General features: G+C 71.8%; 114 protein-coding genes (2 of these 114 running past the window's edge). 51 read left to right on the plus strand and 63 right to left on the minus strand.

Annotation, left to right across the window (positions count from 1 at the left end):
* The 3 genes from ACESM1_RS01615 to ACESM1_RS01625 all read left to right on the plus strand — a co-directional run.
* A protein-coding gene (locus tag ACESM1_RS01615) for a DMT family protein (RefSeq protein WP_372617092.1) crosses the window boundary here: on the plus strand, positions 1-18 show its end. The gene continues 327 nt to the left of window position 1, outside the view; 18 of the gene's 345 nt are visible here — the last part of the coding sequence; its start codon lies beyond the left edge, outside the window; the stop codon is at positions 16-18.
* A gap of 49 nt (positions 19-67) precedes the next feature.
* On the plus strand, positions 68-1,186 hold the full coding sequence (ald, locus tag ACESM1_RS01620) for an alanine dehydrogenase (protein ID WP_372617094.1): 1,119 nt from the start codon (positions 68-70) through the stop codon (positions 1,184-1,186).
* Between the two features lie 61 nt (positions 1,187-1,247).
* Positions 1,248-1,508, plus strand: a complete 261-nt coding sequence (locus ACESM1_RS01625) for a GlsB/YeaQ/YmgE family stress response membrane protein (protein ID WP_372617096.1) — start codon at positions 1,248-1,250, stop codon at positions 1,506-1,508.
* A gap of 27 nt (positions 1,509-1,535) precedes the next feature.
* Here the strand turns inward: ACESM1_RS01625 and ACESM1_RS01630 are convergent, their stop codons facing one another.
* The gene (locus ACESM1_RS01630; RefSeq protein ID WP_372617097.1) at positions 1,536-2,063 is read right to left on the minus strand and encodes a papain-like cysteine protease family protein; all 528 of its coding nucleotides are present in this window, start codon (positions 2,061-2,063) and stop codon (positions 1,536-1,538) included.
* A 186-nt stretch (positions 2,064-2,249) separates the two neighbouring features.
* Positions 2,250-3,194 carry a glutathione synthase gene (gene gshB, locus ACESM1_RS01635; RefSeq protein ID WP_372617098.1) on the minus strand — a complete coding sequence of 315 codons (945 nt, stop codon included), beginning with the start codon at positions 3,192-3,194 and terminating at the stop codon, positions 2,250-2,252.
* A gap of 110 nt (positions 3,195-3,304) precedes the next feature.
* On the opposite strand from gshB, the gene ACESM1_RS01640 reads away from it, so the two are divergent.
* The 14 genes from ACESM1_RS01640 (at position 3,305) to ACESM1_RS01705 (ending at position 16,481) form a co-directional block, all read left to right on the plus strand.
* Positions 3,305-4,138, plus strand: a complete 834-nt coding sequence (locus ACESM1_RS01640) for a shikimate dehydrogenase (protein WP_372617100.1) — start codon at positions 3,305-3,307, stop codon at positions 4,136-4,138.
* The gene (coaE, locus tag ACESM1_RS01645; RefSeq protein ID WP_372617102.1) at positions 4,135-4,722 is read left to right on the plus strand and encodes a dephospho-CoA kinase; all 588 of its coding nucleotides are present in this window, start codon (positions 4,135-4,137) and stop codon (positions 4,720-4,722) included. Before ACESM1_RS01640 ends, coaE begins: the two co-directional genes overlap by 4 nt.
* Positions 4,723-5,433, plus strand: a complete 711-nt coding sequence (gene dnaQ, locus ACESM1_RS01650; protein WP_372617104.1) for a DNA polymerase III subunit epsilon — start codon at positions 4,723-4,725, stop codon at positions 5,431-5,433.
* 43 nt (positions 5,434-5,476) lie between these two features.
* Positions 5,477-6,259, plus strand: a complete 783-nt coding sequence (locus tag ACESM1_RS01655) for a (Fe-S)-binding protein (RefSeq protein WP_372617106.1) — start codon at positions 5,477-5,479, stop codon at positions 6,257-6,259.
* Between the two features lie 4 nt (positions 6,260-6,263).
* Positions 6,264-7,694, plus strand: coding sequence for a LutB/LldF family L-lactate oxidation iron-sulfur protein (locus tag ACESM1_RS01660; protein ID WP_372617108.1), 1,431 nt, complete (start codon positions 6,264-6,266; stop codon positions 7,692-7,694).
* A 10-nt stretch (positions 7,695-7,704) separates the two neighbouring features.
* The gene (locus ACESM1_RS01665) at positions 7,705-8,421 is read left to right on the plus strand and encodes a lactate utilization protein C (RefSeq protein WP_372617110.1); all 717 of its coding nucleotides are present in this window, start codon (positions 7,705-7,707) and stop codon (positions 8,419-8,421) included.
* Positions 8,422-8,466: 45 nt separating this feature from the next.
* Complete coding sequence (locus ACESM1_RS01670; protein ID WP_372617112.1) at positions 8,467-8,988, plus strand: Smr/MutS family protein; 522 nt, start codon at positions 8,467-8,469, stop codon at positions 8,986-8,988.
* Positions 8,989-9,139: 151 nt separating this feature from the next.
* The gene (locus ACESM1_RS01675) at positions 9,140-9,535 is read left to right on the plus strand and encodes a helix-turn-helix domain-containing protein (protein ID WP_372617114.1); all 396 of its coding nucleotides are present in this window, start codon (positions 9,140-9,142) and stop codon (positions 9,533-9,535) included.
* A gap of 292 nt (positions 9,536-9,827) precedes the next feature.
* Positions 9,828-10,760 (plus strand): lysophospholipid acyltransferase family protein, encoded by a 933-nt coding sequence (locus ACESM1_RS01680; RefSeq protein ID WP_372617116.1) that lies wholly within the window; start codon positions 9,828-9,830, stop codon positions 10,758-10,760.
* A 153-nt stretch (positions 10,761-10,913) separates the two neighbouring features.
* The gene (gene miaB / locus ACESM1_RS01685; protein WP_372617118.1) at positions 10,914-12,323 is read left to right on the plus strand and encodes a tRNA (N6-isopentenyl adenosine(37)-C2)-methylthiotransferase MiaB; all 1,410 of its coding nucleotides are present in this window, start codon (positions 10,914-10,916) and stop codon (positions 12,321-12,323) included.
* A complete protein-coding gene (locus ACESM1_RS01690) occupies positions 12,320-13,453 on the plus strand; it encodes a PhoH family protein (RefSeq protein WP_372617120.1) in 1,134 nt (377 codons plus the stop codon). Before miaB ends, ACESM1_RS01690 begins: the two co-directional genes overlap by 4 nt.
* 85 nt (positions 13,454-13,538) lie before the next feature.
* The gene (gene ybeY, locus ACESM1_RS01695) at positions 13,539-13,967 is read left to right on the plus strand and encodes an rRNA maturation RNase YbeY (protein WP_372617122.1); all 429 of its coding nucleotides are present in this window, start codon (positions 13,539-13,541) and stop codon (positions 13,965-13,967) included.
* Positions 13,964-14,923, plus strand: a complete 960-nt coding sequence (locus ACESM1_RS01700; RefSeq protein ID WP_372617124.1) for a hemolysin family protein — start codon at positions 13,964-13,966, stop codon at positions 14,921-14,923. The genes ybeY and ACESM1_RS01700 overlap by 4 nt, the downstream gene beginning before the upstream one ends.
* 46 nt (positions 14,924-14,969) lie before the next feature.
* Entirely contained in the window at positions 14,970-16,481 is a 1,512-nt protein-coding gene (locus tag ACESM1_RS01705; RefSeq protein ID WP_372617126.1) for an L-lactate permease, read from the plus strand.
* A gap of 839 nt (positions 16,482-17,320) precedes the next feature.
* On the opposite strand, the gene glf is transcribed toward ACESM1_RS01705, so the two are convergent.
* The 3 genes from glf to nth form a co-directional block, all read right to left on the minus strand.
* Entirely contained in the window at positions 17,321-18,490 is a 1,170-nt protein-coding gene (gene glf / locus ACESM1_RS01710) for a UDP-galactopyranose mutase (protein WP_372617128.1), read from the minus strand.
* Positions 18,483-19,694 (minus strand): glycosyltransferase family 1 protein, encoded by a 1,212-nt coding sequence (locus tag ACESM1_RS01715; RefSeq protein ID WP_372617130.1) that lies wholly within the window; start codon positions 19,692-19,694, stop codon positions 18,483-18,485. The genes glf and ACESM1_RS01715 overlap by 8 nt, the downstream gene beginning before the upstream one ends.
* Positions 19,695-19,863: 169 nt before the next feature.
* Entirely contained in the window at positions 19,864-20,532 is a 669-nt protein-coding gene (gene nth, locus ACESM1_RS01720; protein WP_372617132.1) for an endonuclease III, read from the minus strand.
* A gap of 125 nt (positions 20,533-20,657) precedes the next feature.
* Between nth and ACESM1_RS01725 the strand changes: the two genes are divergently transcribed.
* Positions 20,658-21,170, plus strand: coding sequence for a DUF2244 domain-containing protein (locus ACESM1_RS01725; RefSeq protein ID WP_372617133.1), 513 nt, complete (start codon positions 20,658-20,660; stop codon positions 21,168-21,170).
* A gap of 30 nt (positions 21,171-21,200) precedes the next feature.
* Here the strand turns inward: ACESM1_RS01725 and ACESM1_RS01730 are convergent, their stop codons facing one another.
* The 3 genes from ACESM1_RS01730 to secB all read right to left on the minus strand — a co-directional run bounded on the left by ACESM1_RS01730 (position 21,201) and on the right by secB (position 24,062).
* The gene (locus ACESM1_RS01730) at positions 21,201-21,644 is read right to left on the minus strand and encodes a helix-turn-helix domain-containing protein (RefSeq protein WP_372617135.1); all 444 of its coding nucleotides are present in this window, start codon (positions 21,642-21,644) and stop codon (positions 21,201-21,203) included.
* Between the two features lie 210 nt (positions 21,645-21,854).
* The gene (lnt, locus tag ACESM1_RS01735; RefSeq protein WP_372617136.1) at positions 21,855-23,423 is read right to left on the minus strand and encodes an apolipoprotein N-acyltransferase; all 1,569 of its coding nucleotides are present in this window, start codon (positions 23,421-23,423) and stop codon (positions 21,855-21,857) included.
* Positions 23,424-23,555: 132 nt separating this feature from the next.
* Positions 23,556-24,062, minus strand: a complete 507-nt coding sequence (gene secB, locus ACESM1_RS01740; protein ID WP_372617138.1) for a protein-export chaperone SecB — start codon at positions 24,060-24,062, stop codon at positions 23,556-23,558.
* Positions 24,063-24,257: 195 nt separating this feature from the next.
* Between secB and ACESM1_RS01745 the strand changes: the two genes are divergently transcribed.
* A complete protein-coding gene (locus ACESM1_RS01745; RefSeq protein WP_372617139.1) occupies positions 24,258-24,989 on the plus strand; it encodes a DUF1194 domain-containing protein in 732 nt (243 codons plus the stop codon).
* Here the strand turns inward: ACESM1_RS01745 and ACESM1_RS01750 are convergent.
* Complete coding sequence (locus ACESM1_RS01750) at positions 24,986-25,408, minus strand: DUF3775 domain-containing protein (RefSeq protein ID WP_372617141.1); 423 nt, start codon at positions 25,406-25,408, stop codon at positions 24,986-24,988. The two genes, ACESM1_RS01745 and ACESM1_RS01750, sit on opposite strands and share 4 nt — an antisense overlap.
* A 141-nt stretch (positions 25,409-25,549) precedes the next feature.
* Between ACESM1_RS01750 and ACESM1_RS01755 the strand changes: the two genes are divergently transcribed.
* Positions 25,550-25,777, plus strand: a complete 228-nt coding sequence (locus ACESM1_RS01755) for a hypothetical protein (protein ID WP_372617143.1) — start codon at positions 25,550-25,552, stop codon at positions 25,775-25,777.
* A 1-nt stretch (position 25,778) separates the two neighbouring features.
* Here the strand turns inward: ACESM1_RS01755 and ACESM1_RS01760 are convergent, their stop codons facing one another.
* Positions 25,779-26,609, minus strand: coding sequence for an aldo/keto reductase (locus tag ACESM1_RS01760; RefSeq protein ID WP_372617145.1), 831 nt, complete (start codon positions 26,607-26,609; stop codon positions 25,779-25,781).
* A gap of 153 nt (positions 26,610-26,762) precedes the next feature.
* Between ACESM1_RS01760 and ACESM1_RS01765 the strand changes: the two genes are divergently transcribed.
* Positions 26,763-26,963: a hypothetical protein gene (locus tag ACESM1_RS01765; RefSeq protein ID WP_372617146.1), complete on the plus strand. Its 201-nt coding sequence runs from the start codon at positions 26,763-26,765 to the stop codon at positions 26,961-26,963.
* 21 nt (positions 26,964-26,984) lie between these two features.
* Positions 26,985-27,911, plus strand: a complete 927-nt coding sequence (locus ACESM1_RS01770; protein ID WP_372617147.1) for an SDR family oxidoreductase — start codon at positions 26,985-26,987, stop codon at positions 27,909-27,911.
* Here ACESM1_RS01770 and ACESM1_RS01775 read toward each other — a convergent pair.
* Positions 27,908-28,927: a WD40 repeat domain-containing protein gene (locus ACESM1_RS01775; protein WP_372617148.1), complete on the minus strand. Its 1,020-nt coding sequence runs from the start codon at positions 28,925-28,927 to the stop codon at positions 27,908-27,910. The genes ACESM1_RS01770 and ACESM1_RS01775 overlap by 4 nt on opposite strands.
* Positions 28,927-29,913 (minus strand): CobW family GTP-binding protein, encoded by a 987-nt coding sequence (locus tag ACESM1_RS01780; RefSeq protein WP_372617149.1) that lies wholly within the window; start codon positions 29,911-29,913, stop codon positions 28,927-28,929. The genes ACESM1_RS01775 and ACESM1_RS01780 overlap by 1 nt, the downstream gene beginning before the upstream one ends.
* 355 nt (positions 29,914-30,268) lie before the next feature.
* On the opposite strand from ACESM1_RS01780, the gene ACESM1_RS01785 reads away from it, so the two are divergent.
* Both ACESM1_RS01785 and ACESM1_RS01790 read left to right on the plus strand, forming a co-directional pair.
* Positions 30,269-30,709: a hypothetical protein gene (locus ACESM1_RS01785; protein WP_372617151.1), complete on the plus strand. Its 441-nt coding sequence runs from the start codon at positions 30,269-30,271 to the stop codon at positions 30,707-30,709.
* A 163-nt stretch (positions 30,710-30,872) separates the two neighbouring features.
* Positions 30,873-31,121 carry a hypothetical protein gene (locus tag ACESM1_RS01790; protein ID WP_372617152.1) on the plus strand — a complete coding sequence of 83 codons (249 nt, stop codon included), beginning with the start codon at positions 30,873-30,875 and terminating at the stop codon, positions 31,119-31,121.
* Between the two features lie 40 nt (positions 31,122-31,161).
* Here ACESM1_RS01790 and ACESM1_RS01795 read toward each other — a convergent pair whose 3' ends face one another.
* Entirely contained in the window at positions 31,162-32,490 is a 1,329-nt protein-coding gene (locus ACESM1_RS01795; RefSeq protein ID WP_372617153.1) for an aspartate aminotransferase family protein, read from the minus strand.
* A gap of 281 nt (positions 32,491-32,771) precedes the next feature.
* Between ACESM1_RS01795 and ACESM1_RS01800 the strand changes: the two genes are divergently transcribed.
* From ACESM1_RS01800 to ACESM1_RS01810, 3 genes are all read left to right on the plus strand, one after another.
* Positions 32,772-33,320 (plus strand): DVUA0089 family protein, encoded by a 549-nt coding sequence (locus tag ACESM1_RS01800; RefSeq protein ID WP_372617155.1) that lies wholly within the window; start codon positions 32,772-32,774, stop codon positions 33,318-33,320.
* Between the two features lie 115 nt (positions 33,321-33,435).
* Positions 33,436-34,086 (plus strand): tRNA (adenosine(37)-N6)-threonylcarbamoyltransferase complex dimerization subunit type 1 TsaB, encoded by a 651-nt coding sequence (gene tsaB, locus ACESM1_RS01805; protein ID WP_372617157.1) that lies wholly within the window; start codon positions 33,436-33,438, stop codon positions 34,084-34,086.
* On the plus strand, positions 34,083-34,511 hold the full coding sequence (locus ACESM1_RS01810) for a GNAT family N-acetyltransferase (RefSeq protein ID WP_372617159.1): 429 nt from the start codon (positions 34,083-34,085) through the stop codon (positions 34,509-34,511). The genes tsaB and ACESM1_RS01810 overlap by 4 nt, the downstream gene beginning before the upstream one ends.
* A gap of 64 nt (positions 34,512-34,575) precedes the next feature.
* Here ACESM1_RS01810 and ACESM1_RS01815 read toward each other — a convergent pair whose 3' ends face one another.
* The 5 genes from ACESM1_RS01815 to ACESM1_RS01835 form a co-directional block, all read right to left on the minus strand.
* Positions 34,576-35,256 (minus strand): PEP-CTERM sorting domain-containing protein, encoded by a 681-nt coding sequence (locus ACESM1_RS01815; RefSeq protein WP_372617161.1) that lies wholly within the window; start codon positions 35,254-35,256, stop codon positions 34,576-34,578.
* Positions 35,257-35,563: 307 nt separating this feature from the next.
* Positions 35,564-36,208: a PEP-CTERM sorting domain-containing protein gene (locus ACESM1_RS01820; RefSeq protein WP_372617163.1), complete on the minus strand. Its 645-nt coding sequence runs from the start codon at positions 36,206-36,208 to the stop codon at positions 35,564-35,566.
* A 140-nt stretch (positions 36,209-36,348) separates the two neighbouring features.
* A complete protein-coding gene (locus ACESM1_RS01825) occupies positions 36,349-37,005 on the minus strand; it encodes a Maf family protein (protein WP_372617165.1) in 657 nt (218 codons plus the stop codon).
* 9 nt (positions 37,006-37,014) lie between these two features.
* On the minus strand, positions 37,015-37,317 hold the full coding sequence (locus ACESM1_RS01830; RefSeq protein ID WP_372617166.1) for a hypothetical protein: 303 nt from the start codon (positions 37,315-37,317) through the stop codon (positions 37,015-37,017).
* 107 nt (positions 37,318-37,424) lie between these two features.
* Positions 37,425-38,318, minus strand: coding sequence for a pyruvate, water dikinase regulatory protein (locus ACESM1_RS01835; protein ID WP_372617168.1), 894 nt, complete (start codon positions 38,316-38,318; stop codon positions 37,425-37,427).
* Positions 38,319-38,637: 319 nt separating this feature from the next.
* Here ACESM1_RS01835 and hemE point away from each other — a divergent pair, with 319 nt between their 5' ends.
* A complete protein-coding gene (gene hemE, locus ACESM1_RS01840; protein ID WP_372617170.1) occupies positions 38,638-39,711 on the plus strand; it encodes a uroporphyrinogen decarboxylase in 1,074 nt (357 codons plus the stop codon).
* 24 nt (positions 39,712-39,735) lie between these two features.
* Here the strand turns inward: hemE and ACESM1_RS01845 are convergent, their stop codons facing one another.
* From ACESM1_RS01845 to ACESM1_RS01870, 6 genes are all read right to left on the minus strand, one after another.
* Positions 39,736-40,392 (minus strand): hypothetical protein, encoded by a 657-nt coding sequence (locus ACESM1_RS01845; RefSeq protein ID WP_372617171.1) that lies wholly within the window; start codon positions 40,390-40,392, stop codon positions 39,736-39,738.
* Between the two features lie 5 nt (positions 40,393-40,397).
* Complete coding sequence (locus ACESM1_RS01850; RefSeq protein ID WP_372617173.1) at positions 40,398-41,366, minus strand: Bug family tripartite tricarboxylate transporter substrate binding protein; 969 nt, start codon at positions 41,364-41,366, stop codon at positions 40,398-40,400.
* A 38-nt stretch (positions 41,367-41,404) separates the two neighbouring features.
* Complete coding sequence (locus tag ACESM1_RS01855) at positions 41,405-42,568, minus strand: NADH:flavin oxidoreductase/NADH oxidase (RefSeq protein WP_408874593.1); 1,164 nt, start codon at positions 42,566-42,568, stop codon at positions 41,405-41,407.
* Positions 42,569-42,644: 76 nt separating this feature from the next.
* Positions 42,645-42,980: a GYD domain-containing protein gene (locus tag ACESM1_RS01860; RefSeq protein WP_372617175.1), complete on the minus strand. Its 336-nt coding sequence runs from the start codon at positions 42,978-42,980 to the stop codon at positions 42,645-42,647.
* Positions 42,981-43,069: 89 nt separating this feature from the next.
* Entirely contained in the window at positions 43,070-44,188 is a 1,119-nt protein-coding gene (locus ACESM1_RS01865; protein WP_372617176.1) for a murein transglycosylase A, read from the minus strand.
* Between the two features lie 65 nt (positions 44,189-44,253).
* Complete coding sequence (locus ACESM1_RS01870; protein ID WP_372617178.1) at positions 44,254-44,937, minus strand: Tim44/TimA family putative adaptor protein; 684 nt, start codon at positions 44,935-44,937, stop codon at positions 44,254-44,256.
* A 180-nt stretch (positions 44,938-45,117) separates the two neighbouring features.
* Between ACESM1_RS01870 and ACESM1_RS01875 the strand changes: the two genes are divergently transcribed.
* The 4 genes from ACESM1_RS01875 to ACESM1_RS01890 are packed head-to-tail and all read left to right on the plus strand — an operon-like array spanning position 45,118 to position 47,694.
* Positions 45,118-45,678, plus strand: a complete 561-nt coding sequence (locus ACESM1_RS01875) for a histidine phosphatase family protein (protein WP_372617180.1) — start codon at positions 45,118-45,120, stop codon at positions 45,676-45,678.
* A complete protein-coding gene (locus ACESM1_RS01880) occupies positions 45,675-45,977 on the plus strand; it encodes a DUF167 domain-containing protein (RefSeq protein WP_372617181.1) in 303 nt (100 codons plus the stop codon). The genes ACESM1_RS01875 and ACESM1_RS01880 overlap by 4 nt, the downstream gene beginning before the upstream one ends.
* Positions 45,974-46,819 (plus strand): bifunctional methylenetetrahydrofolate dehydrogenase/methenyltetrahydrofolate cyclohydrolase FolD, encoded by an 846-nt coding sequence (gene folD / locus ACESM1_RS01885; protein ID WP_372617183.1) that lies wholly within the window; start codon positions 45,974-45,976, stop codon positions 46,817-46,819. The genes ACESM1_RS01880 and folD overlap by 4 nt, the downstream gene beginning before the upstream one ends.
* Positions 46,819-47,694: a DMT family transporter gene (locus ACESM1_RS01890; RefSeq protein WP_372617185.1), complete on the plus strand. Its 876-nt coding sequence runs from the start codon at positions 46,819-46,821 to the stop codon at positions 47,692-47,694. The genes folD and ACESM1_RS01890 overlap by 1 nt, the downstream gene beginning before the upstream one ends.
* Before the next feature lie 85 nt (positions 47,695-47,779).
* On the opposite strand, the gene ACESM1_RS01895 is transcribed toward ACESM1_RS01890, so the two are convergent.
* From ACESM1_RS01895 to ACESM1_RS01910, 4 genes are all read right to left on the minus strand, one after another.
* Entirely contained in the window at positions 47,780-50,455 is a 2,676-nt protein-coding gene (locus tag ACESM1_RS01895; RefSeq protein ID WP_372617187.1) for a DUF2339 domain-containing protein, read from the minus strand.
* A gap of 122 nt (positions 50,456-50,577) precedes the next feature.
* Positions 50,578-51,705, minus strand: a complete 1,128-nt coding sequence (locus ACESM1_RS01900) for an ABC transporter permease (RefSeq protein WP_372617189.1) — start codon at positions 51,703-51,705, stop codon at positions 50,578-50,580.
* 3 nt (positions 51,706-51,708) lie between these two features.
* Positions 51,709-54,435: a ribosome-associated ATPase/putative transporter RbbA gene (gene rbbA, locus ACESM1_RS01905; RefSeq protein ID WP_372617191.1), complete on the minus strand. Its 2,727-nt coding sequence runs from the start codon at positions 54,433-54,435 to the stop codon at positions 51,709-51,711.
* The gene (locus ACESM1_RS01910) at positions 54,432-55,436 is read right to left on the minus strand and encodes an HlyD family secretion protein (RefSeq protein WP_372617193.1); all 1,005 of its coding nucleotides are present in this window, start codon (positions 55,434-55,436) and stop codon (positions 54,432-54,434) included. The genes rbbA and ACESM1_RS01910 overlap by 4 nt, the downstream gene beginning before the upstream one ends.
* Positions 55,437-55,894: 458 nt before the next feature.
* On the opposite strand from ACESM1_RS01910, the gene ACESM1_RS01915 reads away from it, so the two are divergent.
* The 5 genes from ACESM1_RS01915 to ACESM1_RS01935 all read left to right on the plus strand — a co-directional run bounded on the left by ACESM1_RS01915 (position 55,895) and on the right by ACESM1_RS01935 (position 60,573).
* Positions 55,895-56,950: a mandelate racemase/muconate lactonizing enzyme family protein gene (locus ACESM1_RS01915; RefSeq protein WP_372617195.1), complete on the plus strand. Its 1,056-nt coding sequence runs from the start codon at positions 55,895-55,897 to the stop codon at positions 56,948-56,950.
* Positions 56,951-57,091: 141 nt separating this feature from the next.
* The gene (locus ACESM1_RS01920) at positions 57,092-58,102 is read left to right on the plus strand and encodes a TRAP transporter substrate-binding protein (RefSeq protein ID WP_372617197.1); all 1,011 of its coding nucleotides are present in this window, start codon (positions 57,092-57,094) and stop codon (positions 58,100-58,102) included.
* 13 nt (positions 58,103-58,115) lie between these two features.
* The gene (locus ACESM1_RS01925; protein WP_372617198.1) at positions 58,116-58,652 is read left to right on the plus strand and encodes a TRAP transporter small permease; all 537 of its coding nucleotides are present in this window, start codon (positions 58,116-58,118) and stop codon (positions 58,650-58,652) included.
* A 15-nt stretch (positions 58,653-58,667) separates the two neighbouring features.
* Positions 58,668-59,948, plus strand: coding sequence for a TRAP transporter large permease (locus ACESM1_RS01930; protein ID WP_372617199.1), 1,281 nt, complete (start codon positions 58,668-58,670; stop codon positions 59,946-59,948).
* Between the two features lie 10 nt (positions 59,949-59,958).
* Positions 59,959-60,573 (plus strand): GAF domain-containing protein, encoded by a 615-nt coding sequence (locus tag ACESM1_RS01935; protein WP_372617200.1) that lies wholly within the window; start codon positions 59,959-59,961, stop codon positions 60,571-60,573.
* Between the two features lie 10 nt (positions 60,574-60,583).
* Here ACESM1_RS01935 and ACESM1_RS01940 read toward each other — a convergent pair whose 3' ends face one another.
* The 3 genes from ACESM1_RS01940 to ACESM1_RS01950 are packed head-to-tail and all read right to left on the minus strand — an operon-like array spanning position 60,584 to position 63,913.
* Positions 60,584-61,954: an amidase gene (locus ACESM1_RS01940; protein WP_372617201.1), complete on the minus strand. Its 1,371-nt coding sequence runs from the start codon at positions 61,952-61,954 to the stop codon at positions 60,584-60,586.
* Positions 61,951-62,643, minus strand: coding sequence for a cyclase family protein (locus ACESM1_RS01945; protein ID WP_372617203.1), 693 nt, complete (start codon positions 62,641-62,643; stop codon positions 61,951-61,953). Before ACESM1_RS01945 ends, ACESM1_RS01940 begins: the two co-directional genes overlap by 4 nt.
* 37 nt (positions 62,644-62,680) lie before the next feature.
* Positions 62,681-63,913 carry an ROK family protein gene (locus ACESM1_RS01950; protein WP_372617204.1) on the minus strand — a complete coding sequence of 411 codons (1,233 nt, stop codon included), beginning with the start codon at positions 63,911-63,913 and terminating at the stop codon, positions 62,681-62,683.
* Positions 63,914-64,027: 114 nt separating this feature from the next.
* Between ACESM1_RS01950 and ACESM1_RS01955 the strand changes: the two genes are divergently transcribed.
* Positions 64,028-64,225 carry a hypothetical protein gene (locus ACESM1_RS01955; protein ID WP_372617206.1) on the plus strand — a complete coding sequence of 66 codons (198 nt, stop codon included), beginning with the start codon at positions 64,028-64,030 and terminating at the stop codon, positions 64,223-64,225.
* Between the two features lie 155 nt (positions 64,226-64,380).
* Here the strand turns inward: ACESM1_RS01955 and ACESM1_RS01960 are convergent, their stop codons facing one another.
* A complete protein-coding gene (locus ACESM1_RS01960) occupies positions 64,381-65,286 on the minus strand; it encodes an MBL fold metallo-hydrolase (protein WP_372617208.1) in 906 nt (301 codons plus the stop codon).
* A 133-nt stretch (positions 65,287-65,419) separates the two neighbouring features.
* Here ACESM1_RS01960 and ACESM1_RS01965 point away from each other — a divergent pair, with 133 nt between their 5' ends.
* The 8 genes from ACESM1_RS01965 (at position 65,420) to rbfA (ending at position 74,205) form a co-directional block, all read left to right on the plus strand.
* Positions 65,420-65,950: a rhodanese family protein gene (locus ACESM1_RS01965; protein WP_372617210.1), complete on the plus strand. Its 531-nt coding sequence runs from the start codon at positions 65,420-65,422 to the stop codon at positions 65,948-65,950.
* A gap of 4 nt (positions 65,951-65,954) precedes the next feature.
* A complete protein-coding gene (locus tag ACESM1_RS01970) occupies positions 65,955-66,743 on the plus strand; it encodes a sulfite exporter TauE/SafE family protein (protein WP_372617212.1) in 789 nt (262 codons plus the stop codon).
* Between the two features lie 89 nt (positions 66,744-66,832).
* Positions 66,833-67,318, plus strand: coding sequence for a hypothetical protein (locus ACESM1_RS01975; RefSeq protein ID WP_372617214.1), 486 nt, complete (start codon positions 66,833-66,835; stop codon positions 67,316-67,318).
* Positions 67,319-67,532: 214 nt separating this feature from the next.
* Positions 67,533-68,078, plus strand: coding sequence for a ribosome maturation factor RimP (rimP, locus tag ACESM1_RS01980; RefSeq protein WP_372617216.1), 546 nt, complete (start codon positions 67,533-67,535; stop codon positions 68,076-68,078).
* 4 nt (positions 68,079-68,082) lie between these two features.
* Positions 68,083-69,744, plus strand: a complete 1,662-nt coding sequence (nusA, locus tag ACESM1_RS01985) for a transcription termination factor NusA (protein WP_372617218.1) — start codon at positions 68,083-68,085, stop codon at positions 69,742-69,744.
* Positions 69,710-70,513 carry an RNA-binding protein gene (locus tag ACESM1_RS01990; RefSeq protein WP_372617220.1) on the plus strand — a complete coding sequence of 268 codons (804 nt, stop codon included), beginning with the start codon at positions 69,710-69,712 and terminating at the stop codon, positions 70,511-70,513. The genes nusA and ACESM1_RS01990 overlap by 35 nt, the downstream gene beginning before the upstream one ends.
* 29 nt (positions 70,514-70,542) lie before the next feature.
* Entirely contained in the window at positions 70,543-73,608 is a 3,066-nt protein-coding gene (gene infB / locus ACESM1_RS01995) for a translation initiation factor IF-2 (protein ID WP_372617221.1), read from the plus strand.
* A gap of 78 nt (positions 73,609-73,686) precedes the next feature.
* The gene (rbfA, locus tag ACESM1_RS02000; RefSeq protein WP_372617223.1) at positions 73,687-74,205 is read left to right on the plus strand and encodes a 30S ribosome-binding factor RbfA; all 519 of its coding nucleotides are present in this window, start codon (positions 73,687-73,689) and stop codon (positions 74,203-74,205) included.
* A 53-nt stretch (positions 74,206-74,258) separates the two neighbouring features.
* On the opposite strand, the gene ACESM1_RS02005 is transcribed toward rbfA, so the two are convergent.
* Positions 74,259-76,115: a response regulator gene (locus ACESM1_RS02005; RefSeq protein WP_372617225.1), complete on the minus strand. Its 1,857-nt coding sequence runs from the start codon at positions 76,113-76,115 to the stop codon at positions 74,259-74,261.
* A 213-nt stretch (positions 76,116-76,328) separates the two neighbouring features.
* Here ACESM1_RS02005 and truB point away from each other — a divergent pair, with 213 nt between their 5' ends.
* Both truB and rpsO read left to right on the plus strand, forming a co-directional pair.
* Entirely contained in the window at positions 76,329-77,363 is a 1,035-nt protein-coding gene (gene truB / locus ACESM1_RS02010) for a tRNA pseudouridine(55) synthase TruB (RefSeq protein WP_372617227.1), read from the plus strand.
* A 22-nt stretch (positions 77,364-77,385) separates the two neighbouring features.
* Positions 77,386-77,655: a 30S ribosomal protein S15 gene (rpsO, locus tag ACESM1_RS02015; RefSeq protein WP_372617229.1), complete on the plus strand. Its 270-nt coding sequence runs from the start codon at positions 77,386-77,388 to the stop codon at positions 77,653-77,655.
* 69 nt (positions 77,656-77,724) lie between these two features.
* Here the strand turns inward: rpsO and ACESM1_RS02020 are convergent, their stop codons facing one another.
* Together ACESM1_RS02020 and ACESM1_RS02025 are read right to left on the minus strand one after the other, a co-directional pair.
* Positions 77,725-77,919: a CsbD family protein gene (locus ACESM1_RS02020; RefSeq protein ID WP_372617231.1), complete on the minus strand. Its 195-nt coding sequence runs from the start codon at positions 77,917-77,919 to the stop codon at positions 77,725-77,727.
* A 76-nt stretch (positions 77,920-77,995) separates the two neighbouring features.
* Positions 77,996-79,339, minus strand: a complete 1,344-nt coding sequence (locus tag ACESM1_RS02025) for an aspartate aminotransferase family protein (RefSeq protein WP_372617233.1) — start codon at positions 79,337-79,339, stop codon at positions 77,996-77,998.
* 141 nt (positions 79,340-79,480) lie between these two features.
* On the opposite strand from ACESM1_RS02025, the gene ACESM1_RS02030 reads away from it, so the two are divergent.
* A complete protein-coding gene (locus tag ACESM1_RS02030) occupies positions 79,481-79,783 on the plus strand; it encodes a SemiSWEET family sugar transporter (RefSeq protein WP_372617235.1) in 303 nt (100 codons plus the stop codon).
* A 43-nt stretch (positions 79,784-79,826) separates the two neighbouring features.
* Here ACESM1_RS02030 and ACESM1_RS02035 read toward each other — a convergent pair whose 3' ends face one another.
* From ACESM1_RS02035 to ACESM1_RS02145, 23 genes are all read right to left on the minus strand, one after another.
* Entirely contained in the window at positions 79,827-80,333 is a 507-nt protein-coding gene (locus ACESM1_RS02035; RefSeq protein ID WP_372617237.1) for a hypothetical protein, read from the minus strand.
* Complete coding sequence (locus ACESM1_RS02040; RefSeq protein WP_372617239.1) at positions 80,330-81,574, minus strand: NupC/NupG family nucleoside CNT transporter; 1,245 nt, start codon at positions 81,572-81,574, stop codon at positions 80,330-80,332. Before ACESM1_RS02040 ends, ACESM1_RS02035 begins: the two co-directional genes overlap by 4 nt.
* Positions 81,571-82,599: a DNA recombination protein RmuC gene (locus ACESM1_RS02045; RefSeq protein ID WP_372617240.1), complete on the minus strand. Its 1,029-nt coding sequence runs from the start codon at positions 82,597-82,599 to the stop codon at positions 81,571-81,573. The genes ACESM1_RS02040 and ACESM1_RS02045 overlap by 4 nt, the downstream gene beginning before the upstream one ends.
* A gap of 38 nt (positions 82,600-82,637) precedes the next feature.
* Positions 82,638-83,249: a carbonic anhydrase gene (locus ACESM1_RS02050; protein ID WP_372617242.1), complete on the minus strand. Its 612-nt coding sequence runs from the start codon at positions 83,247-83,249 to the stop codon at positions 82,638-82,640.
* A 29-nt stretch (positions 83,250-83,278) separates the two neighbouring features.
* Positions 83,279-84,853 (minus strand): bifunctional phosphoribosylaminoimidazolecarboxamide formyltransferase/IMP cyclohydrolase, encoded by a 1,575-nt coding sequence (gene purH / locus ACESM1_RS02055; protein ID WP_372617244.1) that lies wholly within the window; start codon positions 84,851-84,853, stop codon positions 83,279-83,281.
* Between the two features lie 95 nt (positions 84,854-84,948).
* The gene (locus ACESM1_RS02060; RefSeq protein ID WP_372617246.1) at positions 84,949-85,773 is read right to left on the minus strand and encodes a methyltransferase domain-containing protein; all 825 of its coding nucleotides are present in this window, start codon (positions 85,771-85,773) and stop codon (positions 84,949-84,951) included.
* A gap of 121 nt (positions 85,774-85,894) precedes the next feature.
* Positions 85,895-87,007, minus strand: a complete 1,113-nt coding sequence (locus ACESM1_RS02065) for a glycosyltransferase family 4 protein (protein WP_372617248.1) — start codon at positions 87,005-87,007, stop codon at positions 85,895-85,897.
* Between the two features lie 116 nt (positions 87,008-87,123).
* Entirely contained in the window at positions 87,124-88,782 is a 1,659-nt protein-coding gene (locus tag ACESM1_RS02070; RefSeq protein WP_372617250.1) for a heparinase II/III family protein, read from the minus strand.
* A 3-nt stretch (positions 88,783-88,785) separates the two neighbouring features.
* Positions 88,786-89,457: a ribulose-phosphate 3-epimerase gene (gene rpe / locus ACESM1_RS02075; RefSeq protein WP_372617251.1), complete on the minus strand. Its 672-nt coding sequence runs from the start codon at positions 89,455-89,457 to the stop codon at positions 88,786-88,788.
* A gap of 66 nt (positions 89,458-89,523) precedes the next feature.
* Positions 89,524-89,994: an Lrp/AsnC family transcriptional regulator gene (locus ACESM1_RS02080; protein WP_372617253.1), complete on the minus strand. Its 471-nt coding sequence runs from the start codon at positions 89,992-89,994 to the stop codon at positions 89,524-89,526.
* 128 nt (positions 89,995-90,122) lie between these two features.
* Positions 90,123-90,833 (minus strand): tRNA (guanine(46)-N(7))-methyltransferase TrmB, encoded by a 711-nt coding sequence (gene trmB / locus ACESM1_RS02085; protein ID WP_372617254.1) that lies wholly within the window; start codon positions 90,831-90,833, stop codon positions 90,123-90,125.
* 162 nt (positions 90,834-90,995) lie between these two features.
* Positions 90,996-92,183: a methionine adenosyltransferase gene (gene metK / locus ACESM1_RS02090; protein WP_372617256.1), complete on the minus strand. Its 1,188-nt coding sequence runs from the start codon at positions 92,181-92,183 to the stop codon at positions 90,996-90,998.
* A 155-nt stretch (positions 92,184-92,338) separates the two neighbouring features.
* Entirely contained in the window at positions 92,339-93,109 is a 771-nt protein-coding gene (gene dapB, locus ACESM1_RS02095; protein ID WP_372617258.1) for a 4-hydroxy-tetrahydrodipicolinate reductase, read from the minus strand.
* A 123-nt stretch (positions 93,110-93,232) separates the two neighbouring features.
* Positions 93,233-94,084 (minus strand): SirB1 family protein, encoded by an 852-nt coding sequence (locus ACESM1_RS02100; protein ID WP_372617260.1) that lies wholly within the window; start codon positions 94,082-94,084, stop codon positions 93,233-93,235.
* Between the two features lie 145 nt (positions 94,085-94,229).
* Complete coding sequence (locus tag ACESM1_RS02105) at positions 94,230-94,616, minus strand: histidine triad nucleotide-binding protein (RefSeq protein ID WP_372617262.1); 387 nt, start codon at positions 94,614-94,616, stop codon at positions 94,230-94,232.
* A gap of 168 nt (positions 94,617-94,784) precedes the next feature.
* Positions 94,785-95,405, minus strand: coding sequence for an FMN-binding negative transcriptional regulator (locus tag ACESM1_RS02110; protein ID WP_372617263.1), 621 nt, complete (start codon positions 95,403-95,405; stop codon positions 94,785-94,787).
* 89 nt (positions 95,406-95,494) lie between these two features.
* Entirely contained in the window at positions 95,495-96,550 is a 1,056-nt protein-coding gene (locus ACESM1_RS02115) for a glycosyltransferase family 2 protein (protein ID WP_372617265.1), read from the minus strand.
* A 48-nt stretch (positions 96,551-96,598) separates the two neighbouring features.
* Positions 96,599-97,987, minus strand: coding sequence for an amidase (locus ACESM1_RS02120; RefSeq protein ID WP_372617267.1), 1,389 nt, complete (start codon positions 97,985-97,987; stop codon positions 96,599-96,601).
* On the minus strand, positions 97,984-98,178 hold the full coding sequence (locus tag ACESM1_RS02125) for a hypothetical protein (protein ID WP_372617268.1): 195 nt from the start codon (positions 98,176-98,178) through the stop codon (positions 97,984-97,986). The genes ACESM1_RS02120 and ACESM1_RS02125 overlap by 4 nt, the downstream gene beginning before the upstream one ends.
* 11 nt (positions 98,179-98,189) lie before the next feature.
* Entirely contained in the window at positions 98,190-98,972 is a 783-nt protein-coding gene (locus tag ACESM1_RS02130) for an N-acyl homoserine lactonase family protein (RefSeq protein WP_372617269.1), read from the minus strand.
* Positions 98,969-99,727 carry an SDR family NAD(P)-dependent oxidoreductase gene (locus tag ACESM1_RS02135; RefSeq protein ID WP_372617271.1) on the minus strand — a complete coding sequence of 253 codons (759 nt, stop codon included), beginning with the start codon at positions 99,725-99,727 and terminating at the stop codon, positions 98,969-98,971. Before ACESM1_RS02135 ends, ACESM1_RS02130 begins: the two co-directional genes overlap by 4 nt.
* Entirely contained in the window at positions 99,727-101,283 is a 1,557-nt protein-coding gene (locus ACESM1_RS02140; protein WP_372617273.1) for an ABC transporter substrate-binding protein, read from the minus strand. Before ACESM1_RS02140 ends, ACESM1_RS02135 begins: the two co-directional genes overlap by 1 nt.
* A gap of 157 nt (positions 101,284-101,440) precedes the next feature.
* Entirely contained in the window at positions 101,441-102,202 is a 762-nt protein-coding gene (locus ACESM1_RS02145; protein ID WP_372617275.1) for an ABC transporter ATP-binding protein, read from the minus strand.
* Positions 102,203-102,270: 68 nt separating this feature from the next.
* Here ACESM1_RS02145 and ACESM1_RS02150 point away from each other — a divergent pair, with 68 nt between their 5' ends.
* Entirely contained in the window at positions 102,271-103,044 is a 774-nt protein-coding gene (locus tag ACESM1_RS02150; RefSeq protein ID WP_372617276.1) for an ABC transporter permease, read from the plus strand.
* 17 nt (positions 103,045-103,061) lie between these two features.
* Positions 103,062-104,069: an ABC transporter substrate-binding protein gene (locus ACESM1_RS02155; RefSeq protein ID WP_372617277.1), complete on the plus strand. Its 1,008-nt coding sequence runs from the start codon at positions 103,062-103,064 to the stop codon at positions 104,067-104,069.
* A gap of 19 nt (positions 104,070-104,088) precedes the next feature.
* On the opposite strand, the gene ACESM1_RS02160 is transcribed toward ACESM1_RS02155, so the two are convergent.
* The 5 genes from ACESM1_RS02160 to ACESM1_RS02180 all read right to left on the minus strand — a co-directional run.
* On the minus strand, positions 104,089-105,552 hold the full coding sequence (locus ACESM1_RS02160; RefSeq protein ID WP_372617279.1) for an amidase: 1,464 nt from the start codon (positions 105,550-105,552) through the stop codon (positions 104,089-104,091).
* The gene (locus ACESM1_RS02165; protein WP_372617280.1) at positions 105,549-107,132 is read right to left on the minus strand and encodes an ABC transporter substrate-binding protein; all 1,584 of its coding nucleotides are present in this window, start codon (positions 107,130-107,132) and stop codon (positions 105,549-105,551) included. The genes ACESM1_RS02160 and ACESM1_RS02165 overlap by 4 nt, the downstream gene beginning before the upstream one ends.
* A gap of 76 nt (positions 107,133-107,208) precedes the next feature.
* Positions 107,209-108,102 carry an alpha/beta fold hydrolase gene (locus ACESM1_RS02170; RefSeq protein ID WP_372617282.1) on the minus strand — a complete coding sequence of 298 codons (894 nt, stop codon included), beginning with the start codon at positions 108,100-108,102 and terminating at the stop codon, positions 107,209-107,211.
* Positions 108,102-108,887 (minus strand): enoyl-CoA hydratase, encoded by a 786-nt coding sequence (locus tag ACESM1_RS02175; protein WP_372617284.1) that lies wholly within the window; start codon positions 108,885-108,887, stop codon positions 108,102-108,104. Before ACESM1_RS02175 ends, ACESM1_RS02170 begins: the two co-directional genes overlap by 1 nt.
* A 13-nt stretch (positions 108,888-108,900) precedes the next feature.
* On the minus strand, positions 108,901-109,709 hold the 3' portion of the coding sequence (locus tag ACESM1_RS02180) for a CaiB/BaiF CoA transferase family protein (protein WP_372617285.1). The gene runs 391 nt beyond the window's last position; 809 of the gene's 1,200 nt are visible here — the last part of the coding sequence; the start codon falls outside the window, past its right edge — the gene reads right to left on this strand; it ends in the stop codon at positions 108,901-108,903.

The raw sequence follows: 109,709 nt of genomic DNA on the forward strand, positions 1-109,709 counted from the left end.
TTCCTGCCGGTGGAATGACCCGGCGCGCCCCCGGCGCGTTGCGACAGGCAGCGGGAAGGACCGGACGATGCGCATCGGCGTGCCCAAGGAAGTGAAGGTCCACGAATACCGTGTCGGGCTCACCCCCGGCTCGGTGCGGGAGCTGGTGGCGCAGGGGCATGAGGTGCTGGTGGAAAGCTGCGCCGGTGCCGGCATCGGCTTCCCCGACGGCGCCTATGCCGCCGCCGGGGCCACGATCGCCACCGATGCGGCGGAGGTGTTCAAGAATGCCGATCTGGTGGTGAAGGTGAAGGAGCCGCAGCCCGACGAATGGAAGCGGCTGCGCCCCGGCCAGGTGCTGTTCACCTACCTGCACCTCGCGCCCGACCCGGCGCAAGCCAAGGGCCTGATGGACAGCGGCGCCAGCGCCATCGCCTATGAGACGGTCACCGAACCCGAGGGCGGCCTGCCGCTGCTCCGCCCGATGAGCGAGGTCGCCGGCCGCATGGCGCCACAGGTCGGCGCCCGCTGCCTGGAGAAGGAGGCCGGCGGCGCCGGCGTGCTGCTCGGCGGCGTGCCCGGCGTGCCGGGGGCGAAGGTGGCGATCCTCGGCGGCGGCGTGGTCGGCGCCAATGCCGCGCGCATCGCCCGCGGCATGCGCGCGCAGGTGACGGTGCTGGACCGCGCACCGCGCGTGCTGGCGATGCTCGATGCGGAATTCGATGGCGCCGTCGCCACCCGCTTCGCCAGCCATGACGCGATCGAGGAGGCGGTGGAGGATGCCGACCTGGTCATCGGCGCGGTGCTGGTGCCCGGTGCCGCGGCGCCGCGGCTGGTCAGCCGCGCGATGATCGCGCGGATGCGGCCCGGCAGCGTGGTGGTGGATGTCGCCATCGACCAGGGCGGCTGCTTCGAGACCTCCCGCCCCACCACCCATGCCGCGCCGACCTATGTGGAGGAAGGCGTGGTGCATTACTGCGTGACCAACATGCCGGGCGCGGTGGCGCGCACCAGCGCGGTGGCGCTGAACAACGCCACGCTGCCCTTCACGCTGCAGATCGCGGAGAAGGGCCTGGCGCGTGCCTGCGCCGAGAACCCGCATCTGGCCCGCGGGCTCAACGTCCATGCCGGGCGCATCACCCATGCGGCGGTGGCCGAGGCGCTGGGGCTGGAGCATCTGCCCGTGGAGCGTGCCTTCGCCCGCTGATAAGCGGGAACCCCAGCCTGCGCGGCGGCTTACCGCCTGCGCAAGGTTGGGAGCAGCCATCATGGGCTTTGTGTGGACCATCATCATCGGCTTCATCGCCGGCCTGATCGCGAAATTCCTGATGCCGGGACGCGACCCGGGCGGGTTCATCATCACCACGCTGCTCGGCATCCTGGGCGCCCTGGTCGCCACTTGGCTCGGCCAGGCGGTTGGCTGGTACCGCGCCGGCGAGGGCGCGGGGCTGATCGGCGCGGTGGTCGGCGCGGTGATCGTGCTGGCGATCTACCGGATGGTGGCGGGGCGCCGCGCGACCTCGACCTAGCCGGCCCTCGGGCAGGGCGGCGGCGTTTCAGCCGCCGCCCTTGGCCACCAGCTTCGGCGTATGCGCGGCGATGTTCTTCCGCAGCATGCTGTCCGGGATGTTCCACATGAACTGCTTGTTGAAGTCGGCGCGCTTCATGCGGGTGTTGGGGGCGTTCTCCGGGTCGTGGATGATCACCTCGTCCCGCCCGTCATCGGTGCCGATCAGCGCCGAGCAATGGCCATAGGTCGCACCGTTGTGCGTCTTGGTCCAGGAGATGAGCTGGGGTCCGTATTTGCGCAGCAGGTCCGCCAGCGCGTCCAGCGCCCACGCCTTGGTCGCGGGGTAGCCGACCTCGACCAGGTTCTCGTTCTTCTGCAGGGTCTTGGAGTCCTGGATCACCTTGTGGCCCTTCGGCGTCCAGAGCGAGGGGTCGCCCAGCCGCGGTCCCGCCTCGAAATAATAGCCGAGCATGCAGGCGCTGGCATACCAGCAGCCGGTTGGGTCATTCAGCGACTTGTCCTGGCCATACCCCAACTGGGTGATGAAGGGCACGTCGAGATAGATGCTGGCCATGACGTCTCCCCGTCGCGCAGGCGGGGGCTGCCGGCACGCGAAGCGCCGGGCCCGGCAAGCCCGGACGAAACGACATCGAAACTCGCCTGAAACGCGACAGGGCGCAATGCCCTTCGCAATGATGCCGGGCCCGTGGAATGCAGGCGCGCGGCACCCGCAGGCGCCGGCGTCCCGCCAGGTGCGCCGCTACCGCTTCGCCTCGATCGCGTCCCAGATCGCCTTTTCCAGCTGCACGCCGTCGAAGCGGGCGATCTCCTGCAGGCCGGTCGGCGAGGTGACGTTGATCTCCGTCAGGTAGCCGCCGATCACGTCGATGCCGACGAAGATCATGCCGCGCTTCTTCAGCTCCGGCCCGATCGCGGCGCAGATCTCCTTCTCGCGGTCGGTGAGCTTCGTGGCCTCCGGCCTGCCGCCGACATGCATGTTGCTGCGCGCCTCGCCGGCGGCGGGCACGCGGTTGATCGCGCCCATCGCCTCGCCATCCACCAGGATGATGCGCTTGTCGCCTTCGCGCACCGCCGGCACGTAGCGCTGCACCACCAGCGGCTCGCGCGAGCGTTCCGTGAACATCTCCAGCAGCGCGTTCAGGTTGGGGTCTTCGGGGCGCACATGGAACACCCCGGCGCCGCCATTGCCGAACAGCGGCTTGAGGATGATGTCGCCGTGCTTTTCCCGGAACCTGCGGATCTGCGTGACGGAGGCGCTGATCAGCGTCTCCGGCATCAGCTCGGGGAAGTGGGTGACGTAGAGCTTCTCCGGCGCGTTGCGCACGCTGGCGGGGTCGTTCACCACCAGCGTCTTCGGGTGGATGTGCTCCAGGATGTGGGTGGCCGTGATGTACGCCATGTCGAAGGGCGGGTCCTGGCGCATCAGCACCACGTCCACGGCCCCGAGATCCAGCTCCTCCGCCGCGCCGAGCGTGAAGTGGTCGCCCTTCACGCGCCGCACGGTCACGGGCTGCGCATGCGCCAGCACGCGGCCGGACAGCAGCGCCAGGTCGCGCACATGGTAGTGCCACAGCGCATGCCCGCGCGACTGCGCTTCCAGCATCAGGGCGAAGGTGCTGTCGGCGTCGATGTTGATCGAGGCGATCGGGTCCATCTGGACGGCGACGCGAAGCGGCTTGGCCATCGGCGACACTCCCGTGGGGTCTTGGCGCTTCCTCTGGCACCGGCCCGGGCGGGAGGGAAGAGGGCCGGGCGCCATTGACCGGCCGCGGCCGGCGGGTTCACTTCGCCGTCATGCGCACCCTCTCGGGCAAGGCCCGCCTGGCCGGCGTTCTCGGCTGGCCCGTCTCCCATTCCCGCTCGCCGCGGCTGCACGGCTTCTGGCTGGCCAGGCACGGCTTGGATGGCGCCTACCTGCCGCTGCCGGTGCGGCCCGAGCGGTTCGAGGCGGCGGTGCGCAGCCTGGTGGATCTCGGCTTCGCCGGCGCCAATGTCACCATCCCCCACAAGGAGGCCGCCTTCGCGCTCTGCGACGAGGTGACGGAGGTGGCGCGGCGCGCCGGCTCGGTGAACACGCTGGTCTTCCGGGACGGGCGGATCAGCGGCACAAGCACGGACGGCTTCGGCTTCCTGGAAAGCGTGCGGGAGCAGGCGCCGGGCTGGCAGGCCAGCAATGGGCCGGCGGTGATCCTCGGCGCCGGCGGGGCGGTGCGGTCCGTCGCCGCCGCGCTGCTCGACGCCGGCTGCCCGCGCCTGATCCTGGTGAACCGCACCCCGGCGCGGGCCGAGGCGATCGCGCGGGATCTCGGCGGGCCGGTGGAGGTCGCCACCGCGCCGCGGCTGGCGGATGCCGCGCTGCTGGTGAACGGCACCTCCCTCGGCATGGCCGGGGAGCCGCCGCTGGAGATCGACCTCTCGCCGCTGCCGCCGCACGCCGTGGTCGCCGACATGGTCTATGTGCCGCTGGAGACCCGCCTGCTGGCCGCCGCCCGGGCGCGCGGGCTGCGCGCCGTGGACGGCCTCGGGATGCTGCTGCACCAGGCACGGCCGGGCTTCGAGGCTTGGTTCGGCGTGGCGCCCAATGTGGATGCCGAACTACGCGCCTTTGTTCTCCAGGACCTGCAATGAAGGTGCTGGGCCTGACCGGCAGCATCGGCATGGGCAAGTCCACCGCCGCCAACACCTTCCGCCGCCTGCGCATCCCGGTCTTCGACGCCGATGCCGCCGTGCACCGGCTGCAGGGCAGGGGCGGCGCCGCCGTGCGCCCGATCGAGGCCGCGTTCCCCGGCACTACCCGCGGCGGCCGCGTGGACCGCGAGGCGCTGCGCAGCCGCGTCCTCGGCGACCCCGCGGCGCTGCGGCGGCTGGAGCGGATCGTGCACCCCCTGGTCCGCAAGGCCGAGCTGGATTTCCTCGCCGCCGCCCGTCGCCGGGGCGAACCCCTGGCGGTGCTCGACATCCCGCTGCTGCTGGAGACCGAAGGACGGAAGCATGTGGACGCGATCATCGTCGTCTCCGCGCCTGTTGCCGTGCAGCGCGCCCGCGTGCTGGCGCGGCGCGGCATGACGGAGGAGCGGCTGAAGGCCATCCTCGCCCGCCAGATGCCCGATGCGCTGAAGCGGAAGAAGGCGGACCACGTGGTCCATACCGGCTTGTCGCGCCACGCCGCGCAGCGCCATATCCGCCGGATCGTCAGGGAGCTGCGGGACTAGATGCGGCAAGTCGTGCTCGACACCGAGACCACCGGCCTCGACCCCGCCTCCGGCGACCGGGTGATCGAGGTGGCAGCGATCGAGCTGTTCAACTTCGTCCCCACCGGCGGCACCTTCCACAAGGTCATCGACCCCGAGCGCGACATCCCGGAGGAAGCCACCCGCGTGCACGGCTTCACCGCCGAGATGCTGCGCGGCAAGCCGCTCTTCGCCGACATCGCCGAGGAGTTGCTGGCCTTCCTCGGCGAGTCCGAGATCGTCGCCCACAACGCGCCCTTCGATTTCGGCTTCCTGGATGCGGAGTTCGTCCGCTGCGGCCGGCCGAAGCTGGACCGCGCCCGCATGGTGGACAGCCTCGACATCGCCAAGCGCCGCTATCCCGGCCTGCCCAACAGCCTGGACGCGCTGTGCCGGCGCCTGGCCGTCGATAACTCCATGCGCACCAGCCACAACGCGCTGCTGGACGTGAAGCTGCTGGCGGAGGTGTTCCTCCAGCTGATGGGCGGCAAGCAGCCGGGCCTGGACCTGGCCGCCTCCGTCCGACGCAGCGGCCCGGCGCTGACGGCCGAGGAAGCACCCATCGCCCGCACCCCGCGCCCGATCATCCCCTCCGAGGCCGAGCTTGCCGCCCATGCCGCGTTCGTGGCGAAGAAGCTGAAGGACGCGCTCTGGCTGCAGCCGCCCTTCGCGCCGCCGGCCGATCCGGCCTGATTCCGCCCTCGCCGAAACCGCGCAGAAGCCCTAACTGAGAGACATGCTTCAGCCCCGCCCCACCGGGACGCCCCGCGTCGCGCTGTTCGTCACCTGCCTGGTGGACCTCTACCGGCCGACCGTCGGCTTCGCGGCGATCAAGCTGCTGGAAGCCGCCGGCTGCCAGGTCGTGGTGCCCGAGGCCCAGACCTGCTGCGGCCAGCCCGGCTACAACAGCGGCGACCGCGCCACCGCGAAGGATCTGGCGCGCAGCGTCATCGATGCCTTCCTGCCCTATGACCATACCGTGGTCCCCTCCGGCTCCTGCGGCGGGATGATCGCGCATCACTACCCCGGCCTGTTCGACGACGACCCGCAGTACCGCGGCAAGGCCGAGGCGCTGGCGGCGAAGACGCATGAGCTCGTCTCCTTCCTCACCGACGTGCTCGGCGTGGAGGCGGTGAAGGCGCGGCATGACGGGGTGGTCACCTACCACGATTCCTGCGCCGGCCTGCGCGAGCTCGGCATCAAGGCGCAGCCGCGCAGTCTGCTCGGCAGCGTGGACGGGCTGGTGCTGAAGGAGCTGCCGGATGCCGAGATCTGCTGCGGCTTCGGCGGCACCTTCTGCGTGAAATACCCCGACATCTCGACGCGCATGGTGGACGACAAGGCGAAGGACGTGGTCGCGACGGGCGCGGAGACGCTGCTGGCCGGCGATCTCGGCTGCCTGCTCAACATGGCCGGCCGCCTGAAGCGGGAGGGTGCGGCGGTGAAGGTGCGCCATGTCGCCGAGGTGCTGGCCGACATGACGCATGACGCTGCGCCGATCGGCGAGAGCAAGGTGTAACCCGATGGTCCAGGTCACCTCCCCCGCGTTCAAGGCGAACGCCCACCAGGCGCTGCATGATCCCGGCCTGCAGAAGGCGCTCGGCAAGGCCAAGGGCGCCTTCCTGCAGCGCCGCGCGCTCGCCGTGCAGGCGCTGCCCGAGTTCGAGCGGCTGCGCGAGATCGGGCGCGACATCAAGAACCACACCCTCGCCCATCTCGACCACTACCTCGAACGCTACGCCGCGAAGGTCGAGCAGGCCGGCGGCAAGGTGCACTGGTGCAGCACCGCCGAGGATGCCCGCGCCGCCGTGCTGGAGATCTGCCGCAACGCGGGTGCCAGGACCGTCACCAAGGGCAAGTCGATGATCTCCGAGGAGATCGGCATCAACGACCACCTGGAAAGCCACGGCATCGCGCCCATCGAGACCGATCTCGGCGAATACATCATCCAGCTGCGGCACGAGCACCCGAGCCACATCATCGCGCCGGCCTTCCACCTGAACCGGGAGGATTGGGAGGCCGATTTCCGCCGCGCCCACACCGACCTCGACCCCAACCGCGTCTTCAACGAGCGCCGCGACATCCTCGCGGAAGCCCGCACGCGGCTGCGCCAGAAGTTCCTCGCGGCGGATGTCGGCATCACCGGCGCCAACTTCCTGATCGCCGAGACCGGCAGCTCCGTCATCGTCACCAACGAGGGCAATGGCGACCTGACGCAGACGCTGCCGCGCGTGCACATCGTGCTCGCCAGCATCGAGAAGATGGTGCCGACGCTCGAGGACTGCACATCCCTTCTCCGCCTGCTGGCGCGCAGCGCGACCGGCCAGGATTTCTCGGTCTATACCACCTTCTCCACCGGCATCCGCCGCCAGGACGACCTCGACGGGCCGGACGAATACCACGTGGTGCTGCTGGACAATGGCCGCTCCAACATGCTCGGCGGCGAGTTCCAGGAGATGCTGCGCTGCATCCGCTGCGCCGCCTGCATGAACCACTGCCCGGTCTATGGCGCGGTGGGCGGGCACGCCTATGGCTGGGTCTATCCCGGCCCGATGGGCAGCGTGCTGACGCCCTCGCTGGTCGGCGTGGAGAAGACCGGGCACCTGCCCAACGCCTCGACCTTCTGCGGCAAGTGCGAGAGCGTCTGCCCGGTGAAGATCCCGCTGCCCAAGCTGATGCGGCATTGGCGCGAGCGCGAGTTCGAGCGGCACCTGACGCCCGGCACGGTGCGCAGCAACCTCGCGCTCTGGGCCTGGTTCGCGAAGCGGCCGTCGGCGTATCGCGCGGCGACGCGCATGGGGATCGGCGCGCTGTCGCTGCTCTCCCGCGGGAAGGGAGCCTTCAAGTGGCTGCCGCTCGCCGGCGGCTGGACGCGAAGCCGCGACCTGCCGGCGCCCGAGCCCGGCGGCACCTTCATGGCGCGCTACGCCAAGGCCCAGCGGGCCCGGCGCTGAGGATGCGACGATGAGCAAGGATGTCATCCTCGGCGCCATCCGCCGCAGCCTGAAGCGCGGGTCGCTGCCTGCCGACCAGGCCGCGATGCTCGATGGCCGCATCGCGACCCATCCGCGCCACCTGATCCCCGCGCGTTCGCGCCTGCCGCGCGCCGAGCAGATCGCGCTGTTCATCCGCAACGTCGAGAAGGAATTCGGCACGGTCGAGCGCATCCCCGACCTCGCCGCCGTGCCCGCCGCCATCACGGACTACCTAGCCGCGCAGAACCTGCCGGCGAAGATCGTCATGGCGCCGCATCCCGAGCTGCAAGGCATCGACTGGTCCGCGCGCCCGCTGCTCGCGCTGGAAGCGCGCCGCGCGCAGGAAGGCGACCAGGTCTCGCTGCAGCACGCCTGGGCGGGCGTGGCGGAGACCGGCACGCTGTTCTTCCCTTCGGACCCGGCCCGCCCCGCCACGCTCAACCTGCTGCCGGACACCGAGATCGTGCTGCTGCGCGCCTCGGCCATCGTCGGCGCCTATGAGGAAGCCTGGGACCGGCTGCGCGCCGAGCGGCAGGACCCGATGACCGGTGGGTGGATGCCGCGCAACCTGATGCTGGTCACCGGCCCCAGCCGCTCCGCCGATATCGAGCAGACGCTGGAGCTCGGCGCGCATGGCCCGCGCCGGCTCCACGTGCTGTTGGTCGAGGACGAGCCGGCGCGCGCCGAAGCCGCGCCGGCCGGCTGAGCGGAGCCCCGACGCATTGCCATGGGCCATTCGCGCCGAAGGGGATTGAGTCGCGCCGACCTGGCGCTGTGGCACGCCTTCACCGCCGATATCGCGCCGCTGTTCGGCCACACCCCGCCCGAGCCGCCGCCTGCCTCCGACCCCGCGCCGGAGGCGGCCCCGCCGAAGCCGCTGGCGAAGCCGGCCGCGGCCGCGCCGCAGCGCGCCCTCGCGCCCGAGATCCGCGTCGGCGAGCAGCCCGGCGGCCTCGACCGCCGCCGCTGGCGCGCACTGCGCAAGGGCGACGCGCCGAGCGAGCGGACGCTGGACCTGCATGGCCGCCGGGTGAACGACGCCCATGTCGCGCTGCGCGCCTTCCTGCATGATGCTGCGCTGGATGGCGTTCGCATGGTGACGGTCGTCACCGGCAAGGGGCCGCAGCCCGATGGCGGCATCCTCAGGCGCGAGCTGCCGCATTGGCTCAACGCAGCCGATCTCCGCCCGCTGGTGCTGGGTGCCGCGCATCCGCACCCCACCAACACCGGCGCGGTGAACATCCTGCTGCGCAAGCGGCACCGGGCGAAATGACACTGCCCAGGCCCGGCCGCCAAGGGCGGCCCGCGCGCAGACCGCCCGCCGGGCCCAGCGGGCGAGTGCGCAGGCGCGCAAGGCAAGGCCGTCGTGCGCAAGCACGCCTCCGGCGTGACGCGGCCGCCCGCCGCTTGAGGGCACGCGCAACATGACGCCCTTCGGCGCCCGCCTCCGGCAACTGCGCCGCAGCCGGCGCGTGACGCTGAAGGCGCTCGCGGCGCACCTCCAGGTCTCCTCCGCCTATCTCTCGGCGCTCGAGCACGGCTATCGCGGCCGCCCCTCGCCGGGGCTGGTGCACCAGGTCAACGAGTTCTTCGGCCTGATCTGGGACGAGGCGGAGGAGCTGGCCGAGCTGGCCCGCATCTCCCACCCCAAGGTCAGCGTGGACACCGCTGGCCTGACGCCCGAGGCCACCGCGCTCGCCAACCGCCTCGCCGAGGCGATCCGCCGCCTCAGCCCGCAGACCGTCGCCGCCATGCACGCGCTGCTGGACCGCGAGGCACCAGGCGAGAAGCCGCGCCTGCGCCGCGCCGCCGGGCGGTAGCCCCGCCCCGGTCAGGCCCGGTTCAGGCCAGCTGCGCGACCAGAACCATCGCCCCGACCACGATCGCGGCAGTGACCAGAGTGGGTACCAGGAAGCCGCGGCGCAGCTCGCGCCAGGGATCATCCATATGCTCGATCATGTGCTCGGAAGGCCGGCGGCGGCGACAGGGTTGCCGCGCTCGCCCGGCCAGGATCGCCGCGGCTCCAGAAGCTTTCATCGGAACGTCGCCGGAGCTTCATTGCGCGGACGCCGAGCGCGAGGTTAATGCCCGTCTATGGAGGCCGCCGCCCGCTTGACCGTCCAGGATGCCCTGCGCCCGCGCCTCCGGCTGCGGCGCAAGCCGATCAGCTTCTCCGCCTCGGACCCCGACACGGTCTGGGGCGATGTGCTGGGCTTCCGCCCGATCGGCGGGCGCGTGCGCGCCATCCGGCGGATCGCGACCATCCTGCTCTGGACGCTGATCGCGGTGCCGATCCAGCTGCTGCTGGTGGCATTGCCGGGGCGCGCCAACATCACCTTCGCGCGCTTCTACTGGCGCACCCTCGCCTGGCTGATCGGGCTGCGCATCCAGGTGGTGGGGGAGGCGGCGCGCGGCGGGTCGGTGCTGTTCGTCTCCAACCATTCCTCCTGGCTCGACATCCTGGTGCTCGGCGGCACGCTGGAAGCCGCCTTCGTCGCCAAGCAGGAAGTGGCCGAGTGGCCGGTGGTTCGCACCATCGCGCGCCTCGGCCGCACCGTTTTCGTCAGCCGCAGCCGCACCCGGACCGCCGGCGAAGCCGGCGCCATCCGGGACCGGCTCTCGGCCGGCGACAGCATCATCCTGTTCCCCGAAGGCACCACCAGCGATGGCGGCCGCGTGCTGCCCTTCCGCAGCTCCTTCCTCTCGGTGGCGGACAAGGCGCGGGTGGTGCAGCCAGTCTCGGTGGTGTTCGACCGCCTCGGCGGCCTGCCGACCTGCCGGCGCGACCGCCCGCTCTTCGCCTGGTACGGGGACATGGATCTCGGCACCCATGTCTGGCGCCTGGCACGCCGGCCGAGCGCGCGGGCCACGGTGGTGCTGCACGCCCCGCTCGACCCCGCCGCCTATCCGGACCGCAAGTCGCTGAGCGCCGCCTGTGCGGAGGTGGTGGCCGAAGGCTGCGCCGCGCTGCGGCAGAACCGCCCGCCGGCGCCGCTTCATGCGCCCCTGGCTTCCCCGGGCGGAACAGCGCCGGTTGCCGCTTGACCCGACGCGGCCGGCCAACGCAGGCTGAACTCGTGCGGAACCCAGCCAGGCCGATGCGGCCCGCCTCCCGCGCTTGACCGGCGCCCGGGCCTTGCGCATCTCCCCGCCTTTCCCCTGCCGGACCGCCGGCGGGGCGGCGGAGTTCTTCCTGCGATGACCCCTGCGACGACTGGCACCACCACGCCCCGCAAGCGCCTCTTCGTGAAGACCTGGGGCTGCCAGATGAACGTCTATGACAGCGCCCGCATGGCGGATGTGCTGGCCCCCCTCGGCTATGCCCCGGCCGAGACGGCGGACGGCGCCGACATGGTGATCCTCAACACCTGCCACATCCGCGAGAAGGCCAGCGAGAAGCTGTTCTCCGAGCTCGGCCGGCTGCGCGAGGCGAAGCGCGCCAGGGAAGCCGAGGGCGGGCGGATGGTGCTGGCCGTCGCCGGCTGCGTCGCCCAGGCCGAAGGGGCCGAGATCACCGCGCGCGCGCCGCATGTCGACATCGTGCTCGGCCCGCAGAGCTACCACCGCCTGCCGGAGATGGTCGCCCGCATCACGCGCGCGACGGGCTCCGTCATCGAGACAGACTTCCCCGCCGAGCAGAAATTCGACCACCTGCCGGAGGTCTCGGCGCCGCAGGGCCCCATCGCCTTCCTGACCATCCAGGAGGGCTGCGACAAGTTCTGCTCCTTCTGCGTGGTCCCCTACACCCGCGGCGCCGAATACTCCCGCCCCGCCGCCGCCGTGCTGGCCGAGGCGAAGCGCCTGGTCGCGCAGGGGGCGCGGGAGATCGCGCTGCTCGGGCAGAACGTCAACGCGTATCACGGGGAGGGCCCGGACGGTGCCGCCTGGGGCCTCGGCCGGCTGCTGCGCGCGATGGCGGAGATCGAGGGCCTTGCCCGGCTGCGCTACACCACCAGCCACCCGCGCGACATGGATGACGACCTCATCGCCGCCCATGGCGAGATCCCCGCGCTGATGCCCTTCCTGCACCTGCCCGTGCAGTCCGGCTCCGACCGCGTGCTGAAGGCGATGAACCGCGGCCACACCGCCGCCGAGTTCCTGGCGGTCGTCGAGAAGCTGCGCGCGGCGCGGCCGGACCTCGCGCTCTCCTCCGACTTCATCGCCGGCCATCCCGGCGAGACGCAGGAAGACCACCAGGCCACGCTGCGGTTGATCGAGCGGGTCGGCTTCGCCCAGGCCTTCTCCTTCAAGTATTCCCCGCGCCCTGGAACGCCTGCCGCCGGCGCCCCACTTCAGGTGCCGGAGACCGAGAAGGACCGGCGACTGCACGAGATCCAGGCGCTGCTGCGCGACCAGCAGGACATGTTCAACCGTTCACGGCTGGGCATGCGGATGGACGTGCTGTTCACCGGATCTGGCCGCCATGCCGGCCAGCTCGCCGGGCGCTCCCCCTGGCTGCAGCCGGTCCATGCCGAGGGCGCCGCGGCGCTGGCCGGGCAGGTGCTGCCCTGCGAGGTCATCGCCATCCACCCCAATTCCCTCGCCGTCCGCATTCTTGCGGCGAGTTCCACCGGAGATCCCCCGAACCAGGAGAAAGCCGCCGCTTGAGCACCACCAGCGTTGCGATCCGCCCCGGTGAACCCCGCGCCACCCCGCGCGGAACCGCCACCGAATCCCCTCCCCCCTTGGCCGCCAGCCGCTCCGTCACGTTGAACTTCGACGACAACCAGCTGCTGCCGCTGCTCTACGGGGAGCATGACCGGAACCTCGCCCGCATCGAGATGCGGCTCGGGGTCAGGCTCGGCAGCCGGGGCAACCGGCTGACCATCACCGGGTCGCCGGAACGCACCGAGGTGGCGGAGGCGGCGCTCGCGGATCTGTGGCGACGGCTGCAGAAGGGCGAGAGCGTCGGCGGCGCCGAGGTCGAGGCGGCGATGCGCATGGCCGAAGGCGTGCAGGAGGCCGATCCGCGCCTGCCGCTGCAGGACATCCCGGCGATCCGCACCCGCAAGGGTGCCATCGCGCCCCGCAGCCCGGCCCAGGCCGCCTACATGGACATGCTGGCGCGCGCCGAGATGGTGTTCGGCATCGGCCCGGCCGGCACCGGCAAGACCTACCTCGCCGTCGCGCAGGGCGTGGCGCTGCTCCAGGCCGGCCGGGTGGACCGCATCGTGCTCTCCCGCCCGGCGGTCGAGGCCGGCGAGAAGCTCGGCTACCTGCCGGGCGACCTGAAGGAGAAGGTGGACCCCTATCTCCGCCCCCTCTACGACGCGCTGCACGACATGATGCCGGCGGAGCAGGTGAAGCGGCGGATGGAAGCCGGCGAGATCGAGGTCGCGCCGCTCGCCTTCATGCGCGGCCGGACGCTGGCGCATTGCTACGCCATCCTCGACGAGGCGCAGAACACCACCCCGGCGCAGATGAAGATGTTCCTCACCCGCATGGGCGAGGGCAGCCGCATGGTCGTCACCGGCGACCCGACCCAGGTGGACCTGCCGCCGGGCCAGGGCTCCGGCCTGCATGAGGCGCTGGCGATCCTCGATGGCGTGGATGGCATCGCGGTGGCAAGATTTGCGGAACGCGATGTGGTAAGGCATCCATTGGTGGCTCGGATCGTCGCGGCATATGGCCGCGCCGATCAGGCTTCCGCGCATGGGCGCGCCGACGCTGCCTCTCCCCGCTCGCGGGAGGGCACGCGGGGGCGCGCAGGTCTGGAGAGGGATGGAACCGGAAAGTAGACGGCCCGGCCGGAAGAAGGCCGGGATCCGATCGGGCGGCGGAGAGATCACCGTCGTCCTTGCGTCACCAGGATGGCGTTCCGCCGTGCCTCGGCCCGAGGCCTTGGCGCGCCGCGCCGTCGCCGCCGCGCTGGCGGAAGCCGGCGCGCAGGGTGCCATCACGGTGCTGCTGGCCGACGATGCCGCGGTGAAGCGGCTCAATGGCCGCCACCGCGCCAAGGCCAAGCCGACCAACGTGCTGTCCTTCCCCGCGGGGGCGCCGGGCTATCTCGGCGATGTCGCGCTGGCGCTCGGCGTGGTGCGGCGGGAAGCTCGCCAGGCCGGGCGGCGTGCGGCCGACCACCTGGCGCATCTGGTCGCCCATGGCGCGCTGCACTTGGCGGGCCACGACCACCTCGAAGCCGGCGAGGCGCGCCGGATGGAGCGCGCCGAGGCCCGCGTGATGCGCAAGCTCGGCCGGCCGAACCCGTGGAAGGAAGGCCGCCCTGGTGGGCGGATGCGAGGCGCGACATGAGCGCCCACGGCAACGGCCACCACAACGGCAATGGCACCGCCGAGCGCGACCGCCGCACGGGCCTCTTCTGGCGCCTGCAATCGATGCTGCGGAAGCGCGAGGCCGAGAGCGTCCGCGACCGCGTCGAGGAGCTGCTGGAAGGCAAGCAGCACCGCGGCGGCGAGGACGACCACCGCCGCGACGACGAGGATGGGGATACCGGCCTCGACACCCATGAACGGGTGCTGCTCGGCAACGTGCTCAAGCTGCGCGACAAGACCGCCTACGACGTCATGGTCCCCCGCGCCGACATCCTCGCGATGCCGGAGGACCTGACGCTCGATCAGGCCATCAAGCTGATCCAGAAGGAAGGCCACAGCCGTTTCCCGGTCTATCGCGGCAACCTCGACGAGATCGTGGGCATGGTCCACATCAAGGATGTCTTCGCCGCGGTGGGGCGCGATCCCGCCAGCTTCTCGCTGAACAACGTGCTGCGCCGGCCGCTGCTGGTGGTGCCGACCATCCCGGTGCTGGACCTGCTGCTGCAGATGCGCGCGCAGCGCATCCACATGGCGCTGGTGGTGGACGAGTACGGCGGCATCGACGGGCTGGTCACCATCGAGGACCTGGTCGAGACCATCGTCGGCGACATCAGCGACGAGCATGACGAGGTGGCGACGCCGACCATGGTGGAGCGCCCGGACGGCACCATGGAACTCGACGCCCGCACCACCGTGGAGGCCTTCGAGGCGCGCCTCGGCCCGATCTTGACGGAGGAGGAGCGCGCGCACGACATCGACACGGTGGGCGGCCTGGTCTTCACCCTGGCCGGCCGCGTGCCCGCGCGCGGCGAGTTGATCAGCCACGCCTCCGGGTTGGAGTTCCGCGTGCTGGAAGCCGATCCGCGCCGGATACGCCGCCTGCGCGTGCGCCGGCCGGGCGCGATGAGCGAGGCGCCGAAGCAGGCGGCGGAGTGATGGGGGCTGGGGGAAGCCCGCCCGGCCGCGCGGACTGACAGCCGGCATGGGCGCCTTGCCCGCGCTCGCGCTGCTGCCGGTTGCGCTGGTGCTGGCGCTGATGGCCGGCGCGCGCTGGGCAGCGGCACCGGCCGGTCTGGCCGGGCTCGCCCTGGCGCTGCCGATCGCGCTGTTCGCCTTCGGCTGGCGCGGGCCGGCGCTGGAGGACGCCTCGGCTGCGGGCATCGTCCCGGCGCTTGGCGGCGTCGCGGCCGAGGCCGGCTTCACCACGCTGACCATCCTGTGGATCGTCTTCCCGGCGCTCTGGCTGCACGAGTTGCAGCTCGGCACCGGCGCCACCGCCACGCTGCGTCAGGCGCTGGCACGGCTGTCCGAGGATCCGCGGCTGGCGGCGCTGCTGGTGGCCTGGTTCTTCGCCCTGTTCTCCGAGGGCGCGGCCGGGTTCGGCACGCCGGTGGCGCTCGCCGCGCCGATCCTGGTCGGGCTCGGCTTCGAGCCGGCCCGCGCGGTGGCGCTGGCGCTGGTGGGCCACGCGGTCGGCGTGTCCTTCGGCGCGCTCGGCACGCCGCTGGTGCCGCAGCTTGCCGCCGGCGGCTTCGAGCCCACGGCGCTGGCCGGCGCGACGGCGCTGCTGCACCTAGCGCTCGGCTGGACCATGGCGCTCGCGCTGCACCGGATCGTGGGCCAGGGCAGGGCGGGTCCGGGTTGGGCGCTGCTGGCAGCCGCCTGCTTCCTGCTCCCCTTCGCGGCGATCGCTGCCTTCGTCGGGCCGGAATTGCCGACGCTTGGCGGCGCGCTGCTTGGCGGCCTGGCCTTTGCGCTGGCGGTGCGGCGGCGCGAGGGCGGCAGCGGGCCGGCGCCGACGCGCGCCGCGCTGCTGGCCGCGGCGCTGCCCTACCTGATGCTGCTGGCGCTGGTGCTGGCCACCCGCCTGCTGCCGCCGCTGCGCGAGGCGCTTGCCGGGCTGGAGTGGCGCTGGTCGCTGCTGGAGGGGTCGTTCACCGGCCGGATCCAGCCGCTCTACCACCCCGGCACCTTGCTGCTGCTGGCGCTGGTCGCCGGCGGGCTGCTGCGCCGCGATGCCTGGACTGCCTTTCGCGGGGCGGCCGTGCGCGCATCGGGGCGGCTGCCGGCGGTGCTGCTCGCGCTGGTCGCGATGCTCGCGCTCGCGCGGCTGATGGTGCATGCCGGCATGATCGAGGCACTGGCCGAGGGCGCCGCGGGACTGGCCGGTGGCGCCTGGCCCCTGCTCGCCCCGGCGGCCGGGGCGGTCGGCACCTTCGTCACCGGCTCCGCCACCGCGTCCAACATCCTGCTGACCGACCTGCAGCTGGCGGTGGCCGCGACGCTCGGCCTGCCGGCGGTCTGGATGGCGGCGGCGCAGGGCTTCGGCGCCGCCGTGGGCAACATCATCTGCCCCCACAACATCGTCGCCGGCGGCGCCACCGTCGGCTTGGCTGGGCGCGAGGGCGAGGTGATGCGCCGCACGCTCCCGGCCTGCGCCCTCTACGCGGCGCTAGGCGGCGCCCTGGTCTTCGCGATCACCGCGGTCGACTGAGGCACCGCGATTGCGGCGCTTACAGCTCGGCGGCACGCCAAAAAAGTCCTCTGGAGGCGCCTTGAACGAAACAGGAACTTACCGGTTGTGCACGAAGGATTTCACGCAAGGCAACCCAGGAGTGGAGGAAGCGCAGTGGTGTTTGCCGGAGTGTGGCAACACTACATCTTGTTGGAACAGATCGAGTCCGGCTATCCCGGATGAGCAGGGCGAGGACCGATCGGGTGGCTCCGACCGGTCCTCAATCACCTCGGCAGTACGTCCCGTGGTGAGCTTGCGGTTCGTGTCTCCCCGCGGGTTGGTTGAACACTACCCACGGACGGATTTGCAAGCCCTGCTGACGTGCTCCAACCGCTTTGCTGGCAAATGTGTGCCAGCGGCGACGATGGCAGGAATGGCTTTATGGACTTCATACCTGGAAAGGCGCCCGGGCCCCGGGCCGGTTCCATCAACCCAGAAACGGAGGCACGGCGACCTTCAAGCGGCCTGACGAGGGAGCAGGGGGCACGTGTCCGCCGAATGCTCCGCCTGGACCCGCAGCCGGCGATCTTGGATGTCGCCTCAACCCTCGGCGTCAGCGAGGACGCCGTCGCGCTGGAAGCGATGCTAATGCGCGTACGACATGATCGACGTGTGCGAGGTCACCTGAACTGCACTGTCGAGTGCGCACGCTTTGTGAATTCCGTCGCACGCCAGAACGGAGAGCCCGTGTGGCGGACGGCGGACCGCATCCTGTACGAGTGGACGCAGTTCCGCGCCATGATGCACGCTGGGCTCATTCCTACGCTTCGCTGACGCAGTCGCTGGGCAGGGAGAGCGCTTCTCCCTGCCCGACAGGCTCAGCATCCTGAACTTACCTGCTCCAGGATCCGGTCATCATTCGCCGCCCCGCGCGGCACCTGCTTCTCGATCCGCTCGAAACTGGCCAGCGCCTGCCCGACCACCTGATCCATGTTGTAGTAGCGATAGGTCGCCAGCCGCCCGACGAACCAGGTGTCGCGCTCCGCATCGGCCAGCGCCTCGTAGCGCTTGTAGAGCGCGGCGTTCTCCGGGCGGGGGATCGGGTAGTAGGGATCGCCCTCGGCGGAGGGGAATTCGTAGGTCACGCTGGTCTTGGGGTGCTCCTGCCCGGTCATCCACTTGTATTCCGAGACGCGGGTGAAGGGCGTCGCCTCATCCGGGTGGTTCACCGTGCCGGTCGGCAGCGCCCATTCGCGGTCCAGCGTCTCGTGCCCGAACCGCAGGCTGCGATAGGGCAGCTTCCCGAAGCGGAAGCCGAAATACTCGTCCACCGGCCCGGTCCAGACCAGACGGCGGAAGCTGAAGCGCCGCCGCGCCTCCTCGAAGGTCATGCCGGTGCGCACGGTGATCAGCGGATGGTCGAGCAGGCGGCGGAACATCGCCGTGTAGCCATCCCGCGGCATGTACTGGAAGCGATCGGTGAAGTAGCGGTCGTCGCGGTTGGTGCGGGTCGGCACGCGGGCCGTCACGCTCTTGTCCAGCTCGGACGGATCGAGAGCCCATTGCTTCCGGGTGTAGCCGCGGAAGAACAGCTCATAGAGCTCGCGTCCGACCTTGCCGACCACCACGTCCTCGCTGGTGCGGACCTGTTCCACCTGCTCCGCGCGCGCGGCCAGCCAACCCTCGACCTCGTCTTCCGTCAGGCTGAGCCCGTAGAGCCGGTTGATGGTGTCCAGGTTGATCGGCATCGGCACCAGCATCGCCTCGCCCGTCGCCGGGCTCCGCACCTGCGCCAGCACCCGGTGCTCGTATGCGCGCCACTCCGTGAAGCGGGAGAGATAGGCGAAGATCGCCTCGCTGTTGGTGTGGAAGATGTGCGGGCCGTAGCGATGCACCAGCACGCCCGCCGCATCCAGGTGGTCGTAGGCGTTGCCGCCGATGTGATCCCGCCGGTCCACCACCAGCACCCGCTCGTTGCGCTCAGAGGCGATGCGCTCCGCAAGGACCGATCCGGCGAAGCCGGCGCCGACGACGAGCCAATCAAACATGGGCGGCTCCCGCGGCGCGGGCGGCGAGCGTGCGGCCGGCGCCGCTGCGTGCCGGGGTGGCGAGGCGCGGCGCGCGCGCGGCGGTGATCAGCGCCTCCATCTCCGTCCAGACGCGGTCCCAGGAGCTGGCGGCCAGCCGCGCATCCACCTTCGCCAGCCACGCCTCGCGCGGGCGCTTCAGCAGCACCTCGGCCTTCAGCGCCATCTCCTTGGCGTCCTGCGCAATCTCGACCAGTCCCGACTCGCCGTAGTCGCGCACCACGTCGGTCACCGCGGTGGAGACGACCGGCAGGCCGGCCGCGAGGAATTCCGGTGTCTTGGTCGGGCTGATGAAGCGCGTGCTCTCGTTCAGCGCGAAGGGCATGAAGCCGAGGTCCCAATGCGCCAGATGCGCCGGCAGCTCACGGTAGTCGCGCGCGCCGAGCCAGTGGATGTTCGGCGCCTGCGGCAGGGAGGCCGGGTCGATCTTGACCACCGGCCCGATCATCGCCAGCGACCAGTCCGGCCGCAGCGCGGCCAGCTCCGCGACCAGGCCGAGATCCATCCGCTCATCCACCACGCCGAAGAAGCCGATCCGCGGGCGCGCTATGGCACCGAGCCCCGCCGGCTCCGCCAGCCCGCCGCGCGCCTGGCCGAAATGCCCCGCATCGATCGAGGAGGGAAAGCAGCGCACGGCCGGGTGGCGGCGCTGCTTCGCCTCGTAGAGGCTGCGGCCACCGGTGAAGACCAGGTCGGCGCGCGCCAGCAGACGGCGCTCCATCTCCAGCATCGCCGGCGGCGCACCGCGGAAGGCCGAGAGTTCGTCCATGCAGTCATAGACCACCGCACTGGCCGGGAGGTGGCCTGCCACCGGCAGGAACATCGGCGAATAGAACCAGGTGACCAGCGGCCGGCCCTCGCGCGGCGCCAGCAGGCCGCCGAGCAGCGCACGCTGGGCGGCGAGGGCGAATTCGGGCGCGAGGCCGCGGGGCAGCACGGGCCGCGCCACCAGCACGCCGCCGGCGCGTTCGAAGCAGTCAAGCCGTGGGCGGGCGATGTCCTCCTCCACCGGCTCCTCGAGGAACAGCACCTCGTAGGCAGCGGCAGCGCGGCTCATCAGGTGCTGCGGCCGCTGGAACACGAAGTCCCAGCGCAGATGCGACAGAACCAGCAGCACCGGGCGCGGGCCAAGCGTGGTCGCTGGGGAAGGCGGAGCCCCGTTCATGCGTATCTCCTATGGTCAGGTGGGCCGGCGAACGGGCACGGCAAAACGCCGCGCGGCGGGGAGACCGCCGGTGCCCGGGAACGCCTGGACGTCCTGGATGTAAGGGAAACGCCGTATGCTGCGCTGCGGTTCCGCGCCGCCTGCGGGAAAACGAAGCTAAATCATACCGTTACGAAGATGCGGGCACCGCCCCCCCGGCCGGCGGCACCAGCACCTTGTCCCGGTAGTTGCACAGCGCAACGACGGGGCAGCGCCAGCATTCCGGCGCCCGCGCCTTGCAGATGTAGCGCCCATGGAGGATGAGCCAGTGATGCGCGTGCCGCAGCAGCTCAGGCGGGGTCTTGCGGACCAGCGCCTCCTCCACCTCGCGCGGGGTCTTCCCCGGTGCGATGCCGGTGCGGTTGCCGAGGCGGAAGATATGCGTGTCCACCGCCATGGTGTCCTGCCCGAAGGCGACGTTGAGCACGACATTCGCCGTCTTCCGCCCGACGCCCGGCAGCGCCTCCAGGGCGGCGCGGTCGGCGGGCACCTCTCCGCCATGGCGTTCCAGCAGCAGCTTCGAAAGGGCGGCGACATTCCTGGCCTTGGCCTGCCAGAGGCCGATGCGCCGGATATGCGGCGCGATCCCTTCCGCCCCCAGCGCGGCCATCGCGGCGGGGGTGGGGGCGGCCTCGAACAGGGTGGCGGTGGCCTTGTTCACCGCCGCGTCGGTGGTCTGGGCGGAAAGCACCACGGCGACCAGCAGGGTGAAGGGGTCGCGGAAGTGCAACTCGGTCTCCGGCACCGGATTGGCTTCGGCAAGCGTGCGCAGGAAGGCGGCGGCCTGCGCGGCGTTCATCGCCCGCGCCCGGCGCGGCGTGCTGGCGCTGCCGTGGCTGACAGGTGCCGGCTTGGGCGATGCTGGCTTGGGGGTGGAGCGCGCGCGGGGCATGACGAACGGTCACAGCTAGCGGATACTCGGCCATGATGTCAGGGGGCAGCGAAGCAATCCTGTTCGAAGCCGTCACCGCCCCGCCTGCCGGGCTCTCGGCGCGCGGGATGCGCTGGCTGTGCGGGCTGGTGGTGGGGGTGACGACTGTTCCCGCGGTGCTGTTCGCAGCCCTCGGCGCCTGGCCGGTGCTGGGATTCCTGGGCGGCGAGGTGCTGGTGGTGCTGGGCATGGTGGCCACCCACCGCCGCTGGAGCCGCGCCGCGTTCGAGGCGGTGAGGCTGACCGAGGCGCGGCTGCTGGTCACGCGCGCGGACGGCCGCGGCGGGCAGGAACACGCCGAGCTGGAGCCATACTGGGCGCGGCTGGATCTGGCGGAGCGACCCGGCGCGGTGCCGGTGCTGACCGCGCGTGCCCGTGGGCGCAGCGTGGAGATCGGTCGCTTCCTGCCGCCCGACGACAAGCGCGCCCTGGCCTCGGCTCTGGAAGAGGCGCTGCGCCGTTATCGCATGCCGATCTTCGACAACCCGCAGCTGCGCGAAGGCTGAGCGGGTTCGCGCGGCGGGCGGTGCCGCAGGTCAGTCGGTCGGCGCGAGGCTCTTGATGAGGTCGAAGACGCGCTTGCGCACCGAAGGATCGGTGATGCGGTAATAGGCGCGCACCAGTTCCAGCGTCTCGCGCCGGTGCAGCGTGTCGTCCTCGAAGCCGTCCTGGCTCTCCTGGAAGCCGCTGAAGCGCCGGTGCTTCTCCCCGCCCATTTCGGGCGGCATGTCGTCGAAGAAGAAGCCGATCGGCACGTCCAGCACGCGCGAGAGGTCGAACAGCCGGCTGGCGCCGATCCGGTTCACGCCGCGCTCGTACTTCTGCACCTGCTGGAAGGTCAGGCCCAGCGCCTCGCCCAGCTTCTCCTGGCTCATGCCGAGAAGGGTGCGCCGCAGGCGCACACGGCTGCCCACATGCACGTCAATGGGGCTCGGGCGATGCTCACGCTCCGCCCGCTCCACGACGTCATCGCTCGCCATGGCCACGTCTCCGAACTCCGTCGCAGCAAAGTGCCTCGGTTGCCCCTGCCTCCGCCCTCCTGGCCAGCATGGGAACGGACGCCAAACGCAAAGCCTGACTCATTGCCCGTCACCAAATACGGTAGTTGCACGGTAGGAGTTTGTCAACTCTTTTGATAAATCTCAGAAATTGACGGCAACCTCCGGATGCAGAAGTTACCAGAGGGCAGCCTACCGTGGCCGGCCCGGTCTCGCGCCTACGCTGCCGAGCCCTGCCAACACGCAAAGGAACGCGAGCAGAGCCAACGGGATTGCCAGACCTGCACGTGCAAAAGGTGTCGCCGCGCCAGCGCGCGGCAGTGGCGCCAGCACCACCCCGGTTTCCGCCAGCCCCATCCCCGCAACCCATCGCCCGCGCGCATCGAGCACCGCCGAGATGCCGGTCTGGGCGGAGCGCACCAGCGGCAGCCCTTCCTCCACTGCGCGCAGCCGGGCGGCGGCCAGATGCTGCCAGGGGCCGGCCGAGACGCCGAACCAGGCATCGTTGGTAATATTCAGCAGGAAGCCGGGCCGTTCCGCCGCCGGCGTGACGGCGCCGGGGAAGATCACCTCGTAGCAGATCAGCCCGGTGAAGCTCGGCAGGCCGGCCAGCGTCACCGCCCGCCGCCCGGGCCCGGCGCTGAAATCCACGGCGCTGTGCACCAGGCGCAGCGGCAGCACCCCGCGCAACGGCATGTATTCCCCGAACGGGACCAGGTGGTTCTTGTCCACCGCGTCCAGCACCATCCCCTGGGCGTCCAGCGCCACCATGCTGTTCCAGACGCGCTCGAGCCGCCCGCCATCGTCGAACCGCGCCCGTACCGTCCCGGCGATCAGCAGCCCGTCGGGCGGCAAGGGCTGGGTGGCCAGTCGCGCCGCCTCGGCGTCGCTGGCCAGCAGGAAGGGGCTCGCGGTTTCCGGCCAGACCACCAGGATCCGGCTCGCCGGCGCCTGCTCCTGCGCCAGGCGAACGCCCTCGTGACTGAGCTCGATGTAGCGGCGAAAGATCGGCCAGCGGGTCTCCGCGCGCCACTTGGTCTCCTGCGCGATGTTGCCCTGCACCAGCACCAGCGCCACCGCATGCGGCTCCGGTTCGGCGGGCCACAGGCGCAGTAGGCCGATGCCGGCGAAGAGCGCCAGCGCCGCGCCGCCCGCCAGCCAGCCCCGCCGTCCGGCGAGCGGGACCAACGCCAGCAGCACGGTGGCCAGGCTCAGCCCATGCACGCCGATCCAGGCCGCCGCCTGCAGCGGCAGGGCGCCGAAGGCCCAGACGGTGCCGAGCAGGTTCCAGGGAAACCCGGTGAACAGGAAGCCGCGCAGCATTTCCGCCGCCGTCCAGGCCGCGGCGAAGGCGAGCCATCGCGGCCACCCCGGCGCGCCGAGGCGAGCGACCAGCGCCGGGATCACCGTGAAGGCGCCGAGCGGCAGGGCCAGCGCCGGCACCGCGATCGGCACCAGCCACCAGAACCGCTCTGCCTCCGTCAGGATGGCGTTGGTGAGCCAGTGCAGCCCTGCGACATGGAAGCCCCAGCCCCAGGCCAGCCCGATCCAGGCGGCGCGGCGCGCAGTCGGCGCCTCGGTCGCCATGATGAACAGGCCCGGCAGCGCCAGCAGCAGCACCGGCACCAGATGCACCGGCGGCAGTGCCAGCGCCGCGATGGCGCCGAGCGCAAAGGCGTTGAGCAGCGCCCGCCAGAAGCCGGCCCCGACGAGGTGACGCGTCAGCCGGCCGCGCCAGTCGATGCGCCGCAGCCTAGGCATGCGGCCCGCAACGCGGGCCGAGCGCGCGCATGCGCGCCGCGCCCGGACCGACCCTCACACCGGGTGCAGCGGTGGCCGGCGCGAAGCTAGGCCGCCGGAGGAGGCACCCGGCGTCCGAGGGCACGGGAGAACTCAGGCCGTGCCGGCCGGCGGCTGCCCGGCCTGCGCCCGGCGGCTCTGCCACAGCGCGACGAAGTCGATCGGCGCCAGCAGCACCGGCGGGAAGCCGCCGTCGCGCGTGACGTCCGCCAGGATGTTGCGCGCGAAGGGGAAGAGCAGGCGCGGACATTCCACCAGCAGCACCGGCTCCAGATGCTCCTGCGGCACGTTCAGCGTGAACACGCCGCAATAGGCGAGCTCGGCGATGAAGCAGGAAGTCTCGCCAATCTTCGCGTCGGCGCGGATCTGCAGGGAGACCTCGTAGATGTTCGGCGCCTGCCCCTGCACCGGCCGCGCCTGGACATCGAGGGCGAGGTCCACCCGCGGCTGCTCGCGCATGCTGATGAAGATCTCCGGCGCGCCCGGCACCTCGAAGGAGAGATCGCGGGTGTACTGGACGTTCAGCTGAAGCGGCGGCGCGGGCTGGCCGTTGGGCCCCATCGGCGGGATCGGGGAGGAGGGGGCAGGCTGGTCGGACATGGTCGCATTCCGCTCGGCAACGTGGCGCGCCCGGCTAGCACGGTCGTGCCCGCCGGGCCAGCGCCGCGCCCGGCAGCGCTCCGCGCGGGACCGTGATCGCGATACGCCGCGGCGCCGGGCCGCGCGCGCGCATCGCGCTTGAACCTGAGGCCGCGTATGCGGTTCCATGCAACCCGTGACCGTGGGAGCCGCACCATGCGCCGCAGGACCCTGATCGGCGCCGCGGCGGGCGCCGCGGCCCTCATTCCGTCTGCCTCGCCGGCCCGCGCCGACGAACCGGTGGATGTCGCGCTGGTCGTCGCGGTGGATGTCAGCCGCTCGGTGGACGAGGACGAGGCGCGGCTGCAACGCGAAGGCTATCGCGGCGCCGTCACCGACCCGCGGGTGGTGGAGGCGATCCGCGGCGGCATGCTGGGCAGCATTGCCATCGCCTATGTCGAGTGGGCCGGCATCGAGTATCAGCGCCTGGTGATCCCCTGGATGCGCATCGGCAGCCAGGCCGAGGCCGAGGCCTGGGCGGCGGCGCTGGCGCAGGCGCCGCGCGCGTCGCTCTCCTGGACCTCGATCTCCGGCGGGCTCGATTTCTCGCGCGCCCTCATGGCGCAGTGCCCGCACGAGGCGACGCGCAAGGTGATCGACGTCTCCGGCGACGGGGTCAACAACTCCGGCCCACCGGCCGAGCAGGCGCGCGACCGCGCCGTGGAGGAGGGGATCACCATCAACGGCCTGCCGATCCTGAACGACCGCCCGACCTTCGGCCGCCCGCCGCCCATGCCGCTCGACCAGTATTACCGCGAGAGCGTGATCGGCGGGCAGGGCGCCTTCCTGGTGCCGGCGGAGGATTTCGCCTCCTTCGGCAATGCGGTGCGCCGCAAGCTGATCCGCGAGATCGCCGGGCGCGACGGCCCGGTGGTGGACCGCGCCTAGCGCTCCACCTCCTCGATGCTGAGGCCGAAGGCGGCGACCCCCTCGGCCAGCAGGTCGCCGAGGTTGTCCATCGCGAGCAGGTATTCCGCCGCGTCCCGCCCTTCGTTGCGCTCGGCGGCGAGAGCACGCGCCTCGTCCCACTCCTCCGGGCTGTAGTCGCCGCGGCCGGTCCAGGCCAGCGCGATCAGGCTGGCCTGCTCGTCCTCGTTCAACTCGGCGATGAAGGCACGCAGGCTTGCCTCGGTGAGGTCGTCGGGATCCTCCTGCAGCAGCGCGGCCTCGCTGTTGTCGTCCTCGGTGGCCTGCTCCGGCGCGCTCTCCTCCTTGCCCTGCAGCGCGCGGGCATGGTCCACGATGGCGGCCACCGCCTCCAGGCTGATGCCGAGGTCCACCTCGTCGTCGTCAGGTGTGCCGGACATGAAGGGCCCCTGTTCCGTCTGGTGCCGCTTTAGAACAGTGGGCGCGTCCCGGTTCCACCGCGCCGATAAAATCGGCGCCCGCGGCAACGGCGAGAGCGCCCGCCGCGTTGCCAGCCCAGGCTGCCAGGAGCGGTGCGCGGGATGCGCTTCCTTGTTGTGCCGATTCTGCTGCTCTCCGCCGTGCCCGCCCTGGCGCGGGGTGACGCCAGGCTGACGCCCGGCCCGGGCTGCACGGCGCCACCGCTATGGCCGGCCGCATCACCGCAGCACGATCCGGAGCTGCGCGAACCGCTGCCGCTGCGCCTGGCGATGCTCTCCTGCGTCGGCCCCGCGAAGGGGCCCCGCAAGCGGCCGGTGCGCTGGACCTGAGTCAGCCCCCCACCCAATCCGGCGCCAGGCCGGCGGGGTTCACGAAGCGGCGGTCCTTCGGCAGCGCGGCGATCGCGGCCATGTCCTCGGCATCCAGCCGCAGCGCGAGCGCGCCGAGATTCTCCTTCTGGCGCACCGGAGAGGCCGCCTTCGGCACCATCGCCACGCCGTCCTGCGCCAGCAGCCAGGCCAGCGCCAGCTGCGCCGGCGTCGCACCGTGTTTCGCGGCAACGCGCGCCAAGCCCGGCTGGTCGAGGTTGCCGCCCTTGGCCAGCGGCGAATAGGCCGTCAGCCCCATCCCTGCCGCGCGGCAGATGCCGAGAAGCTTCGACTGGTCGAGCATGACGTGGAACTCCACCTGCAGGCAGGCGAGCCCGACGCCCTTCCCGATCGCGCGCTGCAGCAGCTTCGGCGGGAAGTTCGAGACGCCGATGCTCCTCGCCAGCCCCTCGGCGCGGATCGCGGCCAGGCCGTCCAGCGCGCTGTCCAGGTCGAGCTCGGCGCTCGGCCAGTGGATCAGCAACAGGTCCACGTAAGGCGTCGCCAGTCGCTTCAGCGAGAGATCGAAGGCGCGGCGGATCGCCGGGCCATTCGGCTTGTCGTTCCAGATCTTGGTGGTGAGGAACACCTCGCCGCGCGGCAGTCCGCTGGCGGCGATGCCGGCGCCGACCGCATCCTCGTTCCCGTACATCTCGGCGGTGTCCACATGCCGGTAGCCGAGCGACAGCGCTGATTCCACGGCGCTCTGGCACTCCGCGCCCTTCATCGGCCAGGTGCCGAGGCCGATGCGCGGCATGCGCATGCCGTTGGCCTCGAGGATGGGCATCTGCATCGTGATCACTCCTTTGCGCGTCGCGCGCTGCGCCTTGCCGGCCGCTTGCGCTGGGTCAAGGCAGCGCACAGGGTCCGGTAGTCCATAATTCATCTTGCATGGAACAGGCCGCGGGCCGGCTTCGCCCGCGGCGATGCGAGGAAGGAGAGCGCGATGTCCGGAACCACCAAGCGGAACCGCCTGATGCCCTGGTATATCGGCCTCGTGCTGATCCTCGCCACGCTCGCCTTCGCGGGGTGGGAGCTGGCCTCCGGCGGTTGCGGCGCGCCGCCGGCCGCGCTGGTGATCGCGCTGCTGGTGATGCCGGCCGTCTACATCGGCCTCATGTACATGACCCTCACCAGCCAGGAATAGCGCCTCGCAAGGCGCCGACGCTTGGCCGGCTGGACCGCGCGCGACATCCCGCCGCAGCGCGGCCGCGTCGCGCTGGTCACGGGCGCCACCGGCGGCATCGGCTTCGAGGTGGCGCGCGCGCTGGCCGCCGCCGGCGCAGAGGTCCTGTTCGCCGTACGCGACCGCGGCAAGGCCGAGGCAGCGATGGCGTGCGTCGCCGGGGAGACGCCGGGCGCGCGGCTCGGCTTCGTCCCGCTTGACCTCGGCGAGCTGCGTTCGGTGCGCGGCTGCGCGGAGGAAGTGGCCGCGCGCCACCCTGCGCTGCATCTGCTGGTGAACAATGCCGGGGTGATGGCGCTGCCCACGCGACGGCTCACCGCCGATGGATTCGAGCGGCAACTCGGCGTGAACTTCCTCGGCCATTTCGCTCTGGCGGCGCGGCTGCTGCCGCTGCTGCGAACCGCCACCTCGCCGCGCGTGGTCACAGTGACGAGCCTGGCGTACCGGTTCGGCAGGCTGCGCTTCGAAGACCTGCAGGGCGAGCGCAAGTACCGCCCCTGGCGCGCCTATGCGCAATCCAAGCTGGCGGCGCTGAGCTTCGCGCTGGAACTGCAGCGCCGCAGCGACCGCGGCGGCTGGGGCGTGGCAAGCATCGCGGCGCATCCCGGATGGGCGATGACCAACCTCTACGCCAATGGCCCGGCCTCGGAAGGCGCCACGCCTTTGCTGCTGCGGCTGATGCGACGGGCGACGCGGCTGTTCAGCCACTCGGCCGAGATCGGCGCGCGGCCGCTCCTGTTCGCCGCGACTGCGGCGGAGGCAAGGCCTGGCGGACATTACGGCCGCTGCCGGTTGTGCGAGCTGCGCGGCCCGCCGGCGCCCGCGCGCATCACCGCCGCCGCGCGCGACGAGGTCGCCGCTGCGCGGCTGTGGCAGGCGGCCGAGGCGCTGACCGGCACCAGGTTCTAGCGCCGCGCGAGATCGACGAGTCCGGCATGACCGGCCTCTGTGCCGAAGGCCAGCCCGGCGCCGTTCGGGCTCCAGGCCAGCGCGCTGACGGCGCTGCCGCTCGGCGGCGCGACGGGCACCACCTTGCCGCTACCAATCTCAGCCAGCAGCACCAGCCCGTCGCCGAAGCCGGCGGCGACGACTTCGTGCTGCGGGTGGCAGGCCACCGCGCTGCACAGCACGGCATCCCCGCCGGCGATCTCGGTGGGCGCCTTGCCCATCGGGCCGCCGCCGAAGAACGGCCAGAGCACCACGCTCTCCGCACCCGAGGTCGCCAGCCAGCGGCCCTTCGCGGTGAAGGCCAGGCTGCGCGTTTTCGAGGGATAGCCCGACATGCGCATGTGCTGCCCATCGGCCAGCCGCCAGCCATGCAGCGAGGGCTCCTGCATCGCGGTGACGACATGCGTGCCGTCCGGCGAGAAGGCGATGGCGTGGTGGCTGCCCTTCCATTCCAGCGACCGGGGCTTGTCCTCCTTCGCCGCGACGAACCACAGCGAGGCGCCGTTGTAGTGGCTGGCGGCGATGCGCTTGCCCTTCGCATCGAAGGCGATGCCGCCGACCGAGGAGATGTGGGTGAGCGTCTTCAGCGGCCCTTGCGGCCCGTGCACATGCACCGCCTTGCCGACCGCGGCGGCGCGCAGGCCGGCCTCGTGCGCGGCGACATGGTCCACCCACTTGCCCTTGTAGTCGGCGACCGTCTGCGTGCCGCCATCCGGCGCGGTGCGCACCAGCAGCCCGTCATCGCCGCCGCTGAGGAAGCCGTCCTTCGCATCGGCGCAGGCCGAGAGCACGGCGCCCTCATGCGCGGCGACGCTGCGCCAATCCCCCTCCATCGCCGCGAGCCGCAGCGTGCCGTCCCCGAGCGCGAAGGCGAGGCGGTTGCCGCTGTCCCAGACCGCGGCGACGACCCAGGCGCCGAGCTCCTCCGCGCGGCCGCGGCTCGCGAGAAGGAAGTCGGCGGTGGAGACTTCGGCCATCAGGCGTCCACCTGGCACGCCTCGAAGCCGCGCCGCAGCTGCGGGCGGTTCAGGTCGCGGCCGATGAAGACGATCTTCGACTTCCGCGGATCGCCCTCCTTCACCTCGCCGATGTAGTCGCCATCGGCGATCATGTGCACGGCCTGGAAGGCGAAGCGGCGGTTGTCACCGGCGTAATGGAGGATGCCCTTGGTGCGCAGCAGGTCCTGGCCCTTGGCCTGCAGCAGCTGACTGATCCAGGCGTTGAATTTTTCCGCGTCAATCGGCTTGCTGACCTCGAAGCTCACGCTGTTCACTTCGCTGTCATGCTCGTGGTGATCCTCGCCGGAGAGGAAATCGGGCTCCTTCTCCAGGATGCGGGCGAGGTTGAAGGCGTCGCGGCCGACCACCGCCTCGAGCGGCACGTCCGACTTCGTGCTGCGGCGGATTTCCGCATACGGGTTGATCGCCTTGATCAGGCGCTCGACCTCCGCGGCCTCCTCCTCGGTCACCAGGTCCATCTTGTTCAGCACGATGATGTCGGCGAAGGCGATCTGCTCCTGCGCCTCGCTGCTGTCCTTCAGCCGCGCGGGCAGGTGCTTGGCGTCCACCACAGTGACGATGGCATCCAGCTTCGTCGCGCGCTTCACATCCTCGTCCACGAAGAAGGTCTGCGCGACGGGGGCCGGATCGGCCAGGCCGGTGGTCTCGACGATGATGCCGTCGAACTTGCCGCGGCGCTTCATCAGCCCGCCGATGATGCGGATCAGGTCGCCGCGGACGGTGCAGCAGATGCAGCCGTTGTTCATCTCGAACACTTCCTCGTCGGCATCCACCACGAGGTCGTTGTCCACGCCGAGCTCACCGAACTCGTTAATCACCACGGCGAAGCGCTTGCCATGGTTCTCCGACAGGATGCGGTTCAGCAGCGTGGTCTTGCCGGCGCCGAGATAGCCGGTGAGGACGGTGACGGGGATCTGGCCGGGGGAGTGGTCGGTCTCGGACATGGCGGGGATTCCGGGAGGGGGGCTCGATGGGTTGCGTTATATGGTAACGCGCCGTCCGTTCCACCCCGCCGCCGCCGATCGGCGCGCGGGGCCGCCCTCGCCTGTGACGCAGCGGGCGAACAGGAACCCCTCCTCATCACGCATCGGAGCCCGGGGCTGGTGCGGGGTGGGGCGAAGAGGTTAGGCAAGTCGCATGGAAGGCCCCCGCGACCAGCACCGATATCCGCTCGCCAGGTTTCCACGCCTGAGAACAGGTGCGACGGGTGCGACTTGCGCCGCCATCCGGGCCCGGCCCTTGCTGGCGATATCCTGCGCGGCGCTGCTGCTGGGCGCCGGCTGTGCGGCGGAGCCCGGGATGCTGGCGCCCAAGCCGCCCCTGCCGCCGCCGGTGGCCGTGGCGCCGCGGCCGCCGGCGCCTGCTTCCCTGGTGTTGCGGCCGGCGCCGGAGGAGCTCCAACGGCCGGACGCCGCGACCGGGCTGCCGCCCGGCTGGTACGTGCCCGACCCGCCCACCGCGCCCGAGCCGCAGCCGCAGACGGAGACGGGCGGAACCGCGCGGGTGCAGCCGGTGGAGGCGCCGCCGCCCCGCACCACGCCGGAGCTGCGCACCCGCGCACTGCTGCGCGACTTCCCCTGGGTTGCCGGCTTCTGGTCCGAGCTGCAACCGCAGGAGCGGGCGCGGGCCGAGCGCGCCTTCGCCCGCCGCGGCGACCGCGAGGGGCTGTCGGAGCTCTGGGACCGCATGGGGCTGCAGGACCGCGTGCTGCTGCTGTTCGGGCCGGGGCGGAGCGGCTGACCGCCAGCGCGGAGCGCCCTCACCTCCCGTCAGCGGCAGATGCGGGACCGCCACCCACACGACAATTTCCGACACCGATGCGCGCTCGATTGGCAAAATTCTCGCATGGTCTTATTTTTGGTCGGATATGGTCAGGGGATCAACCAGCGAGAGAGCTGTGGCCATGGATCCCAACCTGAAACTCCTGCTGGCCGCGGCCAACGACATGGATCCCGGCATGCGGGTTCCGACCGCCGGGCGCAGTCGGTTTGCCCTCGAATTCGGGCGGCAGGGCATCTTCGCCCGCTTCGGGCGCATCGAGATGTACCTGTGCACCGAGCCGGACAGCGCCTGGACCTTCCTGCGTGAGCCCGGCGGCTTCGATGCGCAGGCCTGGCGCCTCCACCTGATCGTGGCGCCCGTGCCGGGCTGATCCACCGGGCCGCGCACCAGGCGCGGCCCGGGCCGTCGCCTCAGGCCGGCACCGCCCTGATCGCGTCGGCCAGCGTGCCGAACAGCCGGTCCACCTGCGGCTTCTCGACGATCAGCGGCGGCGAGAGGGCGACGATGTCGCCGGTCACGCGGGTCAGCACGCCGTGGTCGAAGCACCAGCGGAACACCTCCATCGCACGCGCGGTGGGCGCGCCGGCGCGGGGCTGCAGCTCGATCCCGGCGACCAGGCCGAGATTGCGCACGTCGATCACGCCGGGCACGTCACGCATGCTGTGCGCGGCCTGCTCGAAATAGGGCTCGATCGCGCGGGCGCGACCGGGCAGGTCCTCGGCGCGGTGCAGCTCCAGCGTGGCGATCGCCGCGGCGGAGGCCAGCGGATGGCCGGAATAGGTGTAGCCGTGGAACAGCTCGATGCCGGCCGGCGCGCCGTTCACGATCGCATCATACACCGCGCCCGAGGTCGCCACCGCGCCCATCGGGACGGCGGCGTTGGTCAGGCCCTTGGCCATGGTCATGATGTCGGGCGTGACGCCAAGCCGCTCGGCGCCGAAATTGGTGCCGAGACGGCCGAAGCCGGTGATCACCTCGTCGAAGATCAGCAGAATGCCGTGCTTGTCGCAGATCGCGCGGAGCTTCTGGAGGTAGTCCACCGGCGGCACCAGCACGCCGGTGGAGCCGGCCAGCGGCTCCACGATCACCGCGGCGATGGTGTCGCCATGCAGGGCGGCCAGCGATTCCAGCGCCTCGGCCAGGTGCGCGCCATGCGGCGGCTGGCCCTTGCTGAAGGCGTTCTGCGCCGGCAGGTGGGTGTGTGGCAGGTGGTCCACATAGGGCAGCTGCGCACCGAATTGCTTGCGGTTCGGCCCGATGCCGCCGACCGACATGCCGCCGAAGCCGACGCCATGGTAGCCGCGCTCCCGCCCCACCAGCCGCACGCGCTGCGCCTGGCCGCGGGCGCGGTGATAGGCCAGCGCGATCTTCAGCGCGGTGTCGGCGGCCTCGGAGCCGGAATTGACGAAGAAGACGCGGTCCATCCCCTCCGGCGTCATCTCCGCGACGCGGGCGGCGGCCTCGAAGGCGACGGGGTGGCCGAGCTGGAAGGTCGGCGCGAAATCCATCACCGCGGCCTGCTTCTGGATCGCCTCGGTGATCTCGCGGCGCCCATGGCCGGCGTTGCAGCACCAGAGGCCGGCGGTGCCGTCGAGGATCTCCTGCCCGTCGGCGGTCCAGTAGTGCATGCCCTCGGCGCGCGCGAGCAGGCGCGGATGCGCCTTGAAGTAGCGGTTGTCGCTGTAGGGCATCCAGAAGGCGTCGAGGTTGTTCGGGCGCGACGGCCGGATCTCGTTCATGGCGGGCGTTCCTGCGGCGAGGGGACGGGTAGCGAACACCCGCGCGGCGCGGCGGACAAGCCGGGGAATCCGATCCCGCGGCGGTCCGATCGCTACCAGCTGTCAACCAATCGGCTCGTCCCGCAGACGACATGTCATGGATTCTGACAGGCTGGGTAAACGATCTTGGCATCATCGCTGCAACCACCTGATTTCACATGATATTCAGCGCCGGCCCTGTTCTTGCATGATCCGCTGTACGGCGATGCCGTCGAAGCAACACTCACAAAGGAAATCTCCACGTGCTATCCCACAAGCTGCGCCGAGCCATGATCATGGTGCTTGCTTTGCTCGCCCTGGCGGCGACGGGCCGGGCGGAGGCGGCGATCCTGCGCAGCGAAACCTTCACCATCACCGGCACCGACTCCTTCGCCGTGTTGCGCTTCGCTGTGACGACGCCCGGCACCTTCGACATCTACACGATGGGGCCGACCATCGACCCCTACATCGAGCTCTTCACCGACACGGGGAGCTTCACGGGGGCCAACCGCCTGGCCACTGCAGACGACAATTGCGGCTTCTCTCTGTGCGGCCCCGCAGGGTCCTTTGCCAATGGCGTCATCACGCTGGCCCTGACCACGGGGAACTACGTCGCGGTCGGCACGGATTGCTGCGAGAGCCTGATCAACGGGTCGTACGACCGCGGCACGCGGAGCGACGTGCTGACGCTCGTCATCGCCTCCGAGGATGGCCAGATCGCCGCGACCGCGACCGTGCCCGAGCCGATGAGCCTCGCGCTGTTCGGGATCGGCCTTGCGGGGCTCGGCCTGGCAAGGCGCCAGCGGGGCTGAGGAAACGGCGCGGAGCGTAGCCGCACGCTCCGTTCTCAGGCGATCCGCCGGATCCCTGCAGACCGTATCGCCGGGGGCATGCCGCCTGACGGCGATCCGGTCTAGATAGCCGGCCATGCGTATCCTGGCCCTTGATGGTTCCCTCGCCCGCGCCTCGGCCGCCTTGTGGATTGACGGGGCGGTGGTGGCGCGGCGGGTGGTGGCCGGCGACCGGGTGCAGCCGACGGCGCTGCCGCTGATGGCGGAGGCATTGCTGGCCGAGGCGGAGCGCCGGCTGGACGCGGTGGCGGTGGTGGTGGGGCCGGGCAGCTTCACCGGCCTGCGCACGGCGATCGCCCTCGCGGAGGGGATCGCGCTCGGGCTCGGCGTGGAGCTGGTCGGCGTGACCACCGGGGAGGCGCTGGCCGCCGCGCTGCCGGAAGACATACGCGGCGCGCGGGAGGTCTGGGCGGTGGTGGACACCAGGCGCGGACGCGTCTCGCTGGAGCGGATCGCGCCAGGTGCCTGGATCGCCGCGCCGCCCGCGGTCTTTGCCGAGCGCGAGCTGCCGATGCCGGCGGGGCCTGTGGCGATCGCCGGCGATGCCGCGCCGATGGTGGCGGCGCGGCTGCTGGCACGGGATGCCGACGCGCTGCTGACCGACAGCCGCCTGCCCGATGCCGGCGCGGCGGCTTCGGTGGCGGCGCGGCGCCTGGCCGGCGCGATCCCGCCGCGCAGCGCGGCACCGCTATATTCGGAACCCCCCGCCGTGCGCCTGCCCGGATGATGGCGGCGACCGTCGCCGACGCGCCGGCGCTCGCCGCGCTGCATGCGGCGACCTTCCCGGCGGGCGAGCGCTGGGGGCCGGATGCGATCCGGCTGATGCTGGAGATGCCCGGCGCCTTCGGGCTGCTGCTGCCAGGGCGGGGCTTCGTGCTGGCGCGGGTGGCGGCCGATGAAGCGGAGATCCTGACGCTCGCCGTGGTCCCGCAAGCGCGCCGGCAGGGCGAGGGCGGGGCGTTGCTGGCGGCCGCGATGACGCAGGCCGTCGTACGCGGCGCGACGGCGATGTTCCTGGAAGTGGCGGAGGGCAATGCGGCGGCGCGGGCGCTCTATGGCGCGGCGGGCTTCGCCGAGGCCGGGCGGCGGCGGCGCTACTATGCGGGTGGCGCGGACGCGCTGGTACTGCGGCGGGAGCTGGCCGCGCCCTGACGCGAAAGGGGCGGCACCGTTGCCGGTGCCGCCCCTCGATGCGGGCCGTTTCGGGCCGTCGCGATCAGGCTGCGCGGCGGCGCCGGCGCGCGGCGACGCCGAGGCCGGCGAGCCCGAGGCCGAACAGCGCGAGCGTGGCCGGCTCGGGGATAGATACGTTCGGGTCGGTCGGGTCTTCCGGAACGGTCGTGAAGTTCGCGCCGGCCAGGGTCAGGTGTGAGAGGTCCGGGATCTGGCCGCCGCGGTTCGTGAAGTCGATCTCGAAATAGCCGCTACCGGTGTTCGGGCTGATCGGCAGCACGACGTCCTCGAAGAGGTAGCCCGCGCCGGTATCGCCGGCGAAGAGACCGACGATGAGGTCGGCCATGATGGGCAGGTCGGGCGGCCCGGCCGCTTCGGTCCAGGTCACACCCCAGGTTCCGGAGCTGACATCATTCGGCGCCGTAACCGTGAAAAGAATGCCGAAGCTCGTATTCGCTGGGCTATCGCTCTTGTCCAGATAGGTGAAGCCGGTGACGCCGAGGGCGTTTTCGAGGTTCTGGACCTCTGCAACCTCACCACCGCCCTTTGCGATCGGGTCGGCGCAGGTGGTGGAGTAATAGGTCGTTGAGCCGATTGTCAGCGAAACATCGCCGCTCGCGCCGAAATCGCAGACACCTGCCTGCGCCGGGCTGGCCGGAATGGCGGCGGTCGCTACCACCGCAAGGCCCAGCACCCCAAGCCACCCACGCATTGCTACGGACATCGTCCAACCTCCTGTCGTTCACGCGCTTGCGACTGTCGGAACCACATGGTTCGATCGCTTGCCGTTGGCGAAGCAAGCGATGTGCCAACACAGGAGAGTCAACGCGTTAGCTATTTTTGGACGTTCGTACGGGGGCGCATATGTAAGCGGATGTAAAGTTTCCTGACTCCTCAGCAGACCGGAATCGAGGCAACCAGAGGCTTTGCGGCGATTCAGGACGTCCGAACATTGTAAAGAAGGCCGACAGCAACGGCCCGGAAGCGACGTGCGAATTGGCAACGGACGCGCCGAATGCCACGCCTCGCCTTCACGGGGCCAGTCCGGCACGATCTTGTGAATTTCGGGCGTTCGGACCGCGTTTCCGCCGCGCCATGGCCAGCCCCGCCAGCCCCAACCCGAAAAGTGCCAGCGCGGCTGGCTCAGGGATGTCCACGCTGGTCGGCGTCGTCGGAAGTTCCGGCAGCGGTTCGGGCAGGCCCGCGGTGCGGACGTAGTAGGAGATATGCGAAACGTCGCGCCCCTCGGCCGGATGGTTCGGGAAGGGCACGTTGGTGAAGGGGGTGCGCCATTCGCCCTCCAGCGTCTCCACCAGATAGGCGATCAGGCTCGGCGACTGCTTCTTCGAGCCGGACTTGAAGACCAGCATGAACATGTCGGCACCGCCGAGCCGGTACGCGGCGAAGTCGAACTCATCCGACCACCCGCCATCCTCCTCGCGGCCGACCATGTCCCAGTCGGAGTGGCCGAAATAGCCGGGACCATCGGTCCCCTGCCGGTTCACCACCGCTTCGCTGTCATTGAAGAAGGTAGTGTCGTAGCCGCAGGCGGTGGCACCTTCCACGGCGCCGAGCGTCACCGGCGCGCAGGTGACCAGCGCCGCCTCACCCTGCCGCAGCGGCGCCGCCGCCATCATCACCGCAAGCCCACAGGCCCCGAGCCAACCGAACTTCATGAGGCATTCCCTTCGTCACGGGCCCTCATGGCTCGTCTGGAACATCCTGGTTCTTAGGACGATGTTAACAAATTGAGACAATGCATGAGTAGCGTCCTGCAACTTCCGGTGCAAGCCCTCTCTTCCATGCCCCGGCAGGTTCAGCCCGCAAGCACCCCGTGCCCGCGCAGGAATCCCAGCAGCGGCAGCAGCGGCAGGCCAAGGATGGCGCTGTGCTCGCCCTCCACCCGGCTGAACAGGTGCACGCCGAGACCCTCCAGCCGATAGCCGCCGACACTGGCGCAGACCGCCTCGCGCTCGGCGGCGAGATAGGCGTCGAGGAAGGCGTCGGAAAAGCTGCGCATGGTCAGGCGCGGGACCGAGACGTCCTGCCAGATGCGCGTGCCGCCGCGCCAGGCGACCGTGGCGGTGACCAGACGATGGGTGCGGCCGCGCAGCGCCAGCAGCTGCGCCCGCGCCGCGGCAAGGTCCGCCGGCTTGTCGAACCAGCGCTCGCGCCCGTCCGTCGCGCCGCCGGGCGCGCCGGAATCAGGGATCCGGCAGGTGAGAAGCTGGTCGCAGCCAAGCACCAGCGCGTCGGGCCGGCGGCGGGCGATGCGCTCGGCCTTGGCCTCGGCCAGCATGATCGCGGCATCCTCGGGCGGGATGCCCTCGGCCTGCGCCGATTCCTTCAGCGCCGCCTCGTCCACCGCGGCCGGCACGGCCTCGAACTCCAGGCCGGCGCCGGTCAGCAGGGCGCGGCGGGTGGCGGAGGAGGAGGCGAGGACGATGCGCACCTCCGAAGATTGCAGCAGCACGGCGTCGCCTCAGCACCGGCCGGGCGGCGGCTGCTGCCCGGGCGGCACGCCCGGGTACCACAGCCGGCATTCGCCGGGGGGCGGCAGGTGGCCCGGCGGCACGCGCGGCTGCGCATAGGGCGCGGGAGGCCAGCCCCAGCCGTCCCGGCGGCCGCCCCGATCGTGGTCGCGATCCCCCCCGCGCCGGTCCCCGCCGTCCCGCCAACGCTCGCCGCGCTGCCCGCTTTCGTCCTTCCAGGGATCGGCTGCCGCGACGGAAGGCGCGCACAGCGCCAGGGCGAGGCAGGCCGCAAGCAGTCTCGCAGATGTCATGGCTGGGGTTCTCCCTGTCGGTCGCACAGGGCCAGGAACGCCGGCAAGCGGGAGGGGAGAAGGCGCCGGCGCGGCAATTCGGCGGCACGCGGCCCGGGCTGGCGACATCAGCCGCCGTTCCGCAGCACATCCGCGGCCGGGTCCTCCGGCACGTGGGGCACGATCGGCTGGCGGCGGCGGGCGTGCCAGGCTTCCATCAGCTGCAGCACGGTGGCCGCCGTCTCCTCGATGGAGCGGCGGGTGACGTCGATCACCGGCCAGCCGCGGGCGGTGCAGAGCCGGCGCGCGACCAGGATCTCGGCCTTCACCGATTCATGGTCCACATAGTCGGTCGCATCCTGCCGCACGCCGCCGGCGCCGATCAACCGCAGGCGATGGCGGCGGATCTCGATCAGCGCGCCAGCCTCGATATGCAGGCCGACAACCGGGCAGGGCGCCTCGTTCAGCTCCTCCGGCAGGGTGGCGCCGGGCACGATCGGGACATTGGCGGCCTTGATGCCGCGGTTGGCCAGGTAGAAGCAGGTCGGCGTCTTGGAGGAACGGGACACGCCGACCAGGCAGACATCGGCCTCGGCGATGCCGGCGACGCCCTGGCCGTCGTCATGCGCCAGCACGTAGTGCATGGCGTCGATCCGGCGGAAATAATCGGCGTCCATCACATGCTGCGCGGCCCGCTTCTCCCGCGCGGGCTCGCCGAGCTCGGCCTGCAGCAGTTCCATCACGGGGTCGAGCACGGATTGGCAGGTAACGCCGAGGCGGGCGCAATGCTCCTCCAGCGCGTGGCGCAGGCTGCGGTCGGCGACGGTGAACAGCACCGGGCCTGGCTCCGCCTCGATCCCGTCCAGCACGCGGTCGAGCTGCAGGCGGGAGCGGATCAGCGACCACCGATGGTGGATGACATGCGGCTCCTCGAAGCGGGAGAGGGTGGCCCGCGCGATGGAGTTCAGCGTGTCGCCGGTGCTGTCGGACACCAGGTGGAGGTTGATGGTGCGGGTGGTCATGGCGGCTCCGGGGAGGGGCGCGGAACGCGGGGATGATGGGGAAAACCCCACCCGGTCAAGGGCGATGCACGGCGGAGCGGGTATAACCGGTCGGCGCGCGGCACACGGGATGGAATCGCGGGCTTTTCCGCGCGGATCGGGGCGGCACGGGATTCACGCGTCATTCCAGCACCTTGGCATGGGCTGCGGCGGTGGACAGGGCTGTGGATGACCCGGGGCGGAGCGATGATCCACGATGCCCACAGGCCCTATTACCTCCCCTCCCCTTCAAGGATTCTAACTCTTCTTTATTGATGGCCCTGAAGCGACGGAGGTTGGCGTGTCGGCAGAGGCGCAGGGAAGTGCCACGACGGGGGCGGGCAAGCCGCTGCTCCGGGCCTTGGCGGGCGAGGCGGTGTGGCCGCCGCCGATGTGGCTGATGCGCCAGGCCGGGCGCTACCTGCCGGAATACCGCGAGATCCGGGAGAAGGCGGGCGGCTTCATCAAGCTCTGCACCACGCCGGAGATGGCCGCCGAGGTGACGGTGCAGCCGATCCGCCGCTTCGGCATGGATGGCGCGATCCTGTTCTCCGACATCCTGATGGTGCCCTGGGCGCTCGGCCAGCCCTTGCGCTTCGCCGAGGGCGAGGGGCCGGTGCTTGACCCGCTGCGCGATGCCGCCGCGGTCGCGGCCCTGCAGCCGGAGATGCTGCGGGAGCGTGCGGCGCCGATCATGGACACGGTGCGGCTGACCCGCATGGCGCTCGACCTGCATGCGCCGAAGGTCACGCTGATCGGCTTCGCCGGCAGCCCCTGGACGGTGGCGGCCTACATGGTGGAGGGGCATGGCAGCCGCGACTTCCACACCGCGCGCGGCATGGCCTTCGGCGATCCGGCGCTGTTCGGGAAGCTGATCCGCACGCTGGTGGAGGCGACCACCGACTACCTGCTGGCGCAGATCGAGGCCGGCGCCGAGGCGGTGATGCTGTTCGACAGCTGGGCCGGCATGCTGCCGCCGAGCCAGTTCCGCCGCTGGGTGATCGAGCCGACGGTGACCATCGTGCGCAAGGTGCAGCAGCTGCACCCCTCCGTGCCGGTGATCGGCTTTCCCCGCCTGGCGGGGCCACTGATCGGCGAATACGTGCAGCGGACGGGGGTGGCGACGGTGGCGATGGACACCGCCATGGACCCGCGCTTCGCGGCCTCCGCGGTGCCGGGCAATGTCGGGCTGCAGGGCAACCTCGATCCGCTGGCGCTGGTGGCGGGCGGCATCGCGCTGGAGACCGAGACGCGGCAGATCCTGGCGGCGATGCGCGGGCGGCCCTTCGTGTTCAACCTCGGGCATGGGATCGAGAAGGTCACGCCGCCCGAGCATGTGGCGGCGCTGGTGCGGCTGGTGCGGAGCGGCGGCTGAACGCTGCCGCCGCGCACCGGCTCGTCATGGTCGCAGCTTGGGATCGTCCGGCCAGGGATAGAGCCGGACGCCGGCGAAGTGCTGGTCGGGTTGCAGGGCGTCGGCCAGGGAGGCGGGAAGCATCGCCAGGCCGCGGCCTTCCGGCGGCGGCTCGGCCCCCCATTCGGCGACCAGCGCGCAGCGCGCCCGGCGGCTCTTCAGCGTGGGATGGTCGCGGCCGCGTTGGAGCAGGCGCACGCGTTGCGCCCCCATCGCCTCCAGCCGCCCGGTGCCCGGGCCGGAGAGCCACTCGGCCAGCCGGTTCTCCGATGCCTCGTCCGCGGCGAAGCGAGCCAGGGTAATGAAGTCGGCGTCCAGCCGCGCCTCCCGCTCCGCCGGCCGCGCCGGGTGATGGACGTAGATGGTATGGGTGAAGTCGGTGCGCCCGACCAGCGCCGGCGCCGCGTGCAGGTCGCGCGCCTTCATCCGGCGATACCCCTCGCTCGCCACGATGTCCCAGGCATCCGCCTCGTACATGTCCACCACGCCGAGCCCGCCCTCGATCGCGCGGTAGGAGGTGCAGGAGCGGAAGCCGAGCAGGAACAGGTCCGGCGCGTGGCGGTTGGCGTACCAGGCGCTGAAGGCGGGCAGGCCCTCGTCGCCGATGTCGAGCTCGGCGACGTAGAAGATCGGCTGGGTCACGGCGATCAGTCGATCTGCAGCTGCAGCGGTTCGATCACGCCGCGCCAGCGTGCCTTCTCGCTCTCGACCATGGCGGCGAACTCGGCGGTGCTCATCTCGCCGGGCTCGAGGCCGTCGGCCAAGAAGCGGCTGCGAAGCGGCTCGGAGCGCAGGCCGGCCATCACCGCCCCGTGCAGCCGGGCGATGGCCGCCGGCGGGGTCTCCGCCGGGACGGCGATGCCGAACCAGGTGTAGGCCTCCACCTCCGGCAGGCCGGCTTCCGCCATGGTCGGCAGGTCGGGCGCGATGTGCGACCGGCGCGTGCCGGTCACCGCCAGCGCCCGCACCTGGCCGCCGCGGGAATTCGCCATCGCGGTCGGGATGCCGTCGAACATCACATGCGCGCGGCCGGCCACGAGGTCGAGCGTGGCGGGGGCGCTGCCGGCGTAGTGGACCGGCTCCATCTCCACCTTGGCGGCGGCGGCGAACATCTCGCCGACCAGGTGCGCCGAGCCGGCCCGCCCATGCGTCGCCAGGTTCGCCTTGCCGGGATTGGCGCGCAGCCAGGCGACGGCCTCCTGCACGGTGGTCGGCGGCCAGCTCGGCGCGGTGACCATGACGAAGGGCATGCGCAGCAGCAGCGCGACAGGCGCGAACTGCTCCGGACGGTAGGGCAGGCGGCGCGAGATCACCGGGTTGATGGCGAGCGTCGTCGAGCTGACGATCAACATGGTGTGGCCGTCCGGCGCGCTGCGGGCCACCGCATCGGCCCCGATCGCGGTGGAGGCGCCGGGCCGGTTCTCCACGACGACGGGTTGGCCGAGCGTTTCCGACATGACGGTCGCCATCTGGCGGCCGACGATGTCGGTGGTGCCACCCGGCGGGAAGGGGACGACAAGCCGCAGCGGCCGCGTCGGGAAGGCCTGGGCATGGGCCGGCCGCGCCAGGATGGCTGTCGCAGCGGCTGCCAGCGCGCCGCGCCTCGTTGCCTTCATGTCCTTCTCCCCCCTTGCACGGGCTTGTCCCGCAGGCCCTACACGCGCGTGGCCTCCGCCGGGCGCGTGTCGAAATGCGGCACGCCCGCACGGGTGGCGCCGCGCCAGTATTGCGGTGCCACCTGGACGCTCGCGCCGAGTGCTTCCGCCGCATGCCAGGGCCAGCGCGGATCGTGCAGCATGGCACGACCCAGCGCGACGAGGTCGGCACGGCCTCCGGCGATCACCGCCTCGGCCTGCTCGGGCTCGCGGATCAGGCCGACCGCCATCGTCGCCATTCCGGACTCGCGCCGCACGCGCTCGGCGAAGGGCACCTGGTAGCCGGGCGCGAGCGGGATGCGGACCTCCGCATTGCCGCCCGAGGAGACGTCGCAGTAGTCGAGGCGGACCTCCCGCAGGGCGCGCGCGAAGGCCACCGCTTCCTCCGGCGTGATGCCGCCATCGGCCCAGTCGGTGCCGTTGAAGCGCATGCCCACCGGGCGGTCCGGCGTGAACGCCTCGCGCACGGCCGCGGCGATGCGCAGCGGGAAGCGCATGCGGTTCTCGAGGCTGCCGCCGTGGTCATCCTTGCGGCGGTTCGCCAGCGGCGAGAGGAAGCTGCTGATCAGGTAGCCATGCGCGCCGTGGATCTCGATGAGGTCGAGCCCGAGCCGCGCCGTGCGGCTTGCCGCCTGGGCGAAGGCAGCCACGATGCGGTCCATCCCGGCGGCATCCAGCTCACCGGGTGTCGGCCAGCCGGGCCCGAAAGGCAGCGCCGAAGGCCCCACCGTCGCCCAGCCGCCATCCGCCGGGAGGAGCCAGCGCGTGCGCTCGCCGCGGACCTCCCAGGAAGGGCGGGTGGAGGCCTTGCGCCCGGCATGGCCGAGCTGGATGCCGAGCGGCATCGGGCTCCAGCGCCGGATCGCCTCCACGACCCGGCGCAGCGCGGCCTCGGTGGCATCGTCGTAGAGGCCGAGGCAGGCCGGGCTGATCCGTCCCACCGGCTCGACGCCGGTGGCCTCCAGGATCAGCAGCCCGGCGCCGGACAGGGCGAACTGCCCGAGATGGATCAGGTGCCAGTCCGTCGCGCAGCCATCCTCCGCGCTGTACTGGCACATGGGAGAGACGACGATCCGGTTCGGGAGCGTCAGCCCGCGCAGGGTGAAGGGGGTGAACAGGGCACTCACCCCGTAACTACACGCCTTGGCGCGCCGGCCCGTCAAGGAAGCCGGCGCCGCGGGCCTCCCACCGGTCCGCGTGCGACGGCCAGGGCCGGCCGCCGCACGGGGTTGCGGCGCCTCAGCTGCCCGGTGGGCGGTAGCTGCCTGCGCCGGCGTCCTTCACCTGCTGCATGGCGCGCTGCGCCTCTGTGGTGGTGAGCAGCGCATGCGTCTCCACGCGCGAGAAGACGCCCGTGCTGCCGAGGCGCATGCTCAGCGCCGCGGCGCTGATGCTGTCGGGAAATTCGCAGATGCCGAGCCCGTCATACTCGCCGAGGACGAAGTAGTAGCAGACGAGCTTGCCGCCGAAAGCCTCGACCACCTGCCGGGCGGCCGCCTCGCGATCCTGCGGTTTGTCGGTCAGCGCCTTGATCGTGCTGTCCTTGAAGGACCAGCGCAACATGAAATGAGGCATCGCATTCTCCTGCTGTTCTTCTTGGCCATCCCGGCGCGGCGATCATAGCAGCGTCGCCGGTGCAGGCGCGACAATTCGGGGCGTATCGCCTAACGGGGGAGGAGCAGGAACATCGCTGCCGGCTCGCGCATGCGCCCGGCGCGCGCGGCGGGCTCTGCGCCCCATCCGGTGAAGAGGTCGGCGCGCGCCAGGCCGCTGATCGCACCGCCGGTGTCCTGCGCAACCGTCAGCCGGCGCAGCGGCGCATCCGTCAACGGGTCGCGGCCGGAAAGCCAGACGGGCATCCCAAGCGGCAGCCGGGTGCGGTCCACCGCGATGGAACGCATCGGTGTCAGGGGCGCGCCGAGCGTGCCGACGGGGCCGCGCTCGGGCGGCACGTCCAGCGCGCGGAAGAAGATGTAGCTGGGGTTGCGGGCCATCAGCGCCGCGGTCCGTTCCGGTCCGGCCTGCTCCATCCAGGCGCGGATGGACTGCATCGAGACCGCCTCGCGCGCCAGCGCGCCCTGCTCGACGAGGAACCGGCCGATCGCGACGTAGGGAAAGCCGTTCCAGCCGGCATAGCCGAGGCGCAGCACGCGGCGATCCGGCAGCACGACGCGGCCGGAGCCCTGCACCTGGAGGAAGAAAGCGTCCGCCGGGTCGTCCACCCAGACGAGCGCGAGACCACGGCCCTCCAGCGCGCCGGCGGTGATGGCGGCGCGGTCGTGGAAGGGATGCAGGCGGCCCTCGCGCACCACGCCGGCGATGCGGCGGCCGCGTAGATCGGGGATGTGCGCGCCGAGATCGGCCTCCACCAGCTCGGGCGGGCGGGCCAGCAGGGGCGTGGCGAAGGTCTCGCTCGGCGTCAGGCTGCCGCGCAGCTCGGGCTCGAAATAGCCGGTCAGCATACCCTCGCCGAGTGCGACGGGGCGGAAATGGCGTTCGAGGAAGGCGCGGGCGGCCGCATCGCCGGGCGGCAGCGTGGCGAGCGCGGCGCAGGCCGGCGCCAGGTCGGCGGCGGTCGCCTGCGTCGCCTCGGCGCCACCAAGGCCCCGGTCGGGCGGCAGCCGGGCGATGGCGGCGCAGCTGGCGCGGAGCGCAGGGATCGCCTCGGCGTGCCGGTCCTCCGACCAGCCGGGCAGGTCTGCGAAGCTGGCGTCGCGGGGGAAGGTCTGCGGGCCACAGGCGGTGACGAGGAAGGCACAGAGCAGGGCGGCGACTGCCCCCACCCCGATCCGCCCGCGGCGCCGCGGCGCTGCCGCGGCCCGCTGCCAGTGCCGGAGAGGAAGCGCCGTCAGGCGCTCTGCGTCGCCACCAGCTTCCAGGTCGGATCCTCGCTGCGCAGGTCGCGCTGGAAGGTCCAGATGTCCACCAGCTCGGTCACCGATTCATGGCCGGCGGCGATGCTGCCGTCCTTCGCGGTGGTCAGGTTCACCTGGTCGGAGACGAAGCGCACCGTGACGTCGGCCACCGTGCCGCGCAGGTCGGCAGCCTCGATCTTCGTCTCCTGCATGGCGCGGACCTCGCTGCGCTGGGTCTCGCCGGCGGCCTCGCGGCGGGCGATCTCGCCTTCGAAGCCGGCATAGACGTCGTCGGCGAGCAGCATGCGCAGCGTCTCGCGGTCGCCCTTGGCGAAGCTGTCCACCACCATGCGGAAGGCGCCCTCGGCGCCGTGCAGGAAGCCGAGCGGATCGAAGCTCGGCTCCACGCCCTTGATGCGCAGCAGCGCCTGTCCCACCGGGCTGCGCGGATCGGGAACGATGCGGCGGGTGTCGTCGGCAACCACCGGGGGCGGCTGGTCGGCAGCCGCCTCGGCCGGTGGCAGCTGGCGCTGCGCCGCGGGGTCGTAGGCGCCGGGACCCTCCCGACGCGGCCGCTCGAAGCCGGTGCGGCGCCCGAGGACGCTGCGCAGCCGCAGCACCAGGAAGGCCGCGACCATCGCAAACAGGATCAGATCGACCGGGAAGCCGCCGGACATTGCCAACTCCTCATCAGCCCATCACTTAGGGCTCGTCGGCCCGCCCCGCAACGGCGGGACCGCAATGGGGCACCGATTTGCCCCCGCGCCATCGCATCGCGTGGGTGCGGGTGGCGGTTGCCGAGCCCTCCTGCCGCCTGTATCGCCCAGCCAGCCTCTCTCCGGGAGCCCCGCACCGCGATGATCCTGCTCCGCCATGGCCAGAGCGAATTCAACCTGCTGTTCACCCAGACCCGCCGGGACCCCGGCATCAAGGACCCGAAGCTGACCCCGCTCGGCCACGCCCAGGCGGAGGAAGCGGCCGAGGCGCTGGCCGGGCGGCACGAGATCCGCCGTATCGTCGCCTCGCCCTATACGCGGGCCTTGCAGACGGCGGCGCCGCTGGCCCGGCGGCTCGGGCTGACGGTGACGGTGAACCCGATCGTGCGGGAGCGCTACGCCTTCACCTGCGACATCGGCAGCCCCTGCACCGCGCTGCGTGCCGAATGGCCCGATCTCGCGCTGCACCATATCGAGGAAGTGTGGTGGCCCGCCGAGGAAGAGCCGGCGGACCAGGTGCTGGCACGTGCGGCGCGCTTCCGCGGCGAGATGGCGGCGCTCGACGACTGGGCGCACACCGTCGTGGTCAGCCATTGGGGCTTCATCCTGTCCATGACCGGGCAGAGCGTGGCGAATGGCCAGTGGCTGAACTGCGACCCGACCGAGCCGGCGCTCGAGAGCGTCATCTGGAAGCATCATTGAGCGCAGCCTTCCGGGCGTTGGCCGGTGGCGTGGAGCTGCGCGTGAAGGCGCAGCCGAAATCGCGCCGGCCCGGCATCGGCGGGCTCTCGGCCGATGGAAGCGCGCTGCGGGTCGCGGTGAGCGAGGCGCCGGAGGATGGGCGCGCCAACCGCGCCGTCTGCACTGTCATCGCGCAAGCGCTGGACGTGCCGGGCTCGGCGGTGGAGGTTGCGCAGGGCGCCACGTCGCGCCTGAAGACGCTGCGCATCGCGGGCGATCCGGCCCGCCTCATCGAACGGCTGGAACGCCTGACCGCATGACCGCCACCCTGATCGACGGCAAGGCCGTCGCCGCCGGCCTCCGCCGCGAGATTGCGGCGCGCGTTGCCGGCCTCTCCTTCCGCCCGGGCCTGCGCGTGGTGCGCGTGGGCGATGATCCGGCTTCCGGCGTCTATGTCCGCAACAAGGACAAGGCGGCGCAGGAGGTGGGCTTCGACAGCGCCACCATCCACCTGCCGGCCGGCACGGAGCAGGCCGAGCTGCTGGCGCTGGTCGCCCGGCTCAACGCCGATCCGGCGGTGGATGGCATCCTCGTGCAGCTGCCGCTGCCGCCGCAGATCCGCGCCGATGTCGTGATCTCCGCGGTGGCGCCGGAGAAGGACGTGGATGGCTTCCACCCGCTGAATGCCGGGCGGCTCGCCTCCGGCCAGCCCGGGCTGGTGCCCTGCACGCCAAAGGGGGTGATGCACCTGCTGCGCGCCGCCGGTGCCTCGCTGCCGGGCGCGCGGGCGCTGGTGGTGGGGCGCAGCGGCATCGTCGGGCGGCCGATGGCGCAGCTGCTGCTGGGGGCCGACTGCACGGTGACCATCGCCCATTCGCGCACCCGCGACCTGGCGGCGGAATGCCGACGGGCGGAGATCCTGGTCGCTGCGGTGGGCCGGCCGGAGATGGTGCAGGGCGACTGGGTGGCGGAGGGGGCGACGGTGATCGATGTCGGCATTAACCGGCTGCCCGACGGCCGGCTGGTCGGCGACGTGGCCTTCGCCGGCGCGGTGGAGCGTGCCGAGGCGATCACGCCGGTGCCGGGCGGTGTCGGGCCGATGACCATCGCCTGCCTGCTGGAGAACACGCTGGAAGCCGCCCTCATCCGCCGCAACATCTGATGGGCCGCGGCGGCCTGCTGATCGGCGGCGCCTTCGTCGCCATCTGGGCCTCGGCCTTCACCGTCGCCGGCGTGGTGGTGCGGGAATGGCCGCCGCTGTGGTCGCTGGCGATCCGCTTCGGCCTGACGGCGCCGATCCTGCTGGCGATCGCGCTCGCGTTCCGTGCGCGCTGGCCGAGCCCGCCCGATGCCGGGCGCGTCGCGCTGCTCGGGCTGTTCGGCATGGGCGGTTATCTCGCCCTGGCCTGGCTCGCCATGGCGCGCATCCCGACCGGGCTGGTCGCGCTGATCTGCGCCACCACGCCGCTGCTGGTCGCCGCCGGGGAGAGCCTGATCCTGCGCAAGCCGCTGCCGCCGCTGGCCTGGGCAGGGCTGGCGATCGGCTGGTCGGGGGTGGCGTTGCTCGGCTTCCTGCGCGCGCTGGATGGGCTGGCGGCGGCCGAGGCCTCCGGCTTCCTGCTGGCGGTCGGCGCGGCAGCGGCGCAGGCGGTCGGTCTGCTGGTCTATGCGCCGGCCAAGGGGCGCGTCGATCTGTGGGTGGCGAGCCTCGGCCAGACCACCGTCTCCGCCCTGCTCTGCCTGATGTTGGCGCTGCTGCTGGAAGGCGCGATGCCCCGCAGCGCGAGCTGGTTCACGCTGGGGGGCCTGCTCTGGTCGATGATCGTGGTCGGGATCGGCGGCTATGCGCTGTATTTCGTGATGCTGAAGCGGGTGCCGACCTCCACCGCCTCGGCGCTGCAGTTGCTGGCGCCGCCTCTGGCGGCGGTGTTCGGCTGGGCGCTGCTGGGGGAGCGGCTGTATGTCAGCGACCTGGTGGGCGGGGCGCTGACGCTGGGCGGGCTGGCGCTGCTGGTGCGGGCCCGCCGGCGCGGTTGAGCCGGAAAGGATCGACGCCGCGTCCCGCAACGTTGCACGGGGCCGCCCAGCGGTTGGGGTGTCGGGCCGGGCAGGGGATTCGTGGTCAGGTGCGCGCGGCTCCCGGCTCGAAGCGCCGGTACACCCAGCCGAGGGCGATCAGCGCCAGGCCCAGCGCCAGGAAGCTCACGACCCGCCAGAGCCCCATCAGGTCGCCCATGTCCACCAGGAAGGCCTTGGCGATGGTCAGCGCCATCAGCGCAAGGGCGGCTAGGCGGAGCACCCGGATGCGCCCGACGATGCCGAGCGCGAGCAGCAAGGCGGCGAGGGCGAGCCAGGCCCCGCTATAGGCATAGATCTCCGCATCGGAGGTGCCTGCCAGCTCGAGCGCCATGCCAAGCGGATGGAAGGCGTGCCGCACGGCAAGCGTCACCCAGGCGAGGGAGGCCGCGAAGGCATAGGCCGCCAGCACCTCGCGCAGACGCCCCGGCTTCGCATCGGGCGTGCGCGCCGCCAGCGCGGCCAGCACCGCCGGGATGGCGTAGGCCAGCAGCAACTCGTTGAACAGCGGCATGGCGGCGATCTGCGCCGCCGGCTCGAAGGCCGGGTTCCGCAGGATCAGCAGCACGCCCGGCAGCAGCGCCAGCCCTGCCAGCACCCGCCAGCCCCAGCGCTGCACCGGGCGGTCGCCCAGATGCGCATTCAGCAGCCGGAGGCCCGTCGCCAGCACCCACAGCCCCGTGACCTGCAAGGCACCCTCGCGGAAGGTCCAGCCGGACGACACATCGGCGATGGCGCCGGCGGTGACGGCGTGGCGGATCTGGAGCAGCACCAGCACGGTGGCGAAGGCGATCGCACCGGCCTCCAGCACGGCGACCGTGGCATCGTCGCCGCGCCGGCGGAACATCCAGGCGGCGAGGGCGAAGCACGCGGCCGGAACGCCATAGGCCGGCAACAGGCCATTCAGCACCGGGGCCGTGCCGAAGGCGTAGCCCAGCACCGCCGGGTTCAGCAGCAGGCGCACCAGCACCAGCGCGGCGACGGCCAGCGCGATGCGCCGCAGCGCCCCGAGGTCGGTGCGCGCCTCGATCCAGGCGAGCGGCGGCAGGAACAGCGCGACGGCGAGGGTGAGCCAGGCATCCGACAGCACCATCGCCACCCCGAGCGCGAGCGATGCCACCGCGCCGGCGGCGTGCACGCCCACGCGGGCCGTCGCGCCCTCGCGCCGCGCCAGCGAGGCGGCGCCGACCAGTGCGGCGGCCAGCGCCAGCGCTGCCAGCCCCCAGCGCAGGTCGAGGGCGAAGCCGCGCACCCGGGCATAGGCGACCAGCAGCACGAGCACCGGAACGGCCGCCGGCAACGCCGCCCAGTGCAGCGGATGCGGCGCGCGGCGCTCCATCCAGGCCCCGGCGCCGGCATGCATCGCGGCCAGGGCGGCGGCGCCGAGCAGGAAGGGCAGCAGCGCCCCGGGCGGCCATGCCGTGGCGGGCAGGATCGCCTGCACCACGCCCTCGATCGTCACCGCCTCCTCGCCCGAGCTCCAGGCGCCGATCGGCCAGGCGAGCAGCATCAGAAGGCCGACCAGGGCGGCCAGCATGGGCAGGCGATCCAGCCGCGGCTCCCGCGCGCCCTTCGCGATCGCCACCGGCGTCAGCAGCAGCAGCCCGATGGCGGGCGCAACTCCGCCCCTGGCGTCGGGCATCAGCGTCAACCCCGCGGCGGCGAGCGCCGCGACGGGGATCCAGGCGAGACGCCGCCCGACCTGCCCTTCCAGTGCGGCACCCGGCAGCAGCGCGAGGTGCAGGCCCGCGGCGACCGGGACGAACAGCGCCGGTGCCCAGAGATCCTGCGGCGCCGAGGCCAGGATGCCGCCCGCCACGACCCAGCAGGCCGCCGCGACGGTCGCGATCCGGCCGAGCCAGGCGCCGCCCACTTGCCGCATCACGGCGAGCGCCGCCGCCGTGACGACGAGGAGATAGAGGAACAGGCCGGGCAGCGAGGGATCCTGCGTCTCGACCAGCGCCGGCGTCACATAGGCGCCGAGGATGCCCAGCGCGGCCACCAGCGGGCCGTGCAGCAGCGCGAGGGCGAGACCGGCCAGCGCCGCCGCCGCCATCAGCAGGAAGCCCGCGAGCGGCGGCAGCAGCCCGTAGAGCACGGAAGCGGCATAGGCAGCGCCGAACAGCGCCGCGACGCCGCCGGCGGCGAGCGCCTGCGGGGCGTAGTCCGGCCAGGGGATGTTCGGCCGCTCCGGCATCGGCCGGCGGCGCAGCCACTCGGCGCCGATGACCAGTGCCAGACCGAGCAGCGCCGCCAGGACGCAGCGCGCCGCCGGCCCGAGCCAGCCCTCCTCGACGGCCGTGCGCACCAGGAAGACGCCGGCCAGCAGCAGCGCCGCCGCGCCGAGCCAGGTGCCCCAGCGGAGCGTCAGCGCCTCCTCCAAGCCGGGCCGGGCGGGCGTCGGTTGCGCGGCGGCCGGCGCCGGCTGCGGCGTCGCCCAGGGATTGGGGGTTGGCGCGGCGGGGGCGTCTTCGGCCGGTGTCTCTTCGGTCGCCTCGGGGGCTGTCTCGGCGGCGGGTGGACGTGACCAGGGATTCGGGTTTGCCTCGGCTCCTGCCACCGGCTCCGGGACCGCGATCCCGGCCTCGATCACCGCACGGCGCAGCGCCGCGACCTCCGCCCGCAGATGCTGCACCTGGCGCCAGGCGGCGATGCCGAGGCACCAGCCGACGAACAACCCGATGGGGATGGCGAGGCCGACGAGAAGAAACAGCCCGTCCATGGTCGCAACTCTCCGCTGCCGGTCCGCGCACCGGAGGAGCGCGCGCGGCGAGTCTCGCGCATCCGCGTTTCCGCCATGTGTCGCGCCGCCCCGCGCTCTGCTTCAAGCATGTCGCCGCGGCGTCAGGCCGCAAGGGCGCGGCGGAAGCGCCAAAGGCCGATCAGCAGGAAGACCGCCCCGACCACCGCCGTCGCCAGGAAGCGCGGCCAGACGATGGACAGGTCCGCGCCCCTGAACAGGATCGCCTGCGCGAAGGCGACGAAATGCGTCGAGGGCACGAGCTGCATCGCGTATTGCAGCGGCAGCGGCATGCTCTCGAGCGGCGTGTCGGCGCCCGAGAGCATGTTCATCGGCAGCACGGTGAGGATGAACAGCAGGCCGAGCTGCGGCATGGACCGCGCGACGGTGCCGAGGAAGATGCCGAGCGAGGTGGCGAAGAACAGGTAGAGCGCCGTGCCCGCCAGGAAGAGGCCGAGCGAGCCGGCCAGCGGCGCGCCCACCGCCCAGCGCAGCACGACGACCAACGAGACCGCCACGGCAGTCAGGATGACCAGGCCGTTCGCCCAGAGCTTCGCCACCATGATCTCAAAAGGCGTCAACGGCATGGCGAGCAGGTGGTCGATGGTGCCGTGCTCCCGCTCGCGGATCAGCGCCGCGCCGGCCAGCAGCACCGCCAGCATCGTCACATTGCCGACGATGGCCATCGCGCCGGAAAAGCGCGCGCTGTCGAGCGCCTGGTTGAAGGCGATCCGCAGCTGCAGCGCCACCGGCTCGGCAGCGTCGCGCAGCGCCGTCTCGCCGCCGGCATAGCGCGCCACCTCCTCGGCCACGATGCGCTCGATGTAGCCGGCGCCGATGCCGGCCTGCAGCATCGCCGTCGCGTCCACATTCACCTGCACCACCGGCCGCCGCCCGGCCCGCAGGTCGCGCTCGAAGCCGGGCGGGATGTCGAGCACGAAGGTCCAGCGGGCGGCATCCATGCCGGGCGCCATCTCCGGCGGGGCGATGATGTCCGGGCTGCGGAAGTTCGGCGCCAGGAACGCGCCCGCGATCCGCCGGGACAGCACGGAGCGATCCTCGTCCACGATGGCGATGGCGGCGTTGCGCAGCTCGTGCGTCACCCCCGTCGCCTGGCTGTAGACGGCGAAGGTGAAGGAATAGACCACGAAGGCGAGCAGGAAGGTGTCGTGGCGCAGGCTGCGCAGCTCCTTCACGCCGAGCCACAGGATGTTGGACAGCGAGCGTCCCATGCCTCATCGCTCCTGCTTGCGCAGCAGCAGCACGCCGGCCACCGTCAGCACCGGGATGAAGGCGGCGAGCGGCAGCAGGAAGGGCACGAGATCGGCGAAGCCGAGCCCCTTGGTGAAGGCGCCGACGCTGATCTTCATGAAGTGGCCGGTCGGGAACAGCTCCCCGATCACGCGGCCGGCGCCTTCCAGGCTGGCGACCGGCTGGAGCATGCCGGAGAATTGCGTCGCGGGCATCATCGTGGCGATCGCGGTGCCGAACAGGGCCGCGATCTGCGTGCGCGTGAAGGCCGACATGACGAGCCCGATCCCGGTCGCCGCGGTGACATAGAGAAGCGCGCCCAGCGTCAGCCCCGCCAGGCTGCCCTTCAGCGGCACGCCGAACACCGTCACCGCCATGACGAGCATCAGGGCGAAATTGCCCATGCTCAGCACGACATAGGGCAGCTGCTTGCCCAGCAGGAACTCCAGCCGCGTGACGGGGGTGACGTAGAAGTTGGTGATGGAACCGAGCTCCTTCTCCCGCACGACGCCCAGCGCCATCAGGATGGAGGGGATCAGCATCAGCAGGATGGCGATGGTGCTCGGCACCATGGCGTAGATGCTCTTGAAGTCCTGGTTGTAGCGGAAGCGCGTCTCGATCCCGGCAGGCGAGAGGATGCGCGTGCTGCCGGGGTCGAGCGTGGCGAGGAAGCCCGCATGCAGCCCCGCGACATAGCCGGTCGCCGTCTCGGCGCGGAACGGCAGCCCGCCATCGAGCCAGGCGGCGACCTCCGTCGGGCGCCCTGCGCGGAGGTCGCGGCCGAAGCCGGACGGGATCTCGATCGCCACGGCGATCTCGCCGCTGCGCAGGCGGCGCCACATCTCCGCCTCGTCTGCGATCGGTGGCCGCTCCTGGAAATACGCGGAACCAGAGAAGTCGCGCAGATAGGCCCGGCTCTCCGTGGTCCGGTCACGGTCGAGGGCGGCGAAGGTCAGGCGGTTGACATCGGTCGAGATGCCGAAGCCGAAGACCAGCATCAGCAGCGCCGTGCCGATGAGCGCGACGGCGAGCCGGATCGGGTCGCGCCGCAATTCCAGCGCTTCCCGCCAGGAATAGGCGTAGAAGCGGCGCAGCGCGGCGCGCGCGGAGCCGCCCGGCGGCGGCGTGGCGGCGCCGGCCGCGGGCAGGGCGGCGGCATCCGGCACCTGCTCCGCTGCGCTTCCCTGGTCCGCCTCGCGCAGATGGCCGATGAACGCTTCCTCCAGCGTCTCGGCGCCGCGCGCTTCCTTCAGCGCCTCCGGCGTGCCGCTCGCCAGCACGCGGCCAGCATGCATCAGCGAGATGCGGTCGCAGCGCGCCGCCTCGTTCATGAAGTGGGTGGAGATGAAGATCGTCACACCTTGCCGGCGCGAGAGATCGACCAGCAATTCCCAGAAGGCGTCGCGCGCCAGCGGGTCCACGCCCGAGGTCGGCTCGTCCAGGATCAGCATCTCCGGCGCATGGATCACGGCGACGGCCAGCGACAGCCGCTGCCGCACGCCGAGCGGCAGGTCGGCTGCGCGCGCATCGCGGTGCGCCGAGAGGTCGAAGCGCTCCACCATCTCCTCCACGCGCGGCCGGATGCCTTCCCGCGGCAGGTGGAAGAGACGCGCATGCAGGTCGAGGTTCTGCTCGACCGTCAGCTCGGCATAGAGCGAGAAGGATTGCGACATGTAGCCGACGCGGCGGCGCGTCTCGAGGCCGCCCTTGCCGGCCGGCTGGCCGAACAGCCAGGCCCTGCCCTCGGAAGGCGGCAGCAGCCCGGTCAGCATCTTCATCGTCGTCGTCTTGCCGCAGCCATTCGAGCCGAGGAAGCCGAAGATCTCGCCGCGCGCGATGCGGAAGCTGACATGGTCCACTGCCACGAAGTCGCCGAAGCGGCGTGTCAGCCCCTCCGCCACGATCGCGGGCTCCTCCTCCGTCTCCGGCCGCGGCGGGATTTCCAGGCGCTTCGCGCCGTGGCGGGCGGCCTCGGGCAGCAGCGCGACGAAGGCCTCCTCCAGCGTCGCCGCGCCGGCCTGCGCGCGCAGTTCGGGCGGCGCGCCGGCGGCCAGCACCCTTCCCGCATGCATCGCGACCAGCTGGTCGAAGCGCTCCGCCTCCTCCATGTAGGCGGTGGCGACGACGACGCCCATCGAGGGGCGCCGCACCCGGATGCGCTCGATCAGCTCCCAGAATTGCTGGCGGGAGAGCGGGTCCACGCCCGTGGTCGGCTCGTCCAGGATCAGCAGGTCGGGGTCGTGCACCAGCGCGCAGCAAAGGCCGAGCTTCTGCTTCATGCCGCCGGAGAGCTTGCCCGCCGGCCGGTCCGGGAAGGGCGCGAGGCCCGTCGCTTCCAGCAGCTCCGCAATCCGCCGCCGTCGCTCCGCCCGCGCATGGCCGAACAGCCGCGCGAAGAAATCCACGTTCTCCGCGACGGTGAGGTCCGCATAGAGGTTCCGCCCGAGGCCCTGCGGCATATAGGCGATGCGCGGCGAGACGGCGCGACGATGCGCGGCGTCGGCCATGTCCCCGCCGAGCACGCGCACGCTGCCCGCCTGGATGCGCCGCGCGCCGGCGAGCAGGCCGAGCAGCGTGGACTTGCCCACGGCATCCGGCCCGATGACGCCGAGCGTGCCGCCGGCGGGCAGCGCGAGCGACACATCCTCCAGCGCAAGCGTCGTCTTGTAGCGATGGACGAGGCCCGTCGCCTCGACGATCGGTGCGCTCACCCGCTCCACCAATCCGTTCCCGTCAGGCGCGACTGCAGGAAATCCGGCCAGGCCACATCCGGGTCCAGCCGCACATAGGCGAGGCCGGTGAGGCCGACCTTCACCCGGTCCTCGTAGCGCCGCAGCAGCGCCGGCGGCACCTTCACCCGCACGCGGTACATCAGGTTCTCCCGCTCCTCCCGCGTCTCCACCTGGCGCGGCGTGAACTGCGCCTGGGAGGCGACGAAGGAGACGCGACCGGGCACCGGGGTTTCCGGCACGGCGTCCAGCACGAGCCGCGCCTCGGCGCCGATGGCCAGGCGGCCAGCCGCCCGCGTCGGCAGGAAGATCGTCATGTAGACATCGGTCAGGTCGAGGATGGTCAGCACCTTGCCCCCGGGTGCCAGCACCTCGCCCGGCTGCGCGAGCCGGTACTGCACGCGGCCGCTGCGCGGGGCGCGCAGCGCCGCCTCCCGGATCTGCTGGTTCAGTCGCTCGACGCCGGCTTCCGCCGCCTCGACCGCCTCCCGCAGCGCCTCGACATGCCGCTCCGCCGCGTCGCGCGCCGCCTCGGCCGACCGCGCCTCGGTGCGGTGGCGGTCCACGGTCTGCTGCGGCGCATGCCCCTGTGCCGCCAGGCGCAAGGTACGGTCGAGGGTGCGCGCGGCGAGCGTGGCCTCGCCGCGCCGCTGCTCGAGCTGCGCCAGCGCCTCCTCGACGGAACGGCGGTAGCGGCGCGTCTCCGCCTCGGCCTGGCGCACCTGTGCCTCGAGCTCCGCCGTGTCCATGCGGGCGACGACCTGGCCCGCTTCCACCATCTCCCCCTCGCTCGCCAGGATCTCGACGATGCGGCCGGCGAACTTCGTGGCGACGTCCACCTGCTCCGCCTCCAGCCGCCCGTTGCCGAAGGCGATGCCCTCCGGCAGGCGCGCCTCGCGACCCTGCCACCAGGACCAGCCGCCTGCCGCAAGCACGGCGGCGAGGACGAAGACGGCCAGCAGGATCTTCGGTCCGCGCCGCACGGTTTCAGGCAACCCGATCGGATGCGCGACCGCCGACGCGCGCAGCGACAACGCGGAAGCGAGACCTCCCGCAGGGGGCGATGGTGGTTTCGGGCATGGGCTCCTCCGCGCTGCGCTGCCGCCTGCTCGGCTGTTCCGGCGCCCGCGGCGCCACGTCCAGGAGACCGTCTAATCCGGCCGGAACAGTCGGACCTTGCGCCAGATCAGTCCGCCAGGGCGGCCAGACCTCCCGACCTCACGCGTGTCTGATCGTCCGCTCGCGGCTCTGCTTCCTTCGCCTCGACCCCGTCCGTCCCGGTGGCGTGGCTGCAGGCGTTCGGCGTGCATCAGGCCGAGGGCTGTGCTCCACTCCTCGAGCCATGCCTGCGGATTCCGCCCCTCTCCCCCATGCCGTCCCGGACCTGGGCGACGCGCCGCTCGGCACCATACGTCTCGATGCGTTTCCGTTGCGCCTTCGGATGCGAACCCCGATGCGGCTGGCCAGCGAGGTCATCACCCATGCGGAGACGCTGCTGGTCCGGGCACGCGGTGCGGACGGGGAGGAGGGCTGGGGCGAGGCCGCCTCGGCGCCGACCATGACGGGCGAGGTGCTGCCCGGCATGGTCGCCGTGGTGGAGCGGCATCTTGCCCCGACCCTCGCCGCCGCCGGCACCGAGCCACCTGTCCGCGCGCTGATGCGCATGGCGCGGAGCATCCGCGGCAATACCGGGGCGAAGGCGGCGGCGGAGATCGCGGTCCTCGACCTGCTTGCCCGCCGCGCCGGGCTGCCCTTCGCCGCATTGCTCGGCACGAAGCTGCGAAACGAGGCACCCGCGCTGCTGATGATCGGCGGCGGCGGCCCGGCCGCTGCGCTGGAGGCGGCGCGCGCCGGTTGGGACGCGGGCTACCGCCACTTCAAGATGAAGGTCGGCCTCGCCGAACCGGCCGAGGACGCCGAGGCGGTGCAGGCGCTGCGCGCCGCCTTGGGCCCGGGCGCACATCTCTCGGCCGATGCGAACATGGCATGGACCGTGCCGCAGGCACTTGATTTCGTGCGGCGGCTGGCCGCGGGCCAGCTCGACTACCTCGAGCAGCCGGTCGCCGACGATGACCTCGGCGGCATGGCCGCCGTGCAGGCCGCAGCCGCCTTCCCGCTCTGCCTGGATGAGGGGCTGCACGGGATGGAGGACATCGCGCGAATGGCCGCCGGCGGCGCCGCGCGCGGCGTGGGGCTGAAGGCGATCAAGCTCGGCGGTGCGCTCGCCGTGCTGCAGGCGGATGCGTGCTGCGCCGCGCTCGGCATGGCCCAGACCCTGGCCTGCAAGATCAGCGAGAGCTCGGTCGGCGCGGCGGCCACGGCGCAGCTTGCCTGCCTCTTGCGGGATGTCGGCTGGGGCGTGAGCATCACCTCCGGCTACCTGGCGGAGGATCCGGTTCTGCCGCGCGTGCTGCCGCAGCAGGGCATGGTGCGTCCGCCGCCGGGGCCGGGGCTCGGCGTGCGGCCTGATCCGGCCTGGATCGCAGACGGCCGCTGAACTGGCGCGAGGATTGCATGCGCGGCAACATCGTGTGGCATTGCTTACCACCGGAAATCAAATAAGCTGCAGGGCGCCACCCGGCGGCAGCAAGAGGCAGCGGCGCCATCAGACGGCGCCGCCAAGCAAGGAGACAGGCTCATGGGTATGCATCGCAGGACCATGCTCGGCGCGCTCGTTGCCGCTCCCGCGCTGCTCACGCGTCCGGCGCACGCCGCCGAGGTGACGCTGCGCTACGCCGGCACGCTGCCGACCAGCCATCACAACGCGCAGGGACAGCAGCGCCTGGCCGACCGCGTGAAGGAACTCACGAATGGCGAGGTGGAGATCCAGGTCTTTCCCGCCGGCCAGCTCTATGGCGCGCGCGACATCCCCACGGCCGTGGTCTCCGGCGGCGTGGACATGGGCCACAACCTCACCAGCGTCTGGTCCACCGATGCCGTGGCGGAGATCCCGGACCTGCCTTTCCTCTTTGCCGACGCCGCGCATGCGGAGCGGTGCTGGGATCCGAATGGCCCGCTGCACCGCGGCTTCTCCGCGCATATGGAGCGGCGGCGGATGACGATGGTGCACACCATGTTCTTCGGCTCGCTGTTCGACTTCGGCAACAACGTCAGGCTGATCCGCGCACCCGCCGACCTGCAGGGGCTCAAGATCCGCGGCTACGGCCGCCTGTCCGCCGAGGGGCTGCGCGCGCTCGGCGCCTCGCCGATCGTGATGTCGCCGGGCGAGATGTATCTCGGCATCCAGCGCGGCACCATCGACGGTGCCATCACCGGCGTCACCTCGCTGGAATCCCGCAAGATCTGGGAGGTGGTGCGCCATGCCACCATCACCGGCGCCGCCTTCGGCGTGATGGCGGTGAACATCTCCACCGCGCGCTTCAACGCGCTGAAGCCTGCGCATCGGGAGGCGCTGCTGAAGGCGGGCGAGGAGGTGTTCCGCTGGTCGGTGCAGGAGAGCGACCGGCGCGACCGTGCCTCTACGCAGTTCCTGATCGACAAGGGCATCGAGACCCACATCCTCTCGCCCGAGGAGAAGACCGCCTGGGGCCGCGGCTTCGCGCCGGCGGTCGCGGCATGGGAAGGGCGCGCCTCGGCGGAGGCCAAGCAGATCGTGGCGGCCGTGCAAGCGCTCAGGACCGCGGCCTGAGGCGGCTGCCGCCATGCCGCTCCGCAGCGTCGCCACCGCGTTCGACAGGGTGGTGCGCATCCTGAGCGTCACCCTGGCGCTGTTCGCCGGCGCGCTGCTGGCCATGCTCTACATCATCGTGCAGTTCGAGGTGGTGATGCGCTTCGTCTTCCACGCACCCACCCACTGGACGCATGAGGTCAGCACCTTCGCGATCTCCTGGGTGGGGCTGATGGCCGCGCCCTATGCGCTGCGGCTGGGCAGCCAGCTGGAGGTGGACCTGGTGGTCAGCCGGCTCTCGCCGCGCAGCCGCGCGCGGCTCGGCATCGCCACCGACCTGCTGGGCGCCGCCTTCTGCGGCTTCGCGGCCTGGCTCGGCCTGGGCTTCGTCGAGATCGCGCAGATGATGGAGGCGACCAGCGCCTCGGAGCTCGATACGCCGCTCTGGATCCCCTACCTGGTGATCCCGATCGCGTTCAGCGCCCTGTGCCTCGAATTCCTCGCCCGCGCCCTGACGCGGGCCGGTCTCGTCGCCGGGCGCGCGCCGGCGGCGGAAGTCCAGCACGTCTAGCGGCCGGAGCACCTCATGATCGCCGGGGTCTTCGTCGCGCTGCTCGCCTTGTTGGCCACCGGAATCCCGGTGGGCATCGGCATCGCCATCGTCGGGCTCGGCGCCGGCTATGCCGGCATGGGCGAGGCGAGCCTTGCGGCGTTGCCATCCACGCTGTTCGCCGGCATCAACTCCTTCCTGCTGATCGCCATCCCGCTCTTCATCCTGATGAGCGAGATCCTGAGCCGCGGCGGCGTGACGGAGATCCTGTTCAACGCCGTCACGCGATGGCTCGGCCACCTGCCGGGGGGACTCGCGATCTCGGCGGTCGTGACAAGCGCGATCGGCGCCAGCATCACCGGCAGTTCGGTGGCGAACGCCGCAAGCATGGCGATCGTCTGCGTGCCGCCGCTGCTGGCGCGCGGCTACGACCGGCGCTTCTCCTACGGGCTGGTCGCCGCGGCGGGCACGCTCGGCATCATGATCCCGCCCTCCATCCCGATGCTGCTCTACGGCGAGATCACCGAGGAATCGATCGGCGCGCTGTTCATCGCCGGCATCGTGCCGGGCCTGGTCATCACGGCAGCGCTGATCGCCTATGCCGTCTTCGTCTGTGCCCGGGGAGGCGTGGCGGAGAAGCTGCCGCGCGCGACCCGCGCCGAGCGGCTGGAGGCGACGCGCCGCGCCCTGCCGGCGCTGGCGCTGCCCGTCATCGTGGTCGGGGGGATCTACAGCGGCATCTTCACGCCCACCGAGGCGGCGGCGATCGGCGTGACCTGGGCGCTGATCGTGGGCGTGTTCGTCTATCGCAGCGTCGGCCTGCGCGAGATCGCCGCGGCGCTGCGCAGCACGCTGCTCTCCACCTCGCTGATCCTGGTCATCATCGCCGGTTCCAACGTGCTCGGCGCCGCGGTCACGCGGTTGCAGATCAGCCAGGACATGCTGGCGCTGGTGCAGTCGCTCGACCTGCCGGCCTGGGCCTTCGTGGCCGTGACCATGGTGCTGCTGTTCATCCTCGGCATGATCCTCGAGGTGATCTCGATCATCTTCATCGTCCTGCCGGTGCTCCATCCCATCATCGTCGCACTCGGCATCGATCCGATCTGGTACGCCGTGATCTTCACGCTCAACATGGAGATCGCACTGATCACGCCGCCGGTCGGCATGGTGCTCTACGTGCTGACCGGCATCCTGCGCCGGCCGATCGCCGAGATCATCCAGGGCGTGCTGCCCTTCGTCATCGTCCTGGTCGCCTGCCTGCTGCTGCTGATGGCGTTCCCCGGCCTCAGCACCTGGCTGCCGACCGTTCTGCACTGAGGACAAGGCCATGAACGACTTCGGAACCCTGGCGCAGGAGGCGGTGCTCGCGTTCGCCCGCATCGGCGGCGAGGCGGCGCGCGCGGCCGGGCCGGAGGAGGCGCTGTGGTGCGTCACGCGCTGCCTGCCGGCGCTGCTCGGCGATCCCGCGGCCGCGCTCGCGCCCAATGCCTTCCGGGAACAGCCGCCGAACTCCATCGGCTGCGCCGCCGCCGCCTTCCTGCGCATGCCCGACGGCCGGCACCACCTGATCGCCGCGCCGGTGAACTTCCCGGCCGAGCAGCACCATGAGCTGGTGGATATCAGGCTCGGCCATCCCGGCGAGGTGGCGCACAGCCATCACCCGCTGCTGCTGCGGGACACGACGCTGGTGCCGAGCTTCGTGAAGATCCTGCAGGCCTTCCGCGCCGGCTCCTCGATGTTCGCGCCGATGATGTGGCAGGGCCGCTATCTCGGCGTGCTGATCTGCGCCAACGCCGCCCGCCGCACCTTCGGCGAGCGCGACCTGGCGGTGCAGACGGCCTTTGCCGCGCTTGGCGCCGCGCTGTTCGTGGCGCAGGGCGGCCCGGCCTGGCTGGAGCGGCTGGACACCACCGGACTCCCGGTGCGCAGCACCGGCACCTGATGTCGCGCGCTCAGCCCTCGAGCGGCGCGAGCTGCCGCCAGGGCCGCGCGGCCTCGATGCTCGCCGCCAGGTCGAGCAGCGCCGTCTCCGACCCCGGCGGGCCGATGAGCTGCAGCCCGACCGGCAGCCCCGACGCACCGTAGCCGCCCGGGATCACCACGGCCGGCAGGCCTGCGAGGTTCACCACCGTCGAGAAGATGGCGCCTGCCCGCGGACCGGCCGCACGCCCGTCCACCATCGGCGGGAAGCCCTTGTCGCGCGGCCAGGGCATGATCGCGGCCGAGGGCGTCAGCACGGCATGGCCGCCCCGCACCCAGTCCACCAGCTCGGCGCGCAGTGCCGCGACGCGATCCGAGGCGCGCACATAGTCGGCGGCGGAAAGCGCCAGACCGGCCTCCGCCTGGGCGCGGATCGCGGGCGTGACCAGCGTTTCCCAGCCCGGATGCGCCGTGACGACGCGCGCCACGCCGGCCGCGGCAAGCGTGCCGAACAGGGCACCGACCTCGTCGGGATCCCACGCCGCCGGCACCTCCTCCACGTCATGGCCGAGCGCCGCGACGCCGGACAGCGCCGCGGCGAAGGCCGCGCGCACCTCGGGATCCACTGGCGCATCGCCGCAGCCCGCGACGGCACGCAGCCGCAATCCTGTCGGCCAGCCGGGGAAGGGCAGTGCAGGGTCGGCGATCGCATCGAAGGCGGCACGCAGATCGGCCACGCAGCGGGCGATCGGGCCGATCACCTGGAAATCCTGTGCCAGCGGCGGAAAGCCGTGGCGGCGCGGCACGCGGCCGATGCCGGGCTTGATCGTGGCCAGGCCCGCATGCCCGGCCGGGCGCCGCAGCGAACCGCCGGCATCGGTCGCGAGTGCCAGCGGGCCGATGCCCGCGCCGACCGCCGCCACCGCGCCGCCGCTCGATCCGCCGGGAGAGAGGTCGGGCGCCCAGGGGTTGCCCGTCGAGCCGAACACCGGGTTGTCGGTGAAGCCGGCGAGCGCGAATTCCGGCGTGTTGGTCTTGCCGATGATCACCGCACCCGCCGCGCGCAGCCGTGCCACCGGGAGGTCGTCGCGCGGCGCGACGTGGTCGGCGTAGAGCCGGCTGCCCCAGGTGGCGCGCATCCGGCCGACGAACAGGTTGTCCTTGACCGTCAGCGGCACGCCGTCCAGCGGGCCGCGCTGCGTACCGGAGTGCCAGCGGGCCGTGCTCTCCGCCGCAGCCGTGCGCGCCCCGGCTTCGTCAACCGTGACCACGGCATTGAGGCGCGGGTTCACCTGCGCCAGCCGCTCCAGGCAGGAATCCAGCGCCGCGGCGGGCGTGGTTTCGCCGGCGGCGAAGGCGGCGGCGAGTCCAGCCGCCGTCAGCTGCCAGGGCGCCCGGCTCATTCGTCCAGCAACGCCACGGCGCGCACCGGGCTGCCGGTGCCGCCACGGATGCGCAGCGGCATGGCGAGGAACCGGAACCTCCCCTTGCCCACCAGCTTGTCCATGTTGATCACGCCCTCGTAATGCGTGAAGCCGAGGTCGCGGCAGACATGGTGCACCTCGAAATTGTTGCGGCCCGGGCGGCCGGGGCTGACCGATTCCACGGCGAAGGCGGTGATGCCCTTGTTGCCGAGCCAGGTGGCGCTTTCCTTGGTCAGGCCGGGGAAGTCGGTGATGTAGCCCTCGGTGCCGGCCGCGCGGGCGTAGAAGCCGGTGTGGAGCAGCACCGTGTCCTTCGGGCGGATCTCGATGCCAGCGGCGCGCTCCGCGGCTTCCAGATGCGCGATGGTGATGTCGGTCCGATCGGGCACATGCGTCAGGTCGAGGCAGACAGCCTCGGTGAAGAAGGTCTCGAGCGGCATCTGGTCGATGGTCTTCGCGCCGGGGCGGCTGTCGAAATGAATGGGCGCGTCCACATGCGTGCCGCCATGGTCGCCGGTGTGCAGCACCATCGTCGCGGCGGAGAATTCGTAGCCGTCGGCAACCCGCTTCTCGTCATGCGTGCTGAACGGATAGACCTCGATGGTCGGATGGTTCGGCAGCCGCTGCATCTTGTGGACGATCTCGCGGGTGAGGTCGATGAGCTTCATCCGGCGGCTCCTGCGTGCAATTGCTTACCACCGGCAATCATAGAGGCCGGCTCGTCGCCCCGGCAAGCAGAGGACCGAGGTCCAGCGGACGCGCCAGGGCGAACTCCACCAGCGCCAGGCGCTCGGCAGCCTGGAGGTAGTCCATGTGCGAGACGATGACCGGCGGGGGCGCGAGGCCCGCGCGGCGGAAGGCCTGCACCAGGCTCTCGCGCGCCGCCGCGGCATAGGGCGCGGCGGCCGCGACCGGTCCTGCCAGGAGCACCTGCCGCGGCCCGACGGGCGCGCCGAGCGCGAACAGGTGCTGCCCCATCACCCGCCCCGCCGCCGCGAAGGCGGTGCGCACCTCGCCGCCCACTTCCGCCGCCGCGACGGCCTCCGCCAGCTCCGAGGCCCGCATGTCGGCCCAGCTCGCCGGGCGGTCGGCCGTGCGGCGCAGCCGTTGCAGGATCCCGAATCCGGCCGCGGCCGTCATCAGGCAGCCGGTCGCGCCGCAGATGCAGCGCCCCTTCGCGCCGGGCACCGCGATGTGCCCGGCCATGCGCTCGTCAGCCGTGCTGCGGACCGGCGCGCCGTCGAGCAGGATGGCGACGCCGAGCCCGAAGGCGACATGCAGAACCAGCGTCGGCCCGGGCAGCCGCAGGCCACCCGTGCCGGCGGCGCGCATGGTCTCCGCGACGCCGAGCGCGCGGCCAACCGTCTCCGCAAGCGCCGGGATGCCGAGCCGAAGCTGCAGATCGGCGACGAGATCGCGGCCGCGGAGCACATCGAGCGACGAATCCAGAACCTGGCCGGCCGCATCGACGGCTCCGGAGGTGATGGCTGCGAGACCAAGCAGGCGGGGGCGCGACACGTTCTTCAGCGCGAGCAGCCGTGTTGCCGTCTTCGCGATGGTGTCGGTGAGCGCCGGGTAGGAGCTGGGCAGGCCGCCGCCGATCGCGGCCTCGGCCACCCGTCGTCCGGTGAGATCCACCAGCGAGACCCGGCGGTCGGAGATCGTCAGGCTGACGGCAAGGAAGAAGGCGCCGCGTGCCCGCGGCAGCAGCGGGATGTTCCGACGGCCGCGCTGGCCTGGATTGGCGACCTGCTCGTCGCCTTCACTGACCAGCCCCGCATCGATCAGGTCACGCGTGATGCGCGACACGGCGGCCGCCGTCAGCCCGATCCGCTCGGCGATCTCGCTGCGAGACGGCCCTTCAAGACGCAGGATCTGCCCCAGCACCAGGCCCTGGTTGTGATCGCGCACCGCGTCCAAGCGCGTGCCGTTCTGCATGTGCGAATCCCGCGACGGCCGAGGGCGTGGCCGCGCCTCCAGGATGCATCGGACCAGCATCCACCCTGCCCCGTCAATTCGAGGTGGTCCTGCTGCCTGGACGGCGCCTGGGTGATGCGCGACGGCACGGTGCCGACGATGAACGAGGCCGCCATCATCCGGGAGGCGAAGGAGATCTCATCCCGCGCCTGGTCGCGCCTCTTCGCCGAGCGGCCGGACATCGAGATCCCGGGCGGCTTCCGCCCCCTGCCCGCCCATGTGGCCGACGGCACCGCGCGGGTGGCGATGCAGACGGTGTCGAAGAGCGGCTGACGGCGCCGGGCCTCAGCGGCTCGACGGGCCAATGACAGGCGCGTCCGCCGCGGCGGAGAGAGTTCTCGACTTCGCCACGGCGCGGAACCAGGCGGGTCGACCCGGCCTGCGCCGCGCCCTTCCCGCAGGCATCGCCACATCGGCCGCCTGGCGCGTTACGCCGTCGCCGCGCCGCCCTTCATCTTCACCGGGATCTTCAGGTAGCGCACGCCGTTCGCCTCGGCCTCCGGGAAGCGGCCGGCGCGGATGTTCACCTGGATCGAGGGCAGCAACAGCGTCGGCGCGGCGAGCTTCGCATCGCGGCCGGTGCGGAAGGCGACGAATTCCTCCTCCGTCGTGCCATCCTTCACATGCGGGTTGTGCGCACGCTGCTCGGCCACCGTGCTCTGCCAGGCGTACTCGTCGCGGCCCGGCGCCTTGTAGTCGTGGCACATCCACAGCCGCGTCTCCGGCGGCAGCGACAGCAGCCGCTTGATCGAGCGGAACAGCGCATGCGCGTCGCCGCCGGGGAAGTCGGCGCGGGCGGTGCCGTAGTCGTGCATGAAGATGGTGTCGCCGACGAAGACGTCCGCCGGCTCCCCCGCCGCGTCCGGCGCCTGGACCTTGTAGGCGATGTCGGCCGGCGTGTGGCCGGGCAGGTGCATCACCTCGACCTCGAGGCTGCCGAGCGGGAAGCGCTCGCCATCCTTGAACAGCCGGTCGAAATCGCCGCCCTCCGGCTTCAGGTCGCGCGCGTCGAAGACCGGGCGGAAGATGCGCTGCACCTCCTTGATGTGCTCGCCGATGCCGATCGGCGCCCCGGTCTTCGCCTTGATGTAGGGCGCGGCGGTCAGGTGGTCGGCATGGGCATGGGTCTCCAGCACCCAGGCGATGGCGACGCCTTCGTCACGTGCGGCGGCGAGCAGGCGGTCGGCGAAGGCGGTGTCTGCGGAGCCCGACTTGTGGTCCCAGTCGAGCACCGGGTCGATCACCGCGCCCTGCTTCGTGGCGGGGTCCCAGACCAGGTAGCTGACGGTGTTGGTCGGCTCGTCGAAGAAGGCACGGATCTCGGGCTTCGGCATGTGTCTGTCCTCCTTGCCCCGGCCTGCGGGGTATGGGCGCAATATAGAGCTTGCATTAATAAGCACAAGCTTACATATGGACGGCACGAGGCGGGCCGCGTGGCCCGCCGCACCAGGAACCAGGGACGCAGCCATGTTGAAGACCATCGCCCCAGCCGATGCCGCCCGCCTGCTGCACGAGGAAGGTGCGACGCTGGTGGATGTGCGTGAGCCGGACGAGCACGCCCGCGCGCGCATCCCCGGCGCCCGCAACCTGCCGCTCTCCCGCCTTGAGGAGGCGGAGCTCGCGGTGCACGAGGGCAAGCCGGTGCTGTTCCACTGCCGCTCCGGCGCGCGCACCACGGGCAACGCGGCGCGGCTGGCCGCCAAGGCCGGCGGCTGCGAGGCCTATGTGGTGGAAGGCGGGCTGGAGGCCTGGAAGCGCGCCGGCCTGCCGGTCGCCGAGGACCGCCGCCAGCCGCTCGAGCTGATGCGCCAGGTGCAGATCGCCGCGGGCACGATGGTGGTGCTGGGCGTGCTGCTCGGCGCGACCGTCTCGCCGTGGTTCCATGCGCTGGCGGGCTTCGTCGGCGCGGGGCTGGTCTTCGCCGGCGTCAGCGGGACCTGCGGGCTGGCGCGTCTGCTGCGGCTGATGCCCTGGAACCGCGGCCTCGCCACGGCCTGATGCCATGCTGACGCTCTCGCTGCTGCAGACGCTGCTTGGCGGTGCCTCGGGCGTGCTGGTCGGCTTCTCGCTCGGGCTGGTGGGCGGCGGCGGCTCGATCCTGGCGGTGCCGCTGCTCGTCTACCTGGTCGGCGTGCCGGTGCCGCATCTGGCGATCGGCACCAGCGCGGTCGCGGTGGCGGCCAATGCGGCGATGAGCCTGGTGAACCATGCGCGTGCCGGCAACGTCCGCTGGCCCTGCGCCAGCGTCTTCGCCGGCACCGGGGTGGTCGGCGCCCTGCTCGGCGCCAGGCTGGGCAAGGCGGTGGATGGGCAGCTGCTGCTCGGCGCCTTCGCGGTGATGATGATCGTCGTCGCGGCGCTGATGCTGCGCCGGCGCGATACGGGCGAGGACCGCCGGGTGCGGCTCAACCGCGGCAATGCGCCGGCGCTGGTCGGCACGGGCCTGGCAGTCGGTGGGCTCTCGGGCTTCTTCGGGATCGGCGGCGGCTTCCTGATCGTGCCGGGGCTGATCCTGGCGACGGGAATGCCGATGCTGCAGGCGATCGGCACCTCGCTGGTGGCGGTGACGGCCTTCGGGCTCGCCACCGCGGGCAGCTATGCCGCGGCCGGGCTGGTGGATTGGGGGCTGGCGGGCGTCTTCGTGGCCGGCGGGCTGCTCGGCAGCACCCTAGGCGCGCGGGCGGCGAGGCGGCTGGCGCGGCGGCGCGGCCTGCTGACCCGGGTCTTTGCCGGGCTGATCCTGGTGGTCGCGGCCTACATGCTGGCGCGGAGCTTCGGGCTGGTCGGCTGAAGCGCCTGATATCGCGTAAGATCGCGATTGTGTGATTGTATGCTTCACGCTATCGTGAGGCCCTGCCTCCTCCACGCAGGGCCTCGCGCATGCAGCTGCTCCCCGCCAATGACGACCGCCCGCGCCTGCGCCGCCCGGAGGAGTTCGCCGGCGAGCGCGGCGGCTTCGCGCCGTGGTGCGGGCCGGCGGTGGTGGCCACCGCGGCCGGCGTGTCCTACGCCAGCGCCTGCGCCCTGCTCGCCCGCGTCGCGCCGGAGCGCTATCCACCGGGGCGGGAGATCGTCACCGCCTGGTGGCGCGACCTGGTCGGCGCGCTGGACCTCGCCGGCATCGGCGCCGAGCCGCGCCCGGTGGAGGGCCGCCCGACCCTGCTGCGCGCGGTGCGGCAGGGGCTGCCGGAAGGCTGGTGGCTGACGCGCGTGACCGACCATTTCTGCCTGCTACGCGTCGCCCGGCAGGGCCATGCGGAGGTGTTCGACAACCGCCTGCATGCCGAACCGCTCTCGGTCCGCGCGCATGGCCGCCGCCGGGTGACCCACCTGGCCCGGGTGCCCGCCCCGCCGGGCGCCGAGTAGGCCGCGATCGCCCTGGGCGCGCGCAGCGCAGCTGGGCCCACCAGGGCGTGAATCGCCGGCGGCTGCCCGGCCGCCAGAACGCGCTTGCCGCCGGCAACATGGCGGCCTATATGACGGCGTGAGATCGCTTTCCGTCGTACCGGAGGGTGGCCCCGAAAGGGCCGCCTTTTTTGTTGGTCCCCTTCCCGGCGACGGCAGGCGCAAGATGCAGCGCATGACCGAATCCGACACCCTCCCTGCCGAAGACGACCTGCCCCGCCATGAGGGGCTGGAGGCGCGCATCGCCGGCGCCATCCTGCCGAGCCTGCGCCAGCTGGGCTACGAGCTCGTGCGCGTGCAGGTCAGCGGCAAGGAGCGTCCGACCGTGCAGGTCATGGCCGACCGCGCCGACGGCGCGCCCTTCCTGGTCGAGGATTGCGAGACCATCAGCCACGCCATCGGCGCCGTGCTGGACGTGGAAGACCCGATCCGGGGCGAATGGATGCTGGAGGTGTCCTCCCCCGGCATCGACCGCCCGCTGACCCGGGCCAAGGATTGGAACCGCTTCGCCGGCCACGTCGCCACGGTGGAACTCGTGGTGCCGCAGGAGGGGCGGAAGCGCTTCAAGGGCATCGCCCTCGGCGCCGATGCCGAAATGGCGCGGCTGAAGCTGGAGGATGGGAACGAGATCGCCTTCCCGCGGGGCAACATCCGCAGGGCGAAGCTCGTGCTCACCGATGAACTGATCGCCGCGACCGCGGCCACCAACCCGAGGAACTGAGACCATGGCCCTCGATGTCGCCATCGCACGCCCCGAGCTGCTGCAGGTCGCCGACGCCGTCGCGCGCGAGAAGATGATCGAGCGCGAGGAAGTGCTGGAGGCGATGGAGCAGGCCATCCAGAAGGCCGGCCGCGCCAAATACGGCCATGAGAAGGACATCCGCGCCGTCATCGACCGCAAGACCGGCGAGGTGAAGCTCTCCCGCTGGACCGAGGTGGTGGAGGCCGAGCCGGTGGAGAACGAGGCGACGCAGCTCTCCTTGCGCATCGCCCAGAAGATCCGCCCCGGCATCGCGGTGGGCGAGTTCATCGTGGATCCCCTCCCGCCGATCGATTTCGGCCGCATCGCCGCCCAGACCGCCAAGCAGGTGATCGTGCAGCGCGTGCGCGAGGTGGAGCGCAGCAAGCAGTACCACGAATACAAGGACCGCGTCGGCGAGATCATCAACGGCGTCGTCAAGCGCACCGAATACGGCAACCTGATGGTGGACCTGGGCCGCGCCGAAGCCCTGCTGCGCCGCGACGAGACGATCCCGCGCGAGGCCTTCAAGAACGGCGACCGCGTGCGCGCCTACATCTACGACGTGCGCGAGGAACCGCGCGGCCCGCAGATCTTCCTCTCCCGCACGCATCCCGGCTTCCTGGCGAAGCTCTTCGCGCAGGAAGTGCCGGAGATCTACGACGGCATCATCGAGATCAAGGCGGTCGCCCGCGACCCCGGCAGCCGCGCCAAGATGGCGGTGATCAGCCGCGACAGCAGCATCGACCCGGTCGGCGCCTGCGTCGGCATGCGGGGTTCCCGCGTGCAGGCGGTGGTGCAGGAGCTGCAGGGCGAGAAGATCGACATCATTCCCTGGTCGCCCGACCAGGCCACCTTCATCGTCAACGCCCTCGCCCCGGCCGAAGTGTCGAAGGTGGTGCTGGACGACGAGGGACGCCGCGTGGAAGTGGTGGTGCCTGACGACCAGCTCTCGCTGGCCATCGGCCGCCGCGGCCAGAATGTGCGCCTTGCATCGCAGCTCACGCGCTACGACATCGACATCCTGACCGAGGCCGAGGAAAGCGAGCGCCGGCAGGAGGATTTCCGCAAGCGCAGCGGCCTGTTCGTAGAAGGCCTCGACGTGGACGACGTGATCGCCGGCCTGCTGGTGACCGAGGGCTTCGGCTCCGTCGAGGAAATCGCCAATGTCGATGACGAGGAACTCGCCGGCATCGAGGGCTTCGACGAGAACATCGCCGGCGAGCTGAAGCGCCGCGCCGCCGCCTTCCTCGAGAAGCGCGACGGCGAGCTGGACGAGAAGCGCCGCGAGATGGGCGTCGAGGATGCGGTGGCGGAGGTCGGCGGGTTCTCGCCGGCGATGCTGGTCGCCCTCGGCGAGAAGGGCGTGAAGTCGCTCGAGGACCTGGCCGATCTCGCCGGCGACGAGCTGGTGGAGATCCTCGGCGCCGATGCGGTGGACGAGGAGACGGCGAACGCGGTGATCATGGCGGCCCGCCAATCCGCCGGCTGGTTCGGCGACGAGCCGCTGGAAACCGGCGGCGAGGACGAGGCCCAGCCCGAGGCGGGCGAGGCCATGACCGAAGAGGCGGTGTCCGACGAGGACGGGGCGCAGCCCATGGAGGGCGAGGCCAGTGACGGGGAGGCGGACGACGCGCGCGGCAGCTGACATCACGAATCCTGGAGCGGACCCTGGGTCGGCGCCGGAGGCGGAGACGGATGAGGAGGCCGAGCGCGGCCCCTTCCGCCGCTGTCTCGTCACGCGTGAGCGGTTGCCGAAGGAGGCGATGATCCGCTTCGTGCTGGATCCCGACCGGAATGTGGTGCCGGATCTCGCGGAACGGCTGCCGGGCCGGGGAATGTGGTTGAGCGCGAGGGCCGATGTGATAGAACAGGCCGCGCGCCGCGGGGCCTTTGCGAAGGCGTCCCGCGGCGAGGTGCATGTGCCCCCCGAGCTTCGCGCACGCATCGAGGACGGCCTTCGGGGGCGCGTCCGCGACCTCATCGGCTTCGCGCGGCGCGCCGGGCAGGCGGTGAGTGGCTGGCACTCGGCCAGGGAATGGCTGCAGGTCGGCCGCGCCGGGTTGCTGGTGCAGGCGGCGGATGGCAGCCCGGCCGAGAAGGCCCGGCTGGTGGGCCATCGCCAGGTGCCGGTGGTTGCGCCGCTCGATGCGGCGCAGCTCGGCTTGCCGTTCGGGCGGGACCGGGCGGTGCATGTGGCCATCGCCTCCGGGCGGTTGGCGGAACGGATCGCGGCGGAAGCCGCCAGGCTGGCCGGGGTCGTCCAGGGGGGCGTCCCCGGGGCCGGAAACGACGGAGCCACGCAACCGCGTGGCGGCCGCAGGCCGGGCGACAACCCGGCGCGGCATGAGGATCATCGCGGCCCGCGGGCCGCGAAGCAGACCCGCCGCGACGGCGCGGCTGGGATGGCGAAATGACAGACGAGAGATCGGGTTCGGATCGGCGGATGAGCGACCAGAACGACCAGGATGCAGGCAAGGGCCGGCTTTCGCTCCGGCCGGGCGGACGCCTGGACCTGGGCAAGACCGTGGACGCGGGCAGCGTGCGGCAGTCCTTCAGCCACGGGCGCAGCAAGGTGGTGCAGGTGGAGGTGCTGAAGAAGCGCACCGGCGCCGGCACGCCCGCGCCCAAGCCGGGCGCAGCAGGCCCCACCGCGAAGCCATTGGGCGGGCCGAGCAAGTCCGCCGGGAGCGGATCGGCGCAGCCGGCGGGCAAGCCCGCCGCGGGCGCCGCGCGCCCGCTCACCCAGGCCGAGATCGCCACCCGCCAGCGCGTGCTCGAGGAGCAGCGCAAGGCCGAGGCCGCGCGCCAGCGCGAGGAGCGCGAGCGCCAGGCGCTGATGGTGCGCTCCGCCGCCGAGGAGGCCGCGCGCCGCGCCGAAGATGAGCGCCGCCGCGCCGAGGAGGAGGAGGACGCGCGCCGAGAGGCCGCCGCCGAGGCCCGTCGTCGCGCCGCGGAGGAGCCTGTCTCCCGCCAGGCCGAAGCGCCGGCCGCCGCGCCGGCGGAGGCGCCCCCGCCTGCCGAGCCCTCTGCCGAGCCGTCGGCCGAGGCCCCGCCGCCGCGCCCCGCCGCGCCGGTCGAGGGTCCGTCCGTCGCGGCCCCGCCGCCGCGCCCCGTCCCGCTGGCCGCACGCGCCGACTACGCGCCGGTGCAGCGCCGCGACGCGCCCAGCGGTCCGCGCCGTGACGAAGGCTATGGCGCGCCCCGGCGCGACGCGCCGAGCGGCCCGCGCCGCGATGGCCCGCCCTTGCCCCCGCGCCGCGACGGCCCGCCGCCGCGCCTTGGCGAGGGGCCGCGTCCGGCCGGGGGTGGCTATGCCCGCTCCGGCCCGGGCGGTCCCGGTGGTCCGGGCGCCGGTGCGCGCCCGGCCGGTGGTGCCCCGCTGCGCAGCGGCCGCCCCGGCCCGGTGCCGACCGGCTTCGGCGCGCCGCGCCGCCCGGCTGGTCCCGGCGCCGGCCTGCCGCCGGCGGCGCCATCGGCCGACACGCCCTCCAAGCTGACGCTGCGGGCGCGCGACGACGATCGCCGCCGCTCCGGCATGGGCCCGGACGCGAAGAAGGGCGGCACCCCGGTGCCGGTCAAGAAGAACACCATGGCCGGTCCCGGCCGCCGTGAGGGCCGCATCGACATCGGCGCCGCGATCGAGGGCGAGGACGAGCGCACGCGCTCCATCGCCTCCATCCGCCGCGCGCGTGAGCGCGAGCGCCGGCAGCAGGAGCTCGCCCGCCTGCGCTCCGGCGCGGAGCGCGTGGTGCGCGACGTGGTGGTGCCCGAGACGATCACCGTGCAGGAACTCGCCAACCGCATGGCCGCCCGTGGCGGCGAGGTGGTGAAGGCGCTGTTCCGCATGGGCGTGATGGCCACGCTGACCCAGTCCATCGACGCCGACACGGCGGAGCTGGTGGTGCAGGAATTCGGCCACCGCATCCGCCGGGTCGCCGAGGGCGACGTGGAGATCGGCCTGGAGGGCATGCAGGACGAGGCGGAGGCGCTGCTGCCGCGTCCGCCGGTGGTCACCATCATGGGCCATGTCGATCACGGCAAGACCAGCCTGCTGGATGCGCTGCGCAAGGCCGATGTCGCCGCCCGCGAGGCTGGCGGCATCACCCAGCACATCGGCGCCTACCAGGTGGCCCTGCCGACCGGCGAGCGCGTGACCTTCATCGACACGCCGGGCCACGAGGCCTTCACCGCCATGCGTGCGCGCGGCGCCGGCGTGACCGACATGGTCGTCCTGGTGGTCGCCGCGGATGACGGCGTGATGCCGCAGACGATCGAGGCGATCAGCCATGCGCGGGCGGCGAACGTCCCGCTCATCGTGGCGATCAACAAGATCGACAAGCCCGGCGTGAACCCCGATCGCGTGCGGCAGGAACTGCTGCAGCACGAGATCGTGGTGGAAAGCCTGGGCGGCGAGACGCAGGAGATCGAGGTCTCGGCGACGCAGAAGACCAACCTCGACAAGCTGCTGGAAGCGATCCAGCTGCAGGCCGAGATCCTCGACCTGCGCGCCAACCCCGACCGCGCCGGCGAGGGCACCGTGATCGAGAGCAAGCTCGACCGCGGCCGCGGCCCGGTGGCGACCGTGCTGGTGCAGCGCGGCACGCTGAAGCAGGGCGACATCGTGGTGGCCGGCGCCGAATGGGGCCGGGTGCGCGCGATGCTCGACGACAAGGGCCGCCAGGTGAAGGAGGCCGATCCCTCGCTGCCGGTGGAGATCCTCGGCCTGTCGGGCGTGCCCGCGGCCGGCGAGACCTTCGTCGCGGTGGAGGACGAGGTCCGCGCCCGCGAGATCAGCGAGTTCCGCACCCGCAAGAACCGCGAGAAGCAGGTGGCGGCGATCAGCGCCGGCCGCGGCAGCCTCAACGACATGCTCGCCCGCATCCAGGCCGGCGCGCAGAAGGAAGTGGCGGTCGTCGTCAAGGCCGACGTGCAGGGCTCTTCGGAAGCCATTTCCGTGACGCTCGGCAAGATCGGCAACGAGGAGGTGAAGGTCCGCGTGCTGCTGAGCGCGGTGGGCCAGATCACCGAATCCGACGTGCAGCTGGCCAAGGCCTCCGACGCGGTGATCGTGGCGTTCAACGTCCGCGCCACGACGCAGGCGCGCGAGCTGGCGCAGCGCGAGGGCGTGGACATCCGCTACTACTCGATCATCTACCAGGTGGCCGACGACATCGAGACGCTGGTGCGCGGCAAGCTGGCGCCGGTGCAGCGCGAGAAGTTCCTGGGCTACGCGCAGATCCTGCAGGTGTTCGAGGTCAAGCGGCTGGGCAACGTGGCGGGTTGCCGCGTGACGGAAGGCGTGGTGCGCCGCGGCGCCGGCGTGCGGCTGCTGCGCGACGGCGTGGTGATCCACCAGGGCGAGCTCAGCACGCTGCGCCGCTTCAAGGATGACGTGAAGGAAGTGACGTCCGGCTACGAATGCGGCATGGGCTTCGCGAACTACAACGACATCCGCGTCGGCGACCAGATCGAGTGCTACGAGACGGAGACGGTGGCGGCCGAACTGTAAGGCTTCGCCACCCGGATTGGACTGGCGGGGGGCGCGGCCGCGAGGACCGCGCCTTTCGAGTTTGAAGGAGGCCCAGGGATGGCCCGCAAGCATGCCGCGCAGGACGGCGACGAGCGCAGCAGGACCCGCCGCGGCGACAAGTCATCCGCGCCCGCTGGCTCGCCCCGTGGGGAGAAGGCATCCGCACCCCGCCGGAGCGACGCGCCTCTCGGCCCGAGCCAGCGCCAGCTGCGCGTTGCGGAGGAGGTGCGGCACGCGCTCGCCGCCGTCTTCGCGCGCGAGGAATTCCGTGATCCCGACCTGCACGACCTGCATGTGACGGTGACGGAGGTGCGCGCCTCGCCCGACCTCAAGCACATGACGGCCTTCGTCAGCGGCCTCGGCCGCGACCTGACGGAGGCGCAGTTCGCCGGGCTGCGGCGCGTCTCGCCCTTCCTGAAGCGCCAGGTCGCGCAGGCGGTGCGGCTGAAATACGCGCCGGATCTGCATTTCCAGCCGGACACCGCGCTGGACTACGCGTTCAAGATCGACGCGGTGCTGAAGCGGCCGGAGGTGCAGCGGGACCTGGCGCCGCGCCAGGAGGACGCGGAGGACTGATCCAGCCCCCGACGCCGGCGCTGGCGTGGCTGGCGCCAGGGCCCGGATCGGATTCAGGCGGACGAGGCTTCCGCCCATTCCTCCGCGCGGCGCAGCGCGGCCATCAGGGCGGCGCGGTCGAGCGGCTTGGCCAGGTGGCCGTCCATGCCGGCGGCAAGGCACTGCGCGACCTGGTCGCGCAGCGCGTCTGCCGTGAGCGCGATGATCGGTACGTGCCGGCCGGCCCCGTCGAGCGCGCGGATGCGCCTCGTCGCCTCCAGGCCGTCGATGCCGGGCATGTGCACATCCATCAGCACCAGGTCGAACTCGCCCTGCCGGACCGCCTCGACGGCCTCCGCGCCGTCCGACGCCAGCTCGACCGCATGGCCCGCGCCCTCCAGCAGGACACGCGCCACCAGCCGGTTCGCCGCGACGTCGTCCACCACCAGCACGCGGCGGGGCGGCACGGATGACAGCGCTCCGACGGGCGCCGCGGGCGCGAGCTCCGACACTGAGGCCCAACCGGCGGCAGCCTCCTCCAGCGGCAATTCGAGCCAGAACAGGCTGCCGTGGCCATCCGGGGCGGTGGTGCAGCCGATGTGCCCGCCCATCGCCTTGGCCAGCGCGGCCGAGATGGCAAGGCCGAGGCCCGCCCCACCGAACTCCTGCCCGGGCGAGGGCTCGAGCTGGGTGAAGTCGCGGAACAGCAGCGCGCGCCGGTCGGGCGGAATGCCGGGGCCGGTATCGGAGATTTCGAGCCTGAGCCCCCCGGCCTGCGCCCTGCGCAGCGCATGCAGGCGGACCTCGCCGCCCGCTGGCGTGAACTTCACCGCGTTGGAGAGCAGGTTGAGGACCATCTGGCGAAGCCGTGTCTCGTCGCCCAGCACGGCTTCAGGCGCATCGGGTGCCAGAGCGTGCCGCAGCGCGATGCCCTTCGCCTCCGCCTGCGGCCGCACCAGGGAGGCGCAGCCCTCCACGAAGGCGAGCAGGGCGACAGGGCTGCGCCTGAGCCGTAGCTTCCCCGCCTCGACGGCCGCCAGGTCCAGCACGTCGTTGGCGACCGCCAGCAGATGGCGGCCGGCTCGTTCGAGCGTCGCGGCCTGCTCCCGCTGGTCGGCGGTGAGCCGGGGATCCCGCGCCAGCACCTGCGCCAGGCCGAGCACGCTGTTCAGCGGCGTGCGCAGCTCGTGGCTCATCCGCGCCAGGAAGCGCGACTTCGCCTCGCTCGTCCTCGTGGCCGCGTCGCGTGCCGCGACCAGGGTCTGATGCGAATGCGCCTCCGCCCGTTCCTTCGCCATGGCCAGCAGTGCGAAGGCCATGCCGATCATCTTGAGCAGCGTCTCCAGCATCAGGAACTCGAACCAGGGGCCGGCGGGAAACGCGGGCCCTGCCACGGGCATCGGCCACACCACGAGGAGCGGCACGCGCACGGCGCAGACCGTGCCCTGCAGGAGAAGCAGCACGATGGCGACCCATCGTGACGCGAGCGGCACCGGCTGCTCCCGCCACAGCTCGGCCGCGGCGGCGAAGTTGTAGGCGGCCAGCAGCGTCGTGATCAGCGCCAGCCGGAGGTCGGGGGAGGCGTGGAAGGCGGGCACCTGACAGGCGGCGAGCCAGACCGCTGGCCCGATCCCGATGGCGGCCGGCGAGGTGCGGCGCCCGGCGAAGGCGCGCGCGGTGGACCACATCAGTGCGGCGGCGCCCAGCAGCAGCGCGTTCGCGACATCGATGGAAACGAAGCCGGGCACCTTGCCCCGGGCGCCGAGAAGGATCACCGCTACCGCGGCGAGCAGCTGGCCGACGCCGTACCGCGCCAGGCCCGGGACTCCGCGGCTTTCGCGCCCGATGGCGAGGAACAGGACGCCCAGGAGCGCGGATGTGGCGCTGATCGCCACGAGAAGGGTCGGTACGTCGAGGCGCAAGGCGATCATCCGCTCCGGGCAAGCACCGGGTCCGGCACAGTGGCGAGTCGGGAGCCAACACGCAATCGGGGGTTGTCATGGCGGAGGACGGTGCGCGGGGCGAGGCGTATCGGATGCCCCGACCTTCGCATCGCGAGACACGCCCGGGGAAAAGAACCTCCCGGCGCGGCCTTCGCCGGCGGCTGAAGCCGTGCTAGCCCGCGCGCTCTTCCGGAGCAGGCGATGAGCGAGAGAATGGACCGCGGCGGGCGAGGCCGTCCCGGCGGTGGCGGCGGCCATGGCGGTGGACGCGGGCGCAGGCCCAACCGCAAGCCGAAGGGCCGGAAGCTGGATGGCTGGCTGATCGTGGACAAGCCCTCCGGCATCGGCTCGACCGATGTGGTGAACAAGGTGAAGCGGCTGTTCGAGGCGCAGAAGGCGGGCCATGGCGGCACGCTCGATCCGCTCGCGACAGGCCTGCTGCCGGTCGCCTTCGGCGCCGCGACCAAGACCGTCCCCTATGTGATGGACGGCACCAAGACCTATCGCTTCACGCTGAAGTTCGGCGAGGCGCGCGACACCGACGACGCCGATGGCAAGGTGATCGGGACCTCCGATGCGCGTCCGACGGACGAGCAGATCAACGCCGCCCTGCCCGCCTTCCGCGGCGACATCATGCAGGTGCCGCCGATCTATTCCGCCATCAAGATCGCCGGCGAGCGCGCCTATGACCTCGCGCGCGAAGGCCAGGCGGTGGAGATCGCACCGCGCCCGGCCCGCGTGGACCGCTTCGAACTGATCGAGCGGCCGGATGCGGACACTGCCATCTTCCACGTCGAATCCGGCAAGGGCGTCTACATGCGGTCGCTGGCGCGCGACCTGGCGAAGGCCTGCGGGACGGTGGGGCATATCGCAGCCCTGCGCCGGCTGCGGGTCGGACCCTTCCTGGAGCAGCACGGGATTCCGCTGGACAGGCTGATCGGTTCGGGCGATACGCCGCCTCCTTCCCCGGACCTTCTGCTCCCGGTTACGACCGCGCTGGCCGACATCCCGGCACTGGCCGTCACCGAAGCCGAGGCCACCCGCCTCTTCCAGGGCCAGGCGTTGAGCCTGGTGGACCTGATGGGCCGGGTTCCGGACGCTGCCGACCCTGATGGCGGGTTGGTGCGCGCCATGGCGGGGGAGCGCCTGATCGGCCTCTGCCGGCTTGCGGACGGGTGGATGCAGCCCGAAAGGCTGCTCACCGGCCCCGGCGGCGGTTTCGAGGGCGTGGACTGAACCCTCACGCGAAGGATACGCGATGTCGATGAATACGGAGCAGCGCGCGGCGCTGATCAAGGATTACGCCACCAAGCCTGGCGACACCGGCAGCCCGGAGGTGCAGGTGGCGCTGCTCTCAGCCCGGATTTCCGAGCTCACCGAGCACCTCAAGGCGCATCCGAAGGACTTCCACAGCCGGCGCGGCCTGCTGGTGCTGGTCGGCCAGCGGCGTGGCCTGCTGGACTACCTCAAGAAGAAGAACCAGTCGCGCTACGAGGGCCTGATCGGGCGCCTCGCCCTGCGCCGCTGAGCCCAGGCTTCGGGCACGAAAAAGGCCGGGAGGGTCGCCCCTCCCGGCCTTTCTCATGTCAGGGCCGGTTCAGACCCGGTCCTTGCCGTCCACCATGTCACGCGCGGCGTCCTTGGTCTCGCCGACCTTCTCCTGGACGTGGCCCTTGGCCTTGTCCTTGTGGCCTTCGGCTTCCATCCGCTCGTTCCCGGTCATCTCGCCAGCGGACTTCTTCACCTCGCCCTTGATCTTGTTGCCCATACCCTTCAGGCGATCCTTGTCCATGTCGCGCTCCCTTTTTCTCAACCGCGGCGCAATTGCCGCGTCAGGGAGGTAAACGCAGCGGACGGGTTTGGGTTCGTCAGGCGGGCGGCAGCCCGCCCAGCGCCGCCTCCACCGCGTCCCCGAAGCGGTGCACGATCGTCTCCACCTGCTCGGCGGTGACGATGTAGGGCGGCGCGAGGATCACATGGTTGCCGCGCCTGCCGTCAAGGGTGCCGCCCATCGGGTAGCAGGCCAGCCCGCGCTCATAGGCCTGCATCTTCACCCGCTCATGCAACTGCAGCGAGGGATCGAAGGGCGCCTTGGTCGCGCGGTCGGTGACGAACTCCACCGCCCAGAACAGGCCGCGGCCGCGGATGTCGCCGACATGGCGATGGTTGCCGAGGCGCTCGGTCAGCCGCTTCTCCAGCAGCGCGCCCATGGCGGTGACGTTGTCCAGCAGCTTCTCCTCGCGGATCACCCGCTGCACGGCGAGCGCCGCGGCGGCGGCGACGGGATGCGCCTGGTAGGTGTGGCCATGCATGAAGGCGCCGGAACCATCGCGGATCGCCGCTACCACATGGCCGGCGATGAGGATGCCGCCGATCGGCTGGTAGCCGCCGCCGAGGCCCTTGGCGACCACCTGGATGTCGGGGGCCACGCCTTCCTGCTCCCAGGCATGCATGGTGCCGGTGCGGCCCATGCCGCACATCACCTCGTCCAGGATCAGCAGCGCGCCGTGCCGGTCGCAGATGGCGCGCATCGCCTTGAAGTAGCCGGGCAGCGCGGTGACGCAGCCGAGCGTGGCGCCGACCACGGGCTCCGCGATGAAGGCCGCCACGTTCTGGGGGCCGAGGCGCTGGAACTCCGCCTCCAGCTCGGCGGCGAGGCGGGCGACGTACTCGTCATCCGTCTCCTCGTCGCTTCGGTCGCGGTAGGCGTAGCAGGGCGAGACATGGCTGAAGGCGTCGGCCAGGATCGGCATGTAGAGCGCGCGGCGCATCGCGTTGCCGGAAGCCGCCAGCGCGCCGAGGGTATTGCCGTGGTAGCTCTGCCGCCTGGCGATGAAGCGGCTGCGCTGGGGCTGGCCGTGTTCCACGTGAAACTGCCGGGCGAGCTTCAGCGCGGCTTCCGTCGCCTCGCTGCCGGAGGAGCAGAGATAGAGGTGGGACAGCCCGCCCGGCTCGCCTTCCAGCACCAGGTCGGCCAGCTGTTCCGCGCTTTCGCAGGAATAGAGCGCAGTGTGGGCGTAGCAGAGCTTCTCCTCCTGCGCCCGCATCGCCGCCAGTACGCGCGGATGGCCGTGCCCGAGGCAGGCGACGGCCGCGCCGCCGGAGCCGTCGATCACGGTCTTCCCGTTGGAATCGCGGATGAAGATGCCCTCGCCGCTGAGGGCCAGCGGCGGATCGGCGCGGAGGTTGCGTTGGAGGAGGCGGCTGCGCATGACGGCATCATGTCACGACCGGCGCGGCGCGGAAATGCGGCCGGCGGCCATTCCGCGCCATGGCGGAACCGCGATGGCCCCCGCCTGTTCCGGCACGGCGCGGCCGCGCCATCGCCGCGCATGTGCCGGAGGAGAACCGCCTTGGATGCCGCGAGCCTCGTCGGGGCCGCCGCGACGCTCTGCTCGGTGTCGAGCTTCGCCCCGCAGGCCTGGAAGATCATCCGCACCCGCGATGCCTCCGGTATTTCCACCAGGATGTATGTCATCACGGTGGTCGGCTTCTCGCTCTGGCTGGCCTATGGGGTGCTGCTCGGGCAGTGGCCGCTGATCCTGACGAACGGAACCTGCCTGCTGCTCTCGGGCCTCATCCTGGTCATGAAGCTCCTGCCGCGCCGGCAGCGCGCGGCGGTCGCCGAGGCGCTGCTGCCGGGCGGCAGCGATTAGGGCGTGGTCAATAGTGCCGCGGCCGCGCCTGTAAGGCATCAAGTCAACGGCCGGCTCCCGACAAATGCCGACGTATCTCAGCTTCGGCGCGGCCGACATCCGGGATGCCAAGCATGGATTCCCAGAAGCCGCTCTCGTAGTCGTTCTCATTCGGCTCACGATGGCGGATGGAGAGATCTCCGCTGCCGTCGGGATGGCGGTGGGTCTCGAGTGCGGCAATATTTGGGAAGGTCACCGACCGCAGAGCATGCCCGCCGGCCCTCTGCCGCAAGACAACCACGCGCGTGGTCGTTATCGCCAGGACGGTCCGCGCTGCACGGCAACTCATGATGATGGGAAGGAACATGAACAGCATACCGAATGCGACGAAGGGAAGTGCAATCACGAACGGCGTGTCGCCGCGCATAGAGCCGAGAAGCGGCAACGCTGCGCAAGCCAGTCCGAACAGCGCGTGAACGAGGAACGCTGCGCCGGTCCGGCGCGGATTTGGCTGCCCGCTCCAAACGAGCTGCTCGCTCTCCGTCAAGCAGTTAAGCAGAACGTCCTTCACGGCGCGGTCAACAGCCCGACCACCGCGCCCGTCATGCAGCAGGCGATGGTCCCGCTCACCAGCGCCGGCAGGCCGAGCTTCACGATATCCGCCCGTCGCTCCGGGCACATCGCCACCATCCCGCCCAGCATGATCCCGACCGAGCCGAGGTTGGAGAAGCCGCACAGCGCATAGGTCAGGATCAGCCGCGAACGGACGTCGAGCCCCAGCCCGCCCGACATTCCCAATTCCAGGTACGCCACGAACTCGTTCACCACGAGCTTGGTGCCAAGCGAGCCCGCCACCGTCATCGCCTGCTCCGCCGGCACGCCCATGGCGAAGGCGACGGGCCAGAAGACGAAGGCGGCAAGGCGCTGCAGCGTCAGGCCGGTGAGCGGCTCCACCGCCATGTTCACCAGCGCCACCAGCGCCACGAAGACGATCAGCATCGCCATGATGCCGAGCAGCAATTGCAGCCCGTCCATGGTCCCGCGCACCAGTGCCTCCATCGCGCCGTCGTAGATGCGCGGCGCCTCGGGCTCGGACGCAAGCACCACATCCTCGCGTGCGGGCGGGATCATCAGCAGCGCGACCAGCACGGCGGCCGGCGCCGAGACGAGGCTGGCGGTGAGCAACTGCCCCGCCGCATCCGGCACGACCGGCGCGATGAACAGTGCATAGACTACCAGCGTGTTGCCGCTGATCGTGGCCAGCCCTGCCGTCATCACCACGAACAGCCCGCTGCGCGACAGGCCCGCGAGCCAGGGACGCACCAGCAGCGGCGCCTCCACCATGCCGACGAAGACGTTCGCCGCCGTGGCGAAGCCGGTGGCGCCGTCCACGCCGAAGGCGCGCTTCAGCAGGCGCGACATCAGCCCGACCAGGAAGGGCAGCACGCGCCAGTGATACAGCAGGGCGGAGAGCGCGCCGACCACCAGCACCAGCGGCAGCGCCTGGAAGAACAGGATGAAGCTCGAGCCCGGCACCTTCTCGTCGAAGGGCAGCGGCGCGCCGAGATAGCCGAACACCAGCGACGTGCCCTGCCGCGTCGCCGCCGCCAGTGCGTTCACCGCATCGCCGAACACCGCGAACACCCCGCGCAGCATGGGCAGATGCAGCAGCAGCGCGGCGGTAAGCAATTGCAGCCCGAGCCCCGCCGCGACGACGCGCCAGGAGATGCCCCGACGGAATCCGCCGAGCGCCCAGGCGAGCGCACAGAGCGCCAGCAGGCCGAAGCCCGATTGCAGTTGCAGCGCGCTCACTCGGCAGCCTTCAGCGGCGGGTCGTCGGGGATGTCGAGGGCGCGGATCGCCTCGCCGCGCGCGGCGATCTTGCCGGCGCTGGTCTCGATCTCGCGCATGTCCTGCGCCATCGCGGCGTGGTGCCCGCGCAGCGCGGCGACGCGGCGTTCCAGCCGCGAGGTCTCCTCCGCCAGCTTCTCCACCTCGGCGCGGATCCGTCGCGCCTCCGATTGCAGGCGTGCGTCACGCAGCAGGCCGCGCATGGTGTTGAGCACCGCCCAGAGCGTGGAGGGGCCGACGATGTGCACGCCGCGCCGCGCCGCCTCCGCCACCAGGTCGGCGAGTTCCGCATGCAGCGCCGCATGCACCGCCTCGGAGGGCAGGAACATCAGCGCGCCCTCCGCCGTCTCGCCGGGGAGGATGTACTTCCCCGCGATGTCGCCGACATGCCGGCGCACGTCGTTGGCGAAGCGCTTGCGGGCGAGCTCGCGGGTGCCGGGCGTCGCGGCGTCCTGCCAGGCGGCCCAGGCCTCCAGCGGGAACTTGCTGTCCACCGCGATCGGCCCGGGCGGGAAGGGCAGCAGCAGCAGGCAGTCGCAGCGCGTGCCGTTGGAGAGCGTGTGCTGCCAGGCGAAGCCGCCGGCGGGCAGGCGGTCCGCCACCAGCGCGCGCAGCTGCACCTCGCCGAGTGCGCCGCGCGCCTGCTTGTTGCCGAGCACGGCGGCGAGCGACGTCACCTGTCCGCCCAGCGCTTCCAGGTTGGCCCGCGCGGCGTCGATCACCGCCAGGCGCTGCTGGATGGCGCCCGCCGTCTCCTGCGTGCGTTCGGCGGCGGCGTCGAGCCGGGTTGCCAGCGTGCGCTCCTGCTCGCGCAGCCGGTCCTCGGTGCGGGCGGCGAGGCGCTCCTGCGCGGCGGCCAGCGCCTCGATCGTGGCGGAGAGGCGAGCCAGCGCATCGCCATGGCGGCCCCGCTGCGCGGCGAGCAGCAGCAGCCCCGCCAGCAGCACGGCGAGGGCGATCAGCGCGGGCGGCAGCCAATCCGGCACATTCGGGTTCCCGAGTCGCGCCGGGAGTCTGCCACGGATCAGGCCGGCGCGAAGTCGCCCGTCGCCGTGTCCAGCAGCAGCAACCGGCCGGTCGCGACGCCGAAATGCGCGCCGCGCAGCTCCAGCCGGCCCGACCGCACCGCCTCGGCCACCCAGGGGAAGGTCATCAGGTTGGCGAGGGAGAGGCGCACCGCCTCCAGCTCGCCGAGTTCCTGCCGGTCCTCCACCCCCTCGCAGGCCAGCACCTTGCTGCGTGCCTCCGCGGCGATGCGCATCCAGCCGACGACGAAATCCTGTGCCTCCGGCGGCGCGCCTTCCAGCAGCGCGCGCACGCCGCCGCACAGCGCATGGCCCATCACCAGGATGCGCGAGACACCGAGCACGCGCACGCCGAATTCCAGCGCCGCGCTGGTGCCGTGATAGGCGGCGTCGGGCGCGTAGGGCGGCACCAGGTTCGCCACGTTGCGCACGACGAACAGCTCGCCCGGCGCGGCGGCGAAGATGGAGCCGGGATCAACGCGGCTGTCGGAACAGGCGATGACCATGGTGTGTGGCTTCTGGCCCTCTGCAGCCAGCGCCTCGAACTGCGCGCGCTGCTGCGGCCAGGTCTCGGCGCGGAACCGGCGATAGCCGTCGATCAGTCTCTGCATGGTGCCCCGGCGGGTAAGATGACGGCGCGTTAATGTCTGAAATGCCGCATGCCCGTCAACACCATGGCCAGCCCGGCCTTGTCGGCGGCGGCGATCACCTCGTTGTCGCGGATCGAGCCGCCGGGCTGGATCACCGCCGTGACGCCCGCCGCGGCGGCGGCCTCGAGGCCGTCGGCGAAGGGGAAGAAGGCGTCGGAGGCGACGACGCTGCCTTTCGCCAGGCTTTCGGGCAGGCCCGCCGCCTTGCCCGCGGCCTCCGCCTTCCAGGCGGCGATGCGCGCGGATTCCAGCCGGTTCATCTGCCCGGCGCCGATGCCGGCGGTGGCGCGGCCCTTGGCATAGACGATGGCGTTGGACTTCACATGCTTGCAGACGCGGAAGGCGAAGAGCAGGTCGGCAAGCTCCGCCGCCGTCGGCGCGCGCTGCGTCACGGTGCGCAGCATCCGTTCCGTCACGCTGCCGGTATCGCGCGTCTGCGCCAGGAAGCCGCCGGCGACGGACTTCACCAGCAACCCCGGCGCCGCCGGATCGGGCATGGAACCGGTCAGCAGCAGGCGCAGGTTCTTCTTCTTCGCGAAGACCGCCTTCGCGCCCTCGTCCGCATCCGGCGCGACGACGACCTCGGTGAAGATCGCCGCGATCCGCTCGGCGGCGGCGGCGTCCAGCGTCCGGTTCGCCGCGACGATGCCGCCGAAGGCCGAGACCGGGTCGCAGCGCAGCGCGAGGTCCCAGGCGGCGGAGAGATCATCGGCTTCCGCCACCCCGCAGGGGTTGGCGTGCTTGACGATGACGATGGCGGGCCGGTCGAACTCGACGACGCATTCGAAGGCGGCGTCGGTGTCGTTCAGGTTGTTGTAGGACAGCTCCTTCCCCTGCACCTGCTTCGCGGTCGCCAGGCCCGGGCGCGCGGTGCCGTCGGTATAGAAGGCCGCCTCCTGGTGCGGGTTCTCGCCGTAGCGCAGCGACTGGCGCAGCAGGCCCGCTACCGACAGGCGCTGCGGGAAGGTCTCGCCATTCTGCTGCGCGAACCAGCCGGAGATCGCGGCGTCATAGGCCGCCGTGCGGGCATAGGCGGCCTGCGCCAAGCGGCGGCGCAGCGCGAGCGTTGTGCCGCCGGCCTCCATCTCCGCGCGCACCTCGGCCAGCTGCTCGGGCTCGGTCACGACGACGACGCTCGCATGGTTCTTCGCAGCGCTGCGGATCATCGCCGGGCCGCCGATGTCGATGTTCTCGATGCAGTCGTCGAACGCCGCGCCCTTCGCGACGGTCGCCTCGAAGGGGTAGAGGTTCACCGCCACCAGGTCGATCGGCGCGATGGCGTGGCTCTGCATCTGCGCGAGATGCTCCGGCAGGTCGCGCCGGCCGAGCAGCCCGCCATGCACCTGCGGCACCAGCGTCTTGACGCGGCCATCCAGGATCTCGGGGAAGCCGGTGTGCTCGGACACGTCCTTCACCGGGATGCCCGCGGCGCGGATCGCGGCGGCGGTGCCGCCGGTGGAGAGGATCTCCGCCCCTTGCGCTGCCAGGAAACGGGCGAACTCGACGATGCCCGCCTTGTCGGAGACGGAGAGCAGCGCACGGCGGACGGGGATGCGGTCGGTCATGGCGATCTCGGAGACTGCTGCGGCGGCAGGCGGCCGGTGGAAGCCGCTCCTGCCACTCCATGCAGGCGGCGTCCAGCGCGCCCGGCGCCGCGCCGCTATGCAGGGCGGGTCGCGGTGGCGAGGATCGCCGGAATGCCGAACGCTACCTGGCCGGTTCCCGGCTGCACGAAGCCGGCAAGCCGCTGTTCCGCCTCGCGCAGCAATGTCGCGTATTGCGCCTCGTCGAGCAGCTCGGCCAGCGTCCAGCCCTTCACGTCGGTCTCCACCCAGGCCTGGATCGAGGGGAAGCGCGCCTCGCCCGCCACGCTTTCAATCTCGACGCCGGGAATGCCGGCCTGGTCGAACAGCGCGCGCAGCGCCGCCGCGTCGCCGAGCGCGAAAGGCGCGCGCAGCTCGTTCGCGATGCGGGGGCCGAACAGGTCGCGCAGCAGGGCGGCCATGGCGGCGTAGCCGGGGGACTGCTCCAAAGCGCCCCAGACCGCGACGGCCAGCCGCCCGCCGGGCTTCAGCACGCGCCACTGCTCGCGCAGCGCGGCGATGCGGTCCTCGAAGAACATCAGGCCGAACTGCCCGACCGCCGCGTCGAAGCTTGCATCGGCGAAGGGCAGCGCCTCCGCCCGGCCGAGCCGCCATTCGAGCTCCGGCGCGCGGCGCTCCGCCACCGCCAGCATGTCCACATTGCGGTCGAGGCCGACCACCGCGCCGCCGGGCGCCACCCGCAGGGCGGCCTCCCGCGCCAGGACGCCGGTGCCGCAGGCGATGTCCAGCACGCGCTCCCCCGGCGCGAGGCGGGCGGCCTCCGCCATCCGCGGGGCCCATTGCCGGAACAGCGCCGGCACGAAGAAGCCATCGTAGATCTCGGCCGCGCTGCGGGTGACCTGGCCCTTCAGGTCGCCGCCGGTCCGGGGTTCGCTGCCCATGGGTCGCCTCCCTCCGCCTGTGCGGATTGGCGGGAAGCCGGGTCGGGGTGGTCGCGGCAGGCCCCCGCCGCACGTCGCACGAGCTTGGGTGGCGCGCCTCGCCGCTTCAAGCGCGGCGCGCTCACACCCCGAGGAGGTCGATGGTGCGCGCGACGACCTTCGCCTCGGCGAAGCGCTCCAGCGCCCGCGCGCGACCGGCGGCGCCCATGCGCGCCCGCAGCGCCGCGTCACCGGCCAGGCGCGAGAGCGCCGCGGCCAGCGGCGGCACCTGCATCGGTGGCACCAGCAGCCCGGTTTCCCCCTCCACCACCTGCTCCCGCGGGCCGCGCACGTCGGTGGCGACCACCGGCAGGCCGGTGAGCATCGCCTCGATCACCGACATCGGCAGCCCCTCGAAATGGGAGGGCAGGCAGAAGACATCCGCCGCGGCGAGCAGGCGCGACACGTCCTCGCGGTAGCCGAGCCGCACCACGCGCCGCCCCAGCGCCTGCGCGGCGCGGGCGAAATGCGGCTCGAGGTCCTCGCCATGGTCCGTCGGCAGCCGCTCGCCGACCACCCAGAGCACGCAATTCGCGGGCGCCGCGCGCATCGCGTCGAGCAGTTCGGGATGGCCCTTGTGGCGCACCAGGCGGGAGACGGCGATGACGACGCAATCGCCCTCGCTTGCGCCGAGCTCCGCACGCAGCGCCGCACGCGCGGCGGGGTCGGGGCGGAAGCGCGCGGGGTCGCGCCCGTTCAGCACCGGCACCGGATTGCGATGGATGCCGAGGCGGCGCGCATCGCCGGCCTCCTCCTCGCTGACGGTGAGCAGCACGTCGGTGAGCCGCCCGCCGAGACGCTCCATCGCCAGCGAGAGCCTGCGCCGCCACCACGGGCCGGGCTGGTTGAACAGGAAGCCGTGGCAGGTATAGGCGACGCGCGGCACGCCGGCGATCCGCGCGGCGAGGCGTGCCAGCAAGCCGCTGATCGGCATGTGGGCGTGGACGAGATCGGGTTTCTCGCGGCGCATCAGCGCCACCAGCGCGATCAGTGCGCGGGCCTGGGCGACGGGGTTCAGGCTGCGCGCCATCGGCACGGCTTCGATGCGGAAACCTTCCGCGCGCGGGGCGGCAAGCAGCGGGCCCTCGGCGCAGGCGCCGACCACCTCATGGCCGCGCTCGCGCAGCGCGCGCATCAGCGGCACCAGGAAGTGGACCAGCGAGAAGTCCACGTTCACGACTTCGAGGATTTTCATGATGCCCTCAGGCGCCGGGCGGCCGCTCCGCGGCCTTGGCTTGCGCGCCTACGCGCTGTCGCACAAGGCGGAGCGGTTGCCATGCGCGCGGGACCACTCCGCGGCCCGGCAGCTTGTCATTCCGCCGTCTCGCCCGCCCCCGGCCCCTGCATGCTCACGCGGCTGATCGCCCATTGCACGCTGTTGGCACCGGCTTCCGCGTGCAGCGCCACCTGCTGGCTGCGGCGCGGCTCGGCGGCGAGGTAGATGCTCTCCTCGATCGCCACGCGCGCGCCCTTCCCGCGCAACCGCCAGCCGACGCCCGACGGCAGCCGCAGCAGCACGCCGGCCTCGTCCTGCTGCAGGCTGGCGACCACCGCGGGATGCAGGTGGAAGCGCACCGCGAAGCCCGGCACCGGCACTTCCCGCTCGGCCTCCAGCAGATCCTCGCCGCGCAGATCGTCGCCGGATTCCGAGAGATACAGCCGCCGCCGATGCCGCATGCCGAACTGGCGCAGCCAGCCATCATGGGCGCATTCCAGCCATTGCGCGCCATTCGATTCCTGCCGGTCGGCCTCCACGTCCTCGATGCGGCGGCCGAGGCCCTCCGGGCGCAGTTCGGAGGAGTTGGTGTCGGCCAGCACCAGGGTGGAATGGGCGGCGGTGGCGCGCATCGCATCGCGCCACTCGCCCTCCGCGGCCGGCGCGGCACCGCAGTTCACGATCAGCCGGTCGCGCCCGATCGACATCTCGAAGCTCAGCGTGCCGGCATGGGCGAAGCGGTCCGCGCCGCGCGGCAGGCCGCCCGGCGCAGCATCCCGCCGCGCGGAGGGCGGCGCGCCGCACTCCACCAGCACCAGCGTGCGGCCGGCGGCCAGGCGGTGGAAGCCGGTGTCGGGCAGCGCCGCCGGGGCGCGGCCTCGCGATTGCGCCTGGGTCAGCACCAGGTCGAGCATCGCCGCCGGCTCCTCGCGCGTGCCGTTGAACAGCGCGAGCCCGCCATCGGCATGGCGCAGCAGCCGCAGCGCCGGCGCCGCGCGGTCCAGCGCGGCGGCGAGCTGCGGCGGCGCCTCCACCCCCGTGCCGTGCAGCAGGTTGCGGATCTCCACCAGGTCCTGGATGGCCGCCAGCAGCTGCGTCGGGCTCCGCTCGACATGGCCGCCATCGGGGTGGAACTGGCGTTCCAGCTCGGCCGGCAGGAAGCGCACGCAGCGGGCGAGCCAGGTCTCCTCCTCCAGCGCCACGGCGGCCGCCATGCCGCCCTTCAGCGCCACCAGCGCGCCGCGATGCGCGGCCTCGGCCGGCAGGCCGGCGACCACGCCGCGCGCATCCTGCGCCATGCGCTGCATCAGCTGCCGGCGCAGCCCGTCCTCGGCGGTGGCGGCGAGGAAATCCCAATGGCCGAGCCAGGCCGAGATGCGCGCCGCCGCCACTTCCGGCGCCTCGGCCAGCGCGTCGTGGTTGAGGCGGAGCCAGTCGGCGGTCAGCGCCCGGCCGCGCAGCCTTGCGGCATCGGTGCCGAGCGCGCGGAGGTCGCGCAGCCAGGCGAAGCCATGCGCCGCCGCGCGCCAGGCGGGGGTGCCGCCGGCGGGGCCCCAATCCTGCGCGCCATCGGCCTCGGCCGGGCGCAGCGGGCGGACGGTGCCCATCACCTCGAACTCGCCGCGCAGCAGCCTCGCACCGCGGGCGGCATCGCCGGGCCAGAGGTCGCGGAAGGCACGCGAAGGCCCGTCCGGCACCTTGATCGGCTTGAGGTTGGCGAGGATGCGGCGGGCGCCGCGCAGGATCCCTTCCATCGGTTATGTGCCCCCCCGCAAGCCCGCGATCGCCGCAGCATAGTCGCGCGCGCCGAACACCGCCGTCCCGGCAACGAGCACATCCGCGCCAGCTTCGATGCAATCCCGCGCGGTCTCCGCCGTGACGCCGCCATCCACCTGCAGCGCGATGTCCCGCCCGGTGCCTTCGATCATCGCGCGCAGCGCGGCGATCTTCGCCAGCTGGCTGCGGATGAAGGATTGCCCGCCGAAGCCGGGGTTGACCGACATCACCAGCACCAGGTCGCAGAGGTCGAGTACCGTCTCCACCGCCGCGAGCGGCGTGCCGGGGTTGAGCACCACGCCGGCCTTCTTGCCGAGCGCGCGGATGGTCTGCAGGGAGCGGTGCAGATGCGGCCCGGCCTCCGGGTGCAGGCTGATCAGGTCGGCCCCGGCCTCGGCGAAGGCCGCGAGGTAGGGGTCGGCCGGGGCGATCATCAGGTGCACGTCGAAGGGGATGGCGGCGTGCTTCCGCAGGGCCTTCACCAGCCCCGGGCCGAAGGAGATGTTGGGCACGAAATGCCCGTCCATGATGTCGAGGTGCAGCCAATCCGCGCCGGCGGCCTCGATGGCGCGCAGCTCCTCGCCCAGCCGCGCGAAATCGGCCGCGAGCAGGGAGGGGGCGATGCGGATGGGGCGGGCGCGTGGGTCTGGCATGGGGCTTCGGTTCTAGACCTCATGCGGGGCGGGCGGAACCGCCGGCCGGGCTTGAATCCGCCTTCGTCAGATCGGCAGCGCGGTGGTGCCCTTCACGCGTTCCATCGCGAAGCGGCCGGTGACCTTGCGCAGCGCCGGCACGGCGGCGACGAAGCGGCGGTAGAAGCCGTCATAGCCGGCCATGTCCGGCACCACCACGCGCAGCAGGTAATCCACGTCGCCGCCGAGGCGCCAGCATTCGACGATCTCCGGCAGGCTCTCCACCGCCTGGGCGAAGCGGGCGATCCAGTCGGCGGAGTGGTCGCCGGTCTCGACCGCGACGAAGACCGAGATCGGCAGGCCGACGCGGGCGGGATCGACCAGCGCGACGCGGCCGGTGATGACGCCCTGCTCCTCCATGCGCTTGATGCGCTTCCAGCAGGGGGTGGGGGTGAGGCCGACTTCCTGCGCGATCTCCGCCAGCGAGCGGGCGGCGTCCTGCATCAGCAGGCGGAGGATCTCGCGATCGATGCGGTCCAGCTCCGCGGCTGCGGCCATGATGCGTCTCCGTTCCCGGGATCCGGCAATTTCGGCGCGTTCATAGCAGGATGATCTTTCTGTGCCAGGGTTGCCCAGGCCGGACAGAAAAGATTTCCATGGCTGGGGCGCGGTCCGGCCCGGCGGCTTCAGCGCCGCGCGAAGATCCAGTAGCGCGGCCGGCGCCCCTCGCGCAGCGCCTTCGCCTCGTAGCGCGTCCCGGGCCAGCCGGCGGGGCGCGCCTCGTGGCGGGCGGCCAGCGTGAAATCGGCGGCGGCGCCCATCACCTCCTCCACCCAGTCCTGGTAGGTCGGGTCGTCGGAGGCGATGCGCCATTCGCCGCCGGGCCTCAGCGCGCGGGCGACCAGCGGCAGCAGCGAGGGATGCACGAAGCGCCGCTTGGCGTGGCGGGATTTCGGCCAGGGATCGGGGAACAGCAGGAACAGCCGGTCCAGCGCGCCTTCGGGCAGCGCGCCGAGCAGGTGGCGCGCATCCTGCGGCCAGAGGCGGAGGTTGCGCGGCAGCGCGCCGGTGGCCTCCTCGCCTTCCGCGACCAGCCGCGTGAGCAGCGAGCAGAGGCCGTTCTCGAACACTTCCGAGGCGATGTAGGCGACCTCCGGATGTGCCGCGACCTGTTCCAGCGCGTGCTCGCCGCCGCCGAAGCCGACCTCGCACCAGAGCGGCGCGCCCGGCATGCCGAAGGCGGCGCGCGGCTCGGCGGCCTGTCCGGCGGTCAGGCGCAGGCGCGGCAGGGTGATGTCGAGCAGGCGCTGCTGGCGCGGCCGCAACGGATGGCCGCGGCGGCGGCCATAGAGGCGGTCGGGCACGCCCTCGGCGAGGGGCGGTCGGTCGGCGGTCATGAGAGGTCCATCAACGCGAAGGGCGGCGGGTTTGCACCCACCGCCCTGACTCCATCCCCGGCGCGCGAAGCGCGCCCGCGCGCAGGACACGTTCCGGCTGAAGAGCTCCAGCGCGTCGGCGCGGAAGCCAAGCGCGCGGAGCGCGCGCCCGGCGTCCGAGGGCTAACGATTGAACGCCCGCTTCAGCTCGTCGGCCAGGTCGGTCTTCTCCCAGGTGAAGGTACCCTTCTCCGCATCCGGGGTGCGGCCGAAATGGCCATAGGCGCTGGTCGGCACGTAGATCGCGCGGTTGAGGTGCAGATGCTCCCGGATGCCGCGGGGCGAGAGATTCATCAGCCCGTCCACCACCTTGGCGAGCTTCGCCTCGTCCACGTCGCGGCCGGTGCCGTGCAGGTCGAAATAGACCGAGAGCGGCTTGGAGACGCCGATCGCGTAGCTGACCTGGATGGTGCACTTCTCGGCGAGGCCGGCGGCGACGACGTTCTTCGCCACGTAGCGCGCGGCATAGGCGGCCGAGCGGTCCACCTTGGTCGGGTCCTTGCCGCTGAACGCACCGCCGCCATGCGGGGCCGCGCCGCCATAGGTGTCCACGATGATCTTGCGCCCGGTCAGGCCGCAATCGCCGTCCGGGCCGCCGATCACGAACTGGCCGGTCGGGTTCACATAGAACTCATGGTCGTCGCACATCCAGCCCTTGGGCAGCGTGCTCTCGACGATCGGGCGCAGCAGGCGCTTGATCTCGGCCTGCTCCATGCCCTCGGCGTGCTGGGTGGAGACGACGATCGAGGTGGCCTGCACCGGCTTGCCGTCCACGTAGCGCAGCGTCACCTGGGACTTGGCGTCGGGCAGCAGCCCCTCGACGGCCCTGTCCTTGTTGCGGCGCATCTCGCTGATGCGGCGGAGGATGGTGTGGGCGTAGTAGAGCGGCGCCGGCATCAGGTCCGGCGTCTCGGTGCAGGCATAGCCGAACATGATGCCCTGGTCGCCGGCGCCCTCGTCCTTGTTGCCGGCGGCGTCCACGCCCATCGCGATATGCGCGGACTGGGCGTGCAGGTGGCAGGCGATCTCGGCGTTCTGCCAGTGGAAGCCGTCCTGCTCGTAGCCGATGTCATGGATCGCGAGGCGGGTGAGGTGCATCAGCAGTTCGGGCGTGACGCTGCCGGGGCCGCGCACCTCGCCGGCGAGGACCACGCGGTTGGTGGTCACCAGCGTCTCGCAGGCCACGCGGGAATAGGGGTCCGCGGTGAGGAAGGCGTCCAGCACCGTGTCGGAGATGCGGTCGGCCACCTTGTCGGGATGGCCCTCGGAGACGCTCTCCGAGGTGAACAGGTATTCACCCGTATCGCGCATGGCGTAATTCGGCCTCTTGTCGCGGAGGGCCGGAAGGAGCCGGCCTGGATTCAAGGCCCCGGCGGATCCGGGACGGGCGCGTATCGCAGCGGAGTTGGGCAGGGTCAAGGCAGGCGCGGCGCGCCCGCGGCCGGATTGCCGCCCGCCGGCCGAGGCTACATCCCCAGCACGTCCATCATCGAATAGAGCCCGGGCTTGCGCCCCTGCAGCCACAGCGCCGCGCGCACCGCGCCGGTGGCGTAGGCGCGGCGGTCGAAGCTGCGATGGGTGAGCGCGATGTGTTCCGTTGCGCTGGCGAACAACAGCGTGTGCTCGCCCACCACCTGCCCGCCGCGCAGCGCGGCGAAGCCGATGGCGCCGGTGGCGCGCGGCCCGGTATGGCCGTCCCGGCCGCTTTCCGTGCCGGCTTCCTCCAGCGTGGTGCCGCGGCCCTTCGCCACCGCGCGCCCCATGGCGACGGCGGTGCCGGAGGGCGCGTCCACCTTCTGGCGGTGGTGCATCTCGACGATCTCGGCGTCGTAGGCGGCGCCGGGCAGGGCGGCGGCCATCTTCTCGGCCAGCGCCAGCACCAGGTTCACGCCGGGGGCGAAATTGGCGGCATAGACGACGGGGATCTTCGCCGCGGCCTCCGCCACCGCGCGTTCCTGCGCGGCGTTCAGGCCGGAGGAGCCGAGCACCAGGCCCTTGCCCGCGGCCGAGGCGAGCAGGGCGTGCGGGGCGGCTTCCTCGGCGTGGGTGAAATCGATCACGACATCGGCAGCGGCGAAGAGGGTGGCTGCATCGGGCAGCACCTTGGCGCCGGATGGCGGGGATTTGGTCGAGCCCGGGCGCAGCGTGCCGCCGGCGAGCGTCGCCCCGGCGGCGGTGACCTCCTCGGCCAGCAGCCGGCCCATGCGGCCGGCGATGCCGGCAATGCCGATGCGCATCGGCGTTCCTCCCCAACGGACGACGGAGGCTTCGCGCGCGCGGCGGGCAGGGTCAAGGCCATCGCCGGAACCGCGGCAGGCGCCGCAAGGCGGCCCCGGCGCACGGGGCAGCAGGCGCTCTGCCTAGTTCAGCCGCTGCCGCAGTTCCTCCAGCAGCCCCCGCACGCGGGAGGCCTGCGGGCCGTCGGGCGAAAGCGCGAGGAAGCGCTCCAGGCTCATGATCGCCGCGGTGATGTGGCCGAGCCGCTGGTGCATCAACCCCGCCTCCCGCCACAGGGAGACCGCGTCTGGCGCGATGCGCAGCATGTCCTCGGTGCAGGCGACGGCGCCGGCCATGTCGCCTTCGCGCAGCCGCCGCAGCTTGATGTTGTTCTGCAGCCGCAGCAGCACCGCGCGCTTGCTCATCGGCGCCAGCGTGTCGCGGCCGAGTTCCGCCGTCTCGCCGGCGAATTTCTTCAGCAGCGCGCGCAGGTCCCGTGCATCCAGCGGTTCGCCGCCGCCGAACACGTCCACCACCACCTGGCCGCGCCCGGCCAGCGCCACCAGGAAATGGCCGGGGAAATCCACGCCATGCGCCTCCCACCCCGCCGCCTCCGCCGCATGCAGCCAGAGGACGCCGAGCGCCACCGGCAGGCCGCGCCGGCGCTCGATCACCTTCAGCAGGTTGGCGTTCGACAGGTCGTCATAGGTCTCGGCGTCGCCGGTGTAGCCGAGCTGCCCGTGGAGAAGCTCGGCCAGCGCGGCGCGGCGGCGCAGCAGGTCGCCGGCATCGGCCTCTGGATCGGCGGCGGCGGCTTCGACCGCGGCGCGGGCGATGTCGGTCAAATGCTGGTTCGCCGCCTGCCAGTCCGCCGCCGGCTGGTCCACGCGCGCGAGCTGCAGCGCCACCGCGGCGATGTCGAGTTCGGCATCCGGCAGCCGGCCGGCGGCTTCCAGCGCGGCACGGGCTTCGAGCAGCGGGTTGGTCATCGCCATGGGGTCGCGCGTATCACGCGCGCGGTCAAGCGATGCGGATCACGCGCGCGGTCAAGCGATGCGGATCACGCGCGCGGTCAAGCGATGCGGATCACGCGTGCGGTCAAGCGATGCGGATCACGCGCGCGGCCAAGCGATGCCGCGCTCAAGCTTCCGCTTTCGGCACCATCCGCCCGACGCGGCGGCCGCCGAAGATATGTACGTGGAAATGCGGCACTTCCTGCCCGCCATCCTCCCCCATGTTGGACAGGATGCGATAGCCGCCACCCTCCAGCCCCTGCTCCTTCGCCACCTGGCCGATCAGGCGCCAGAAGCCGGCGATCTCGGCCTCGCTGGCGCTGGCGCTGAAATCGGCCACCGAGACATAGGCGCCCTTCGGGATCACCAGCACATGCACCGGCGTCTGCGGGTTGATGTCGTGGAAGGCCAGCGCGTGCTCGTTCTCGCCCGCCTTCCGGCAGGGGATCTCGCCGCGCAGGATGCGGGCGAAGATGTTGTTCGGGTCATAGGGCGGCAGGCCGGTCACGCGCATCGCTTTGCTCCCTCCTCGGCGGCCCATCTGTGCCGATGCCGGGCGCGTGCGGCAAGCCGGGCCCTGCCAGAGCGCCGGGATGCGTCCTTGCCTCGTGTATGGTCACGATCCGCAACGGCGGAACGCCGGCTCGACCGGAGGTTGGCCGGCAGGTGCGCGCCGCGCTGGTCAGGGCTTGGCCAAGCCGTTCGCCTCCCGCAGCGCCGCTGCCGCCGCATGCTCGCCCCGTGCTTCCAACGCCGCGGCCACCGCGACGCGATCGGCCAGCGGGCGGTTCTGGCTCTGCTTGCGCTTGGCGGTCCATTCCGCGACCTCGATCGAGACGCCGACCACGCCCTTGAACATTCCGGCCATGTAGGCGGCGGGCTGGGCATCCATGTCGAAGCCCGGCACGGGCTCGTAGCGGGCGGCGAGGCTGCGCATCTGCACCGCGATCGCCTCCGGGTCCTCGATCAGCGTGGCGTGGCCGCGCGCCTGCACCGCGTCGTAGTTCCAGGTCGGCACCGCGGGATGCGCGCCGTACCAGGCCGAGGAGACATAGGCATGCGGCCCGCGGAACATCGCCACCGCCTCGGCGCCCGCGCCTTCGAAGCTGCGCCAATGCGGGTTGGCGCGTGCGAGGTGGCAGAGCAGCCGCGCCGGCTGCCCGCCCTCCGGCCGGACCAGGTGGAAGGGCAGGTGCGAGACGGCCAGCGGCGCGCCGCTGACCAGCATCCCGAAATCGTTGGCCTCGACGAAGCCGAACATCCAGTCGGGGTCTTCGATGCGGAAGACAGGCGGGGTGTACATCGCAAGGCATCCTGGCGTGGAACGCGCGCGGCGCTGATTCCTCGCGAGATCACGCAGCGCAGCATGGGGCTTGCCGTGCCGTGGTGCAATCACCCGCGACGTGCGGCCTCCACGCCGCGGAGCAGGCCCGGCAGGGGCGAGAGCACCTCCTGCCGAAGGCGGCACAGCAGCCCACCCCTGTGTGCCATGTCGTTGCGCCGGATGTAGTCCCGCGCCGCCGGCGTGAGGCGGTACAGCGCCTCGTGTCCGGGCGGGGAGCGGAAGGCGCGCCACATGCGCAGCGCGGCCACGCCGGCGCGCAGCCCCTGGCCGAGCACGCCGTTGCGCGCGCCCTTCACCTGATACGCCAGGAACCGAGGCAGCACCGCCAGGGGGGACGCATGCTTCATCTCCACATAGAGGCGGTTGCGCACGAAGTAGAACCAGCGCGTGCCGTTCCAGGCGAAGCGCCGCTCAGGGCTGACCTTGTGGCGCACGCCGATATCGCCACGATAGCGGATGCGCTGGCCGAGGTTGATCGCGCGCAGGCAGAAATCGAGTTCGTCGAACAGGAAGAACAGGGCGTCGTCGTAGCCGCCGGCGCGGGTGAAGTCGCGGCGGCGCAGCGCGGCGCCGGCGCCGACGAAGGTGATCACGTCGAAGCTCTCGCCGGCGCGCCGCAGGAGTCCGGCCGGATAGCCCCAGGAGGAGACGTCGTCCTCCCCGGTCGCGTGCACCAGGATGCGGCAGGCGATCGCGGCGAGGCCCGGGTCGGCATCGAGCGCACCGACCGCGCGCGCCAGCGTGTCCACGCTGGCGAATTCGGCGTCGTTGTCCAGCGCGAAGACCACGCGGCCGCGGCCGAGCGCGGTCGCGCGGTTGCGCCCGCCGGCGACGCCCCAGTTGCGATCGAGGCGGACCAGCGTCGTGTCCGTCGCCCCCTCCACCGCGGCGGCCAGGCGGGCCAGGTTCTGCGGCGCGCTGCCCTGGTCGGCGACCCAGACATGCTTCGACAGGCCGGCCTGCGCCCGAGCCGAGGCGATCGCCTCGACCGTTTCCTCCGCACGATCGAGAGCGAGAATGACGACATCCGCATCGTAGTCCGGCGCGAGCGCGCCACGCTGGCCGGCCACGTGCTCGGGCGCCGGGTAGTCCGGATAGGCCATCCCGGCAGGCTAGGCAGTGGCGACGGGTCCTGGAAAGGAGATTCTGGCCTAGAAGGCTGGCCGTCGCCTGGCTTCGGCAGTCGCGCGCTCGAAGGCGCGGCCGGCGCGAAGCACCATTGCATCCTCGAAGGGACGGCCTGCGATCTGTGCGCCGACGGGCAGTCCACCCTCGCCATAGCCGGTGCAGACCGAGGCGACGGGTTGGCCGGTGATGTTGAAGGGGACGGTGAGGTTCGGCGTCCGCACCGTGGACCATGTCCTGATGCTCTCGATGGGCGGCGCCTCCGCAGGCTGGCCGGCGGTGACCAGCAGGTCGCAATCCCGCATCGCCGCCGCCACCGCCTCGGACAGCTCCCGCCGGCGGCGCTGGGCCTGGACGTAGTCGAGGCCGGTGATGAGGGCGGCCAGCGCCAGGCGCTCGCGCAGGATCTCGCCATAGTCGTGGAAACGCGTGCGCATCCAGGTCTCGTGGACCGCCAGCGCCTCCGCCATCAGGATCACCCAGCCCGCCGCGTGGAAATCCGCCAGCGGGGGCAGAGCCACCTCGCGGATCTCCGCACCCTCGCTGCGCAGCACCTCCGTCAGATGCGCAAGGCCGGCTCGCACGGCAGGGGTGGCCGGCAGATCCGTTTCATGGAAATGCCGGATCACGCCGACGCGCAGGCCGCGCACGCCGCCTTCCAGCCCGGCGAGCAGGTCGGGCGGCGGACGTTCCGCCGAGGAGGGGTCCTCCGGGTCATGGCCGGCCATCGCCTGCAGCAGGATCGCGCAATCCTCGACGGTCCAGGCCAGCGGTCCGGCCGTGTCCATGCTGTGCGACAGCGGCAGGATGCCGCGCCGGCTGCACACTCCGTAGGTCGGCTTGACGCCGGCGACGCCGCAGAGCGCTGCGGGAAGCCGGATGGACCCGCCGGAATCGCTGCCGGTGCCGCCCAGGATGATCCCGGCCGCGACCGCCGCCGCCGTGCCGGTGGAGGAGCCGCCGGTGAAGCGGGAGGTGTCCCAGGGATTCCGCGCCGGCGGCCAGGGCAGGTCAAAGGAGGGGCCGCCCATGGCGAACTCGTAGGTCGCGCATTTCCCGAGCATCACCGCGCCGCCGCGCTCCCAGGCCTCCACGGTCGCGGCATTGCGCCGCGGCACGTGGTCGAGCAGCAGGCGCGAATGGCCGGTGGTAGGGATGCCGGCCGTCCCGTAGATGTCCTTGTGGGCGACGGGGATGCCGTCGAGCGGGCCGCGCAGCGTGCCGGCCATCTGCCGCGCCTCGGCCTCGCGCGCCTGGTCCAGCGCCAGATCTTCCGTGATGCGGATGAAGGCGTGGAGCTTCGGATTGAGCCGGTCCGCACGTGCGAGAGCGGCACGGGTCAGCTCGACGGGCGACAGCTTGCGCGCGGCGATCAGCCGCGCCGCTTCGGCCAGGCTGCCGGGCAAGAGGCTCATCGCCCGCCTTGCAGCGGCGCGAAGACGGGGGCCGGCTCGACCTCCAGGGGACGCGGGTGGTGCAGCCGCTCCAGCAGGACGGCCAGCCCGGCGGCACCGTCGCGCAGGCTGGCGCGGCCGGCAGGGTCGAGCGCGATGCCGGCGCGCGCCAGCAACGCGTCGAGCACCTCGTCCGAGATCGGCTCGCCCATGCTCCGCCTCCTCAATCCAGCCGCGCGAGCCAGCCGGCCGCGCCGGGTGCGGCCGGTGCGTGCGCATCCACCACCCAGGGATCGTGGCCCGGGATGACGAGGTCGGGCGCGTCCGCCAGCGCCGTCACCGTGTCGAAGGCGTCGAGCGCGTCGCCGACGTGATACAGCACCGGGAAGGGGATGCGACGGTCGAGATTGGCGCGGTGCGCCAAGGCATCGGTGGCCAGGCACATCCAGCCACGCCGCGTGCGCAGGCGTGCCACCTGCAGCCCATCGGTGTGCCCGCCGACATGGTGCAGCGTGAGGCCCGGCGCGAGCGTCGCCTCGCCATCGTGCAACACGAGCCGGCCCTCATGCAGCAGCGCCGTGGCCGCCCCGATGTCCGCCACCTCGTAGCCCGCGCGCAGCACGGCGTGGCGCATCGCCGGGCCGTTCACATAGGCCATCTCCCGCGCCTGCAGGTGGAAGCGCGCCGCCGGGAACAGGCCGGGCTGCCCCGCATGGTCCCAGTGCAGATGCGTCTGGACCACCGTGTGCACATCCGCAGGTGAGGCCCCGAGCAGCGCGAGCGCCTCGTCCAGCCCATGGATATCCGTCTTGCCATAGCGGGCGCAGCGTTCCGCATCGGCGCCGGTGTCCATCACCACCAGTCCGCCAGGGCCGCGCAGGATGAAGGCGTGGTAGGCGACCGGCATCGCAGCCTCGCCGCCCGAGCTGCCGAGGAAGTTCTGGAAGGCGCGCCGCGACCGGTCCACCGCGTAGCGCAGCGCGAAGGCTTCCCAGAGATCGCTCATGCCCGAAGCCCCATCAGGGAAAGGCCGCCATCCACCGCAATGGTCGTGCCGGTGACATAGGCCGCGAGGTCGCTGCACAGGAACAGGATGGCGCCAGCCACATCCTCCGGCGTGCCGGTACGGCCGGCGGGGATTAGCCCGAGTTTGCGCTCGCGCCATGCCGGATCCTCGCGCGCGCCGCGATTCAGATCCGTCTCGATGGTGCCCGGCGCCACGGCGTTCACGGTGATTCCGGCGGGCGCGAGCTCTAGTGCCATCTGCCGCGCCAGCCCGCCGATGCCGGCCTTGGAGCTGCCATAGGCGACGAGACCCGGATTGGGCATCCACTGGTTGACCGAGGAGGTGAAGACGATGCGCCCGCCGCCGCGCATCAGCCCGGCCGCCTCCCGCGCCAGGGCGAATCCCGCCTGCAGGTTCACCGCATGGATGCGCGCGAACTCCGCATCCGTGGTCTCGGCGAGCGGCTTGCGCAGCAGCGCGCCGGCATTGGCCACCAGGATGTCGAGCCCGCCCATCGCCTCCGCTGCCCGGTGCGGCAGGCGCCCGGCAGCGGCGATGTCGGCGAAGTCGGCCTGCAGCACCGGGCCGCCCGTCTCCGCCGCCAGCGCCGCCGCGGCTTCGGGCTCGGCCAGGTGATGCACCGCGACGCGGGCGCCGGCGCGCGCCAGCATGCGTGCCGCCGCGCGCCCTATTCCCTCGGTGCCGGCGCCGGTGACGAGCGCCCGCCGGCCTTCCAGGCTGACCTGCACCGCCATCAGCGGGCGGCCGGCTTCACCTCGATGGCCAGCGTCTCCTCATCCGCGCGCGGGGTGAAGGCCACGCGGTCCGCACGGCCGGCCCAGATCGCCTCGAAGGTCAGGATCGGCACCACCAGGTTCCGCGCGATGGTCTGCTCCATCACCTCCTCCAGCAGTCGGCGCCGCTCGGCATCGTCCAGCGTGCGGCGGCCGCGCTGGATCAGCGCATCGATCTCCGGCACCGAGATGCCGGAGTAGTTGATCGCGCCGAGGCCCAGCTCGCGGTTCGGCGTGTGGATCTGGCTGGTGAGGAAGTAGCTGCTCTCGCCCGTCAGGCTGCCCCAGCCCGCGGCATGCAGCGGCCATTCGCGCCGCGCCCGCTGCGGGAAGAAGGTGGTGCGCGGCTGGGTCGAGAGGTTGACGCGGATGCCGACGCGCTGCAGCTGCTGGGCCGCGGCCTCGCAGATCTTGCTGTCATTGACGAAGCGGTCGTTCGGGCAGGCCAGGTCGGTCTGGAAGCCGTTCGGGAAGCCCGCTTCGCGGAGCAGGGTGCGGGCGCGCTCCGGGTCGAAGCGGGCGGCGGGGATGCGCGTGGAATGGCCGAAGAAGCCCTCCGGCACGGCCTGGTTGGCCACGCGCGCACGGCCTTCCATCAACCGCTCCACGATGGCTTGGCGGTTGATGGCCAGCGACATCGCCTCGCGCACGCGCGGGTCGAGCCAGGGGTTGCGCGGCAGGGGGTTGCCCTGGGTGTCGCGCACGCCGGGCAGCGGATCCTTCCCGACCTCGGGGAACAGCATGTAGACATAGGCGGAGGGGCCGCCGAAGACCTGCGTGCGGCCGCCCTGCAGACGGCCGACATCCTGCAGCGGCACGCCGTTGATGAAGTCCACATCGCCCGAGAGCAGCGCCGCGACGCGCGACCCGTCATTCGCGATGGGACGGAAGGTCACGCGCTGCCAATGCGCCGCGCCGCCGAAATAGCCGTCGTTCCGCTCCAGCACGAGCGGCTGGCCGGGCTGCCAGGAGGAGAAGCGATAGGGGCCGGTGCCGATCGCCGCCTGGCCGCTGTTGAACTCCGAGGTGGAGCGGACGCCCTTCGCCGAGGAGATGATGAAGATGTTGGAGATGTTGCTCGGCAGCAGCGGCACCGGGCCGTTGGTGATGAAGCGGACGGTGCGCTCGTCCACCACCTGCACCTCGCGGATGCCCTGCACATAGGTGGCGTAGGAGTTCGGGTTGTTGGGCACGCGGGTGACGCGCTCGATGGTGAAGCGGACATCCTCGGCGGTCAGCGGGCTGCCATCGTGGAAGCGCACGCCGGGGCGCAGCTTGAACTCCCAGGTCGTCTCGTCCACCGCGCGCCAGCTCTCGGCCAGCGAGGGGCGGACCTGCAGGCTGGGATCGCGGGAGAGCAGCGTGTCGAAGATGTTGCGCAGCGCCGAGGTGTTGGAGCCGAGCAGGTTGAACTGCGGATCCATGGTCCCCGGCTCGGTCTGCATGCCGACCGAGAGGTTCTGGGCGGCAGCAGGCATGGCGAGCGCGCAGGCGAGCAGGGCGGCGGCGAGGCGCATGTCGGAGGTGCTCCTTGTTCGATTCCCGCGAAGTCAGGCCCACCTTTCCGACACTGTCAACGGCGTGTCCCGGAGCGCGGCTCCAGGGCCACCGAGGACCGGGAAGGCAGTCCGCAGGTCAGCTGGCAGCCATGCCGCCAACCACCTCGCGGAGGGTTCACATCCCAAGCAGTCCGTAGATGCGCCGCGTGTAGCTGCCGAAGAGCTCCGTCGTCTTCACAGACAAGCCGCGCGGGTGCGGAAGCTCCACCGTGAAGTCATCCGCCATGCGCGCCGGGCCGGCAGTGAGCACGACCACGCGCGTGCCGAGGAACACGGCCTCGGCGATCCCGTGCGTGACGAAGACGATGGTCTTGCGGCTTTCCGACCAGATCCGCAGCAGCTCCAGGTTCATGCGCTCGCGCGTCAGCGCATCCAGCGCACCGAAGGGCTCGTCCATCAGGATCAATCTCGGGTCGTGCAGCAGCGCGCGCGCGATCGAGGCGCGCTGCTGCATGCCGCCCGAAAGCTCGTGCGGCCAGCGCGCTTCCGTCCCCTCCAGCCCCACCAGCTGCAGCAGGTCTCGCGCGCGGTCGCGCGCCGGCTTCATCGGCAGGCCGAGGATCTCCGCCGGCAGCAGCACATTGTCGAGCACGCTGCGCCAGCGCAGCAGCAGCGGCTGCTGGAACACGATGCCGACGTCGCGCGCCGGATCGAACGGCCGCCCGCCCCCCAGGCTCACCTCCCCGGAATCATGCCCCTGCAACCCGGCCAGGATCTTGAGCAGCGTCGTCTTGCCGCAGCCCGAGGGGCCGACGAGGGAGACGAGTTCGCCCTCCTCCACGTCGAAGCTGGCTTCCGAGACCGCGAGCACGTCGCGCCCGTTGCCGGCGCGGTAGGTCTTTCGCACGCCGCGCAGGCGGATGAAGGGCTGGTGCATGCGCACATCCTGCTTGCGGGCCCCGCCGCGACGCAAGTAGGCTCCGCACGCGCAGCCGGGAAGGGCCGATGGGCTACCGCGCCGTCCTCTACTACCTTCCGAGCGCGCTGGCGCTCGCCATCATGCTGGTCGCCTGGCACCTGCTCGTCGTCGGGCTCGAGGTGAAGGAATTCGTGCTGCCCGGGCCGGTCGCTTCGATCGCCGCGCTCGCCGAGCCGCGATTCGCGTGGGGGCTGAACACGGCGGCCACGCTGCTCGCGGTCGCCGGCTCCTTCGTCCTCTCGGCCGTCCTCGGCATCGCGCTCGCGGTGGTGGTGGTCTGGGATCCACGGATCGAGCGCGTGGTCATGCCGCTGCTGGTGCTGTTCAACACCCTGCCGAAGATCGCGCTCGCGCCGCTGTTCCTGCTGTGGCTGGGCTACGGCATCGTGCCGAACGTCCTGATCGGCGTGACGGTGGCGTTCTTCCCGATGGTGATCAACACCGCCGTCGGGTTGCGCGCGGTGGAGCCCGACCTGCTCTCGCTGACCCAGGCGATGCGCGCGACGCGCTGGCAGGTGCTGCGCAAGATCCGCTTCCCGAACGCGATCCCCTACATCTTCGCCGGGCTGAAGCTGAACGCCAGCATGTCCGTGGTCGGCGCCATCGTCGGCGAGTTCGTCGCCTCGGAACGGGGGCTCGGCGCCGTCATCATGGCCGCCGGCGTCACGCTCGACACGCCGGCGATCTTCGCCGCGCTGATCCTGATCTCCGTCCTCGGCCTGGCGATCTATGCGCTGGTCGTGGTGGCGGAACGCTGGCTGACGCCGTGGGAACGGCACGAGGACACGGCAACCGCTTGAGGGAGGAGAATACGTCCATGACAAGGATCCACCGCCGCGCTGCATTGTCGCTTGGCGCCGCCACGCTCGCCGCGCCTTTCGCCTCGCGCGCCCAGGCGCCGGCGCGCGTGACCTTGCAGCTGAACTGGTTCGGCTCGGGCGACCATGCGCCGCTCTACCTCGCACGCAAGCGCGGCTTCTACACCGAGGAAGGGATCGACCTCACGATCAACCGCGGCACCGGCTCGGCCGACACGGCCCGCCGCATCGAGGTCAAGCAGGCCGATTTCGGCATCTCCGACGCGCCCACGGTGATCGCCGCCGTGGCGAAGAACGCCGACCTCGTCATGCTCGGCGTGGTGTTCGACAAGGCGGCAAACAACGCCTTCTTCTACAAGGAACGCAACTTCCGCACGCCCGCGGACCTGGCCGGGAAGAAGGTGGCACTGCCGCCGGGCGACAGCCACCGCATCGTCTGGCCAGCCTTCGCACGCGCCAACGGGGTGGACCCGGCAAGCATCACCATGGTGAACGTGCGGCCCGAGGGGAAGCAGGCCATCGTCGTCTCGCGCGAGGTGGATCTCTCCTTTGATCTCTACTCCGGCTATCCCCTGTGGGAGCGGGCACTCGGCCAGGGCAATGTCGGCCACATGCTCTGGGCCGATCACGGCTTCCAACTCTACGGGCACACCTACATCGCGCATCGCGACACGGTGCGGGAGCGCGGTGACCTGTGCCGGCGCTTCCTGCGCGCGACCTATCGGGGCTGGGCGGCGGCGGCGGCGGACCATGGGGCAGCGGTGGATGCGCTGGTCGCCGATGCCGGCGCCGGACTCGAGCGCGGCGCGCTGCTCGCGGCCATGCCCTATGTGATGGAGCTCTGCGTCACCGAGCGGTCGCGGGAGCACGGGCTCGGCTGGATCCTGCCGCAGCTCATGTCGTCCACGCTCGACATCACCGCCTCGGGCGGCACGCTGGAACGCAAGCCGGAACTCGCTTCGCTGTTCACGAACGAGTTCAACTCGCGGATCAAGCCGGCCGCCTGAATGCCGGGGGCTCGGCGGTTCAGCCGCGCCCCCGCGCCTCCAGCGCTGCGAGGTTGGGGATCGGCCGACGGAAATCCGGCAGGTCCCGGAAGTGCTGCTCCAGCGCCAGGGCGGCGTCCAGGGTGAAGCCGTCGGCGCCGCGCGGCCCCACCACCTGCAGGCCGAAGGGCATGCCATTCTCGTCCAGCCCGCAGGGGATGCAGATGGCCGGATGCCCCATCATGGAGATGCCGTAGGTGACGCCGGAGGTGTCGAAATAGCCGGTCAGGGGGATGCCCTCCATCTCGGTCGGGAAGGGCAGCATCTTCGGGAAGGGCGTCAGGGCCTGCGTTGGCAGCAGCAGCAGGTCGTGGCGGCCGAAGAAGTCCTGGAAGGCGCGGTACACCCGCGTCTGCTCGGCATGCGCATCCGCCAGGTCGGAGAGGCTGTAGCGCAGCCCTTCCTCGTAGTTGCTGCGCGTGTTGCCGCCCAGCAGCGCCGGGTCGCGTTCGTAGTATTTGCGGAATCCCGCCAGGAAATTGGTGCAGCGGATGACGCGGTAGGCACGGTCGATGCCCGCCATGTCCGGATCCTCCGCCTCGCAGCGCGCAAGCGCCGGCGCCAGCGCCGCCATGCGGGAGAGGAAGACGCGGCGGATGCTGGGCGCCACCGGCGCGAAGCCGAGATCGACGCTGGTCGCCACCCGCAGCGCGGCGAGATCCACCGGCCGGCGCAGCGTCAGCGTGTCCGGATCGCCGAGCAGCGGATTGGCCATCGGGTCGCGGCTGTCCGCGCTGGCCATGGCGCCGAGCAGCAGCGCCGTATCCGCCACGTCGCGGCCCATCGGCCCCTGCACCGACAGCACCGACCAGCCCTGCCGCCGCCGTTCCGAGGCGACGAGACCCGGCGTGGGGCGGAAGCCGACCACGCCGGACCAGGCGGCCGGCTTGCGCAGCGATCCGCCGGTATCGGAACCCGTGCAGAGCGGCAGCATGGAGGTGGCGAGCGCCACCCCCGACCCGCCGCTCGATCCCGCGCAGGACAGCGCCGGATCGAAGGCATTGCCGGTGGCGCCATAGACATCGTTGAGCGTGTTGCCGCCGGTGCCGAATTCCGGCGTGTTGGTCTTGGCGAGGATGATGGCGCCGGCCTGGCGCAGGGCCGCCACTATCCGCTCGTCCTGCTCCGGCACATGGTCGCGGAACATCGGCGAGCCGTAGGTGGTGCGCAGTCCCGCCGTGTCGTTCAGGTCCTTCACGCCGACCGGCAGGCCATGCAGCGCGCCGAGTTTCCCGCCGCGCATCACCGCGGCCTCTGCCGCCCGGGCGGCCTCCAGCCCCCGCTCGAAATCGGTCGCGACCACGGCGTTCACCGCGGGGTTCACCGCCTCGATGCGGCGGATGCAATCCCGCAGCAGCTCCACCGGGGAGATCCGGCGGGTGCCGATCAGCCGGCGGAGCTCCACCGCCGGCAGGTCGCAGAGCAGCGCCTGCGCCTGGCTCATTGTGCCCGCCGCGTCGCCATGGCGAGCGTCGCCTGGTTGGCCTGCGGCGTGTAGGCGAGGTCCGGCTTCGTCGCCCAGGTCGAAACCCAGAAGACCAGCGGCAGGATCGCCCGGTCGTTCATCACGGTCACCATCGTCTCCTGCAGGATGGCGCGACGGCGATCCTCGTCCACCGTCACCAGCGCCTGCCGGATCGCCGCGTCCACTTCGGGGTTGGAGTAGCGGCCGCGGTTGGATCCGCCATAGGCGCCGCCGCGGGTGTGGACGATGCCGACGAAGGTGCCGGCCGCCTCGCCGGTGCCCGCACCCCAGCTATGCAGCATGTGCGACAGCTCGAAGCGCAAGGTGCGGCCGGAATAGACGGTGTGCGGCATCGTCTCGATCGCCGTGCGGATGCCGATGCGGCCCCACATCGACGCGATCGCCTGCACGGTGCGCGCAGCGTTCACGATGCGGTCGTTGCTGGTGTGCAGGACGATGCGGAAGCCGTCGGGATAGCCGGCCTCCGCCAGGAGCTGGCGGGCGCGCTCGGGGTCCGGCGTCTCCGGCTGGATCGCCGGATTGTAGCCGAAGAAGCCCTCCGGGATGAGCTGGTTGGCGCGCACTGCCTGCCCCTCGTTCACCCGCTCCACGATCACGTCGCGGTCGATGGCGAGCGACAGGGCTTGGCGCACGCGCAGGTCACGCATCGGGTTGCGGGGCAGCGGGTTGCCGGCGTTGTCGCTGGCATTGCCGGCGATCGGCACCTCGTTCTGCACATCGACCGAAAGGAAGGTCATGCGATTGGTGCTGCCGGACCACAGGCGGACGCTGTTCTCGCTGCGCAGCCGTGCCATGTCGGTGCTCGGCACTTCGTTGATCATGTCCACGTCGCCGGCCAGGATCGCGGCGACGCGGGCCGGGCCGACGGTGATGATGCGGAAGGTCACGCGCTCCCACGGCTCCGCGCCACCCCAGTAGTTCGGGTTCCGCTCATAGACCATGCGGTCACCCGGGCGGTGCTCCGCCAGGCGGTAGGGGCCGGTGCCGATCGCCGCCCGCACCGCCTGGTAGTCCGCCGTGCTGGCGCCTTCGCCGTGGCGGCGGGAGATGATGGCGACGGAGCTGAGGTCGATCGCCAGCAGCGGCGCGGGGCCATCCGTGTGGATGCGGATGGTGTGCGGATCGACGACCTCCACGCGCTTGATCTGCTTGGTGAAGGTGCCGAAGGAGCTCGGGCTGTTCGGCACGCGCGGGGCGCGCTCCAGCGAGAAGGCGACGTCGTCCGCGGTGAAGGGCGTGCCGTCATGGAAGGTCACGCCGCGGCGCAGCCTGAACTCCCAGGTGGTCTCGTCCACCAGCCGCCAGGACTCCGCCAGGCCAGGCCGGATCTGCTGGCGTGCGTCCTGGTGCGTCAGCGCATCGAAGACATGCCGCGCCTGGGAGTTGTTCACGCCGTTGTTGTGGAAATGCGGATCGAGCGAGGTGGGCGGCGCGGCCAGGCCGATGCGCAGCTCCGCGGCCTCGGCGGCGCCATACAGGGGCACGGCGGCGAGCAGCAGCGCCAGGCCGCCGGCGGCGAGGCGGGGGATGGTGGGCATCGCGGTCTCCTTCTCCGTGCCAGCACCGCTGGCGTTGCGATACGCCAGCACCGCTGGCGCTGATGCGCGGTCTCCCTCACTCCGGCAGCAGCAGGCCGGACAGGATGGTGTTGAAATCGTCCGCCGCCTCGTAGCTGACCCAGTGGCCGGCGCCGGGGATGGCGCGGAAGGGCAGCGCCGGGTCGGCGGCTTGCAGCACCTCGCGCCGCGCATCCAGCGCGCCGCGCGCGATGTTGTCCTGCTCGCCCCAGATGGCCGCCAGCCTGCCGCGCAGCGCAGGCAGGCTGCGGCGCAGGACGTCGGTGCGGCTGATCTCCGGGCTGCGCACGCGGCCGGCCTCGGCATTGCGCTCCTGCAGATGCAGCGCCAGCGGGTCGATGCGACGCGGATCGGCGAACATCAGCACCTCCAGAGTCTGCCGGTGCACCGCCAGCCGCGCCGCGCGGTCCGGTAGCCGCCGCCAGGAGCCCATCGGCGCCATCGCGGCGCGCGGCAGGCCCAGGCCGTTGGCGCCCACGATGACGAAGCGCCGCAGCGCCGGCCCCAGCCGCACCGCCACCGGCCCGCCCAGCACGCCGCCGAAGGAGAAGCCGACGAGGTCCACCCGGCAGCCGGCGGGCAGCAGGCGGTGCAGGCCCTCGACGATGATGGCTGCCATGGCATCCGGGTCGTCGGGCTGCGGCGGCGTGGCGGATTCGCCCAGCCCCGGCAGGTCCACGGCCAGCACCTGCCACCGGCGCGCCAGCGGCAGCACATTGCGGATCCAGTGGTTCCAGGACCCGTAGCCGCCATGCAGCAGCACCAGCGGAGGGCCTTCGCCCCAGATGTGCCAGACCAGGCTGCCCTCGCCGCAGGGGGTTTCCGCCCGCCTGGCAAGCCCCGCGACATGCGCCTCGATCTCCGCCGGCGTCGCGCCCAGCGCGGCGAGGTCGGGCGGGATCGGCGCCAGGGCGGGCAGCAGGTCCTGCATCAGCGCCCCTGGAAGGCCGGCTTGCGCTTCTCCATGAAGGCGCGGCGGCCCTCGGTGTAGTCGGCGCTGTTGAAGCAGGTCTCGACATGGCCGCGCATCATCGCCGCGTCCTGCTCGCTCTCCGGCTTCATCAGTTCGTTCACGATGGCCTTGGACGCGCGCTGCGACAGCGGGGCCTTCTCGGCCAGCGTGGCGGCGTAGCTGCGCACCACCTCCTCCAGCGCCTCCGGCGCCGCGACGCGGTTGATGAGGCCGACGCGCAGTGCCTCTTCGGCGTCCAGTCGCCTGGCGGAGAACAGGATGTCCTTGGCCACGGATGGCCCGACCAGGTTCACCAGGCGCCGCAGATTGTCCTGCGAATAGGCGATGCCGAGATTGGCGGCGGGGATGCCGAACCGCGCATCATCCGCTGCGAAACGCAGGTCGGCCGCCATCGCGATGCCGAGCCCTCCGCCCATGCAGAAGCCGCGGATCAGAGCGATCAGCGGCTTGTCGAAGCCGTTGAGCGCCGCGCGCGCACCGTCCGACACCGCCGAGTAGGCGGCCGCGGCTTCGGCATCGGCGCGCGACTTCTCGAACTGCGAGATGTCGGCGCCGGAGACGAAGGCCTTGTCCCCGTCGCCCTGCATCACCACCACGCGGATCGCCGGATCGGCCTGGAAATCCTTCACGATCTCCGCCATCGCGCCCCACATCTCGAGAGACATGGCGTTGCGCTTCGCGGGATTGCTGAAGGTCATCCAGGCGATCCCGCCGGCCTTCTCCGAGAGCATGCGCCCGGTCATCGTCCGCGCTCCCTCAGACCACGTTGCGCTTGCGGAGCTGCCCGATGGTGTCAGCATCGTAGCCGATCTCCCGCAGCAGCGCGTCGCTGTGCTCGCCGAGCTCCGGCGTCGGCATCCGCAGCGTCTCCGGCTGCGGGGCGGCGGACATGTTGATCGGCTGCCCGACCACGCCGAGCGTGCCGAGCGCCGCGTGCTCCACCTTCCGCGCGATGCCGAGATGCTGGACCTGCGGATCCCCGAAGGTCTGGTCGATGCTGTAGATCGGGCCGCTCGGCACGCCCGCCCTGGTCAGCAGGTCCACCAGCTCCTGCCGGCTCATCCGGGCGGTGATCTCGGCGATCGCGGCGTTCAGCGCGGCGCGGTTGCGGCGGCGCTTGCCGGAGTCGCTGTAGTCCGGGTGCGTGATCAGGTCCGGCCGGCCGAGCGCCTCGCACAGCCGGCGATACAGCCGGTCGCCGGCGGCGGCGATGTTCACCGTGCCGTCGGTGGTGGGGAAGACGCCCGTCGGCGTGCTGGTCGGGTGGTCGTTGCCGGCCTGGCCGGGCACCTCATGGTCAATCAGCCACCGGCTCCCCTGGAAGTCCAACATGGCGATCTGCGCTTCCAGCAGCGAGGTGTGCACCCATTGCCCCACGCCGGTGTGCTCGCGGTCGAGCAGCGCGATCAGCACGCCCTGGGCCAGGAAATGGCCGGAGGTGAGGTCGGCGATCGGGATGCCGACGCGCACCGGACCCTGGCCCGGCAGGCCGGTGATGGACATCAGCCCACCCATGCCCTGCGCGATCTGGTCCACCCCCGGCCGCGTCGCATAGGGCCCGTCCT

Origin of the sequence: Falsiroseomonas sp., assembly GCF_041690465.1 — a bacterium.
In the GTDB taxonomy this organism is placed as follows: Bacteria; Pseudomonadota; Alphaproteobacteria; order Acetobacterales; family Acetobacteraceae; genus Falsiroseomonas.

Coding starts and splice junctions, on each gene's coding strand:
- ACESM1_RS01750 (WP_372617141.1), bottom strand. CDS start 25,408: ATGTCCGGCACACCTGACGACGACGAGGTGGACCTCGGCATCAGCCTG.
- ACESM1_RS02140 (WP_372617273.1), bottom strand. CDS start 101,283: ATGCGCCTCGCCGCCGCCCTGCTCGCCTGCGCGCTCGCCATGCCTGCT.
- ACESM1_RS01960 (WP_372617208.1), bottom strand. CDS start 65,286: ATGCCGAAGCCCGAGATCCGTGCCTTCTTCGACGAGCCGACCAACACC.
- ACESM1_RS01830 (WP_372617166.1), bottom strand. CDS start 37,317: ATGACATCTGCGAGACTGCTTGCGGCCTGCCTCGCCCTGGCGCTGTGC.
- ACESM1_RS01725 (WP_372617133.1), top strand. CDS start 20,658: ATGATGTCAGGGGGCAGCGAAGCAATCCTGTTCGAAGCCGTCACCGCC.
- ACESM1_RS02135 (WP_372617271.1), bottom strand. CDS start 99,727: ATGGCGGTGCAGGTCAGCCTGGAAGGCCGGCGGGCGCTCGTCACCGGC.
- ACESM1_RS01785 (WP_372617151.1), top strand. CDS start 30,269: ATGCTGGCGCCCAAGCCGCCCCTGCCGCCGCCGGTGGCCGTGGCGCCG.
- ACESM1_RS02105 (WP_372617262.1), bottom strand. CDS start 94,616: ATGCGCGTGACCGGCCTGCCGCCCTATGACCCGAACAACATCTTCGCC.
- ACESM1_RS01815 (WP_372617161.1), bottom strand. CDS start 35,256: ATGTCCGTAGCAATGCGTGGGTGGCTTGGGGTGCTGGGCCTTGCGGTG.
- ACESM1_RS01895 (WP_372617187.1), bottom strand. CDS start 50,455: ATGGACGGGCTGTTTCTTCTCGTCGGCCTCGCCATCCCCATCGGGTTG.
- ACESM1_RS01745 (WP_372617139.1), top strand. CDS start 24,258: ATGCGCCGCAGGACCCTGATCGGCGCCGCGGCGGGCGCCGCGGCCCTC.
- ACESM1_RS02025 (WP_372617233.1), bottom strand. CDS start 79,339: ATGCGCAGCCGCCTCCTCCAACGCAACCTCCGCGCCGATCCGCCGCTG.
- ACESM1_RS02120 (WP_372617267.1), bottom strand. CDS start 97,987: ATGAGCCTCTTGCCCGGCAGCCTGGCCGAAGCGGCGCGGCTGATCGCC.
- ACESM1_RS02060 (WP_372617246.1), bottom strand. CDS start 85,773: ATGGGCAGCGAACCCCGGACCGGCGGCGACCTGAAGGGCCAGGTCACC.
- ACESM1_RS01765 (WP_372617146.1), top strand. CDS start 26,763: ATGTCCGGAACCACCAAGCGGAACCGCCTGATGCCCTGGTATATCGGC.
- ACESM1_RS02070 (WP_372617250.1), bottom strand. CDS start 88,782: ATGGAAGGGATCCTGCGCGGCGCCCGCCGCATCCTCGCCAACCTCAAG.
- ACESM1_RS01915 (WP_372617195.1), top strand. CDS start 55,895: ATGCGAACCCCGATGCGGCTGGCCAGCGAGGTCATCACCCATGCGGAG.
- glf (WP_372617128.1), bottom strand. CDS start 18,490: ATGTTTGATTGGCTCGTCGTCGGCGCCGGCTTCGCCGGATCGGTCCTT.
- ACESM1_RS01675 (WP_372617114.1), top strand. CDS start 9,140: ATGACGCCCTTCGGCGCCCGCCTCCGGCAACTGCGCCGCAGCCGGCGC.
- rimP (WP_372617216.1), top strand. CDS start 67,533: ATGACCGAATCCGACACCCTCCCTGCCGAAGACGACCTGCCCCGCCAT.
- rpe (WP_372617251.1), bottom strand. CDS start 89,457: ATGCCAGACCCACGCGCCCGCCCCATCCGCATCGCCCCCTCCCTGCTC.
- ACESM1_RS01945 (WP_372617203.1), bottom strand. CDS start 62,643: ATGAAGCTCATCGACCTCACCCGCGAGATCGTCCACAAGATGCAGCGG.
- ACESM1_RS01760 (WP_372617145.1), bottom strand. CDS start 26,609: ATGCAGATGCCCATCCTCGAGGCCAACGGCATGCGCATGCCGCGCATC.
- ald (WP_372617094.1), top strand. CDS start 68: ATGCGCATCGGCGTGCCCAAGGAAGTGAAGGTCCACGAATACCGTGTC.
- ACESM1_RS01860 (WP_372617175.1), bottom strand. CDS start 42,980: ATGCCTCATTTCATGTTGCGCTGGTCCTTCAAGGACAGCACGATCAAG.
- dapB (WP_372617258.1), bottom strand. CDS start 93,109: ATGCGCATCGGCATTGCCGGCATCGCCGGCCGCATGGGCCGGCTGCTG.
- ACESM1_RS01700 (WP_372617124.1), top strand. CDS start 13,964: ATGAGCGCCCACGGCAACGGCCACCACAACGGCAATGGCACCGCCGAG.
- ACESM1_RS01755 (WP_372617143.1), top strand. CDS start 25,550: ATGCGCTTCCTTGTTGTGCCGATTCTGCTGCTCTCCGCCGTGCCCGCC.
- ACESM1_RS02130 (WP_372617269.1), bottom strand. CDS start 98,972: ATGAGCGATCTCTGGGAAGCCTTCGCGCTGCGCTACGCGGTGGACCGG.
- ACESM1_RS01900 (WP_372617189.1), bottom strand. CDS start 51,705: ATGGGACGCTCGCTGTCCAACATCCTGTGGCTCGGCGTGAAGGAGCTG.
- ACESM1_RS01665 (WP_372617110.1), top strand. CDS start 7,705: ATGAGCAAGGATGTCATCCTCGGCGCCATCCGCCGCAGCCTGAAGCGC.
- ACESM1_RS01820 (WP_372617163.1), bottom strand. CDS start 36,208: ATGAAGTTCGGTTGGCTCGGGGCCTGTGGGCTTGCGGTGATGATGGCG.
- ACESM1_RS02020 (WP_372617231.1), bottom strand. CDS start 77,919: ATGGACAAGGATCGCCTGAAGGGTATGGGCAACAAGATCAAGGGCGAG.
- ACESM1_RS01870 (WP_372617178.1), bottom strand. CDS start 44,937: ATGTCCGGCGGCTTCCCGGTCGATCTGATCCTGTTTGCGATGGTCGCG.
- ACESM1_RS01955 (WP_372617206.1), top strand. CDS start 64,028: ATGCGCGACGGCACGGTGCCGACGATGAACGAGGCCGCCATCATCCGG.
- coaE (WP_372617102.1), top strand. CDS start 4,135: ATGAAGGTGCTGGGCCTGACCGGCAGCATCGGCATGGGCAAGTCCACC.
- ACESM1_RS01780 (WP_372617149.1), bottom strand. CDS start 29,913: ATGTCCGAGACCGACCACTCCCCCGGCCAGATCCCCGTCACCGTCCTC.
- ACESM1_RS02110 (WP_372617263.1), bottom strand. CDS start 95,405: ATGTACACCCCGCCTGTCTTCCGCATCGAAGACCCCGACTGGATGTTC.
- ACESM1_RS01940 (WP_372617201.1), bottom strand. CDS start 61,954: ATGAGCCGGGCGCCCTGGCAGCTGACGGCGGCTGGACTCGCCGCCGCC.
- ACESM1_RS02005 (WP_372617225.1), bottom strand. CDS start 76,115: ATGATCGCCTTGCGCCTCGACGTACCGACCCTTCTCGTGGCGATCAGC.
- purH (WP_372617244.1), bottom strand. CDS start 84,853: ATGACCGACCGCATCCCCGTCCGCCGTGCGCTGCTCTCCGTCTCCGAC.
- secB (WP_372617138.1), bottom strand. CDS start 24,062: ATGTCCGACCAGCCTGCCCCCTCCTCCCCGATCCCGCCGATGGGGCCC.
- ACESM1_RS02160 (WP_372617279.1), bottom strand. CDS start 105,552: ATGAGCCAGGCGCAGGCGCTGCTCTGCGACCTGCCGGCGGTGGAGCTC.
- ACESM1_RS01965 (WP_372617210.1), top strand. CDS start 65,420: ATGTTGAAGACCATCGCCCCAGCCGATGCCGCCCGCCTGCTGCACGAG.
- ACESM1_RS02115 (WP_372617265.1), bottom strand. CDS start 96,550: ATGGCCTATCCGGACTACCCGGCGCCCGAGCACGTGGCCGGCCAGCGT.
- ACESM1_RS02080 (WP_372617253.1), bottom strand. CDS start 89,994: ATGGCCGCAGCCGCGGAGCTGGACCGCATCGATCGCGAGATCCTCCGC.
- ACESM1_RS01835 (WP_372617168.1), bottom strand. CDS start 38,318: ATGACCACCCGCACCATCAACCTCCACCTGGTGTCCGACAGCACCGGC.
- ACESM1_RS01950 (WP_372617204.1), bottom strand. CDS start 63,913: ATGCAGAACGGCACGCGCTTGGACGCGGTGCGCGATCACAACCAGGGC.
- ACESM1_RS02150 (WP_372617276.1), top strand. CDS start 102,271: ATGGGCTACCGCGCCGTCCTCTACTACCTTCCGAGCGCGCTGGCGCTC.
- infB (WP_372617221.1), top strand. CDS start 70,543: ATGAGCGACCAGAACGACCAGGATGCAGGCAAGGGCCGGCTTTCGCTC.
- rpsO (WP_372617229.1), top strand. CDS start 77,386: ATGTCGATGAATACGGAGCAGCGCGCGGCGCTGATCAAGGATTACGCC.
- ACESM1_RS02100 (WP_372617260.1), bottom strand. CDS start 94,084: ATGGCGATGACCAACCCGCTGCTCGAAGCCCGTGCCGCGCTGGAAGCC.
- ACESM1_RS02065 (WP_372617248.1), bottom strand. CDS start 87,007: ATGAAAATCCTCGAAGTCGTGAACGTGGACTTCTCGCTGGTCCACTTC.
- rbfA (WP_372617223.1), top strand. CDS start 73,687: ATGGCCCGCAAGCATGCCGCGCAGGACGGCGACGAGCGCAGCAGGACC.
- ACESM1_RS01850 (WP_372617173.1), bottom strand. CDS start 41,366: ATGAAGGCAACGAGGCGCGGCGCGCTGGCAGCCGCTGCGACAGCCATC.
- ACESM1_RS01890 (WP_372617185.1), top strand. CDS start 46,819: ATGGGCCGCGGCGGCCTGCTGATCGGCGGCGCCTTCGTCGCCATCTGG.
- ACESM1_RS01975 (WP_372617214.1), top strand. CDS start 66,833: ATGCAGCTGCTCCCCGCCAATGACGACCGCCCGCGCCTGCGCCGCCCG.
- ACESM1_RS01655 (WP_372617106.1), top strand. CDS start 5,477: ATGCTTCAGCCCCGCCCCACCGGGACGCCCCGCGTCGCGCTGTTCGTC.
- ACESM1_RS01730 (WP_372617135.1), bottom strand. CDS start 21,644: ATGGCGAGCGATGACGTCGTGGAGCGGGCGGAGCGTGAGCATCGCCCG.
- ACESM1_RS01810 (WP_372617159.1), top strand. CDS start 34,083: ATGATGGCGGCGACCGTCGCCGACGCGCCGGCGCTCGCCGCGCTGCAT.
- ACESM1_RS01705 (WP_372617126.1), top strand. CDS start 14,970: ATGGGCGCCTTGCCCGCGCTCGCGCTGCTGCCGGTTGCGCTGGTGCTG.
- ACESM1_RS02145 (WP_372617275.1), bottom strand. CDS start 102,202: ATGCACCAGCCCTTCATCCGCCTGCGCGGCGTGCGAAAGACCTACCGC.
- ACESM1_RS02170 (WP_372617282.1), bottom strand. CDS start 108,102: ATGCAGGACCTGCTGCCCGCCCTGGCGCCGATCCCGCCCGACCTCGCC.
- ACESM1_RS01660 (WP_372617108.1), top strand. CDS start 6,264: ATGGTCCAGGTCACCTCCCCCGCGTTCAAGGCGAACGCCCACCAGGCG.
- nth (WP_372617132.1), bottom strand. CDS start 20,532: ATGAACGCCGCGCAGGCCGCCGCCTTCCTGCGCACGCTTGCCGAAGCC.
- ACESM1_RS01925 (WP_372617198.1), top strand. CDS start 58,116: ATGCCGCTCCGCAGCGTCGCCACCGCGTTCGACAGGGTGGTGCGCATC.
- ACESM1_RS02050 (WP_372617242.1), bottom strand. CDS start 83,249: ATGCAGAGACTGATCGACGGCTATCGCCGGTTCCGCGCCGAGACCTGG.
- ACESM1_RS01875 (WP_372617180.1), top strand. CDS start 45,118: ATGATCCTGCTCCGCCATGGCCAGAGCGAATTCAACCTGCTGTTCACC.
- gshB (WP_372617098.1), bottom strand. CDS start 3,194: ATGGCCAAGCCGCTTCGCGTCGCCGTCCAGATGGACCCGATCGCCTCG.
- ACESM1_RS01790 (WP_372617152.1), top strand. CDS start 30,873: ATGGATCCCAACCTGAAACTCCTGCTGGCCGCGGCCAACGACATGGAT.
- nusA (WP_372617218.1), top strand. CDS start 68,083: ATGGCCCTCGATGTCGCCATCGCACGCCCCGAGCTGCTGCAGGTCGCC.
- ACESM1_RS01625 (WP_372617096.1), top strand. CDS start 1,248: ATGGGCTTTGTGTGGACCATCATCATCGGCTTCATCGCCGGCCTGATC.
- ACESM1_RS01775 (WP_372617148.1), bottom strand. CDS start 28,927: ATGGCCGAAGTCTCCACCGCCGACTTCCTTCTCGCGAGCCGCGGCCGC.
- ACESM1_RS01640 (WP_372617100.1), top strand. CDS start 3,305: ATGCGCACCCTCTCGGGCAAGGCCCGCCTGGCCGGCGTTCTCGGCTGG.
- folD (WP_372617183.1), top strand. CDS start 45,974: ATGACCGCCACCCTGATCGACGGCAAGGCCGTCGCCGCCGGCCTCCGC.
- metK (WP_372617256.1), bottom strand. CDS start 92,183: ATGCGCGATACGGGTGAATACCTGTTCACCTCGGAGAGCGTCTCCGAG.
- ACESM1_RS01920 (WP_372617197.1), top strand. CDS start 57,092: ATGGGTATGCATCGCAGGACCATGCTCGGCGCGCTCGTTGCCGCTCCC.
- ACESM1_RS02175 (WP_372617284.1), bottom strand. CDS start 108,887: ATGACCGGGCGCATGCTCTCGGAGAAGGCCGGCGGGATCGCCTGGATG.
- ACESM1_RS01630 (WP_372617097.1), bottom strand. CDS start 2,063: ATGGCCAGCATCTATCTCGACGTGCCCTTCATCACCCAGTTGGGGTAT.
- truB (WP_372617227.1), top strand. CDS start 76,329: ATGAGCGAGAGAATGGACCGCGGCGGGCGAGGCCGTCCCGGCGGTGGC.
- ACESM1_RS01795 (WP_372617153.1), bottom strand. CDS start 32,490: ATGAACGAGATCCGGCCGTCGCGCCCGAACAACCTCGACGCCTTCTGG.
- ACESM1_RS02155 (WP_372617277.1), top strand. CDS start 103,062: ATGACAAGGATCCACCGCCGCGCTGCATTGTCGCTTGGCGCCGCCACG.
- ACESM1_RS02125 (WP_372617268.1), bottom strand. CDS start 98,178: ATGGGCGAGCCGATCTCGGACGAGGTGCTCGACGCGTTGCTGGCGCGC.
- ACESM1_RS01715 (WP_372617130.1), bottom strand. CDS start 19,694: ATGAACGGGGCTCCGCCTTCCCCAGCGACCACGCTTGGCCCGCGCCCG.
- lnt (WP_372617136.1), bottom strand. CDS start 23,423: ATGCCTAGGCTGCGGCGCATCGACTGGCGCGGCCGGCTGACGCGTCAC.
- ACESM1_RS02165 (WP_372617280.1), bottom strand. CDS start 107,132: ATGCCCACCATCCCCCGCCTCGCCGCCGGCGGCCTGGCGCTGCTGCTC.
- ACESM1_RS01935 (WP_372617200.1), top strand. CDS start 59,959: ATGAACGACTTCGGAACCCTGGCGCAGGAGGCGGTGCTCGCGTTCGCC.
- tsaB (WP_372617157.1), top strand. CDS start 33,436: ATGCGTATCCTGGCCCTTGATGGTTCCCTCGCCCGCGCCTCGGCCGCC.
- dnaQ (WP_372617104.1), top strand. CDS start 4,723: ATGCGGCAAGTCGTGCTCGACACCGAGACCACCGGCCTCGACCCCGCC.
- ACESM1_RS01930 (WP_372617199.1), top strand. CDS start 58,668: ATGATCGCCGGGGTCTTCGTCGCGCTGCTCGCCTTGTTGGCCACCGGA.
- ACESM1_RS01970 (WP_372617212.1), top strand. CDS start 65,955: ATGCTGACGCTCTCGCTGCTGCAGACGCTGCTTGGCGGTGCCTCGGGC.
- miaB (WP_372617118.1), top strand. CDS start 10,914: ATGACCCCTGCGACGACTGGCACCACCACGCCCCGCAAGCGCCTCTTC.
- trmB (WP_372617254.1), bottom strand. CDS start 90,833: ATGACCGCCGACCGACCGCCCCTCGCCGAGGGCGTGCCCGACCGCCTC.